Origin of the sequence: Streptomyces sp. NPDC046977 (assembly GCF_040644455.1) — a bacterium.
In the GTDB taxonomy this organism is placed as follows: Bacteria; Actinomycetota; Actinomycetes; order Streptomycetales; family Streptomycetaceae; genus Actinacidiphila.
Window position 1 is genome coordinate 55,663 of record NZ_JBEYWO010000011.1, and the last position, 113,167, is coordinate 168,829.

General features: G+C 72.2%; 105 protein-coding genes, 2 tRNA genes and 1 riboswitch (2 of these 108 running past the window's edge). Of the genes, 44 read left to right on the top strand and 63 right to left on the bottom strand.

Annotated elements, in window-relative coordinates; all coding sequences use genetic code 11:
* Window positions 1-1,889, bottom strand: the 5' portion of a protein-coding gene (gene lon / locus ABZ883_RS18530) for an endopeptidase La (protein ID WP_360907113.1). Its footprint begins 553 nt before the window's first position; only the first 1,889 of its 2,442 coding nucleotides appear in the window; its start codon is at window positions 1,887-1,889; its stop codon lies beyond the left edge, outside the window.
* A 135-nt stretch (window positions 1,890-2,024) separates the two neighbouring features.
* On the opposite strand from lon, the gene ABZ883_RS18535 reads away from it, so the two are divergent.
* The 4 genes from ABZ883_RS18535 (at window position 2,025) to ABZ883_RS18550 (ending at window position 8,682) form a co-directional block, all read left to right on the top strand.
* Window positions 2,025-2,708, top strand: a complete 684-nt coding sequence (locus ABZ883_RS18535) for a spermidine synthase (protein ID WP_360907115.1) — start codon at window positions 2,025-2,027, stop codon at window positions 2,706-2,708.
* Window positions 2,709-2,769: 61 nt separating this feature from the next.
* Window positions 2,770-3,516: a response regulator transcription factor gene (locus ABZ883_RS18540; RefSeq protein ID WP_360907117.1), complete on the top strand. Its 747-nt coding sequence runs from the start codon at window positions 2,770-2,772 to the stop codon at window positions 3,514-3,516.
* Window positions 3,513-4,607: a HAMP domain-containing sensor histidine kinase gene (locus ABZ883_RS18545; protein ID WP_360907119.1), complete on the top strand. Its 1,095-nt coding sequence runs from the start codon at window positions 3,513-3,515 to the stop codon at window positions 4,605-4,607. The genes ABZ883_RS18540 and ABZ883_RS18545 overlap by 4 nt, the downstream gene beginning before the upstream one ends.
* Window positions 4,608-4,815: 208 nt before the next feature.
* Complete coding sequence (locus ABZ883_RS18550) at window positions 4,816-8,682, top strand: multifunctional oxoglutarate decarboxylase/oxoglutarate dehydrogenase thiamine pyrophosphate-binding subunit/dihydrolipoyllysine-residue succinyltransferase subunit (protein WP_360907121.1); 3,867 nt, start codon at window positions 4,816-4,818, stop codon at window positions 8,680-8,682.
* A gap of 69 nt (window positions 8,683-8,751) precedes the next feature.
* Here ABZ883_RS18550 and fxsT read toward each other — a convergent pair whose 3' ends face one another.
* From fxsT to ABZ883_RS18580, 6 genes are all read right to left on the bottom strand, one after another.
* A complete protein-coding gene (fxsT, locus tag ABZ883_RS18555) occupies window positions 8,752-12,561 on the bottom strand; it encodes an FxSxx-COOH system tetratricopeptide repeat protein (protein WP_360907123.1) in 3,810 nt (1,269 codons plus the stop codon).
* On the bottom strand, window positions 12,558-13,529 hold the full coding sequence (locus ABZ883_RS18560) for a hypothetical protein (protein WP_360907125.1): 972 nt from the start codon (window positions 13,527-13,529) through the stop codon (window positions 12,558-12,560). Before ABZ883_RS18560 ends, fxsT begins: the two co-directional genes overlap by 4 nt.
* Entirely contained in the window at window positions 13,526-14,533 is a 1,008-nt protein-coding gene (locus ABZ883_RS18565) for a MoxR family ATPase (protein WP_360907127.1), read from the bottom strand. Before ABZ883_RS18565 ends, ABZ883_RS18560 begins: the two co-directional genes overlap by 4 nt.
* Window positions 14,530-15,771 (bottom strand): toll/interleukin-1 receptor domain-containing protein, encoded by a 1,242-nt coding sequence (locus tag ABZ883_RS18570; protein WP_360907129.1) that lies wholly within the window; start codon window positions 15,769-15,771, stop codon window positions 14,530-14,532. Before ABZ883_RS18570 ends, ABZ883_RS18565 begins: the two co-directional genes overlap by 4 nt.
* A 93-nt stretch (window positions 15,772-15,864) precedes the next feature.
* Complete coding sequence (locus ABZ883_RS18575) at window positions 15,865-17,034, bottom strand: FxsB family cyclophane-forming radical SAM/SPASM peptide maturase (protein ID WP_360907413.1); 1,170 nt, start codon at window positions 17,032-17,034, stop codon at window positions 15,865-15,867.
* Window positions 17,035-17,105: 71 nt separating this feature from the next.
* Window positions 17,106-17,324, bottom strand: coding sequence for a hypothetical protein (locus ABZ883_RS18580; protein ID WP_360907131.1), 219 nt, complete (start codon window positions 17,322-17,324; stop codon window positions 17,106-17,108).
* A gap of 194 nt (window positions 17,325-17,518) precedes the next feature.
* Between ABZ883_RS18580 and ABZ883_RS18585 the strand changes: the two genes are divergently transcribed.
* From ABZ883_RS18585 to ABZ883_RS18595, 3 genes are all read left to right on the top strand, one after another.
* Window positions 17,519-17,698: a DUF6104 family protein gene (locus ABZ883_RS18585; protein WP_360907133.1), complete on the top strand. Its 180-nt coding sequence runs from the start codon at window positions 17,519-17,521 to the stop codon at window positions 17,696-17,698.
* 259 nt (window positions 17,699-17,957) lie between these two features.
* Window positions 17,958-18,833 (top strand): DUF4097 family beta strand repeat-containing protein, encoded by an 876-nt coding sequence (locus ABZ883_RS18590; protein ID WP_360907135.1) that lies wholly within the window; start codon window positions 17,958-17,960, stop codon window positions 18,831-18,833.
* Window position 18,834: 1 nt separating this feature from the next.
* The gene (locus tag ABZ883_RS18595; protein WP_360907137.1) at window positions 18,835-19,740 is read left to right on the top strand and encodes a helix-turn-helix transcriptional regulator; all 906 of its coding nucleotides are present in this window, start codon (window positions 18,835-18,837) and stop codon (window positions 19,738-19,740) included.
* A gap of 66 nt (window positions 19,741-19,806) precedes the next feature.
* Here ABZ883_RS18595 and ABZ883_RS18600 read toward each other — a convergent pair whose 3' ends face one another.
* Together ABZ883_RS18600 and ABZ883_RS18605 are read right to left on the bottom strand one after the other, a co-directional pair.
* Window positions 19,807-20,769 (bottom strand): zinc-binding dehydrogenase, encoded by a 963-nt coding sequence (locus tag ABZ883_RS18600; RefSeq protein WP_360907139.1) that lies wholly within the window; start codon window positions 20,767-20,769, stop codon window positions 19,807-19,809.
* A gap of 91 nt (window positions 20,770-20,860) precedes the next feature.
* Window positions 20,861-22,090, bottom strand: coding sequence for an NADP-dependent malic enzyme (locus ABZ883_RS18605; protein WP_360907141.1), 1,230 nt, complete (start codon window positions 22,088-22,090; stop codon window positions 20,861-20,863).
* A 494-nt stretch (window positions 22,091-22,584) separates the two neighbouring features.
* Here ABZ883_RS18605 and ABZ883_RS18610 point away from each other — a divergent pair, with 494 nt between their 5' ends.
* From ABZ883_RS18610 to ABZ883_RS18620, 3 genes are read left to right on the top strand one after another with little or no spacing between them, the layout of a single operon-like run.
* Window positions 22,585-23,526, top strand: a complete 942-nt coding sequence (locus tag ABZ883_RS18610) for an ABC transporter substrate-binding protein (RefSeq protein WP_360907143.1) — start codon at window positions 22,585-22,587, stop codon at window positions 23,524-23,526.
* 35 nt (window positions 23,527-23,561) lie between these two features.
* Window positions 23,562-24,509 carry an amino acid ABC transporter permease gene (locus ABZ883_RS18615; protein ID WP_360907145.1) on the top strand — a complete coding sequence of 316 codons (948 nt, stop codon included), beginning with the start codon at window positions 23,562-23,564 and terminating at the stop codon, window positions 24,507-24,509.
* Window positions 24,509-25,297, top strand: coding sequence for an amino acid ABC transporter ATP-binding protein (locus ABZ883_RS18620; RefSeq protein ID WP_360907147.1), 789 nt, complete (start codon window positions 24,509-24,511; stop codon window positions 25,295-25,297). The genes ABZ883_RS18615 and ABZ883_RS18620 overlap by 1 nt, the downstream gene beginning before the upstream one ends.
* A gap of 93 nt (window positions 25,298-25,390) precedes the next feature.
* Here the strand turns inward: ABZ883_RS18620 and ABZ883_RS18625 are convergent, their stop codons facing one another.
* On the bottom strand, window positions 25,391-26,158 hold the full coding sequence (locus ABZ883_RS18625; protein WP_360907149.1) for a class I SAM-dependent methyltransferase: 768 nt from the start codon (window positions 26,156-26,158) through the stop codon (window positions 25,391-25,393).
* A gap of 79 nt (window positions 26,159-26,237) precedes the next feature.
* Between ABZ883_RS18625 and ABZ883_RS18630 the strand changes: the two genes are divergently transcribed.
* Window positions 26,238-26,867: a CGNR zinc finger domain-containing protein gene (locus ABZ883_RS18630; RefSeq protein ID WP_360907151.1), complete on the top strand. Its 630-nt coding sequence runs from the start codon at window positions 26,238-26,240 to the stop codon at window positions 26,865-26,867.
* Here the strand turns inward: ABZ883_RS18630 and sodX are convergent.
* Complete coding sequence (gene sodX, locus ABZ883_RS18635; protein ID WP_360907153.1) at window positions 26,771-27,205, bottom strand: nickel-type superoxide dismutase maturation protease; 435 nt, start codon at window positions 27,203-27,205, stop codon at window positions 26,771-26,773. The genes ABZ883_RS18630 and sodX overlap by 97 nt on opposite strands.
* Before the next feature lie 138 nt (window positions 27,206-27,343).
* On the opposite strand from sodX, the gene sodN reads away from it, so the two are divergent.
* Window positions 27,344-27,739, top strand: coding sequence for a superoxide dismutase, Ni (sodN, locus tag ABZ883_RS18640; RefSeq protein ID WP_018563636.1), 396 nt, complete (start codon window positions 27,344-27,346; stop codon window positions 27,737-27,739).
* Window positions 27,740-27,836: 97 nt separating this feature from the next.
* Here the strand turns inward: sodN and ABZ883_RS18645 are convergent, their stop codons facing one another.
* The 8 genes from ABZ883_RS18645 to ABZ883_RS18680 form a co-directional block, all read right to left on the bottom strand.
* Complete coding sequence (locus ABZ883_RS18645; protein ID WP_360907155.1) at window positions 27,837-28,073, bottom strand: hypothetical protein; 237 nt, start codon at window positions 28,071-28,073, stop codon at window positions 27,837-27,839.
* Window positions 28,074-28,316 (bottom strand): hypothetical protein, encoded by a 243-nt coding sequence (locus ABZ883_RS18650; RefSeq protein WP_360907157.1) that lies wholly within the window; start codon window positions 28,314-28,316, stop codon window positions 28,074-28,076.
* On the bottom strand, window positions 28,313-29,008 hold the full coding sequence (locus ABZ883_RS18655) for an IS3 family transposase (RefSeq protein WP_360907415.1): 696 nt from the start codon (window positions 29,006-29,008) through the stop codon (window positions 28,313-28,315). Before ABZ883_RS18655 ends, ABZ883_RS18650 begins: the two co-directional genes overlap by 4 nt.
* Complete coding sequence (locus ABZ883_RS18660) at window positions 29,005-29,307, bottom strand: transposase (protein ID WP_360907159.1); 303 nt, start codon at window positions 29,305-29,307, stop codon at window positions 29,005-29,007. The genes ABZ883_RS18655 and ABZ883_RS18660 overlap by 4 nt, the downstream gene beginning before the upstream one ends.
* 127 nt (window positions 29,308-29,434) lie before the next feature.
* Window positions 29,435-30,130, bottom strand: coding sequence for a hypothetical protein (locus tag ABZ883_RS18665; RefSeq protein WP_360907161.1), 696 nt, complete (start codon window positions 30,128-30,130; stop codon window positions 29,435-29,437).
* 60 nt (window positions 30,131-30,190) lie between these two features.
* Window positions 30,191-31,987: a hypothetical protein gene (locus ABZ883_RS18670; protein WP_360907417.1), complete on the bottom strand. Its 1,797-nt coding sequence runs from the start codon at window positions 31,985-31,987 to the stop codon at window positions 30,191-30,193.
* Between the two features lie 115 nt (window positions 31,988-32,102).
* Window positions 32,103-32,315 (bottom strand): hypothetical protein, encoded by a 213-nt coding sequence (locus ABZ883_RS18675; protein ID WP_360907163.1) that lies wholly within the window; start codon window positions 32,313-32,315, stop codon window positions 32,103-32,105.
* A 44-nt stretch (window positions 32,316-32,359) separates the two neighbouring features.
* The gene (locus ABZ883_RS18680) at window positions 32,360-32,575 is read right to left on the bottom strand and encodes a hypothetical protein (protein ID WP_319665718.1); all 216 of its coding nucleotides are present in this window, start codon (window positions 32,573-32,575) and stop codon (window positions 32,360-32,362) included.
* Window positions 32,576-32,847: 272 nt separating this feature from the next.
* On the opposite strand from ABZ883_RS18680, the gene ABZ883_RS18685 reads away from it, so the two are divergent.
* Window positions 32,848-33,198: a hypothetical protein gene (locus ABZ883_RS18685; protein WP_360907165.1), complete on the top strand. Its 351-nt coding sequence runs from the start codon at window positions 32,848-32,850 to the stop codon at window positions 33,196-33,198.
* Window positions 33,199-33,493: 295 nt separating this feature from the next.
* Window positions 33,494-33,859 (top strand): hypothetical protein, encoded by a 366-nt coding sequence (locus tag ABZ883_RS18690; protein WP_360907167.1) that lies wholly within the window; start codon window positions 33,494-33,496, stop codon window positions 33,857-33,859.
* A 76-nt stretch (window positions 33,860-33,935) separates the two neighbouring features.
* Here the strand turns inward: ABZ883_RS18690 and ABZ883_RS18695 are convergent, their stop codons facing one another.
* On the bottom strand, window positions 33,936-34,196 hold the full coding sequence (locus tag ABZ883_RS18695) for a hypothetical protein (RefSeq protein ID WP_360907169.1): 261 nt from the start codon (window positions 34,194-34,196) through the stop codon (window positions 33,936-33,938).
* A gap of 153 nt (window positions 34,197-34,349) precedes the next feature.
* Between ABZ883_RS18695 and ABZ883_RS18700 the strand changes: the two genes are divergently transcribed.
* Window positions 34,350-34,478, top strand: a complete 129-nt coding sequence (locus tag ABZ883_RS18700) for a hypothetical protein (protein ID WP_360907171.1) — start codon at window positions 34,350-34,352, stop codon at window positions 34,476-34,478.
* A 7-nt stretch (window positions 34,479-34,485) separates the two neighbouring features.
* On the opposite strand, the gene ABZ883_RS18705 is transcribed toward ABZ883_RS18700, so the two are convergent.
* Window positions 34,486-34,932 carry a helix-turn-helix transcriptional regulator gene (locus ABZ883_RS18705; RefSeq protein WP_360907173.1) on the bottom strand — a complete coding sequence of 149 codons (447 nt, stop codon included), beginning with the start codon at window positions 34,930-34,932 and terminating at the stop codon, window positions 34,486-34,488.
* 627 nt (window positions 34,933-35,559) lie between these two features.
* Window positions 35,560-36,891, bottom strand: a complete 1,332-nt coding sequence (locus tag ABZ883_RS18710) for a polysialyltransferase family glycosyltransferase (protein WP_360907175.1) — start codon at window positions 36,889-36,891, stop codon at window positions 35,560-35,562.
* Window positions 36,892-37,253: 362 nt separating this feature from the next.
* On the opposite strand from ABZ883_RS18710, the gene ABZ883_RS18715 reads away from it, so the two are divergent.
* Together ABZ883_RS18715 and ABZ883_RS18720 are read left to right on the top strand one after the other, a co-directional pair.
* Entirely contained in the window at window positions 37,254-37,619 is a 366-nt protein-coding gene (locus ABZ883_RS18715) for a YciI family protein (protein WP_360907177.1), read from the top strand.
* Between the two features lie 61 nt (window positions 37,620-37,680).
* A complete protein-coding gene (locus tag ABZ883_RS18720) occupies window positions 37,681-39,003 on the top strand; it encodes a sigma-70 family RNA polymerase sigma factor (RefSeq protein WP_360907179.1) in 1,323 nt (440 codons plus the stop codon).
* Here the strand turns inward: ABZ883_RS18720 and ABZ883_RS18725 are convergent.
* Window positions 38,967-39,206, bottom strand: a complete 240-nt coding sequence (locus ABZ883_RS18725) for a hypothetical protein (RefSeq protein ID WP_360907181.1) — start codon at window positions 39,204-39,206, stop codon at window positions 38,967-38,969. The genes ABZ883_RS18720 and ABZ883_RS18725 overlap by 37 nt on opposite strands.
* A 263-nt stretch (window positions 39,207-39,469) precedes the next feature.
* Here ABZ883_RS18725 and ABZ883_RS18730 point away from each other — a divergent pair, with 263 nt between their 5' ends.
* The 6 genes from ABZ883_RS18730 to ABZ883_RS18755 all read left to right on the top strand — a co-directional run bounded on the left by ABZ883_RS18730 (window position 39,470) and on the right by ABZ883_RS18755 (window position 46,019).
* Window positions 39,470-40,096: a histidine phosphatase family protein gene (locus ABZ883_RS18730; RefSeq protein ID WP_360907183.1), complete on the top strand. Its 627-nt coding sequence runs from the start codon at window positions 39,470-39,472 to the stop codon at window positions 40,094-40,096.
* A gap of 147 nt (window positions 40,097-40,243) precedes the next feature.
* Complete coding sequence (locus ABZ883_RS18735) at window positions 40,244-42,946, top strand: SpoIIE family protein phosphatase (RefSeq protein WP_360907418.1); 2,703 nt, start codon at window positions 40,244-40,246, stop codon at window positions 42,944-42,946.
* Between the two features lie 69 nt (window positions 42,947-43,015).
* On the top strand, window positions 43,016-43,906 hold the full coding sequence (locus tag ABZ883_RS18740) for a pyridoxal-phosphate dependent enzyme (protein ID WP_360907185.1): 891 nt from the start codon (window positions 43,016-43,018) through the stop codon (window positions 43,904-43,906).
* Window positions 43,907-43,916: 10 nt separating this feature from the next.
* Window positions 43,917-44,426: a GNAT family N-acetyltransferase gene (locus ABZ883_RS18745; RefSeq protein ID WP_360907187.1), complete on the top strand. Its 510-nt coding sequence runs from the start codon at window positions 43,917-43,919 to the stop codon at window positions 44,424-44,426.
* 206 nt (window positions 44,427-44,632) lie between these two features.
* On the top strand, window positions 44,633-45,046 hold the full coding sequence (locus tag ABZ883_RS18750) for an anti-sigma regulatory factor (protein WP_319665704.1): 414 nt from the start codon (window positions 44,633-44,635) through the stop codon (window positions 45,044-45,046).
* Between the two features lie 43 nt (window positions 45,047-45,089).
* Window positions 45,090-46,019 (top strand): RNA polymerase sigma factor SigF, encoded by a 930-nt coding sequence (locus ABZ883_RS18755; protein ID WP_360907420.1) that lies wholly within the window; start codon window positions 45,090-45,092, stop codon window positions 46,017-46,019.
* 173 nt (window positions 46,020-46,192) lie between these two features.
* Here the strand turns inward: ABZ883_RS18755 and ABZ883_RS18760 are convergent, their stop codons facing one another.
* Complete coding sequence (locus ABZ883_RS18760; protein WP_360907191.1) at window positions 46,193-46,612, bottom strand: hypothetical protein; 420 nt, start codon at window positions 46,610-46,612, stop codon at window positions 46,193-46,195.
* A 72-nt stretch (window positions 46,613-46,684) separates the two neighbouring features.
* Here ABZ883_RS18760 and ABZ883_RS18765 point away from each other — a divergent pair, with 72 nt between their 5' ends.
* Both ABZ883_RS18765 and ABZ883_RS18770 read left to right on the top strand, forming a co-directional pair.
* Complete coding sequence (locus ABZ883_RS18765; protein WP_360907193.1) at window positions 46,685-47,653, top strand: diacylglycerol kinase family protein; 969 nt, start codon at window positions 46,685-46,687, stop codon at window positions 47,651-47,653.
* A 318-nt stretch (window positions 47,654-47,971) separates the two neighbouring features.
* Entirely contained in the window at window positions 47,972-48,229 is a 258-nt protein-coding gene (locus ABZ883_RS18770; RefSeq protein WP_018563321.1) for a WhiB family transcriptional regulator, read from the top strand.
* Window positions 48,230-48,361: 132 nt separating this feature from the next.
* Here the strand turns inward: ABZ883_RS18770 and ABZ883_RS18775 are convergent, their stop codons facing one another.
* The 6 genes from ABZ883_RS18775 to ABZ883_RS18800 form a co-directional block, all read right to left on the bottom strand.
* On the bottom strand, window positions 48,362-49,810 hold the full coding sequence (locus ABZ883_RS18775) for a histidine kinase N-terminal domain-containing protein (protein WP_360907422.1): 1,449 nt from the start codon (window positions 49,808-49,810) through the stop codon (window positions 48,362-48,364).
* A 515-nt stretch (window positions 49,811-50,325) separates the two neighbouring features.
* Window positions 50,326-51,396, bottom strand: coding sequence for an SIS domain-containing protein (locus ABZ883_RS18780; protein WP_360907195.1), 1,071 nt, complete (start codon window positions 51,394-51,396; stop codon window positions 50,326-50,328).
* A gap of 50 nt (window positions 51,397-51,446) precedes the next feature.
* Window positions 51,447-52,970, bottom strand: coding sequence for a glycoside hydrolase family 3 protein (locus tag ABZ883_RS18785; RefSeq protein ID WP_360907197.1), 1,524 nt, complete (start codon window positions 52,968-52,970; stop codon window positions 51,447-51,449).
* The gene (locus ABZ883_RS18790; protein WP_360907424.1) at window positions 52,967-53,758 is read right to left on the bottom strand and encodes a carbohydrate ABC transporter permease; all 792 of its coding nucleotides are present in this window, start codon (window positions 53,756-53,758) and stop codon (window positions 52,967-52,969) included. Before ABZ883_RS18790 ends, ABZ883_RS18785 begins: the two co-directional genes overlap by 4 nt.
* 101 nt (window positions 53,759-53,859) lie before the next feature.
* Entirely contained in the window at window positions 53,860-54,828 is a 969-nt protein-coding gene (locus ABZ883_RS18795; RefSeq protein ID WP_360907426.1) for a sugar ABC transporter permease, read from the bottom strand.
* A gap of 103 nt (window positions 54,829-54,931) precedes the next feature.
* The gene (locus tag ABZ883_RS18800; protein WP_360907199.1) at window positions 54,932-56,209 is read right to left on the bottom strand and encodes an extracellular solute-binding protein; all 1,278 of its coding nucleotides are present in this window, start codon (window positions 56,207-56,209) and stop codon (window positions 54,932-54,934) included.
* A 225-nt stretch (window positions 56,210-56,434) separates the two neighbouring features.
* On the opposite strand from ABZ883_RS18800, the gene ABZ883_RS18805 reads away from it, so the two are divergent.
* The 3 genes from ABZ883_RS18805 (at window position 56,435) to mctP (ending at window position 59,262) form a co-directional block, all read left to right on the top strand.
* Window positions 56,435-57,223 (top strand): GntR family transcriptional regulator, encoded by a 789-nt coding sequence (locus tag ABZ883_RS18805; protein ID WP_360907428.1) that lies wholly within the window; start codon window positions 56,435-56,437, stop codon window positions 57,221-57,223.
* A 150-nt stretch (window positions 57,224-57,373) separates the two neighbouring features.
* Window positions 57,374-57,634: a DUF3311 domain-containing protein gene (locus ABZ883_RS18810; RefSeq protein ID WP_360907201.1), complete on the top strand. Its 261-nt coding sequence runs from the start codon at window positions 57,374-57,376 to the stop codon at window positions 57,632-57,634.
* Window positions 57,631-59,262 (top strand): monocarboxylate uptake permease MctP, encoded by a 1,632-nt coding sequence (mctP, locus tag ABZ883_RS18815; protein WP_360907203.1) that lies wholly within the window; start codon window positions 57,631-57,633, stop codon window positions 59,260-59,262. Before ABZ883_RS18810 ends, mctP begins: the two co-directional genes overlap by 4 nt.
* Before the next feature lie 58 nt (window positions 59,263-59,320).
* Here mctP and ABZ883_RS18820 read toward each other — a convergent pair whose 3' ends face one another.
* Window positions 59,321-60,292: a helix-turn-helix domain-containing protein gene (locus tag ABZ883_RS18820; RefSeq protein ID WP_360907205.1), complete on the bottom strand. Its 972-nt coding sequence runs from the start codon at window positions 60,290-60,292 to the stop codon at window positions 59,321-59,323.
* 309 nt (window positions 60,293-60,601) lie between these two features.
* Window positions 60,602-60,679, top strand: a riboswitch (cobalamin riboswitch).
* Window positions 60,680-60,827: 148 nt separating this feature from the next.
* On the opposite strand from ABZ883_RS18820, the gene ABZ883_RS18825 reads away from it, so the two are divergent.
* Window positions 60,828-63,203 carry a ribonucleoside-diphosphate reductase subunit alpha gene (locus tag ABZ883_RS18825; protein ID WP_360907207.1) on the top strand — a complete coding sequence of 792 codons (2,376 nt, stop codon included), beginning with the start codon at window positions 60,828-60,830 and terminating at the stop codon, window positions 63,201-63,203.
* The gene (locus ABZ883_RS18830) at window positions 63,203-64,213 is read left to right on the top strand and encodes a ribonucleotide-diphosphate reductase subunit beta (RefSeq protein ID WP_360907209.1); all 1,011 of its coding nucleotides are present in this window, start codon (window positions 63,203-63,205) and stop codon (window positions 64,211-64,213) included. The genes ABZ883_RS18825 and ABZ883_RS18830 overlap by 1 nt, the downstream gene beginning before the upstream one ends.
* Window positions 64,214-64,332: 119 nt before the next feature.
* Here ABZ883_RS18830 and ABZ883_RS18835 read toward each other — a convergent pair whose 3' ends face one another.
* From ABZ883_RS18835 to ABZ883_RS18875, 9 genes are all read right to left on the bottom strand, one after another.
* The gene (locus ABZ883_RS18835; RefSeq protein ID WP_360907211.1) at window positions 64,333-64,689 is read right to left on the bottom strand and encodes a hypothetical protein; all 357 of its coding nucleotides are present in this window, start codon (window positions 64,687-64,689) and stop codon (window positions 64,333-64,335) included.
* 14 nt (window positions 64,690-64,703) lie between these two features.
* Complete coding sequence (gene def, locus ABZ883_RS18840) at window positions 64,704-65,324, bottom strand: peptide deformylase (protein WP_360907213.1); 621 nt, start codon at window positions 65,322-65,324, stop codon at window positions 64,704-64,706.
* Between the two features lie 73 nt (window positions 65,325-65,397).
* Window positions 65,398-66,369 carry a tetratricopeptide repeat protein gene (locus ABZ883_RS18845; RefSeq protein WP_360907215.1) on the bottom strand — a complete coding sequence of 324 codons (972 nt, stop codon included), beginning with the start codon at window positions 66,367-66,369 and terminating at the stop codon, window positions 65,398-65,400.
* 231 nt (window positions 66,370-66,600) lie between these two features.
* Window positions 66,601-67,737 carry an HD domain-containing phosphohydrolase gene (locus tag ABZ883_RS18850; protein WP_360907430.1) on the bottom strand — a complete coding sequence of 379 codons (1,137 nt, stop codon included), beginning with the start codon at window positions 67,735-67,737 and terminating at the stop codon, window positions 66,601-66,603.
* A 119-nt stretch (window positions 67,738-67,856) separates the two neighbouring features.
* Window positions 67,857-69,224, bottom strand: a complete 1,368-nt coding sequence (locus ABZ883_RS18855; RefSeq protein WP_360907432.1) for an HD-GYP domain-containing protein — start codon at window positions 69,222-69,224, stop codon at window positions 67,857-67,859.
* Window positions 69,225-69,390: 166 nt separating this feature from the next.
* Entirely contained in the window at window positions 69,391-69,705 is a 315-nt protein-coding gene (rsrA, locus tag ABZ883_RS18860) for a mycothiol system anti-sigma-R factor (RefSeq protein WP_360907217.1), read from the bottom strand.
* Complete coding sequence (locus ABZ883_RS18865; protein ID WP_360907434.1) at window positions 69,702-70,463, bottom strand: sigma-70 family RNA polymerase sigma factor; 762 nt, start codon at window positions 70,461-70,463, stop codon at window positions 69,702-69,704. Before ABZ883_RS18865 ends, rsrA begins: the two co-directional genes overlap by 4 nt.
* Before the next feature lie 132 nt (window positions 70,464-70,595).
* Entirely contained in the window at window positions 70,596-71,240 is a 645-nt protein-coding gene (locus ABZ883_RS18870; RefSeq protein ID WP_360907436.1) for an alpha/beta family hydrolase, read from the bottom strand.
* 64 nt (window positions 71,241-71,304) lie between these two features.
* Window positions 71,305-72,120 (bottom strand): SOS response-associated peptidase, encoded by an 816-nt coding sequence (locus ABZ883_RS18875; RefSeq protein ID WP_360907219.1) that lies wholly within the window; start codon window positions 72,118-72,120, stop codon window positions 71,305-71,307.
* A gap of 54 nt (window positions 72,121-72,174) precedes the next feature.
* On the opposite strand from ABZ883_RS18875, the gene ABZ883_RS18880 reads away from it, so the two are divergent.
* The 4 genes from ABZ883_RS18880 to ABZ883_RS18895 all read left to right on the top strand — a co-directional run bounded on the left by ABZ883_RS18880 (window position 72,175) and on the right by ABZ883_RS18895 (window position 75,710).
* A complete protein-coding gene (locus ABZ883_RS18880; protein ID WP_360907222.1) occupies window positions 72,175-72,870 on the top strand; it encodes a M50 family metallopeptidase in 696 nt (231 codons plus the stop codon).
* Between the two features lie 98 nt (window positions 72,871-72,968).
* Window positions 72,969-74,315 carry a 3-phosphoshikimate 1-carboxyvinyltransferase gene (gene aroA / locus ABZ883_RS18885; RefSeq protein WP_360907224.1) on the top strand — a complete coding sequence of 449 codons (1,347 nt, stop codon included), beginning with the start codon at window positions 72,969-72,971 and terminating at the stop codon, window positions 74,313-74,315.
* 4 nt (window positions 74,316-74,319) lie between these two features.
* Window positions 74,320-75,321: a ribosome small subunit-dependent GTPase A gene (rsgA, locus tag ABZ883_RS18890; RefSeq protein ID WP_360907226.1), complete on the top strand. Its 1,002-nt coding sequence runs from the start codon at window positions 74,320-74,322 to the stop codon at window positions 75,319-75,321.
* 65 nt (window positions 75,322-75,386) lie between these two features.
* Window positions 75,387-75,710 carry a multidrug efflux SMR transporter gene (locus tag ABZ883_RS18895; protein WP_360907228.1) on the top strand — a complete coding sequence of 108 codons (324 nt, stop codon included), beginning with the start codon at window positions 75,387-75,389 and terminating at the stop codon, window positions 75,708-75,710.
* Between the two features lie 15 nt (window positions 75,711-75,725).
* Here ABZ883_RS18895 and ABZ883_RS18900 read toward each other — a convergent pair whose 3' ends face one another.
* Window positions 75,726-76,364, bottom strand: coding sequence for a TetR family transcriptional regulator (locus tag ABZ883_RS18900; RefSeq protein ID WP_360907230.1), 639 nt, complete (start codon window positions 76,362-76,364; stop codon window positions 75,726-75,728).
* Between the two features lie 122 nt (window positions 76,365-76,486).
* On the opposite strand from ABZ883_RS18900, the gene hisN reads away from it, so the two are divergent.
* Together hisN and ABZ883_RS18910 are read left to right on the top strand one after the other, a co-directional pair.
* Window positions 76,487-77,284: a histidinol-phosphatase gene (gene hisN, locus ABZ883_RS18905; protein ID WP_360907232.1), complete on the top strand. Its 798-nt coding sequence runs from the start codon at window positions 76,487-76,489 to the stop codon at window positions 77,282-77,284.
* 156 nt (window positions 77,285-77,440) lie between these two features.
* Entirely contained in the window at window positions 77,441-77,839 is a 399-nt protein-coding gene (locus ABZ883_RS18910; protein ID WP_360907234.1) for a CBS domain-containing protein, read from the top strand.
* Between the two features lie 80 nt (window positions 77,840-77,919).
* Here ABZ883_RS18910 and ABZ883_RS18915 read toward each other — a convergent pair whose 3' ends face one another.
* Window positions 77,920-79,380, bottom strand: a complete 1,461-nt coding sequence (locus ABZ883_RS18915; RefSeq protein ID WP_360907236.1) for a catalase — start codon at window positions 79,378-79,380, stop codon at window positions 77,920-77,922.
* A 155-nt stretch (window positions 79,381-79,535) separates the two neighbouring features.
* On the opposite strand from ABZ883_RS18915, the gene ABZ883_RS18920 reads away from it, so the two are divergent.
* A complete protein-coding gene (locus tag ABZ883_RS18920; protein WP_360907238.1) occupies window positions 79,536-79,946 on the top strand; it encodes a Fur family transcriptional regulator in 411 nt (136 codons plus the stop codon).
* Here the strand turns inward: ABZ883_RS18920 and ABZ883_RS18925 are convergent.
* The 5 genes from ABZ883_RS18925 to ABZ883_RS18945 all read right to left on the bottom strand — a co-directional run bounded on the left by ABZ883_RS18925 (window position 79,916) and on the right by ABZ883_RS18945 (window position 87,009).
* Window positions 79,916-81,268: a hypothetical protein gene (locus ABZ883_RS18925; RefSeq protein WP_360907240.1), complete on the bottom strand. Its 1,353-nt coding sequence runs from the start codon at window positions 81,266-81,268 to the stop codon at window positions 79,916-79,918. The two genes, ABZ883_RS18920 and ABZ883_RS18925, sit on opposite strands and share 31 nt — an antisense overlap.
* Before the next feature lie 120 nt (window positions 81,269-81,388).
* Window positions 81,389-81,462, bottom strand: a tRNA-Met gene (locus ABZ883_RS18930).
* Between the two features lie 440 nt (window positions 81,463-81,902).
* Window positions 81,903-83,627, bottom strand: coding sequence for a tetratricopeptide repeat protein (locus ABZ883_RS18935; RefSeq protein WP_360907438.1), 1,725 nt, complete (start codon window positions 83,625-83,627; stop codon window positions 81,903-81,905).
* Window positions 83,628-83,966: 339 nt separating this feature from the next.
* Window positions 83,967-84,040 (bottom strand) — tRNA-Met (locus tag ABZ883_RS18940).
* Window positions 84,041-84,081: 41 nt separating this feature from the next.
* Complete coding sequence (locus ABZ883_RS18945) at window positions 84,082-87,009, bottom strand: UPF0182 family protein (RefSeq protein ID WP_360907440.1); 2,928 nt, start codon at window positions 87,007-87,009, stop codon at window positions 84,082-84,084.
* Between the two features lie 145 nt (window positions 87,010-87,154).
* On the opposite strand from ABZ883_RS18945, the gene ABZ883_RS18950 reads away from it, so the two are divergent.
* On the top strand, window positions 87,155-87,709 hold the full coding sequence (locus tag ABZ883_RS18950) for a PPA1309 family protein (RefSeq protein WP_360907242.1): 555 nt from the start codon (window positions 87,155-87,157) through the stop codon (window positions 87,707-87,709).
* Between the two features lie 42 nt (window positions 87,710-87,751).
* Here the strand turns inward: ABZ883_RS18950 and ABZ883_RS18955 are convergent, their stop codons facing one another.
* From ABZ883_RS18955 to ABZ883_RS18965, 3 genes are all read right to left on the bottom strand, one after another.
* Window positions 87,752-88,819, bottom strand: coding sequence for a PDZ domain-containing protein (locus ABZ883_RS18955; protein ID WP_360907244.1), 1,068 nt, complete (start codon window positions 88,817-88,819; stop codon window positions 87,752-87,754).
* A 409-nt stretch (window positions 88,820-89,228) separates the two neighbouring features.
* Window positions 89,229-89,678, bottom strand: coding sequence for a molybdenum cofactor biosynthesis protein MoaE (locus ABZ883_RS18960; RefSeq protein WP_360907246.1), 450 nt, complete (start codon window positions 89,676-89,678; stop codon window positions 89,229-89,231).
* A gap of 88 nt (window positions 89,679-89,766) precedes the next feature.
* Window positions 89,767-90,870: an SDR family oxidoreductase gene (locus ABZ883_RS18965; protein ID WP_360907248.1), complete on the bottom strand. Its 1,104-nt coding sequence runs from the start codon at window positions 90,868-90,870 to the stop codon at window positions 89,767-89,769.
* Window positions 90,871-90,998: 128 nt separating this feature from the next.
* Here ABZ883_RS18965 and ABZ883_RS18970 point away from each other — a divergent pair, with 128 nt between their 5' ends.
* Both ABZ883_RS18970 and ABZ883_RS18975 read left to right on the top strand, forming a co-directional pair.
* A complete protein-coding gene (locus ABZ883_RS18970; protein WP_360907250.1) occupies window positions 90,999-92,453 on the top strand; it encodes a zinc-dependent metalloprotease in 1,455 nt (484 codons plus the stop codon).
* Window positions 92,450-92,977 carry an NUDIX hydrolase gene (locus ABZ883_RS18975; RefSeq protein ID WP_360907252.1) on the top strand — a complete coding sequence of 176 codons (528 nt, stop codon included), beginning with the start codon at window positions 92,450-92,452 and terminating at the stop codon, window positions 92,975-92,977. The genes ABZ883_RS18970 and ABZ883_RS18975 overlap by 4 nt, the downstream gene beginning before the upstream one ends.
* Window positions 92,978-93,007: 30 nt before the next feature.
* Here the strand turns inward: ABZ883_RS18975 and ABZ883_RS18980 are convergent, their stop codons facing one another.
* The 4 genes from ABZ883_RS18980 to ABZ883_RS18995 form a co-directional block, all read right to left on the bottom strand.
* Window positions 93,008-93,769, bottom strand: coding sequence for an AIM24 family protein (locus ABZ883_RS18980; protein WP_360907254.1), 762 nt, complete (start codon window positions 93,767-93,769; stop codon window positions 93,008-93,010).
* Between the two features lie 16 nt (window positions 93,770-93,785).
* The gene (locus tag ABZ883_RS18985) at window positions 93,786-94,469 is read right to left on the bottom strand and encodes an AIM24 family protein (protein WP_360907256.1); all 684 of its coding nucleotides are present in this window, start codon (window positions 94,467-94,469) and stop codon (window positions 93,786-93,788) included.
* Window positions 94,470-94,480: 11 nt separating this feature from the next.
* Complete coding sequence (locus ABZ883_RS18990; protein WP_360907258.1) at window positions 94,481-96,124, bottom strand: TerD family protein; 1,644 nt, start codon at window positions 96,122-96,124, stop codon at window positions 94,481-94,483.
* 87 nt (window positions 96,125-96,211) lie between these two features.
* Window positions 96,212-96,787 carry a M48 family metallopeptidase gene (locus ABZ883_RS18995; protein WP_360907260.1) on the bottom strand — a complete coding sequence of 192 codons (576 nt, stop codon included), beginning with the start codon at window positions 96,785-96,787 and terminating at the stop codon, window positions 96,212-96,214.
* Between the two features lie 217 nt (window positions 96,788-97,004).
* Here ABZ883_RS18995 and ABZ883_RS19000 point away from each other — a divergent pair, with 217 nt between their 5' ends.
* Window positions 97,005-98,126: a TOMM precursor leader peptide-binding protein gene (locus tag ABZ883_RS19000; protein WP_360907262.1), complete on the top strand. Its 1,122-nt coding sequence runs from the start codon at window positions 97,005-97,007 to the stop codon at window positions 98,124-98,126.
* A 21-nt stretch (window positions 98,127-98,147) separates the two neighbouring features.
* Window positions 98,148-99,518 carry an AarF/ABC1/UbiB kinase family protein gene (locus ABZ883_RS19005; protein WP_360907264.1) on the top strand — a complete coding sequence of 457 codons (1,371 nt, stop codon included), beginning with the start codon at window positions 98,148-98,150 and terminating at the stop codon, window positions 99,516-99,518.
* 16 nt (window positions 99,519-99,534) lie between these two features.
* On the opposite strand, the gene ABZ883_RS19010 is transcribed toward ABZ883_RS19005, so the two are convergent.
* The 5 genes from ABZ883_RS19010 to ABZ883_RS19030 form a co-directional block, all read right to left on the bottom strand.
* Window positions 99,535-99,693, bottom strand: coding sequence for a hypothetical protein (locus tag ABZ883_RS19010; RefSeq protein WP_360907266.1), 159 nt, complete (start codon window positions 99,691-99,693; stop codon window positions 99,535-99,537).
* A gap of 125 nt (window positions 99,694-99,818) precedes the next feature.
* On the bottom strand, window positions 99,819-100,130 hold the full coding sequence (locus ABZ883_RS19015) for a hypothetical protein (RefSeq protein ID WP_360907268.1): 312 nt from the start codon (window positions 100,128-100,130) through the stop codon (window positions 99,819-99,821).
* Window positions 100,127-100,474, bottom strand: a complete 348-nt coding sequence (locus ABZ883_RS19020; protein ID WP_319665065.1) for a WhiB family transcriptional regulator — start codon at window positions 100,472-100,474, stop codon at window positions 100,127-100,129. Before ABZ883_RS19020 ends, ABZ883_RS19015 begins: the two co-directional genes overlap by 4 nt.
* Window positions 100,475-100,578: 104 nt before the next feature.
* Entirely contained in the window at window positions 100,579-100,881 is a 303-nt protein-coding gene (locus ABZ883_RS19025) for a hypothetical protein (protein WP_360907270.1), read from the bottom strand.
* Window positions 100,882-101,034: 153 nt separating this feature from the next.
* On the bottom strand, window positions 101,035-103,221 hold the full coding sequence (locus ABZ883_RS19030; protein ID WP_360907272.1) for an ATP-dependent DNA helicase UvrD2: 2,187 nt from the start codon (window positions 103,219-103,221) through the stop codon (window positions 101,035-101,037).
* 170 nt (window positions 103,222-103,391) lie between these two features.
* Here ABZ883_RS19030 and ABZ883_RS19035 point away from each other — a divergent pair, with 170 nt between their 5' ends.
* Window positions 103,392-103,649, top strand: a complete 258-nt coding sequence (locus tag ABZ883_RS19035; protein ID WP_360907274.1) for a glutaredoxin domain-containing protein — start codon at window positions 103,392-103,394, stop codon at window positions 103,647-103,649.
* Window positions 103,650-103,736: 87 nt separating this feature from the next.
* Here ABZ883_RS19035 and nudC read toward each other — a convergent pair whose 3' ends face one another.
* From nudC to ABZ883_RS19050, 3 genes are all read right to left on the bottom strand, one after another.
* Window positions 103,737-104,660, bottom strand: coding sequence for an NAD(+) diphosphatase (nudC, locus tag ABZ883_RS19040; protein WP_360907276.1), 924 nt, complete (start codon window positions 104,658-104,660; stop codon window positions 103,737-103,739).
* A gap of 100 nt (window positions 104,661-104,760) precedes the next feature.
* Window positions 104,761-106,149, bottom strand: coding sequence for a M20/M25/M40 family metallo-hydrolase (locus ABZ883_RS19045; protein ID WP_360907278.1), 1,389 nt, complete (start codon window positions 106,147-106,149; stop codon window positions 104,761-104,763).
* Window positions 106,150-106,159: 10 nt separating this feature from the next.
* Window positions 106,160-109,606 (bottom strand): UvrD-helicase domain-containing protein, encoded by a 3,447-nt coding sequence (locus ABZ883_RS19050; RefSeq protein ID WP_360907280.1) that lies wholly within the window; start codon window positions 109,604-109,606, stop codon window positions 106,160-106,162.
* A gap of 119 nt (window positions 109,607-109,725) precedes the next feature.
* Here ABZ883_RS19050 and ABZ883_RS19055 point away from each other — a divergent pair, with 119 nt between their 5' ends.
* Window positions 109,726-110,004 (top strand): type II toxin-antitoxin system prevent-host-death family antitoxin, encoded by a 279-nt coding sequence (locus ABZ883_RS19055; RefSeq protein WP_360907282.1) that lies wholly within the window; start codon window positions 109,726-109,728, stop codon window positions 110,002-110,004.
* Window positions 110,005-110,267: 263 nt separating this feature from the next.
* Here ABZ883_RS19055 and ABZ883_RS19060 read toward each other — a convergent pair whose 3' ends face one another.
* On the bottom strand, window positions 110,268-113,167 hold the 3' portion of the coding sequence (locus ABZ883_RS19060; RefSeq protein ID WP_360907284.1) for an ATP-dependent DNA helicase. It continues 295 nt past the right edge of the window; only the last 2,900 of its 3,195 coding nucleotides appear in the window; its start codon lies beyond the right edge, outside the window; its stop codon occupies window positions 110,268-110,270.

The window sequence follows — 113,167 nt, forward strand, 5'->3', positions numbered from 1 at the left end:
CCGCCGGCGCCGGTGACCGCCAGGCCCGTGGACACCCCCGGCACGGCCGTGCGCCGCTCCTGCGGGTCCTGCGCGGACTCCGGCACGTGGTGCGGCCGCCCGATGAGGTCCCTCAGCTCCTCCGGGGTGACGGTGAAGGGCAGCTCGCGCTCGCCGAGTTCGTGCTTGGCCGCGACCTTCCGCAGGATGCGGGCGATCGACCGCTCCAGGGTGCGCACGCCCGCCTCGCGGGTGTACTCCCCGGCCAGCTTGCGCAGGGCCGCGTCGTCGACGGTGACCTCGTCCTCGCCGAGCCCGGCCAGCTCGCGCTGGCGCGGCAGCAGGTGGTCGCGGGCGATGACGACCTTCTCGTCCTCGGTGTAGCCGTCCAGCCGCACCAGTTCCATGCGGTCCAGCAGCGGCTCGGGGATGGCCTCCAGGACGTTGGCGGTGGCGAGGAACACCACGTCGCTCAGGTCCAGTTCGACCTCCAGGTAGTGGTCCCGGAAGGTGTGGTTCTGGGCCGGGTCCAGGACCTCCAGCAGGGCGGCGGACGGGTCGCCGCGGTAGTCGGAGCCCACCTTGTCGATCTCGTCCAGCAGGACCACCGGGTTCATCGACCCGGCCTCCTTGATGGCCCGCACGAGCCGGCCGGGCAGCGCGCCGACGTAGGTGCGACGGTGGCCGCGGATCTCGGCCTCGTCGCGGACGCCGCCGAGCGCCACGCGCACGAACTTGCGTCCCATCGCGCGGGCCACGGACTCGCCGAGCGAGGTCTTGCCGACGCCGGGCGGGCCCACCAGGGCCAGCACCGCGCCCCCGCGACGCCCGCCGACGACCCCGAGACCGCGGTCGCTGCGGCGCTTGCGCACGGCCAGGTACTCGGTGATGCGTTCCTTCACGTCCTCCAGGCCCGCGTGGTCGGCGTCCAGCACCGCCCGCGCGCCGGGGATGTCGTAGGCGTCCTCGGTCGTGGTGTTCCACGGCAGTTCCAGTACGGTGTCGAGCCAGGTGCGGATCCAGCTGCCCTCGGGGGACGCGTCGCTGGACCGCTCCAGCTTCTCGACCTCCTTCAGAGCGGCCTCGCGCACCTTCTCGGGCAGGTCGGCGGCCTCGACGCGGGAACGGTAGTCGTCCGCCTCGTCCTCGGGGTCGCCGTTCAGCTCGGCCAGTTCCTTGCGGACGGCCTGGAGCTGCTGCCGCAGCAGGAACTCGCGCTGCTGCTTCTCCATGCCCTCCTGGACGTCCTTGCGGATGGTCTCCGCGACGTCCTGCTCGGCCAGGTGGTCGCGCAGCCACTGCGTGGCGAGCTTCAGCCGGGCGACCGGGTCGGTGGTCTCCAGCAGCTCGATACGCTGCTTGGTGGTGAGGAAGCCGGAGTAGCCGGCGTTGTCGGCCAGCTGCGAGACGTCGTCGATCTGCTGGACGCGGTCCACGATCTGCCAGGCCCCGCGCTTGCGCAGCCAGCTGGTGGCCAGTGCCTTGTACTCCTTGACGAGCTCCGCGACGGTGCCGGGCGCCTCGGCGGGCGCCGGCTCGGCGAGCTCGGTCCCCTCCACCCACAGGGCGGCGCCGGGTCCGGTCGTGCCGGCGCCGATGCGCACGCGGCTGACGCCGCGGATCACGGCCCCGGGATCGCCGTCCGACAGCCGTCCCACCTGCTCGACGGTGCCCAGCGTGCCCACTCCCGCGTAGTCGCCGTCGACACGGGGAACGAGCAGCACCCGCGGCTTGTTGCCGACACCGGGCAGTCCGGACCGCTGCGCGGCCTGGGCCGCCTCGACCGCGGCGCGCGCCTCGGCGTCGGTGAGGTCCACGGGCACGACCATGCCCGGCAGGACCACCGCGTCGTCGAGCGGCAGCACGGGCAGGGTGAGCGGCGCGAACGCCGACGAAGACGATTGAGCCATTATCTCTCCCTAAGCAATCAAGTTGAGCTATGCAGACTCAATGCTTCTGATGCCCCTGGTGTTCCCCGGTCCGTGTTCGCTCTGAGCGATCGACCGTCGAACGGCCGCCGACCAGCCCCTCATTACGCTGAGCTCATGCGCACGAACGAAGAGGAACGGCCCGTCACGCTCGACCGCCGCGAGGGTCCGTACGGCGAGGTGGTCCTGCGCCGGCACGACGGGCGGTTCGAGATCATCGCCAACGGCACCTTCCTCATGGACACCTCCGACGGCCGCTCCGAGCGGCTGCTGGTCGACGCCGCCCTGGCCGCCCTGCCGGCGGGCACCGCGGACCTGTCGGTCCTGATCGGGGGCCTGGGCGTGGGCTTCTCCCTGGCCCGCGCGGTGCGGGAGCCGCGCTGGGGGCGCATCGCGGTGGCCGAGCGCGAGCGCGCCGTCGTCGACTGGCACCGCATCGGGCCGCTGGCGCCCTTCTCCGAGCACGCGCTCGACGATCCGCGGGTGACGGTGCTGGAGGGCGACCTGGTCGCGTATCTGCGGGACGCGGACGCGACGTACGACGCCCTGTGCCTGGACATCGACAACGGCCCCGACTGGACGGTCACCGACGACAACCGCGGGCTGTACGGACCCGCCGGCCTGGCGGCCTGCCGGGCACGGCTCACACCCGGCGGCGTACTGGCGGTATGGTCGGCCCAGCCGTCCGCCGCGTTCGAGGACGCCCTGCGGACCGCGGGGTTCACGCAGGTCCGCACGATGGAGACCCCCGTGGACCGGGGCGTTCCGGATGTCGTGCACCTGGCAACCACACCCGCATAGCCGCGATACCGTCGTGCCCCGTACGCTGCTGCGCAACGCAAACGACCATGGGGGACCGCACATGGACACCACTCAGCCGACTCCGGGCGACGCCGCAGCGGTCGCGGCCACCCCCGGCGCACAGCGCCGGGTTCTGGTGGTCGAGGACGACGCGACGATCGCCGACGCCATCGCCGTACGCCTGCGGGCCGAGGGCTTCCAGGTCCGCACCGCCGGCGACGGGCCGGCCGCGGTGGAGACCGCCGCCGCCTGGCAGCCCGACCTGCTGGTGCTCGACGTCATGCTGCCCGGCTACGACGGCCTGGAGGTCTGCCGCCGCGTGCAGGCCGCACGGCCCGTGCCGGTGCTGATGCTCACCGCGCGCGACGACGAGACCGACATGCTGGTCGGCCTCGGCGTGGGCGCCGACGACTACATGACCAAGCCGTTCTCGCTGCGCGAGCTCGTCGCCCGCGTGCACGTCCTGCTGCGCCGCGTGGAGCGGGCCACCATCGCCGCCCGCGACCCGCGCGGCGCCAACATGCAGCTCGGCGACCTGGAGATCGACAACGCCCAGCGGCGGGTCCGGGTCCGCGGCGCGGACGTGCACCTGACGCCCACCGAGTTCGACCTGCTGGTGTGCCTGGCGCAGCAGCCGCGCGCCGTGCTCTCCCGCGAGCAGCTGCTCGCGGAGGTCTGGGACTGGGCGGACGCCTCGGGCACCCGCACCGTCGACAGCCACGTCAAGGCCCTGCGGCGCAAGATCGGCGCGGAGCGCATCCGCACCGTCCACGGCGTCGGCTACGCCCTGGAGACGCCCACCTCATGAGCCCCTACAGCACGCCACCCCCGCCGAGCCTGCGGGACCGTGCCTGGGCGGCCCTGCGGCCATGGGACCCGTTCCGGTCCATCAAGGCGGCGCTGCAGTTCCTCGTGATCGCCTCGGTGGCGATCACCACCTTCCTCATCTATGTCGCGATGCACTCCGCGACCGAGATCAGGATCATCACGATCTTCTCGATCATCGCCTCGCTGCTCATCTCCCAGCTGGTCGCCCACGGGCTGACCGCGCCGCTGCGGGAGATGACCTCGGTGGCCATCGGCATGGCCCGCGGCGACTACAGCCGCCGCGTCAACGCCCGCCGCCGCGACGAGGTCGGCGAACTGGCCGACGCCTTCAACCGCATGGCCGCCGACCTGGAGGCCGTCGACCGGCACCGCAAGGAACTGGTGGCGAATGTCTCACACGAGCTGCGCACGCCGATCGCGGCACTGCGCGCGGTCCTGGAGAACGTCGTCGACGGCGTCAGCGAGGCCGATCCGGAGACCATGCGCACCGCGCTCCAGCAGGCCGAACGGCTGAGCCTGCTCGTCACCCACCTGCTGGACCTGTCCCGCCTCGACAGCGGCATCGTGCCGCTGGACGCCAAGCGCTTCGAGGTGTGGCCCTACCTGTCGGCGGTGATCAAGACCGCCAGCCTGGGGCTCCAGGACAGCGGGCAGGGCGCCCGGCCGCGCAAGGACGTCCATCTGCACCTGGACGTCTCGCCGCCGGAGCTCACCGCCTACGCGGACGCCGAACGGCTGCACCAGGTGGTCGCCAACCTGGTCGACAACGCCGTCAAGCACAGCCCGCCCAGCGGCCGGGTCACCGTCCGCGCCCGGCGCGGGGCCGGCCCCGGCAGCCTGGACCTGGAGGTGCTGGACGAGGGGCCCGGCATCCCCGAGGCGGAGCGCACCCGCGTCTTCGAGCGCTTCAACCGCGGCACCGCGGGTCCCGGCGACGGCGGTACGGGACTGGGGCTGGCGATCGCCCGCTGGGCGGTGGACCTGCACGGCGGCGACATCAAGGTCGCCGAGTCCCCGCGCGGCTGCCGCATACGCGTCACCCTCCCGGGTTCCGCCCCGGTACCGGCCTGACGTGCGCCGTTCGGCCGGGTGGGGTGATCCACCCGGCCCAAGACTGTCGATTCGGGACCTCTTTCCCGCCAATCTCCGCGCCGAAACCGCCCTTTCGATGTGACTTAGGCGACGACTGGCCCCCGGGCCTGCAGGAACCGGTCCAATAGGCGTAGCCTTTATTCCCGCTGTCCATCACCTTGTGAAGCGGAAGAGGGCGGTTACCGCCGTGTCGCCACAGTCCCCCAATAGCTCGAGTTCCCCCAGCCTCCGGCCGGGCGGTACCCCCAGGACCGAAACCGACGGGCAGGCCCAGGACCCTGCCGCGGGCTTCGGGCCGAACGAGTGGCTTGTCGATGAGATCTACCAGCAGTACCTCCAGGACCCGAACTCGGTCGACCGAGCCTGGTGGGACTTCTTCGCCGACTACAAGCCGGGAGCGGATACGGGTTCCGCGGTCGCCACGGGCCGTCCTCAGACGCCCCCCGCAGCAGCTCCGGCGGCGCCCGCCCCGGCGGCTCCGGCTCCGGCTCCGGCGGCTCCGGCCCCCGCGCCGGTGAAGCCGGTCGCGGCCGCGCCTGCCCCGGTGGCCCCCGCTGCCCCGGCTCCGGCTCCGGCCCCGGTCGCCGAGGCTCCCGCCCCGCCGAAGCCGGCCGTGGTGAAGCCCACCCCGGCGCAGCAGCCGACCCCGGCCCCCAAGGCCGCGGCCGCCGAGAGCGCGGCGGGCCCCGAGTTCGTGACGCTGCGCGGTCCGTCCGCGGCCGTGGCGAAGAACATGCACGCCTCGCTGGAGCTGCCCACGGCCACGTCCGTGCGCGCCATCCCGGTGAAGCTGCTGTTCGACAACCGCATCGTCATCAACAACCACCTCAAGCGCGCCCGCGGCGGCAAGGTCTCCTTCACGCACATCATCGGCTACGCCATGGTGCAGGCGCTGAAGATCATGCCCGCGATGAACTGGTCCTTCGCCGAGAAGGACGGCAAGCCGACGCTGGTCAAGCCCGAGCACGTCAACCTGGGCCTGGCCATCGACCTGGTCAAGCCCAACGGCGACCGGCAGCTCGTCGTCGCGGCGATCAAGCAGGCCGAGACCCTGAACTTCTTCGAGTTCTGGCAGGCCTACGAGGACATCGTCCGCCGCGCCCGCGTGGGCAAGCTGACCATGGACGACTTCACCGGCGTCACGGTCTCCCTGACCAACCCCGGCGGCATCGGCACCGTCCACTCGGTGCCGCGCCTGATGCCCGGGCAGTCGGTGATCCTCGGCGTCGGCTCGATGGACTACCCGGCCGAGTTCCAGGGCACCTCGCAGGACACCCTGAACAAGCTGGGCATCGCCAAGGTCATGACGCTGACCAGCACCTACGACCACCGGGTCATCCAGGGTGCGGCGTCCGGCGAGTTCCTGCGGATCATGAACCAGCTGCTGCTGGGCGAGAACAACTTCTTCGACGAGATCTTCGAGGCGCTGCGCATCCCCTACGAGCCGGTCCGCTGGCTCAAGGACATCGACGCCAGCCACGACGACGACGTCACCAAGGCCGCCCGCGTCTTCGAGCTGATCCACTCCTACCGGGTCCGCGGCCACGTCATGGCCGACACCGACCCGCTGGAGTACAAGCAGCGCAAGCACCCCGACCTCGACATCACCGAGCACGGGCTCACCCTGTGGGACCTGGAGCGCGAGTTCGCGGTCGGCGGCTTCGCCGGCAAGTCCCTGATGAAGCTGCGCGACATCCTCGGCGTGCTGCGCGACTCGTACTGCCGCACCGTCGGCATCGAGTTCATGCACATCCAGGACCCGCTGCAGCGCAAGTGGATCCAGGACCGCGTCGAGCGCGCGCACACCAAGCCCGAGCGCGACGAGCAGCTGCGCATCCTGCGCCGCCTCAACGCCGCCGAGGCCTTCGAGACGTTCCTGCAGACCAAGTACGTCGGCCAGAAGCGCTTCTCGCTGGAGGGCGGCGAGTCCGTCATCCCGCTGCTCGACGCCGTCATCGACGCGGCCGCCGAGTCGCGCCTGGACGAGGTCGTCGTCGGCATGGCCCACCGCGGCCGGCTGAACGTGCTGGCCAACATCGTCGGCAAGTCCTACGCGCAGATCTTCCGCGAGTTCGAGGGCAACCTCGACCCGAAGTCGATGCACGGCTCCGGCGACGTGAAGTACCACCTGGGCGCCGAGGGCACCTTCACGGGCCTGGACGGCGAGCAGATCAAGGTCTCGCTGGCCGCGAACCCCTCGCACCTGGAGGCGGTCGACCCGATCGTCGAGGGCATCGCCCGCGCCAAGCAGGACGTCATCGGCAAGGGCGGCACCGACTTCACGGTCATGCCGGTCGTGCTCCACGGCGACGCGGCCTTCGCCGGCCAGGGCGTCGTGGCGGAGACCCTCAACATGTCGCAGCTGCGCGGCTACCGCACCGGCGGCACCGTGCACGTGGTGATCAACAACCAGGTCGGCTTCACCGCCGCCCCGGAGTCCTCGCGCTCGTCGATGTACAGCACCGACGTCGCGCGCATGATCGAGGCGCCGATCTTCCACGTCAACGGCGACGACCCGGAGGCCGTGGTCCGCGTCGCGCGGCTGGCCTTCGAGTTCCGCCAGGCGTTCAACAAGGACGTCGTCATCGACCTCATCTGCTACCGCCGCCGCGGTCACAACGAGGCCGACAACCCGTCCTTCACCCAGCCGCTGATGTACGACCTGATCGACAAGAAGCGCTCGGTGCGCAAGCTCTACACCGAGTCCCTGATCGGCCGCGGCGACATCACGCTGGAGGAGGCCGAGCAGGCCCTGCAGGACTACCAGGGCCAGCTGGAGAAGGTCTTCACCGAGGTCCGCGAGGCCACCGCGCCCGCCGCCTCGCAGGCGGAGCAGGGCACGCCGGCCGGTCCGGAGTTCCCGGTCCCGGTCGCGACCGCGATCAGCCAGGAGTCCGTCAAGCGGATCGCGGCCTCGCAGGTCAACATCCCCGAGCGGATCACCGTCCACCCGCGTCTGCTGCCGCAGCTGCAGCGCCGCGCGGCCATGGTCGAGGACGGCACCATCGACTGGGCCATGGGCGAGACCCTCGCCATCGGCTCCCTGCTGATGGAGGGCACCCCGGTCCGGCTCGCCGGCCAGGACTCCCGCCGCGGCACCTTCGGCCAGCGGCACGCCGTGCTGGTCGACCGGGAGACCGGCGAGGACTACACCCCGCTGCTCTACCTCTCCGAGGACCAGGCGCGCTACAACATCTACGACTCGCTGCTCAGCGAGTACGCGGCGATGGGCTTCGAGTACGGCTACTCGCTCGCCCGCCCGGACGCGCTCGTCGCCTGGGAGGCCCAGTTCGGCGACTTCGTCAACGGCGCGCAGACCGTCGTCGACGAGTTCATCTCCTCCGCCGAGCAGAAGTGGGGCCAGACCTCCGGCGTCACCCTGCTCCTGCCGCACGGCTACGAGGGCCAGGGGCCGGACCACTCGTCCGCCCGCATCGAGCGCTTCCTGCAGCTGTGCGCGCAGAACAACATGACGGTGGCGGTCCCGACCACCCCGGCGAACTACTTCCACCTCCTGCGGTGGCAGGTCCACAACCCGCACCACAAGCCGCTCATCGTCTTCACCCCAAAGTCGATGCTGCGTCTGAAGGCGGCGACGTCGACGACCGAGGAGTTCACCTCCGGTCAGTTCCAGCCGGTCATCGGCGACTCCGCCGTCCGGCCGGAAGAGGTCCGCAAGGTCGTCTTCTGCTCCGGCAAGGTCTACTACGACCTCGTCGCCGAGCGGGAGAAGCGCGGTGCCTTCGACACCGCCCTCATCCGGATCGAGCGCCTCTACCCGCTCCCGGGCCTGGAGATCCAGGCCGCCCTGGCCCCGTTCACCAAGGCCCAGAAGTACGTCTGGGCCCAGGACGAGCCGGCCAACCAGGGTGCCTGGCCCTTCATCGCCCTCAACCTCATCGACCACCTCGACCTGGTCCTGGGCGCCGCCCCCGACAACGCCGACCGGCTGCGTCGCGTCTCGCGCCCGTCCTCCTCGTCGCCGGCGGTCGGCTCCGCCAAGCGCCACCAGCAGGAGCAGGAGCAGCTGGTGCACGAGGTCTTCGAGCTCTGAGGCACCACTGAGCGACACCGCGCGAGGGGCCCCGCACTCACGGAGTGCGGGGCCCCTCGCGTGCCGGGCTCAGATGGGCTGGGGCTCGAAGTCCCAGGAGGGCCGCTCACGACGGCGCACGGACAACGTGTGCGGGTGCTGGGCGCCGAGGGTGTCGGTCAACTGCCGCAGTGCCTCGCGCTCCAGGCTGCCCGCCTCCTCGGCTTGCCGCAGGCTCCTCAGGTCGTCGACGAGGGCCGCTTTGCAGGACAGCGTCAGGGGGTGGGTGTCGCCCATGATGCCCACGGCCTGCTGGAGACTGCGGCGGCTCAGCTCGAGTGCGTCCTCCTCGTGACCGGCCAGGTGCCGGGCGCCCGAGGTGTTGAGGGCGCAGCCCAGGACCCAGGGGTGGTGCTCGCCCACGGCCCGGCGCATGCCGACCAGGGCGCGTTCGGCGATGTCCAGGGCGGCGTCGCGCTCCCCGTACTCCCACAGCGCCAGAGCGGTGTTGCCGTAGGTGCCCACGGTGTACGGGTGGTCCTCGCCCACCAGCTCGCGGTAGCGCGCCGCGACCCTCTCGGACAGCTCGCGGCTCACGTCCAAGTCGCCCTGCGCCCGGGTGAGGGTGGCGAAGTCCGCCTGTACCATCAGCGTCTCCGGGTGACGGGGCCCCTGCACCTGCGCGCAGCGTGCCACCACGCTGCTCATCAGGGCCTCGGCGCCCGCCAGGTCGCCCTGACGGCGCATGCACATTGCGAGGTTGTGCTCGGCCCGCAGCGTCTCGGGGTTGTTCGGCCCGAGCCGTCGGCGGTGGAGAGTGACGTTGAGGTCCTGCTTGGACATGGCTTCCGCGTACCGGCCCAACAGACGCAGCATCCTGGTGGCGTCCAGTACGGAGCGCAGTGTGTCGGGGTGGTCGGCCCGGTACAGCAGTGTGCGGACGCGCGTGTTCTCGTCGTAGAGCCTCAATGCCGCTTCATAGCGCCCGAGGAGTCCGAGGGCGAGTCCCAGGTTCTCCCGTGCCTGGAGCGTGCGCGGGCTCTCCGGTCCGACGGTGTGCTGGTACTGCCGGTGCATGTCGTCGTAGAGCTCATGGGCCTCCTGGAACCGCCCTTGGGCGAGCAGGGCGCCTCCAAGTGCGTTGCGGGCGGTCAGCAGATCGGGGTCGTCCGGCGCTCGGTCCGCGAACGCCCGCACCGCCGACCGGCCCGCTGCCTCGGCCTCGTGGTAACGGCCGGACCTCCTCAGCAGGTTGGTGTGCAGCGTCGTTGCGATCAGCATGACGCGACGGGTCGGCGGGATACGGCCGTGCCACCTGGCCAGCGCCTCTTCGCACAGGGTGAGACCGGTCTGGTACTCGCCGCATGAGCGCAGGTAGTTCATGCAGTTGACGACGAGGTCCTGCACCTCCTCGTCGTTGCTCTCCAGTGCTCCGGAGTACTTCAGGTGCGGGACGAGCTCCGCGTAGCGGTGCCACTCGCCCGGCTCGGTCGGCATCCGGGGGTCCGCACGTGCAAGGATCCGGCACGCGGTCTCGGAGAGGGCGACGCCCTCGTCCTCGCGGAGGTCGTTGCGGAGGAAGCCGTGGTAGAGCCTGTGCATCTGGACGGTGTCGACCGCGGCCTCCTGGTCCAGACGCACCGCGGTGGCCTCCGACAGACGCCGCAGCGCGGTGGGCCAGCCGATCGGGTCCGCGGCGAGGGCAGCCAGGTGCTCGGGCAGGTCGGGGGCGCGGGCAGACTGGATCAGCCGGACGGGAATGGCGTCCGGGGAGAAGAACGCCAGCAGCTTGAGCAGCTCGGCGGCTCCCGGGGCGCGGTCGCGGAGTGTGTTGAGTGTGATCGACCAACTGGTCTGGAAGCTCATCGGGTAGTTGTCGCCGATCCCGATGCCCAGCTGACTGGGCTCGCCCCGGCGGATCAGGGCCACGTAGTCCCGGGCGGGCATCGGGTTGGTGTCCAGCCAGGCGGCGGTCTGGGCCAGCAGCAGCGGCAGGTCTTCGACGGCTTCGGCGAGGTCGTCGGCTTCGCCGGGCGTCAGGCGCGGGGCCCGGCGCAGGGCATAGGCGGCGCTCTCCTCGCGCAGGAAGGGCGGTACCTCGATCTCCTCGGCCCGGCCCGCGGTGGACCAGTCACGCGTGAGGGTGGTCAGCAGCACGTGGCCACGGCCCTCCGGGATCAGGTCGTCGACCTGGTCCATGAAGTCGGCGCCGTCGAAGACCAGCAGCCAGCGCTCGTAGGGGCGACCGGTACGCAGGGCTTCCTGGACGGCACGAATGCGGTCGCCGATCTCCTGTCCCACCGACAGGCCCAGATGCTCGGCCAGTTGCGCGAGCTGCTCGCGGGCGGTGCCCCGGTAGTTGGCGCTGACCCAGTAGACGACGTCGTAGGCGTTGCCGAAACGATGGGAGTACTCCTGCGCGATCTGGCTCTTTCCCACCCCCGAGATGCCGTGGAGAGCGCAGCGCGCACCCTCGGACCCACCGGCCGTCAGCTTGTCATGGAGGTCTTCGAGGATCTTGTCGCGGCCGGTGAAGCGCTCATTGCGGCGCGGGATCCTCCGGATCTCCGGGGGGTCGTTGGGGTAGCGGGGGGCGTTGACGTCGCCTTCGGCGACCGCCGTGACGCCCGGGTCGATGTCCAGGCGCCGCAAGATGCGGCGACGCGCCTCAGGTGCGGCGAGACCCTGCAGGTCGACCGGGCGCAGGGGGGCCGCCGCCGGGGGGAGTGGATCCGTTGCGGTACTCACCGCGACGAACCGGTCGGCGTTGGGCGGCACGACCTCCCGCAGCGCCGAGGTCCACTCCTCGCGCGTCCGCGGGCCGAGCCGGAAGTAGGAGTTGTCGAGCACGAGCAGCAGCCGCCCACGGGCCCGAAGGAGGTCCGACAGCACATCGGTCAGCCGGCCCTCGGCCCCGGGGTCCCAGCGCAACATCGTGGTGCGCAGTCCCACCTGCTCCAGCTGGTGGGCGATCCAGGCCGCCCACGGCCGGTTGGAACCGGCGTAGCTGATCGTGATGTGCCCGCTCGTCGCTCCCCGGCCCGGCTCACGGCCGGCTGGGAGTTCGTAGACCGATCCGTCCGCGCTGACCAGGCGCACGCTGTCCGGACCGACCCACTCCTCGATCGTCTCGCCCGGACCGACGAGGACGGTCCGGGTCGACGTCCCGGCAACGAGCTCCAGGATCCTCGGATCGCTGTCCGGGACGGTCAGGGCGAACCCGCCACGGCCCCGTGCCCCCTCGCCGAGCACGATTCGGACCCCTTCGCGGCGGACGGGCAGGCGGGCTTCCGGCAGGTGTCCGACCAGCGGTCCCAGGTCGGCCAACGTCAGCCGGGCCGGTTGCTCCAAGGACACCGCGCGGGCGGGGAAGCGCGCGAAGGACAGGGTGGCGAGCTGCCATCCCACCGTGGACGTCCGGACGAGGTCAGGGAACCTTCTCCACGCGTCGACGAACCACCGGGCGATTCCCTCGCGCCCTTCCTCCACCAGGGCCCGCAGCGCGGGCTGCAGGACGGCCGAGATCTGGGCGTCGGCGTCACGGGGCCGGGCGACGGCGAGCCAAGTGACGCGTTCCTCTGCGCGCAGGGCGGACGAACGGCCACCGTGCACCCGGCTGATCGCCTCCTCAAGCTTGTGGACGGGCGCGCCCGGGGGCGACTCCCTGAGCAACTCGGCCAGTTCCTGGCGGAGTTCGGGCAGGACTTCCTCGCGAAGCGTGATGTACCCGGCGCCCCGCCGGTCGACCAGTTCACCGAACCAGAGGTCGCTCTCCGCGCCGACGTCGAGGCGGGGCGCGGCATGGATCCGCACCGCGCGAACGAGTTCGGGCTCGATACGGCTCGTGACGCTGAGCAGCACGGCGAGCTCGCGTCCGGGCCGTGCGCCGTGAACCCTCATCCCACCACTCCGAGAACACGGCTGACCGTGGTGCCCCGGTCCCAGGGCACCACGGGCAGGAGCGTGCGCCACCACTTGGGCCATTGCCGTTCCGGCAGCGGCACCAGGGCCACCACGTCACATCCGCGCTGCCTGATGGCGTGCACGGTGCGGTGCCATTCCTCCGGCCGGGCCCGCCACGGGTTGAACGGCGGGCCCCCGGCACCGAGGTCGGAGAGCACGAGCACCCGTCTGCCCTGCTGCGGCGGCCGGTAGGCCTGCCAGGCACCGCGCGGGCCCGGACCCGCCCCGCGCGTGGGCACGTCGCAAAAGCGCAGCACCTGGGTACTGGCGACTCCGGCCTGGGCACGCACCTGACCGATGATGTCCTGCACATCACCGGCGAACGGCTCCATGCCGGCCGAGATGTCCGCCAGGACCTGCACTCCGTAACGGAGGGTGGGGAGCGGTCGTCGCGGGATCTCGTGGAGGGGGCGGGCGCGGGCCAGTTGTTCGGCCGCGGTCTCCACGTCGAGCTCGCCCTCGGCCGTGATCCTGGACAGCGCGGTGCGCAGGATCGCGGCAGTGGAGCGGGGCGCAAGCAACGGAGTGTGCGGCAGCGGGGCGGCGAGCGAGGAGCGCCCGTCCGGAGGGGGCAGCGGGTCCACCGTCCAGCGGAGCCCGAGCGGCGACGTCCGTTCCACCGGGGCCAGGTCCGGGGTGTCGTCGTCCTCACGCGCCGTGGGGGGTCGGTGCCGCCCCGGCCGGTGGCCGGCATCGGGAGGCCCCGGCTCCTCGTGGTCCCGCGGCGGCCCGTTCACGGCACGGTCGCCGGGGACGGGAGTGTCCCGGGCGACGCGAGCGGTCCCGTCGGGCGGGTCGTGGCCCAGCCCGAGTGCGGCGGCGATGCGGGCCCATTCCTCCGGGGTCGAGGCCCCCAGTGCCCGGCCCGCGCGAAGGAGGTCCCCGAGCCAGGCTTCGCCGCTCACATGAGCCCCTCGGCCACCTGCTGGGGCTTGACGAACACGTTGTTCACCAGCCACCTCCACTGCTGGGTGTCCGCGTGCGGATGGACACCGAGGGTGCGGCAGGCACGCAGGGCGTCGAGGTACTCGGCGGTACTGGGCGACCGCAGGTCCTGTGCCTCGGCACGCTGGCGGACGATCGCGAGTTCCGCGGCCACCGCTTCGGCGAGGCCGAGGTCCCGGGCGCTGACGCCGCCCGGCCAGTGCTCCATGTGCTCACGGGCGATGCGGACCAGGGTCTCCCGGTCGTGCTCCGGGAGGACGGCGACCACGCACCGCCGGAGGAACGCCTGCGGCAGTTCCCGTTCCTCGTTGGTGGTGATGACGATGAGGTGCCGGGACAGCCGCTGGTCGGCTCCTTTACCCGGTTCCTCCGTACGGATCTCGGTACCGGTCTCCGCGATCGTGAACCGGTGGGACCCCAGGGGTACGAGCAGGCTGTTGGGGACGTCGGGGTCCGCCTTGTCGATCTCGTCGATCAGGACGACGGCGCAGTCCGGGGCCCGGTGCGCGTTCACCTCGGCGAACGGTTCGCGAGCGGTTCCCTGCCCCCCGCCCGCCGCTGGGCGACCGAGGCGCCGCGCGGACTGCGGGGCGAGTGCCCACCACAGGGCCTCGGGGCGCACATAGGCCCAGTCATCGAGCTTGTGGCCGTCCCGCGCGGGTCTTTGGGCGTCGTGGAGTCGGCGCAGGCTGTCGTACGTCCACAACAGGTCCCTGGGCTGGGTGCGGTTGGTGACGACGTGTTCGTAGTACCGCCACCCCCGCTGCATGGCGATGTGCGGGGCGAGGGAGGACTTGCCGGACCCGGGTTTCCCTCTCAGGAGCAGGGGTCTGCCCGTGGCGAGAGCGACGTCGACCGCGAACTTGATCGGTTCCGACATCACGTAGACCCGTCCGTCGCCCCGATCCGGTGTGTCGAGCCACGACTCCGGGGTCATGCCGTTCCCCTCCGCCACGTCGGTCACCTCATGCTCCGCACATGCGAGGTGAGCTCCTCCGCGACCCGGAGTGCCACCTGCTCGTCGTCGGCGCCGAAGGGAGGATTCACCAGGACCACGTCGACCAGCCCCCCGGACCGCCGTTCACCCGCCCGCACCGGACCGGGCGGGATCAACAGGATGTGCAGCCAGGGGAGACGCTCGTGCAGCCACGCGACGACGCGCTCGGCCTGCTCCAGGCTGTCGCAACCCTTGCTGTCCAGGATCACGTACAGACAGCGGTCCTTCTCCTCCACGGCTGTCTCCCACGGATCGGTGGGTTCCATGCCGAGCCACCGCTTCACGTTCCTGCCGCAGGCCTCACGCAGCAGACGCTCCGGGTCGTCGTCGTCGAAGCGGCCCCCGATGCCGACGATCAGGTAGTGGTAACGCCTGACGTCCATGCAGAAGGCACGGTCCAAATAGTGCGTACCGGTGCCGGCCTTGCGTACGTTGAGGAGGACGGTGTGCCGCGTGCACTCGCGTCCCGGCAGGACCCTGCGTGCCGAGGCGGCGTCCACCCACACCGGGAGCACCAGGGTGACGAGATTGGCCAGCGCACCGGGGTCCATCTGGTACCGGACGGCGTGGACGAGGTTGCGGATGCGGACGGCCGGATGGGTGTGCAGCATCTGCACGGCGAGGAAGTCGGTGGCCGCCGTGCCGCCCACGGTCAGCAGGTCCCGGTCCTCCTGCGGTAGTTCGAGGGCCTCCGCCACCATGTCCAGCCCCGGGCCGTCGCGGACCTGCGACAACTGGCTGGATATGTTCCGCAGCCACTGGTGCATCGCGCCCCCGGTGGGGGCCTCGCCGATGGCGGGGAAAAGGCGGACGATGGCCTGCGCCGCCTGCTCCGGGGACGCCACGGCTCCCACGGCCTGCACCTCGTTGAGTTCGCCGAACCTCTCCTCGGAGATCTCCCCCGGCGCGACGTCTCCGACCAGTGCGGGAAGGATGTGGAACCCGTTGCCGGAGGCCTGCCGCCACAGCAGGATGTCGACCTCGCGCTGCACCCAACGGGAGTCGAGTGCCTTGCGATTGACCAGGACGACCGCTGCGTGGCAGTCGCGGAGCAACTCGTAGATGCGCGGCCGCCACTTCTGACCGGGCAGAATGGCACTGACGTCGACGAGGACCTCGTAGCCCCGTTTCCTGAGGCCCTCCGCCACCAGATCCCTGACCTGCGCGGCGTGGTCGTCATGGGTGGAGCTGTGGCTGATGAACACCTTTACCACCCTGGGCTGCCCCCTCGTCTCCCAGCGCACGGCGCCCTCGGCGTCACTCGTGAAAATTCTGACGTGCGTTCACGTTCCCTGCAATCAGGCCGGATCGGCGTCGGCGGGGTCGGCCATCACCGCCGTGGCCAACCGGCCGGCGATATGCCGGATGAGGCGCTCCAGGTCGGCGCAGTGGACCGACGGATTCCGGAAGCCACTGCCGGACCGGAAGCGATGGGCGTAGTTGCCGCCGCCGCACACCAGCACCACCGGGCAGGCGCGGCAACGCGGAGGCAGGGCGTCGAGCCCCATCTGACGGGCCACGACCCCCGGATGATCGAGCATCTGGTCGAAGGGGGCACTGAATACATCCATCCCGGTGGCGGAGGCCCCTTCGTAGGCGGTCCGCAGGGAGTCCACCTGCTCCAGGCTCCCGTCCGTCTCGACGACAACCGCGGCGAGCGGCGACAGCCCCATGGCCTCGCTGCGCCCCGGCACACCCAGTAGCAGGCCGATGATCTCGGAGAAGAGCCGGATCCTGACCCGTTCACCCTCGTTCCACCACTGGTCGAAGACACGGGCCAGCCAGTCGCCGTACGGCGTGGCTCGTGACGGGTCCCCGGGGTCGGGCACCCCGGGGGGCGGCGTGTCCCAGGTGGCGTGCGGCAGCAGGAAATCCATGGTGGGCGGGTCGAACGCCAGCAGGCCGGCGTAGACCTCCACGGGGTCGAGCGTCGGATCGACCGTGCACAGGATCCCGGCGTACGCCTCGGGCCGCCGCGCCAGCAGGCGAAGACCCCGTGTCGCCGCCGCCCAGGAGGAGCGTCCGGCGTGGTCGACCCGCCGCCGGTTGTGCAGGGCGGAGCCGCCGTCGAGACTCACCCCGACGGAGATGCCGGCCGCGGCGAGTTCACCGACCACGTCCTCGGTGAGCAAGGTCCCGTTGGTCTGCACCCCGACCTGCACCGCACATCGGGAACCCACGGTGGACGCGACAGCCTCACGGACGGCCGTCGCCTGGCCGATGACCCGACGCGGCCCGCCCAGCAAGGGCTCGCCGCCGTGGAGTTCGACCCGGATGGCCGTGAGCCCGTGCGTGGCGACATGATCGGCGATCCGATCGGCGGTGCGCCGCAGGACCTCGGCGGAGGCGCGCGCCGGCCGAGTCCGCCAGCCCTGATCGGCGCCCTGGTAGATGTAGCAGTAGGTGCAGGCCAGGTTGCAGCGACCGTTCGTCTTCAGGACGAACTGCCTGAACGGCACGGCCGGGATGCCCTCGCCCCGCACGGCGGCGACATCGAGCACTGCGTGGGGCCAGGGGGCTGGATCGTGGCGCGTCGCGCTCACTCCACCCGCCACGAGAGGCCCCCGGGGCTGTCGTCGTAGTAGGAGACCGCGGGCTCTGCTCCCGGCTCCATCCGGTCCCGCAGATCGGCCAGGACGCGCAGCAACTGCGGATGCCCTCTGCCCTCCCGCAGCATCCTCAGGGGATCGACCCCGGTGAAGTCGGGCAGCGCCACCCCGGCCACCGAGGGCGACACGCCGCCCTGCGAACCCACCAAGCTCCCCTCCCTCAGGATGTCTCGGCACAGCTTCCCATGCCCGGGCCCGTACCCGTGGCAAGCCACGTCATATGCCGCCCCGCGCACGGATGCGCGGGCGGGAGGGGGAAGAGGGGGAGACTCCGGTTCCCGCCGCGGGGTTACTTATCCTGACCTGTGACGTCATCCTTCGAACCCTGATCCGGAGCACCCCCATGTACTTCACCGACCGCGGCATCGAGGAGCTGGACAACCGCCGGGGCGAGGAGGAGGTGACTCTCGCGTGGCTCGCCGAGCGGCTGCGCGAGTTCGTCGACCTCAATCCCGAGTTCGAGATCCCCGTGGAGCGGCTGGCCACCTGGCTCGCCCGGCTGGACGACGACGAGGACGAGTGACCCGCGGCCGCCCGGCCAGGGCGGCCCCGTGCTCCCGCGCGCTTCCCGCGCCCGCCGCGCGGGCATGATCCACCTCGACGGTAGCCCTGGGCAACCGGTCGCCAAGTGCCCCGGTCCGGCGGGGACTCGGCGGCGCGGGATGGGCGAGGGCGCTTGACTTCCCCGTTACGCGATATATCGTGTCTATCGAGAGACGCGATATGTTGCGTTGTCGGTGTCGGCGCGGCCCCCGCGCCCGGCGACCCCGAGGAGGGGCGGAATGAGCGGAACACCCGGCACACGGGAGTGGAAGGTCACGGAGCCGCACAAGCTGGTCTTCGACGGAGCCGTCGACACCCTGCACGTGCGCATCGTCAACGGAGCCGTCAACGTCGTCGGCGTCGACGAGGGCCCGGCGCGGCTGGAGGTCGCCGAACTGGAGGGGCCGCCGCTGATCGTCACCCACGACGGCGGCACCCTCACCGTCTCCTACGAGGACCTGCCGTGGAAGGGCCTGCTCAAGTGGCTCGACCGCAAGGGCTGGCAGCGGCACGCCGTCGTCTCGCTCGCGGTGCCGCAGCGCACCCAGGTCTCGGTCGGGGTCGTCGGCGCCAGCGCGGTCGTCTCGGGGATCTCCGACCGTACGGCGGTCCGCGGCGTCAACGGCGACATCACACTCGTCGGGCAGGCCGGGCCGGTGACGGCCGAGACGGTGGCCGGGAACGTCGAGGCCCAGGCGGTCTCGGGCGACCTGCGGGTGAACACCGTCTCGGGGGACCTCACCGTGGTCGAGGGCAGCGGCAGCCAGGTCAAGGCCGACTCGGTGAGCGGCAACATGGTGCTCGACCTGGACCCGCGCAGCGGCTCCGAGGTCCGCCTCACCTCGGTCTCCGGTGAGATCGCCATCCGCATCCCCGACCCGGCCGACGCCGAGGTGGACGCCAACACCACCAGCGGCCACGTCTCCTGCGCCTTCGACGAGCTGCGGGTCAGCGGCCAGTGGGGCGCCAAGCGGATCTCCGGCCGGATGGGGGCGGGGGGCACGCGCCTCAAGGCGACCACCGTCTCGGGCGCCATCGCCCTGCTGCGCCGGCCACCCTCCCCGGACGGCGGGTACGGCGCGGACGCGGCGGATCCGTTCCGGAAGGGTGTCTGACATGGCCCCCGTCTTCGCCCACGGCCGGCTCCGCCTCTACCTGCTGAAGCTGCTGGACGAGGCCCCGCGCCACGGCTACGAGGTCATCCGCCTCCTGGAGGAGCGCTTCCAGGGCCTGTACGCCCCCTCCGCCGGCACCGTGTACCCGCGCCTGGCGAAGCTGGAGCAGGAGGGCCTGGTCACCCACTCCACCGAGGGCGGCCGCAAGGTGTACTCCATCACCGACGCCGGGCGCGCCGAACTCGCCTCCCGCGGCGACGAACTGGCCGACCTGGAGAACGAGATCCGCGACTCGGTGTCCTCCCTGGCCGCGGAGATCCGCGAGGACGTCCGCGGCGCGGCCGGCGATCTGCGCCGCGAGATCCGGGCCGCCACCCAGCAGGCCACGCGCACCCAGCCGAGGAACTCCCAGTCCGACTGGAAGGAGCAGGTGCGCCGGTCGAAGGAGGAGATCCGGCAGGCCCGCGAGGAGGCCCGCAACGCCAAGCGCGCCGCCAGGGAGGCGCAGGACGCCGCCCGCGACGAGGTGCAGCGCATCGCGCGGCGCGTGCAGGAGGAGGTCCAGGACCACGTGCGGCGCGGCGACTGGCAGGCCGGCGTCCGCGAGGGCCTCGCCGAACTCACCCGCGAGCTGGGCTCGTTCGGCCGTACGTCCACCTGGCCCCCGTACGCCAAGCCCGAGCCCGCCGAGACCCCCGAGTGGGGGGCGGAGGACGCCGCGGCGACCGGTGACCCGGCCCGCGACCTGGAGCGCCTGCTGGACCGCTTCCGCGACGACGTCCGGGACGCGGCCCGCGACCACGGCGTCGACGCCGAGCAGCTCCGCGAGGTGCGCCGCCACCTGTCCACCGCGGCCGCGCACATCGGCGTCGTCCTGCGCGGCGGGCACAAGGACCGGAAGGACTGACCGGCCGTCCCGCACGGGCGCCACGGGGGCGTCCGTGCGGGGTGCCCGGCGGGGCGGCAGCCGCCTTCAGACCGTCAGGACGACCTTGCCGAAGAGGTCGCCGCCGGCCATCTTCTCGAAGCCCTCACGGGCCCGGTCCAGCGGCAGCACGGTGTCGACGACCGGACGGACCCCGGTGACCGCGCAGAAGCTCAGCAGGTCCTCCAGTTCGTCCTTGGTGCCCATGGTGGAACCGACGACCTTGAGCTCCAGGAAGAAGATCCGGTTGAGCTCCGCGGCCTGGGGGTTGGGGCCGGAGGTCGCGCCGGAGATGACCAGGGTGCCGCCCGGCCGCAGCGACTTGACCGAGTGCGACCAGGTGGCGGCGCCCACGGTCTCGATGACGGCGTCCACCCGCCGGGGCAGTCGCGCGCCCGGCTCGAAGGCGGCGTCCGCGCCCAGGTCCTCCGCGCGCTTGCGCTTGGCCTCGTCGCGGCTGGTGGCGTAGACCCGCAGGCCCGCGGCCTTGGCGAGCACGATCGCCGCGGTCGCGACGCCGCCGCCGGCGCCCTGGACGAGCACCGAATCGCCGGGCCGGACACCGGCGTTGGTGAAGAGCATCCGATAGGCCGTCAGCCACGCCGTGGGCAGGCAGGCGGCCTCCTCGAAGGAGAGTTCCCTCGGCTTGGGCAGCAGGTTCCAGGTGGGGACGGAGACCTTCTCGGCGAAGGTGCCCTGGTACCGCTCGGTGAGGATGGAGCGCGGCTCGTCGGGGCCGACGCCGTGGCCGCTGAGGCCGACGACCGGGTAGACGACCACCTCGTTGCCGTGCTCGTCGATCCCGGCGGCGTCGCAGCCGAGGATCATCGGCAGGCTCTCCTCGCCGAGGCCCACCCCGCGCAGCGACCACAGGTCGTGGTGGTTGAGGGAGGCGGCCTTGACGGTGACGGTGCTCCAGCCGGGGCGGGCCTGCGGTTCGGGGCGGTCCCCGAGTTCGAGGCCGTTCAGGGGCTGGTCGCGGTCGATGCGGGCGGCGTAGGCAGCGAACATGGCCATGACGCTAGCGGCGCGCGGCACCCCGGCGGAACCGTACCGGGATGTGACACGCGCCGCTGCGCGACGACTGGTTGCGGCAACCGGCTCAGCGCCGGGCGACGCCCTCCGCGCGGGCGGCGGCGGCCACGGCCGCGGCGACCGCGGGGGCGACCCGCTCGTCGAAGGGCGAGGGGATCACCCGGTCGGCCGACAGGTCGCCGTCGACGACGGCGGCCAGCGCCTCGGCGGCGGCGATCTTCATGCCCTCGGTGATGCGGGAGGCCCGCACCTGGAACGCGCCGGAGAAGATGCCGGGGAAGGCGAGCACGTTGTTGATCTGGTTGGGGTAGTCGCTGCGGCCGGTGGCCACCACGGCGGCGTACCGGTGCGCCACGTCGGGGTGGATCTCGGGCGTCGGGTTGGCCATGGCGAAGATGAAGCAGCCCTTGGCCATGCCCGCGACGGCCTCCTCGCGGACGGTGCCGCCGGAGACGCCGATGAAGACGTCCGCGCCCTCCAGTGCCTCCTCCAGCGAGCCGGTGAGGCCGGTCCTGTTGGTGTACGCGGCCAGTTCGCGCTTGGCGGAGTTGAGGTCCTCGCGCCCGGCGTGCACCACGCCCTTGCGGTCGGTGACGGCGACGTCGCCGATGCCCGCCTCGACCAGGATCTTGGCGATGGCGACACCCGCGGCGCCGGCGCCGGAGATCACCGCGCGCAGTTCGCCGAGCGTACGGCCGGTCAGCCGGACGGCGTTGCGCAGCGCGGCCAGGGTGACCACGGCCGTGCCGTGCTGGTCGTCGTGGAACACCGGGATGTCCAGGCGCTCCTGGAGCTTGCGCTCGATCTCGAAGCAGCGGGGCGCGGAGATGTCCTCCAGGTTCACCCCGCCGAAGGACGGCGCGAGGCGCACGACGGTCTCGACGATCTCGTCGACGTCGGTCGTGGCGAGGGCGATCGGCACCGCGTCGACGCCGCCGAACTGCTTGAAGAGGATCGCCTTGCCCTCCATGACGGGGAGCGAGGCCTCGGGGCCGATGTCGCCCAGGCCCAGCACGGCCGTGCCGTCCGTGACGACGGCGACCACCTGGGACTTCCACGTGTAGTCGTACACCAGCTCGGGCTTCTCGGCGATGGCGGTGCACACGCGCGCGACGCCCGGGGTGTACGCGAGCGACAGGTCGTCGGCGTTCCGCACCGGGACGGTCGCGGACACCTCCATCTTGCCGCCGCGGTGCAGTGCGAAGGCCGGGTCCACCGGGCTCTCGGGGCCCTCGCTCCCTGCGCCGTCGCCGGATTCACTGCCGTCGGTGCGAGGATTCAGAATCTCCGCTGCCACTGTTGACCCCTTTGTCGGAATTGTCTATGAGGGTACTACCCCCCGCGACAGGGGATAGGTGGGCTCGGCTTCCGCGCCCGGGCGCGCAGTGGTCCCGGGCAGCCCGGACGCCGGACGCGCCGCACGCGCGTGGAGGGCCCCAGGTGAGGGGTGACGATCCGTTGTACCGGAAGACGGTTTCCGCCGACGAGTCGACTCCGCCGTTCCATGGTGTCGCGCACCGGGGGGTTTGCAGGGAACGCGACAAGTTGTCCGCATAGCGGGACAGGAAACGTGACGCACGCAACGTCGCGACGCGACCCCACCGCGGTCCGGCCTTGGTGTACCTGCCCGATGAGATCCAGGGGATCGCCCGTTATGCGATTTTGACACAACCGGACCACTCCGAAGACATGCCCGGATGGCAAGATGCGGGGATCACACGCTGTAGCGACAACCGCATACATGTACCCGGATGATCGCCTGATCCAGGACTCCCGCAGGAGGAACCAGCAATGACCGCACCCACCCCCCGTCGCTCGACCGTGACGAGCCGCTTCGCCGCCGTCGGAGCGATCGCGGTCGCCGGTGCCCTCGTGCTCACCGGCTGTGGCGACCAGACGGACAAGGGATCCTCCGCGTCGCCCTCCACCGGCGCCTCCAAGGCACCGCTGTTCGACAAGCTGCCGGCGTCGGTGCAGTCCGCCGGTGTGATCAAGGTCGGCTCCGACATCGCCTACGCGCCCGTGGAGTTCGTCGACGGCGGCAAGACCGTCGGCATGGACCCGGACCTGGCCGACGCGCTCGGCAAGCAGCTCGGCGTGACGTTCGAGTTCAACAACGGCACGTTCGACACCCTGCTCACGGGTCTGCGCGGCAAGCGCTACGACATCGTGATGTCCGCGATGAGCGACACCAAGAACCGCCAGGACGGCGTGGACTCCGACACCGGCAAGAAGGTCGGCGAGGGTGTCGACTTTGTCGACTACTTCACCGCCGGCTCTTCGATCATCGTGAAGAAGGGCAACCCGGAGGGCATCAAGTCGCTCGCCGACCTGTGCGGCAAGAACGTCGCCGTGCAGCGCGGCACCACCTCGCAGGACCTGCTCAAGGCGCAGAAGTGCGACAAGCCGATGGCGATCCAGCCCTTCGACACCGACGCGGACGCGCAGACCCGCCTCAAGGCCGGCGGCGTCGTCGCGGACGTGTCCGACTTCCCGGTGGCGGCCTACGCGGTGAAGACCTCCGGCGGCGGCCAGAACTTCGAGCTCGCGGGCGAGCAGGTCGAGGCCGGCCCGTACGGCATCGCCGTGTCGAAGTCCAACACCCAGCTGCGCGACGCCCTCCAGGCCGCGCTGGACGCCATCATCAAGGACGGCTCCTACAGCAAGGTGATGGACAAGTGGGGCGTCGGCGACGGCGCCGTCACCGAGGCCAAGGTCAACGGCGGCTCCTGAGCCACGACGGCAAGAGGGCACTCCCCATGTCAGACATGTCAGAACCGAAGGACGAGAGCACGCCGGCCGGGCCACCGGCCGGCGTGACCTCCCACCCCGAGGCCATCAAGGCGATCCCCGTGCGGCACTACGGCCGCTGGGTCGCCGCCCTGGTGGTGCTCGCGGTGCTGGGCCTGCTCGTCAACGCCTTCGCCAACGCGAACATCAACTACCAGGCGATCCCGGACTTCCTGTTCGACTCCGCCGTCCTCAAGGGCCTGCGCAACACCGTGATCATCACGGTGGTCGCCATGCTCGTCGGCCTGCTGCTGGGCATCGTCCTCGCGGTGATGCGGCTGTCGAAGAACCCGGTCACCTCCTCGGTGGCCTGGGGCTACATCTGGTTCTTCCGCGGCACCCCGGTCTACGTCCAGCTGCTGATCTGGTTCAACCTGGCGCTGATCTTCCCGGTCGTCAATCTCGGCTTCTACAAGGACGAGATGAACCAGTTCATGACCCCGTTCATGGCCGCGCTGCTGGGCCTGGGGCTGAACGAGGCCGCGTACATGTCGGAGATCGTGCGGGCGGGCATCCAGTCCGTCGACGAGGGCCAGACCGAGGCCTCCCACGCGCTCGGCATGACCCAGGGCCAGAACCTGCGCCGTGTGGTGCTGCCGCAGGCGATGCGGGTCATCGTGCCGCCGACCGGCAACGAGTTCATCAACATGCTGAAGACCTCGTCGCTGGCGGCACAGGCCGCGCAGTACGCGGAACTGCTGCGCTCCACCACGGACATCGGCAACACCACCGGCGCCACGGTCGAGATGCTCTTCCTCGCCGCGGTCTGGTACCTGGTGCTCACCTCGGTGTTCTCCGTCGGCCAGTACTACCTGGAGCGCCGCTACGCCCGGGGCACGACGCGCAACCTGCCGCCCACCCCGTGGCAGAGGATCAAGCAGAACCTGGCCCCGGTGCGCCGCGGCCCGGTGGCGGGAGGTGCCTGATGACCGACTTCAGCAAGGGCACCGGCGGCCACCCGATGGTCAAGGCCGAAGCGGTGCACAAGTACTTCGGCCCGGCCCACATCCTCAAGGGCATCGACCTGGAGGTCGCGCCCCGTGAGGTGTTCTGCCTGATCGGCCCGTCCGGCTCGGGCAAGTCCACGTTCCTGCGCTGCATCAACCACCTGGAGCAGATCAGCGCGGGCCGGCTGTCGGTCGACGGCGAACTCGTCGGCTACCGGCAGAAGGGCGACAAGCTCTACGAACTGAAGGACCGCGAGGTCGCCGCCAAGCGCCGTGACATCGGCATGGTCTTCCAGCGCTTCAACCTCTTCCCGCACATGACCGCGATGGAGAACATCATCGAGGCACCGGTGCGCGTGAAGAAGGAGTCCAAGGCCGTCGCGCGCGAGCGGGCCACCCGCCTGCTCGACCGGGTCGGGCTCGCCGACAAGGCGAACCACTACCCCTCGCAGCTCTCCGGCGGCCAGCAGCAGCGCGTGGCCATCGCCCGCGCGCTGGCGATGGAGCCGAAGCTGATGCTCTTCGACGAGCCGACCTCCGCGCTCGACCCCGAGCTCGTCGGCGACGTCCTGGACGTGATGCGCGGGCTCGCCGAGGACGGCATGACCATGATCGTCGTCACGCACGAGATGGGCTTCGCCCGCGAGGTCGGCGACGCGCTGGTCTTCATGGACGACGGTGTGGTGGTCGAGTCCGGCCACCCTCGCGACGTGCTGACCAACCCGCAGCACGACCGCACCAAGACGTTCCTGTCCAAGGTGCTCTGACCGGAGCCCCGGCACGGGAACGGACACGGCGAGGGACGGCGCCCGGCGGCGCCGTCCCTCGCCGTTGTACGTGACGGGGTGTACGGGGCCCGCTCAGCGCAGGCCGAGGACGATCGCGTCGGTCGCCGAACGCCAGATCTCCCGTGCCTCCCCGAAACCCGCCTCGCGCAGCGCCTCGACGTGCCAGGACGGCGGCAGTTCGTCACCGTCCGCGTGGGAGCCGTAGATCGCCCAGCGCTCCTCGACGGGGCCGGCGAGCAGCGGGTCGGCCTTGGCGGTGGCCCACCACTGCTCCCAGTCCAGCGCGCCCGCGGCCTGCTCGCGGTCGCGGCGGGCGTGGTCGAGGGCGCGGACGGCGGCGTTGAGCCGCGGGGTGGACGCGTCGGGCATGTGGTCGGCGTTCATCAGGACGCCGCCGTCGCGCAGCAGCCCGGCGAGGGTGCCGTACAGGGCACCGAGCGGCCCGGGCTTGAGCCAGTGCAGCGCGGTGGCGGTGAGAACGGCGTCGTAGCGGCCGTGCGGCAGCCGGGCCGGCCACTGCGGGTCGCGCAGGTCGGCGGTGACGAACTCGACGCGCCGTTCCCCGGCGAAGTACCCGCGGGCGATCGTGAGCAGCGCCGGGTCGAGGTCGACCCCGGTGGACGTCGCCCCGGGGAAGCGGCGCAGCAGGCGGTCGGAGATACTGCCGGTGCCGCACGCGAGGTCCAGTACCCGGGGCTCCGGGCCGACCAATGCCTCGACCATGTCGAGCATGACCCGGAAACGCTCCTCGCGGTCCGGGAGGTACCACTCCTGCTGCCGGTCCCAGCTGTCCTGCCAGGCCTGCCAGCCGGCCGCCGCGGTGGTGGTGGTTCCGGACATCCGCATCCCCTCCAGATGTAATACCCTGAAAGCCAGATCAGCCATTACCAACCCTAGAGCGCGGGCGTAAGGACTACAAGTGGAACTGGCCCATTACTCAGACCTCGCCTCGCGCCTGGTGAACAGCGAGGAGCCCGAGCGCGGCAGCGACACCCTGACCTCGGTGGAGGCCGTACGGGAGCTGTTCGGGCCGGCCAGCCAGGCCGCGAACCGCCTCACCGAGGCCGACGTGCAGCGGCTGCGCGGCGTGCGCACCCGCCTGCGGGGCGTCTTCGAGTCCGCCTCCGAGGGCGACGAGGTCCGCGCCGTGGACCTGCTGAACTCACTGCTGCTGGAGTTCCCGGTCAGCCCGCAGATCTCCGGGCACCAGCACCTGAACAAGAGCGGCCGCCCGGACTGGCACATGCACCTGGCCGAGCACGCGGCGACGGCGACCGCGTCCTACGCCGCGACCGCCTGCATGGGCCTGGCGTTCCAGCTCACCGTCCTCGGGGTGGACCGGCTCGGCATCTGCCAGGCCACCACCTGCCGCAACGCCTACATCGACACGTCGACCAACCACTCGCGCCGCTACTGCTCCGACCGCTGCGCCACCCGGGCCAACGTCGCCGCCTACCGGGCCCGCAAGCGCCTGGAGAACGACCGGTCCGCCCTCAGCGGCCGCACCGACGACGCCACCCAGCCCGCCACCCCGGCCACCGAGCGCTGAACCTCGATCGGCGGCCGGAACCGGCCGAGCCCCCGGGCGAGCACCAGCTCGTCCGGGACGGTGCCGAACTCCCGGCTGTCGTTCTCCACGAAGGTGTTGTCGCCGAGCACCCACCAGCCGCCCTCGCGCCGTTCCACGGCGCGTTTGACGATGAGCAGGTCCTGCTGCAGCGGATGCCGCAGCACCACGACCTCGCCCTCACGGACCTCGTCGGCGCCCGCGACATGACGCACGAGCAACCAGTCGCCGTGGACCAGTGTCGGCACCATCGACGGACCTGTGACCTCGACCAGCTGGAACGGCACTCTCCTCCTCTGCCCAGCCCCCGGTTCCCGCATGCTCCGCCTCCTCGTCCCGTCCTCCACCAGCCCAGGGTGTCACCAGACTTTTGTCCTAAGCACCAAGGGGCCCCGAGAAAACCACCCGGACAGGGAGTAATCTCGCTCGTGGAAAGACGATCACGAGGAAGGACAGTCATGCTCGCTCGCCTGTTCGCGCCCAAGGTGAAGGTCAGCGCCCACTGCGACCTGCCCTGCGGCGTTTACGACCCGGCCCAGGCCCGCATCGAGGCGCAGTCCGTCAAGGCGGTCCAGGAGAAGTACCAGGCCAACGAGGACCCGCACTTCCGCGCGCGCGCCATCGTCATCAAGGAGCAGCGCGCGGAGCTCGTCAAGCACCACCTCTCGGTGCTGTGGAGCGACTACTTCAAGGCCCCGCACTTCGAGAAGTACCCCCAGCTGCACCAGCTCTTCAACGACGCGCTGAAGGCCGGCAGCGCCGCCAAGGCGTCGACCGACCCGGCGACGGGCCAGAAGCTGCTGGACCTGATCGACCAGATCGACGCCATCTTCCAGGAGACGAAGAAGGCCTGATCCGGCGTCGGCAGGTGGGCGCCCGGCCGCTTCGGCGGCCGGGCGCCGGCGTTCCCGGGACCACGCGCCGTCAGGCGGCGCGCGGTCCCGGGGGTGTTCAGCCCCGGTCGAGCACGGCCGGCGGCGGCACCGGGGAAGGGGTGCCGCGCACGCGGCGCAGGAATTCCAGCTCGTCCATGACGCACAGGACCGTCATGGGCAGCAGGGGCTCGGCGGCAGGCGGACGGTGGCGCGGCCCGGCGAGGCGGCGCACCAGACGGACGGCGCGCGGCAGGACACCGCGGCCGGGCCGGAGCGGACGCGGACGCCGGCGCACTCGGAAGCGGGCGCGCATCTAGGACACCGCCGGTCCGGAACGCAGCCAGCCGATCACGGCGTTGACCGTCGGGTAGTCCAGTTCGGCGATCCGGGCGACGGCCCAGGCGTCGTCGCCGCGGATGCGGACACCGGCGGCGTCGAGGGCGCAGTGCAGCATGACCTGGTGCGCCTGGGTGGCGGGCAGGGTCCGCCCCGGCCGGATCTGCTGCCGCAGCGACGAGGAGATCGGCAGGGGCGGCGTCGGTCGTTCGACGGTCATGCGTGGATCCCCTCGAAGTAGTCGGACAGGGCGCCGGTGAGTTCGGTCCTGCTGTGCCATTCCCGGTGGCCGATGAGCTCGGTGTACACACGGGACCAGAAGGCCGCGACCACCGCGTGGTCGGCGCGGTCCGCGACCAGGCCGGTGGGCGGGGCCAGGCCGCCCGCGTGCGCCCGGTCGGTGAAGACGAGCGTGACGAGGGGGGCACGCTCGCTCTCCGGGCCGGCGTCGGCGGGCGCCGCGTCGCGCAGTACGGCCCTGCTCAGGGCGTCCGCCGCGACACCGGCCGCGGGCGCGGGCCCCGTGCTCCAGCCCATCAGCCGCCTGCTGTGGGCCTCCAGGACGACCACGCACAGCACGTCGCCCTGCCGGGTGGGCAGTGAGACGGCGTCGGTCACCCACAGCCGCCCGGGAACGCCCGACCGTCCCTGGAGACCGGCCCGGCGCATGAGCAGTTCCACCGTGCCGTGGCTGACCGAGACGCCGTGCCGCAGCAGCAGTTCCTCGTGGACGCGGCGGTATCCGAAGGTGCCGCGCGAGGCGGTGTGGATCGAGGTGATGAGGTCGGTGAGCCATGCGTGGCGCAGGGAGCGCGCCGACGGGGTGCGGTTGCGCCAGGTGAAGTAGCCCGACTCGGAGGTGCCGAGCACGCGGGTGGCGGTGCGTACGGGCAGCCCCTCCCCCGCCATCATGTGCACGGCCTCGAAACGCCTTTTGGGGACACCACATCGCGCAGCAGTTCCGTCGCGCGCCGGTGCACGGCCAGTTCGGTCTCCAGCTCGCTGATGCGCCGGCGCGCCGCGCTGAGCTCGGCGCCGGTCGTCGGCAGCCGGCGCTTCCTGCCCAGGTGCGGCAGGTGGGTGCGCCGCCACTGGTAGACCGTCTGGTCGCTGAGGTCGAGCGTGTCGGCGACCTTCCGTACGGGCTCGCCGGCGGTCAGCAGATCGAGGGCCTTGCGGCGCAGCTCGGGCGGGTAACGACGAGTGGGCACTTCTTTTTCCTCCGGGGGGAGCCGGTTCGGGGTGTGCCCCGGACCGGGGCCCGCCCTGGGGGTAAGGGGGTGTGTGCGGGCGGGCCCCGGTCCGGGAGTTGAGGGGGCGGTGCGTTCAGGAAACGTTTCAGCTGACGTGGCGCCGCATGCTGACGGTGGGCTGGAAGGCGCTCAGCGGGCTCACGCCGCGCGCCGCCGGCACGGCGTCCGCAGCCCGGCCGAGGATCGCCTTGACCTCGGCGGCCAGCGCGTCGGCCCGGCTCTCGACCACGCCGGCCGGGTCGTCGCAGTGCTCCAGGGCGGACAGCCGGCGGCGGACGTCGGCGAGCCGGGCGCGGTCGGCCCGGCCCAGGACGAGCGGGCGCGGGGTCGCCACGATGAACTGGTAGGCGCCGGCGAAGGTCTGGCAGCCGGCGCAGTGCTCGTTCACGGCACGGCTGATGTTCGTGGCGGTGATCCGCCGGATGTCGACACCGGACGTGGTGACGATCTGGAAGGACAGCGCCACCGACCGGCACGGCCGGTCGAGGGAGCAGCCGGCGGAGGCGGCGACCGCCCGGTTGTGCGCGACGGCGGCGACGAGCGGGCCGTACTCGTGGATCGCGAACGAGTCGTCGTACTGCACCCGGTGGGCGCGATTGGCCAGCGTGTGGGCCTCGTCGACGGCGGCGGCGGCGACATCGCGGGGGATGCCCGACCGCGGTGCCGCGACCGCGCCGGCCGGGGCCGCGGTGGCGAGGGCGGCCAGTCCTGCGGCGGCCAGCATGACCGGCCCGGCGGCCTTGCGGCCGAACGTGCCCGTGCGGGGCTTTCGGTGCGTCACGTGCTTCTCCTGTACGGGTTGTGCGGAAGGGGTGTGCGACGGGAGGGGACCGGCCGCGCGTCACGAGGGGAAGGGCGGGGGGCTGATGAAGGTGAACGGCGGGGTGGACGGCGGCACCGACGGCGTCACCGAGTCCGAGGGCGAGGCGCTGGGCGAGCCCTCGGACGGACTGGGCCCGGCGGTCGCGGTGGTGCTGCTGCCGCTGGGGCTCGGACCGCTGCGGGTGGGCTGCGGTGAAACGGAGGTCCTGACGGCCGAGGGGGAGGCGCTGGGCGTCGCCGGAGCGGAGGAGGAGGCGCTCGGCGACGGTGACGCGGACGGCTCGGCCGTCAGGGGCGGGGCGCTCGCCGCCGGGGGCAGCGAGGGCGGGGTCGTGCTGGGCAGCGGCGACGGTGCCACCGTGCGCAGCGGCCGGATCTCCGGCACCCCGGGCTGCAGGATCGGGGCGATCGGCGGCTGCGGCGGCAGCGGCTTGGGGGTCACGCCGCCCAGCCACGCACCGCACAGCGCGGCGCCTCCCGCCAGGACGACCCCGCAGAGGGCCAGCCGCAGCCGCAGGTTGCCCTCGGTGGCCCGGACCACGGCACGTACCGCCCGCCCGCCCAGGCGGACCGACAGGTAGGCCGCGCCGGCCAGCGGGCAGATCAGCATGAGGCTGCCGAGGATGCCGACCAGGCCCGCGGCGATCTCGCCGTCGGCGAAGGCGAACCAGGTGCCGGCCAGTTGCTCGGCCAGCGAGCGCAGACTCGTGGCCAGCAGCCGCGGCAGGTTCCACAGCACGTAGCCGAGTTCGGCCAGCAGCAGCGGCACCATGGTGACGACCCACGCGGTGACGATGACCCGGGCGGAGCGCTTGAGGTCGGCGACGTCCGGGTGCACCGGGCGGCCCGGCCGCATGCTGAGCAGGATGGGCTTGATCTTGCCGAAGAGGTCGGGAACCCCGGCCAGGTCACCGAGGATGTAGTAGCCGTCGAGCCGCACGGCCGGCATCAGCTGCTCGACGATCTCGAAGTGCGCGAGGTAGATCGCGCCGAGGAAGAAGGACTGCCCGGTGGCGAAGTACCCGGCGGCCAGGGCGAGTATGAAGACGACGTTGAAGTAGACGCCGCCCAGGTCGGTGCGCATGCGTCCGGCCCGGCCGATCCGGTACACGTCCGTGACGTCGGTGTACATGGACGGCCAGATCAGGAAGAGCCCGCAGCCGATGGCGCCCGGCCGGGCGCCGCTGTACCGGCAGGCGGAGGCGTGCCCGAACTCGTGGAAGACCAGTGAGGCCACCGTCAGCGCGAACACCACGAGCATCAGCACCGGCTGCTCCAGCACCTGGAGCACCGGCGTCATCGCGCCGTGCACCAGGAACAGCCAGAACTCCATGACGACCGCCGCGCCGAGCACCAGGGCGACCACCGGTGGGCGGTGCAGCCAGGCCAGGGCGTTCGCGATCCGGGCGACCTGCCGCTCGCGAAGCACCACCCGGTGGCCCTTCAGCACCAGCAGGAGGTCCGCGGTCGGGCCGCTGACCTTGTCGTCCTCCTGACCGAACGGCACGGTGACGCCGAGCGGCTGGAGTTTGTGCTCGATCAGGTAGTGGATGTTGTCCGCGCTGACCTCGCGGCCGAACCGGCCGCTCACCCGGTGCGAGACGGCCTCGGTGTCCCGGCGGCCGTCGATGGCGCCGGCGACCAGGTAGAGCAGCCTGCTCAGCTGCACGACCTGCCCGTCTCCCCGGCGGACCAGGTAGCGGGGCTCGGTGAAGCCCGATCCCTGGTACTCGCCCAGGAGTTGGAGTCCCGCGCCGAGACGCGGAACGGGAAAGCCGGTGTCGTACGCGGGCGGGCCCGCATCCGCCTCGTACACCGCCGTTCCCGTGGGGCCGGGGCTGCCCGCCCTGTGACTGTGGGGCACCGTCTGCTCTTCCTCCCGAGGCGGACCGCACCGCGCCGGGCGCGGTCCGCACGGACACGGGGTGTGGTTACTGGCGGATGCTGATCGCCTGGGTGGCCTCGGACTGGGCGACGGCGAACGGCGAGTCGACGTTCGCGGCGAGCGAGTCGTTGTGGGCCTCGACGTGTGCCACGTGCTTGGTCACGTGGGTGGTCTTGACGAAGCTGAACTTCAGCTTGCCCAGGGCCTCGCGGCCGGGCAGCAGCTCCGCGGACTCGGCGTCGAGCTGGTCGTTGTTCATGAACGGGTACCTCTCTCGGATGATGGGGGGCGAGCGGCCACGGGCTACTGGCAGATGCTGATGGCCTGCGTGGCCTGCGACTGCGCGACGGCGTACGGGGAGTCGACGTTGACGCCGAGCGACTGGTTGTGGGCGTCGACGTGCGCGACGTGCTTGGTCACGTGCGTCGTCTTGACGAAGCTGAACTTGAGCTTGCCCAGGGCCTCGCGGCCGGGCAGCAGCTCCGCGGACTCGGTGTCCAGCTCTCGCATGTCGAGCATGAAGGTTCCTTCGGACGAGGGGCGTGGCAGGCAACGGATCCCAGAATCCGTCCATCCACACCGGACGAACTGTCTGACGGCGTTGGACAGTAGCCGCGCACCCCACCCCGGGCAAGCCTCTTCCCGTTCACCGACGCATCGTCAACTGCGCCGCCCGATACGGGAAACGACTGGTGGGAGGCCATCGTGCGGCCGGCCGCCCGCACCCCCGGGCCACCCCGTTATCACCCGAACGGGTCAATCCACTCGCTTCCCGAACTGAGGAAGTCCCCATGGAAGCGGCGAAGTCCGGCGAATCGGTGGCTATCCTCTCGATCTCCGAGGCGCAAGAGCCGACCGAGCCTCCGGTGAGAGGGGTGCACGTGCTTTTCGTTCAAGGGGCGTCCGCGACCGCAGTCGTCCGCCACCGGACAGGAGAGTCCGTTGTCCTGCTTTCCGGCGAACTCCCCTCCGTTCTGACCCCGTCGAGTCTGAACGAACTGCTGAATCTCGCTGCCGCGGTACTGACCCCGGAGGAGATGGAGCTGTTCCGCAGCTGTCTGACCGCGCTGCGCTGCGGGGAGAAACTCCAGGAGCGCCGCATCGAGGTCAGCGGCGCCGTCCTCACCGTCCACAGCAGCTGAAACACACAACGGCGAATTCGGCGGACGCAATGTGCGGGGCATTTACAAAATCACCTCGGGCGCCCGACATGCCGAATACCGGTCACCCTGGAGGGTGTTTCCCGGGACCGTTCACCGAAAGACCTCCGTGCAGTCGACGGCAAAGCTCAAGGGCGGTTTTGCATCTCGTTGACAACTCCCTTTGCAGGTCGCCCGATCGGCCTCGCCGGCACCCGGCGCCGAATGAATTCCGTCCGGCCGCCGAGTAACGTTCGGCGGGCCATCCGGCAATTCATCCACTGTGAGGAGAAAACCGATGAGAAAAATCGCTCGGGCCGCTGCGACGACCGCCCTGGCAGCCGTCGCGGTGATCGTGCCGCTCACCGGCACGGCCGTGGCCGCGCCCTCGCACGCCGTTTCCGGCGGCTGGGACCGGGGCGACGGCTGGGGCCGCGGCGACGGAGGCTGGGGCCGGGGCCACAACGGCAACTGGTGCGGGGGCCACCACCGGGGCGGGGTCCGGCTGTGGACCTACTACCGCTGGAGCAACGGCTGGGGCCACGGCCGGGGCTGGGACAACCGCGGAGGTGACCGGTTCGGCTTCGGAGGCGAACGCTTCGCGTTCGGACGCGACGGGAGGGACTGCGGCTGCGGCGACGGGTTCCGTGGCGGGCGTTTCTGATCCCGCCGGTTCATGAGGCGGGCCCCCGGGGGGCGCATTCCCCCGGGGGCCCGCCCCTGCCCGCCATGATGGTGGATCAGCTGCTGTAGACGGTGAGGACGGCGCCGCTGACCTCGATGCGGCGCTCCTGGAGTTTCTCCCCGCAGCGCAGCGCGGTCAGACAGCTGCGGAACAGCTCCATCTCCTCCGGGGTCAGTACCGCGGCAGCGAGATTCAGCAGTTCGTTCAGACTCGACGGGGTCAGAACGGAGGGGAGTTCACCGGAAAGCAGGACAACGGACTCTCCTGTCCGGTGGCGGACGACTGCGGTCGCGGACGCCCCTTGAACGAAAAGCACGTGCACCCCTCTCACCGGAGGCTCCGGGGGCCCACCCACTCGTCCCGGGACTGGAGAGAATATCCACGTTCCCTCCGGTCTTTGTCCGTTCTTGGGTTACTTCACCACCACCCGGCACGGCAGAACCGGCATGAGCATGCCGCTACGGAGGGGATGCCCGGGTCAGCGGACCCCGGCAAGGGCCACATCAGCACCCTGCTGCATCAGGCCGCCCGGGCCATCGGCAGTACCGGGCCGTCCACCAACGACGCCCCCATCTTCCCGCCGCGGCGGCCGTGGTGACGGAGTCTCAGTCGGACGGCTCCGGGGCGGGCGCGGGACCCCCGGCGGAACCGGGTCCGGCTTCCGCTTCGGGGGCACTGCGCAGCAGGGACTCGACGAGGGCGGCGACATGGCGGCGATCGGCCTCGGACAGCCGCTGGACACTGGCGATCAGGGTGGCGACCTCCGGGTCGGGGGCGGCACCGCCCTCGCCACCGGCGGCCGTGCCGTCCGCGAAGTACAGGTGGATCCCACAGGCCTCGGCGGCGGCTCTGCGCACGGCGTCCAGCGGGAGTTCCAGGCCCCGGGCCAGCCCGTCCAGCGTGGACTGCTGCGGCATCCTGGCAACCCGCGCGCTGGTGGCCAGGTGGTGCACGGTCGACCGCGGCACGCCTCCCCGGCGCGCCACCTCGCCGTACGACCAGCCCCGCTGCTCCAGCCGGCGCCTGATCAGTTCCTGCAGTGCGTTGCCCACGGAGTGGATTCTTCCTGCTAGCACGTCGGTTGACCCGTCCGAGTGAGATCGAGTCTATAGCGGCCACCGCGGTGCGCCCCGGCTGCGGCTGCCCTCACCTGCACCTTCACCCTTCCACGCGGCACCGTCCGGACTCAAATGCCGCGAAATGCTTGCCGCGAGCCGCCCCAGCCACTAGCGTCCGACGTGACCAGACGTGCCGTCCAATATTTCTGGACAGCGCAACGCGGACCCTCTGTCCGCCCGGGCCGGCCCTCCCTCCGGCGACGGTCCGACCCCGGAATCCTGACAGCGATTCCACGCACCCCGGGGCGATTTTCCCGAGCATCACCAAAACTGCACCCCGGGCGCATCGTCCCCACCTTCAACGCTTCCGCGACACGGCGCGTCACGCCCGGCGCCCGCCACATCCGGACGGAATCTAGAGGTGATCAAGCGCGGCACACCCCGGATGCCCAAAACTGGCCGCTTTTGCCCCATCCGATCAAGTGATTCAACGTCATGGGCATGGGTCGCAGCAGATGCCGACAGCCGGCTGTCGGTGTTGTGCCCGCGGCGGACCCGGGAGAGACCGGTCTGCGACGGATGTCGCGGGCGCGCCCGGGCCCCCCTCGCCCGGGACCGCGCTCACGACCTGACGGCTCGCAACGTACGCACGATGCGCCGCACGGCCGGATGGCGGCGGAGGGCCTCGGCGCGGACCGGGGCCCCGCCGGGCAGCCGCAGGCTCGTCAGGCGGCGGCGCTTGAAGTAGCGTGCCGGGCCCGCCCGATGACGGGTGAGCCAGGCCTCCGCCTCCGGGCGCAGCCCGGGTAGGGCCCGTGCCTGCATGCAGTAGCCCACGGTCCGGATCAGCGGCGCCAGGCGTTCCGCGACCAACTCCCCGGTGAGGGCGGGGGGCTTGCCGACCACTTCCGTGTCGTGTTCCAGATCGGGCAGCGCGGCGTCGATCAGCGTCAGCGGCACGCGGTTGCTGTTCTCGTACGGGCTGATCCGCTCCAGCAGCAGTTCGGTGCCGACCCGGGCGGCCGGGATGCCGTAGAAGGACGCGGCGGTGATCAGCGCCGTCGAGAAACAGCCCACGACGAGCTCGGGACGGTCCCGTTCGAAGAGGGTCTCGGCGAGCACCGGCGCGTCGAGGACGGCCAGTTCGGCCCCGAGCTCCGCGGCCGCCCGCTCCATGGAGCGCGACAGGTGCGCGGGCGCGCTGGGGTGCGGCTTGAAGAGCACCGAGGTGTGGCCCGCGGCCACCGCGCCGCGCAGTATCCGCGCGTGCAGCTCGTCCTCCTCCTGTTCGGAGATGAGGTCCAGCGCGGACAGGTACTGGCCGAGGAGCACCGCCGTGTACCGGCCGGGCGCCGCGGGCGCGGCAGCGCCGATGCCGGAGAGCGTGCGCAGGAAGGACTCGGCCGGGATCGGCACCGCCTCGACGTCGTACTCCGAGAGCAGCAGGGGGCGCAGTCCCGGCAGCAGGTCGAGGTGGAGCAGGCGCGCGATGCGGCAGGCGATGCCGCCGGGCAGCCGGTCGCGGGTGGGGCCGTAGCTCATCAGACCGTCGGCGTACACATGGATCGTGCTCTCGGCGAAGATCTCGGCCGCCGCGCGGGAGGGGTTGGCCTGAAGGGACTCGCAGGCGATCTCCACCGGCTCGTCCCCGAGGTCCCACGCCAGGCGCAGCGACCGCTCCCACAGGGGGAGGTCCTGCTCACGGGGGGACCAGCCGACCGGGTGGTGCGGGGCGACCGTCTCGTTCCAGAAGTGCACCGCGTCGAACTCCGGGCGCAGCTCCTCGAATCCGGCCATCCGGTCCAGGGGTGTGGTCAGTTCGGGGATGGCCGAGGTGTTGCTCACCACGAGGAGGCGCCGGCGCCCCTCGCGCGGGCCGAACAGCCCTGCCCGGACGGCCGCCGTGACGGTCGCCGCCGCGTACTGGGTCGCCGCGAAGAAGATCTGGATCATCTGGGACAAATTCCTTCATGCCGGGCACACGCCCGCCGCGCACCCGGCGCGGCGTCTGGTCCGGGGCGCAGCCGCTCTCTCCTCAGCATCACGGCCCGGCTCCCCCGGGACCAAGCCCGGCCGCCGGATATCACCGGACCGGGTGACCCCTGTACGGACGGGCTTACGCGCACGTCACCCGTTTGCGCCGCCCTCGCGGCCCCGGCCCCGCGGGCCCTCGCCGGGCGCGCCGGGACCGGCCCGGAAAAAATCTTCGGCCGACGTGTCGATCCGCGTGCCGTCCGTTCGACGCGTATGCAGAGGCGGGGCAGCGGCCCCGCCGTCACGCAGCGGAAACAGCACTGAGACAGAGGAGTACGGCAATGCGTTTCATGTCCCTGATCCTGATCAACGAGGACAAGGTGCCGGCCGGCGGCCCGAGCGAGCAGCTGATGCAGGACATGGGCAAGCTCATCGAGGAGATGTCCGCGGCCGGCGTGCTGCTGGACACCGCCGGGCTGCGCCCGCCCGCCGAGGGCTTCCGGATGCACTGGGACCACGGGAAGCTGACCGTCGTCGACGGGCCCTTCACCGAGTCGAAGGAGTTCATCGGCGGCTACGCGATCATCCAGGCGAAGTCCAAGGAGGAGGCCCTGGAGTGGACCAAGCGCTTCCTCCAGGTGCACGGGGACGCGTGGGAGCTCACCTGCGAGGTGCGCGAGATGGAGGAGGCCCCCGAGCTGGCCTGAGGGCGCGCCCGCGCCGCTCCGCCGAACGGGTTGCAGCTGCCGGGAGGGGCTGCTCTGATGGGTGGCTGTGACCGGTACGGCTTCTGGCTCCGATGACGCCCGCCGGGCGATCGACGCGGTGTGGCGGATCGAGTCGGCCCGGGTGATCGCCGCTGTCGCGCGCCTCGTGCGCGACATCGGCGTCGCCGAGGAACTGGCCCAGGACGCCCTGGTGGCCGCCCTGGAGCAGTGGCCCCGGGACGGCGTCCCGGCCAACCCCGGCGCCTGGCTCACGGCCGCGGCCAAGCACCGCGCGATCGACCTCGTCCGCCGCAAGGAGGTCTTCGCGCGCAAGCTGGAGGAGCTGGGACACGCCCTGGAGGCGCGCCCGCCGGAGTCCGAGGCCGGTTTCGCGGCGGCCGAGGCGGCGGCCGACGACGACATCGAGGACGACCTGCTCCGGCTGGTCTTCACCACCTGCCACCCGGTGGTGTCCACCGAGGCGCGGGTGGCGCTCACCCTGCGCCTGCTGGGCGGCCTGACGACCGCCGAGATCGCGCGGGCCTTCCTGGTGCCCGAGGCGACGGTCGCGCAGCGCATCGTCCGGGCGAAGCGCAACCTGGCCAAGGCGGAGGTGCCCTTCGAGCAGCCCCAGGGCACGGAACGGGTCGAGCGCCTGTCCTCGGTGCTGGAGGTCATCTACCTGGTCTTCAACGAGGGGTACTCGGCGACCGCCGGCGACGACTGGATGCGCCCGGCGCTCTGCGAGGACGCGCTGCGGCTGGGGCGGCTGCTGGCCGGCCTGATGCCGAAGGAGCCGGAGGTCCACGGCCTGGTCGCGCTGATGGAGATCCAGGCGTCCCGGGCCGCCGCGCGGACCGGTCCCGACGGTGAGCCGGTGCTGCTGATCGACCAGGACCGGCGGCGCTGGGACCGGCTGCTGATCCGCCGCGGCTTCGCCGCCCTGGCCCGCTCCGACGCGGCCGGCGGCCCGCCCGGGCCCTACGCGCTCCAGGCCGCCATCGCCGCCTGCCACGCCCAGGCGGCCCGCGCGCAGGACACCGACTGGCGGCGCATCGCGGACCTGTACGGGGTGCTGGCGGTGCGGGCTCCGTCGCCGGTGGTGGAGCTCAACCGGGCCGTCGCGGTCACCATGGCGTACGGGCCGCAGGAGGGGCTGGCGGTCGTGGACCGGCTGACCGGCGAGCCCGCGCTGCGCGAGTACCACCTGCTGCCGAGTGTCCGGGGCGACCTGCTGGAGCGCCTGGGCCGCCACGACGAGGCGCGTGCGGAGTTCCTGCGCGCCGCGGAACTCACGCGCAACGAGCGCGAGCGCGCGCTGCTGCTGGGACGGGCCTCGGCGGCCGGTCAGGCCCGGGGCGGGGAGTCCGGCGGCCGCGGCTGAAAGCCGTCGCGGCGCGGGCCGCGGAGCGCGTGCAGCATGATCAGCATGAGCAGCGGGCACATCAGCGCCACCGCGAGGATGAACACCGCGGCGAAGGGGACGCCGACGCTCAGGGCGACCACCACGGCGAGGGCGGCGAGGACCGCGGCGACGGCCCAGTGACGGCCGCTGTGCGGCAGGGCGGGTGTTCCGGGCGTTCGCATCGCGGCCTCCCGCGTCGGCTCGCCGAGAATTCACCTTCCATCGTACGCCGGGGGCGCTCTCCGGCCCCGGTGCGGAGTCGTCCTGTCCGGCCGGACGGTACGCCAACCACCGCGTGTCCGGGAGGAATTGACGGCGCTGCTGTCGGCCCGCCGGACGGCGCATGGCATCATCCTGCGGGGTGACGCCCCGCGGCACGGCGGAACCGGGCCCGCACGGGCGGCGTCTCCACGCCCAGCATCCCGACACCCGAGAGGGGCCCGGCATGACCGGCACGGCGAGCCGCTATCTCTATCTGACCCGCCACGCGGAGGCGCTGCCCGACGAGAGCGGCCTGACGGAGAACGGCTTCCGGCAGGCGGAACTCCTCGGTGAGCGCCTCAAGGGGACCCCGATCGCCGCCGTCCACCACGGCCCGCTCCCCCGTGCCGCGCAGACCGCCGCGCTCATCGGCGAACGGCTGGGCGGCGCGGTGCCGGTGGGGGCCAACGACCTGGCCGGCGACTACCCGCCCTTCATCCCGCAGGAGTCCGAGCTGCCGTCGGACAGCGCGTACTACCTCTCCCGGTTCCTGGACCGCTTCGGCCCGGAGGAGCGCGCGTGGGGGCCGGAGCTGGGGCGGGAGGCGCTGGCGCGCTTCGCGGGGCCGCCGGCCGCGGGCAAGGCCGCCCACGAGCTCGTGGTCACCCACAACTTCCTGATCGGCAGGCTGGTCGCGGCGGCCCTGGACGCGCCGCCGTGGCGCTGGCTCGGTCTCGACCACGCCAACGCCGCCCTGACCGTCATCCGCTACACGCCGGGCCGTCCGCACTCCGTGCTGCTCTACAACGACATGCGGCACCTCCCGGAAGAACTGCGCTGGACGGGTTTCCCCGCCGAGCTGCATTTCTGAGGCGGCCCCCCGCACGCTCCCGCACGCCTCCGGGCACCACCGGGCCCGCCGAGGGCCCTTCCGGCCTCTGGCAGCGCCTCATCCGCAGTGCTACAAAGGCGACATGGCCGACCTTTTCGGCTGATTCGGTGCGTACCGGTGCGATCACTGAGCGAGAAGAGTCCCCGCAGCGTCGCCGGGCAGGTCTTCGTCCTCCAGGTGGCGGTCGTCGTGCTGCTCGTGGCCTGCGCGGTGCTCGCCCTGGTGCTCCAGTCACGGCACGACAGCGAGCGCGAGGCCGTCAACCGCTCGGTCGCCGCGGCCCGCACCTTCGCCCGTTCCCCCGGACTCCCGCAGGCGCTGAGGAGCCCCGACCCCTCCAAGGTGCTGCAACCGGTCACCGAACTGGCCCGCAAGGAAGCGGGCGTCGACTTCATCGTCGTCATGGACACCCATGGCACCCGCTACACGCACCCCATGCCGGCGCGGATCGGCCGGCGGTTCGTCGGCACCATAGAACCGTCGCTGCACGGCAAGGTCCACACCGAGAGCGTCCGGGGGCCGCTCGGACACGAGGTGCAGGCCGTCGTCCCGGTCCACGACCCCGTGGAGGACCCGCACGGCAGGATCGTCGGCCTGGTCGCGGCCGGCATGAAGGTCACCAATGTGACGGTCGTGGTGAACCGGCAGCTGCCGATCATCCTCGGCGCGGGCGCCGCCGCGCTCGCCCTGGCCATGGCGGGGACGGCACTCATCTCCAAGCGGCTGCGGCGGCAGACCCACCGCCTGGACCCCGCCGGGATCAGCCGCATGTACGAGCACCACGACACGGTGCTGCACTCCGTGCGGGAGGGCGTGCTCATCGTCGCCGCCGACGGCCGCCTGCTGCTGGTCAACGACGAGGCCGCGCGCCTGCTCCACCTGCCGGCCGACACCGAGGGGCGGTACGTCACCGAGCTGGCGGACCTCGAACCCGCCATGGTCGAGCTGCTGGTCTCCCGCCGTGAGGCGACCGACGAGTTCCTCCCGGCCGGCGACCGGCTGCTGGCGGTGAACCAGCGGCTCACGACGGCCGGCGGCGACCTGCCGGGCTCGGTGGTGACGCTGCGCGACTCGACCGAGCTGCAGGCGCTCGCCGGCCGCGCCGAGGTCGCCCGCGAACGCCTCACACTGCTCTACGACGCGGGGCTGGGCATCGGCACCACCCTCGACGTGGTCCGCACCGCGGAGGAACTGGCGGAGGTAGCGGTCCCCCGCTTCGCCGACTACGTGACCGTCGACCTCGCCGACCCCGTCCTGCACGGCGAGGAGCCCACCGGCATGAGCGCGGTCGACATGCGCCGCACCGCCGTCAACGGCATCCGCGACGACGCCCCGCTGTACCCGCTGGGCACGCTGATCGACTTCCTGCCGTCCACCCCGCAGGCGCGCGGCTTCGGCACCGGGCGCTCGGAGGTGGTGGGCAGGCTCGGCGAGGACCCCGGCTGGCTGGCCCAGGACCCCGAGCGGACGCGCAGCATCGTCCGCTACGGCATCCACTCGCTCATCGCGACCCCGCTCAAGGCCCGCGGCGTCGTCCTGGGCGTGGTCAACTTCTGGCGCTCGCAGAAGCCGGAGCCGTTCGACGAGGAGGACCTCTCGCTGGCCGAGGAGCTGGTCGCGCGCGCCGCCATCAACATCGACAACGCCCGCCGCTACACCCGCGAGCACGCCCTGGCCGTCACCTTGCAGCGCAGCCTGCTGCCGCGCGCCCTGCCGGAGCAGAGCGCCCTGGACGTCGCCCACCGCTACCTGCCGGCGCAGTCGGGCGTGAGCGGCGACTGGTTCGACGTGATCCCGCTGCCGGGCAACCGGGTGGCGCTCGTCGTCGGCGACGTCGTCGGCCACGGACTGCACGCGGCCGCCACCATGGGCCGGCTGCGCACCGCGGTGCACAACTTCTCCACCCTCGACCTGCCCCCCGACGAGCTGCTGGGCCACCTCGACGACCTCGTCGGCCGGATCGACCAGGACGAGTCGGGCACCGGGATCGGCGCCGGCGTCATGGGCGCCAGCTGCCTCTACGCGATCTACGACCCCGTCACCGGGCGCTGCGCCATGGCGCGCGCCGGGCACCACCCGCCCGCGCTGGCGCGCCCCGACGGCACCGTGGAGTTCCCCGACCTGCCCGCCGGCCCGCCGCTGGGACTGGGCGGCATGCCGTTCAGGACCGCCGAGCTGGAGCTCCCCGAGGGCACCCAGCTCGTGCTGTACACCGACGGGCTCATCGAGGACCGTTCGCGCGACCTGGACGTCGGCATGGAGATGCTGCGCCGGGCGCTGGCCGCGCACCCCGAGCGGCCGCCGGAGGAGAGCTGCCGGGCCGTGCTGGAGGCGCTGCTGCCCGGCCGGCCCAAGGACGACGTGGCCCTGCTGATCGCCCGGACCCGCCGCGCCCCGGCCTGCCACGTCGCCGAGTGGGACGTGCCGCTCGACCCGGCCTCCGTCGCGGGCATGCGGGCCGCGGTGACCGAGCGGCTGGAGGAGTGGGGTCTGTGCGAGCTGAGCTTCGGCGTGGAGCTGATCCTCAGCGAACTGCTCACCAACGCCATCCGCTACGGCTCCCCGCCGGTCTCCGTACGGCTGCTCCGCGACCGTGCGCTGACCTGCGAGGTCTCCGACGGCAGCAGCACCTCGCCACACCTGCGCTACGCGGCCACGACCGACGAGGGCGGCCGGGGCCTGTTCCTCGTCGCCCAGATCGCCGAACGCTGGGGCACCCGCTACACCCCCGGGGGCAAGGTGCTGTGGGCCGAGCAGCCGTTGCGGGAGTGGAACGCCGGGAAGGCGGCCGCGGTGCTGGCGGGCGCCCTCGACGCGGCCGCCCGCTGAGCCCGAGCCACCCCGCCGGGGCTGTTCCCCGCCCTCCCGGCGGGTTCCCGGTGACGTCAGACTGGAGCGGTGATCGTGGACGTCCGGCTGCCCTCCCCCCTTGTCGAGCTGACCGGCGACGAGCGGCTGACGGGGCGCGGGCTGCGCATGCTCGTCAAGCGGGACGACCTGATCCACCCGGAGGTGCCGGGCAACAAGTGGCGCAAACTCCACCTGAACCTGCGTGCCGCGGCCGAGGCGGGACACCAGGTGCTGCTGACGTTCGGCGGGGCCTACTCCAACCACCTGCGCGCCACGGCCGCCGCGGGCCGGCTGATGGGACTGGCCACCGTCGGGGTCGTGCGCGGCGACGAACTCGCCCGGCGCCCGCTGAACCCCTCGCTCGCCCGTGCCGCCGCCGACGGCATGCGCCTGCACTTCCTGGACCGCGCGACCTACCGCCGCAAGGACGAGCCCGAGGTCCTGGCGGCGCTCCTGGAGCGGTTCGGCCCCGCCTATGTGGTGCCCGAGGGCGGCAGCAACGCCCTGGCCGCACAAGGGTGCGTGGCACTCGGCGAGGAACTGCGCGGTACGGCGGACGTCGTCGGTGTCGCCTGCGGCACGGGCGGCACCCTGGCGGGCCTCGCCGCGGGACTGGGCCCGGGGCAGCGCGCGATCGGCTTTCCCGTCCTCAAGGGCGGCGGATTCCTGCGCGAGGACATAGGCCGCCTCCAGGAGGCGGCCTTCGGCGGGCGGCGCGGGGACTGGCATCTGGAGGAGCGCTTCCACCACGGCGGCTACGCCCGCCGCACGCCCGCCCTCGACGCCTTCGCGGAGGACTTCGGCGCGCGCCACGGCTTCGTGCCGGACCCCGTGTACGTCGCCAAGATGCTGCACGGCCTGTTCTCGCTGGCCGCCGAAGGCGCCTTCGCCGAGGGCACGGTCCTCGCCGCCGTCGTGACGGGCCGGCCGAGCGGTTAGCCTTGGCCGCATGATCCGATCCGCGGCGCCCGGCGACATCCCGGAGATCCACTCGATGATCCGCGAACTCGCGGAGTACGAGCGGGAGCCGGACAGCGCGCGGGCGACCCCCGCGCAGCTGCACGAGGCACTCTTCGGTCCCGGGGCCGCGGTCTTCGCGTTCATCGCCGAGGACGACGACACCGGCGCCGTGGTGGGCTTCGCCGTGTGGTTCCTGAATTTCTCCACCTGGACCGGTACCCACGGCGTGTACCTTGAGGACTTGTTCGTGCGCCCCTCCGCGCGCGGGGGCGGCCACGGCAAGGCGCTTCTCGCCGAGCTGGCCGCCGTCTGCGTCGAGCGGGGCTACGAGCGCTTCGAGTGGTCCGTACTGGACTGGAACGAGCCGTCGATCGCGTTCTACCGTGCGATGGGCGCCCGTCCCCAGGACGGCTGGACCGTGCAGCGGCTGACCGGCGAACCGCTGCGCACCCTCGCGGAGCAGGCCCGTGTCAACAAAGCGACTTCTCTTTCGAATTGAGACCCCTCGCCCCCTACCCACGGTGCGTGCGCATGCGCCTACTATGGGTGACAGCCATGGGGTGCCGGGCCGGGGCTCATTCATGGCGGCGGCCGTGCTCCGTCCGGGCGACACCGGGGTACGGATCGCGATAGCGTCGCTGGCGAACCGAACCAGATCAGTGCAGTGCCGATGAGGGCAGTGCGAGTGCCACCTTGGAGGTGAGGGTGTCCGAGATCGCAGGCGAGCCCGGGTCGAAGGACTTCGTCGAGGTCCGGCTGCCCGCGGCGGGGGCCTATCTTTCGGTGCTGCGTACGGCGACCGCCGGCCTCGCGGCCCGCTTGGACTTCACCCTCGACGAGATCGAAGACCTGCGCATCGCCGTTGACGAGGCGTGCGCGATTCTGCTCCAGCAGGCCGTCCCGGGGTCCGTGCTGAGCTGTGTCTTCCGCCTGGTCGGGGACGCACTGTGGGTGACCGTGTCGGCTCCCACGACCGACGGCCGCGCCCCGGAGCGCGACACCTTCGCCTGGACGGTGCTCTCCGCCCTGGCCGGCGAGGTGGACTCCAGCGTGGCCGAGGACAAGACCGTGAGCATCGCCCTGCACAAGAAGCGCGGTGCCGGACCGGGACAGCTGTAACGGGGGAATCGCCGTGAACGATCTGGAAGGCAGTACGCCCGGGGTGAGGGGCCGCCCCGTACCCGCCCCTGCGGCGCGACAGGACGAGGCACGGCCCCATCCCGGCGATGGACCGGCGGACCGTCCCGACGACAAGGACGCGCCCGAGCAGACGGATCTGGCGGATCAGGCGGGTCGCATGGAGCAGGAGCAACAGGAGCAGCACGAGCACCACGACCCGCACGACCGGGCCGGGGCGCGTGCGCTCTTCGTGGAGCTGGGCAAGCTTCCGCCGGGTTCACCGGAGCGGGCCGAGCTGCGCAACCGGCTGGTGCGGATGCACCTGCCGCTGGTGGAGCACCTGGCCCGGCGCTTCCGCAACCGCGGCGAGCCGCTCGACGACCTCACCCAGGTCGCCACGATCGGCCTGATCAAGTCCGTCGACCGCTTCGACGTGGACCGCGGGGTGGAGTTCTCCACGTACGCCACCCCCACCGTGGTCGGCGAGATCAAGCGCCACTTCCGGGACAAGGGCTGGGCCGTACGCGTCCCGCGGCGGCTCCAGGAGCTGCGCCTGGCGCTCACGACGGCGACCGGCGAGCTCTCCCAGCGGCACGGCCGTGCCCCGACCGTGCACGAGCTGGCGGAGCATCTGAAGATCACGGAGGAGGAGGTCCTCGAAGGCCTCGAATCCGCCAACGCCTACAGCACGCTCTCGCTCGACGTGCCCGACACCGACGACGAGTCGCCGGCCGTGGCCGACACCCTGGGCGCCGAGGACGACGCCCTGGAGGGTGTGGAGTACCGGGAGTCCCTCAAGCCGCTGCTGGAGCAGCTGCCGCCGCGCGAGAAGAAGATCCTGCTGCTGCGATTCTTCGGCAACATGACGCAGTCGCAGATCGCGCAGGAGGTCGGCATCTCCCAGATGCACGTCTCCCGGCTGCTCGCCCGCACCCTGGCACAGCTGCGCGACAAGCTCCTCGTCGAGGAGTGACGGCACCGCCGACGGCCCGGAGGGCGGGTCCCGCGGCTCCCCCGGGTGCGGCACATCGCACGGCGGGGAGGCGTCCCGTGATCGGCGTGGTCGGGCTGCTCGGACGATGCCACCACTCCCCCGGGCCGAAGGCCGGGGGGAGTGTCGTGCCTGGGCGCACCGCCCGGCGGTAGCTAGCCCTCGGTGGCGGCGATGCCGAGGGCCTCGGTGGCCGCGGGGTGCACGAGGAGCACCAGTTCGGCGATCGCCGCGGCGCCCAGGGCCGCGCCCGCGGCGATCATCACGCCGCCGTTCTGCGCCATGGTCCAGGCGACCGGCAGGGCGACGAGCTGGATGATGAGGGCGGGTCCGCGGCTCCACCGGCGGGCGTGCCACAGCCCGTACGCCGCCGCCAGCGGCATGGCCGCCAGGGCCAGTACGGTCAGGCCGCCGGCCTCGGCCTGGCGCGGGCTGTCGGGGTTGCCGACCAGCCCGAGGACGAGCATGGCGATGCCCCACGCGGCCAGCGCGGCGCCTTCCAGTGCCGCGACCGCGGCGGCCGCCGCGAGGCGGCGCGTACGGCCCGGGCGCACGGTGTTCTCTGTGCCACTCACCCCAGCAGGGTATCGGCCTGCGCTCCCACCGGGATTACGGGCCGGTACCGCCCGGTAGGTACCCTGGCGGTCATGCGCGCTCTCCTCGTGGTCAATCCCGCCGCCACCACCACCAGCGCCCGAACCCGTGACGTCCTCGCGCACGCGCTCGCCAGCGACCTGAAGCTGGAGGTGGCCGCCACCGAGTACCGGGGCCACGCGCGCGACCTCGCGCGGCAGGCCGCGGAGGGCGGCGAGATCGAGCTCGTCGTGGCCCTGGGCGGCGACGGCACCGTCAACGAGGTCGTCAACGGCCTGCTGCACAACGGCCCCGACCCGGAGGGGCTGCCGAAGCTCGCGGTGGTGCCGGGCGGCTCCACCAATGTCTTCGCGCGCGCCCTGGGGCTCCCCAACGACCCCGTGGAGGCGACCGGGGCGCTGCTGGACGCCCTGCGGGACGGGAACTCGCGGACGGTGGGCCTCGGCCGCGTGAGCGGCACGCCGGGCACCGCGGACGAGGGCGTGCCGGCACGCTGGTTCACCTTCTGCGCCGGCCTCGGTTTCGACGCCGGTGTCGTCGGCCGGGTCGAACAGCAGCGGGAGCTCGGCAAGCGGTCGACGCACGCGCTCTACATACGGCAGATGGTCCGCCAGTTCCTCGCGGAGTCCTCGCGCCGCGGCGGGACGATCACGCTGGAGCAGCCGGGCGAGGACCCGGTCACCGATCTCGCGATCGCCATAGTCTGCAACACCACCCCCTGGACCTACCTGGGCAATCGCCCGGTCTACGCGTCGCCGCGGGCGTCCTTCGACACGGCTCTGGACGTGCTCGGGCTGTCCCGTCTGTCGACCCCCGCGGTGACCCGCATCGCCACGCAGCTGCTGCGTTCGACCCCCGACCGGGGGCCGCACGGGAAGCACGTGACCTCGCTGCACGATCTGACGGACTTCACCTTGCATTCGCAGGCGCCACTGCCGTTCCAGGTGGACGGAGACCACCTGGGACTGCGAATCAGCGCAACCTTCTCAGGCGTACGCCGTGCACTGCGTGTGATTGTGTAAGCAGAAGGACATAAAGTCCTTCCACTCGAACGTTTAGGCTGCCCTGCACCCCATGGAAGTACGGCTGTGACCGAGCCGACACCGAGGAATCAAAAAAAAGTTTCCGGAAGGGGTTGTATCCGCAGCCCAGGTTTGCGAACCTCTTCTTGGCGATCGGGACAGCCGCTCTTCGGGCGTCCTCAGTAGCCGGAATCCTCACCACACCCCCGCGGGACCGCACCCAGGAGACTGGGCGATGTCCCGTGCCGTGTCTGGGGATTCGTGAAAGCGTTCACATTCACAAGCAACGTGCAAGCAATACAAGGAGATGGAGCAGCCATGGACTGGCGTCACAACGCCGTTTGCCGCGAAGAAGACCCTGAGCTCTTCTTCCCCATCGGCAACACCGGTCCTGCGCTGCTGCAGATCGAGGAAGCCAAGGCCGTCTGCCGCCGCTGCCCCGTCATGGAGCAGTGCCTGCAGTGGGCCCTCGAGACCGGCCAGGACGCCGGCGTGTGGGGTGGCCTCAGCGAGGACGAGCGTCGCGCAATGAAGCGCCGCGCCGCCCGCAACCGCGCCCGCAACGCCAGCGCCTGACACACGCGCTTACCCCCGAGCCGCAGCGCGCAGCACCTCCGAACCGCGCAGCATCACGACGCAGGAAGCCCCGGCAGCTCGCCCGAGCAGCCGGGGCTTCTCCGTTCCTCCGGCCGGTCCCGCGGCGGGCGTTCAGCTCTCCAGTGCCAGTTCCAGCAGCACCTTCGTCCCGCGTCCGTCGGCCGGGACCATGTCGAAGGTGCCGCCCAACTCCCCCACCACCAGGGTCCGTACGATCTGCAGACCGAGGTTGCCCGCCTGCTGCGGGTCGAAGCCCGGGGGCAGGCCGCGGCCGTCGTCGCGCACGGCGATCGCCAGCCTGCCGTGGCGCCGCTCCGCCGAGACCTCGACCGACCCCTGTTCCGCGGGGCCGAATCCGTGCTCGAGGGCGTTCTGCAGCAGCTCGGTGAGGACCATCGCCAGCGGCGTGGCGACGTCCGCGCTGAGGACGCCGAAGCATCCGGCGCGCCGGGTGGTGACCCGACCGGGTGAGATCTCGGCGACCATGGCCAGCACGCGGTCGGCGATCTCGTCGAACTCGACGCGCTCGTCGAGGTTCTGCGACAGCGTCTCGTGCACGATCGCGATCGAGCCGACCCGCCGCACCGCCTCCTCCAGCGCCTCGCGCCCCTGGTCGGAATCCATCCGGCGGGCTTGGAGCCGCAGCAGGGCGGCGACCGTCTGGAGGTTGTTCTTCACCCGGTGGTGGATCTCCCGGATGGTGGCGTCCTTGGTGATCAGCTCCCGTTCGCGGCGGCGCAGCTCGGTCACGTCGCGCAGCAGCACCAGCGATCCGCTGCGGACGCCCTTGGGGCTCAGCGGGATGGCGCGCAGCTGGATGACGCCGCCGTTGCCCTCGATCTCGGTCTCGCGCGGCGCCTTGCCGCTGGCGACGGTCACCAGCGCCTCGTGGCTCTTGCCGCGGGAGGGGGCCAGCTCGGCGGTGGCGGTGCCCAGATGGTGGCCGACGAGGTCCGCGGCCTGGCCGAGGCGGTGGTACGCGGAGAGGGCGTTGGGGCTGGCGTACTGGACGATGCCGTCGGCGTCGAGGCGGATCAGCCCGTCGCCGACGCGCGGCGAGGCGTCCATGTCGACCTGCTCGGACGGGAAGGGGAACGTGCCGGCCGCGATCATCTGCGCCAGGTCGGACGCGCTCTGCAGATAGGTGAGCTCCAGCCGGCTCGGCGTGCGCACGGTGAGCAGGTTGGTGTTGCGCGCGATCACCCCGAGGACCCGTCCGGCCCGGCGCACGGGGATCGACTCGACCCGCACCGGCACCTCCTCGCGCCACTCGGGGTCGCCCTCCCGCACGATCCGCCCCTCGTCGAGCGCGGCGTCCAGCATCGGGCGGCGGCCACGCGGCACGAGATGGCCGACCATGTCGTCCTGGTAGGAGGTGGGGCCGGTGTTGGGGCGCATCTGCGCGACGGAGACATACCGCGTGCCGTCGCTCGTCGGCACCCACAGGACGAGATCGGCGAAGGAGAGATCCGAGAGCAATTGCCACTCCGACACCAGGAGATGAAGCCACTCGAGATCGGAATCATCGAGGTCGGTGTGCTGGCGTACGAGATCGTTCATGGAGGGCACGCAAATGAGCGTACCCGCGCTCATGGCAAGCGCTGACATCCAGTCCCCACAAAGGCCTTCCAGCCCCTATGATCTGACTGCGTCAGGTTATGGACAACGGATAATGGTCTAGTCCAGAATTGATGTGAACAACTGAACTTCCGCCCTTCCCGCACAGAAGGGTGGAGCGAGGCCGGGGCGCTCTCTGCCCTGACTGCGCCTGGCCTCACGAGTCGGCCCCAGTGAGCCGCGGGAACCGCACACCCCGCGTGCCGGGTGCCGACAGCAGCTCCGGGCTGCGGTGCTGGACGGGTTGAGGGTCCCGTTCCGGCGCCGCGGCCCGAAGTGGTTTCCGGGGCATCCGCGGGGCACCCGTGCGGCGTCCGTGCCGTGTACCCCCACTCCTTTCCCGCACCGCCTTCAGAGCTTTGACGTTTCACGGCGCGAAAAGGCCCGCGGACACGGCGGGCGGGAGACCGGATCGGCCTCCCGTCCACCGCGCCCACGGGCCGGAGCGCAAAGCGGCGTCAGTGCGTCTCGGTCACCTTCGCCAGGGCGCGCGGCGCGTCCGGGTCCTGGCCGCGGGCGATGGTGATCTCGTAGGCGAGCATCTGCAGCGGCAGGATCTCCAGGATCGGCTGGACCTCCTCGGCGACGCCCGCGGTCGGCAGGACGAAGCCCGCGGAGGCGGCCTCGACGGACGCCTGGTTGCCGATCACGACGAGGTCGGCGCCCCGGCCGCGGAGCCGGTCCAGGACGGGCTGCAGGGCCTGGCCGCCCTTGCCCTCGGTGACGATGGCGATGACCGGCGAGACGTTGTCGACCATCGCCAGCGGACCGTGCAGCAGGTCGGCGCCGGAGAAGGACAGGGCCGGGATGTAGCTGGTCTCCATCAGCTTCAGCGCGGCCTCCTTCGCGGTCGGGTAGCCGTAGCCCCGCGAGGTGAGCACCAGGCGCTCGGCGAAGCGGTACCGGCCGGCCAGCGCCTTGACCTCGTCCCCCCGGGCCAGGATCTGCTCGGCCAGCTCGGGAAGGATCTTGGCGGCGTTGCCGTCGCCGCCGCGCAGGCCCTCGACGAAGAGGTAGAGGGCGAGCAGTTCGGCCGTGTACGTCTTGGTCGCCGGGAGCGCCTTCTCCGGTCCGGCGAGCACGTCGATGTGGAACTCGGAGACCTCGGCCAGCGGCGAGTCGGCGTTGTTGGTGACCGCCAGGGTGATCGCGCCGGCCTCGCGGGCCGCCCGGGTGGAGGCCACCAGGTCGGGCGAGCCGCCGGACTGGCTGACGGTGACGACCAGGCAGTCGGTGAGGTCCGGGCGGGCGCCGTAGGCGGTCGTGGTGGACATGGAGGTCAGGCCCGCCGGCTTGCCGAGCAGCACCTCGATCAAGTACTTCGCGTACAGCGCCGCGTTGTCGGAGGTGCCGCGCGCGGTGAGCAGCACGAAGCGCGGGTTGCGCGCGGCGATCCGCTCGGCGGTCTCACGGATGCGCGGCGCGCCCTCCTCGAGGATGCGGCGCAGCACGGTGGGCTGCTCGGCCATCTCACCGGACATGATCCGGCCCGGCATCGGGGGCTGCTGGGTCGGAGTCGGGGCGGACATTCTGGGAGCCTCCAGGTCGGTCTCTGGAACGGGTGGCGCCACCGGGGCGGTCAGGCGTCGGCGTCCTTGCCGACGACGACCTCCGCGGCCGCTCGCCCGCACACGCGGGCCGCGCCGTGGGTCGCGATGTGCAGCGCGCCGGAGGGCGGAGCCTGGGGAACGCCCATCTCCACCACCGCCGTGTCCGGCCGGGCGGCGAGCAGGGCACCCAGCGCTTCGGCCATCCACGGGTGACGGTGCACGTCACGGACCACTGCGACGATCCTACGGTTCGCCGCGGAGCGGAGCACATTTGCGGTCAAAGCATCGCCCTGGCGGAAGGTGCCGGTCACTGTCCCGGGCAGCAGCCGGTCGAGTTCCGCGGCGACGCCCCACGGTGTCTCGGCGCCGACGGCGATGTTGGCGACCGGCGTGAAGGCCACGACGTAGGGCGCCTCGGTGACCGGCTCGTACGCCCCGGTCCGCGTCACGCGCAGCGCGCGCCGCGCGGCCGTGAGGCCGATGTCGGGGTCCGGCGCGCCGTCGTCGGCGGCGGCGGCCGCGCCGGTGGTCCAGGCGGCCAGCGCCCGTACCCGGGCGGCGGCGTCGGCGAGCCGCCCGCGCGGCAGTTCGCCGACGCGCACGGCGTCGACGATCGCGTCGCGCAGGGCGACCACGGTCTCCTCGTCGGCGAGGCCGCCGCCGACGCAGATGGCGTCGGCACCGGCCGCGATGGCCAGCACCGTGCCGCGCTCGACGCCGTAGGTGTCGGCGATGGCGCGCATCTCGATGCCGTCGGTGACGACGAGGCCGTCGTAGCCCAGCTCGTCGCGCAGCAGCCCGGTCAGGACGGCGGGGCTGAGCGTGCCGGGGCGGTCGGGGTCGAGGGCCGGGACGAGGATGTGCGCGCTCATGACGGCCTTGGTGCCCGCGGCCAGGGCGGCGCGGAACGGGGCGAGTTCGCGGGAGTGCAGGGTGTCCAGGTCGACGTCCACGCGGGGCAGGGCGTGGTGGGAGTCGACGGAGGTGTCGCCGTGCCCGGGGAAGTGCTTGGTGCAGGCGGCCACGCCCGCGGACTGCAGCCCCTCCACATAGGCGGCGGTGTGCCGGGCGACGAGCAGCGGCTCCGAGCCGAAGGACCGCACCCCGATGACCGGGTTGCCGGGATCGGAGTTGACGTCGGCGGACGGCGCCCAGTTGAGGTTGACCCCGCAGGCGGCGAGCCGGCGGCCCAGCTCGGCGGCGACGTCACGGGTCAGGGCGGTGTCGTCGACCGCGCCCAGCGCGAGGTTGCCGGGGAAGGAGGAGCCGGTGCGGGCCTCCAGCCGGGTCACGTCGCCGCCCTCCTCGTCGGCGGCGATCAGCACCTCGGGCCGTACCGCGCGCAGTTGCGCGGTGAGCGCGGCGAGCTGCTCGGGCGATTCGATGTTGCGGGCGAACAGCGCCACGGAACCGAGGCCCTCGGCGAGCCGGCGCAGCAGCCACTCGGGGGCGGTGGTGCCGTGGAATCCGGGCTGCAGGACGGCGAGGGCGTCCCGCGCGAGGTCGTCGGCGTCCGCGGTGCCGTCGGGGATCTGACTCAAGGTCTCGGTCATCCCTTCACCGCCCCGGCGGTCAGGCCGGCGGCGACCTTGCGCTGCACGATCAGGAAGAAGACCACCACAGGAACGCCCATCATGGTCGAACCCGCCATCATCGGCGCGTAGTCGGTGCCGCGCGAGGTGACGAAGTTGCCCAGCCAGACGGTGGCGGTCTGGTGCTCCTGGCTCATGATGAGCATCGCGTAGAGGTACTCGTTCCAGGCCTGGATGAGCGCGTAGATCGAGGTGGCCACGAGGCCGGGGGCGAGTAGCGGCAGCACGACGCGGAGGAACGCGCCCATGCGCGTGCACCCGTCGACCATCGCCGACTCCTCCAGTTCCTTGGGGATGTTGACGATGAAGCCGCGCAGGGTCCAGACCGTGAACGGCAGCACGAAGGTCAGGTAGGTGATGACCAGGCCGGAGAGCTTGTCGATCTGGTCGATCTGGTTCAGCAGCAGGAAGACCGGGATGATCATCGCGACCAGCGGCACCATCTGGACGGCGAGGATCGCGACGATGACCGCCTTGCGGCCGCGGAAGACGAAGCGCGAGATGGCCAGCGCCGCCAGCAGCCCGATGACCAGGCCGAGGCCGACCGTCGAGCCGGAGACGATGAGGCTGCGGCCGACCGAGCCCCAGAAGTCACCGATGCCGAGGGCGTCGGAGAAGTTCTGGAAGGACAGGCTGGTCGGGAAGAACTTGGGGTCGGGGTCGATGGCGTCCTTGGCGGGCTTGAACGCCGTGTTCAGCATCCAGTAGACCGGGAAGCCGGTGACGACCACGACCAGCAGGCCGAGCAGGTTGTAGACGGTACGTCCCTTGCGGCGCGGGCGCCGGGCGGCGCGGCGGGCCGGGGAGGCGGGCGGGGCCGCCGGGGCGGGGGCGGTGTCGAGCACGGTCGTCACTCCACCTCTCCGATCTTCAGCATCTGGCGCATGTAGACGGCCATCACGCCGAGGAGCAGCAGCACGGTGATGACGGCGATGGCCGCGCCCGCGTCGTAGTCGTTGGCGACGAAGGCCTGGTCGTAGGAGTAGGTGGTGAGCACCTGGTAGTCGGGCTCGGGGTGGCCGTCGCGCATGAGGAAGACCTGCGGGAAGACGCCCATGTCCCAGATGACCGACAGGGTGGTCAGCATGACGATGAGCGGCTTGAGCACCGGGAGGGTGACGTGCCGGAAGACCTTGACCGGACCGGCGCCGTCCATCCGGGCGGCCTCCTCCAGTTCCCTGGGCACCTGGGTGAGACCGGCGTGCAGGGTGATGGCGACGAAGGGGATGGCCCCCCAGACCACCATCAGGGTGATGACGAGGAAGCCCTGCCGGGTGTCGGTGAACCAGTTGTGGCCGCTGAAGTCGACCCCGGGCAGCCGGCTGAGCAGCCAGTTGAGGACACCGTAGTCGCTGTCGAACATCCACTTGAAGACGGTGATGGCGACGACGACGGGCATGGCCCAGCTCGCCACCAGGGCGATGTTGATCAGCGTCTTCATCCAGGGCGAGACCCTCTGGAGCAGCAGCGCCACCGCCATGCCGAGCACCAGGGTGAGCAGCACCGCGGCGACGGTGAACAGCAGGGTGCGCAGGACGACGGCCCAGAACTCCGAATCGCCGAGCACATGCGTGTAGTTGGCGAAGCCCTGCCAGTCGCCGGGCAGCCCCTGCCAGAGCTCGGCCTGCCCGTACTGCTTGAAGGACAGGGTGATCAGCCGGACCAGCGGGTACCCGAGGACCAGCACCAGGACGCCGATGGTCGGTGCGAGCAGGGCCCAGGGGAGCGCGGCCCCGCCCAGGCGGCGTGGCCTGCGGCCCGGTCCGGCCGGTTGCCGCGGGAGCGGCACTTTGTCGAGCGGTGTGTCAACGGCACTCATCATGTGCTCCTCGGCTACTCCAGTGCCTGGTGGTCGCGCACCGGAGCCGGCCGCCCGAGGGCGGCCGGCCGGCGTCGATCACTGTGGTTGCCCTGATCCCCGGTCAGCCGGCGTTGATCACCGCGTTGATCTGCTCGTCGGCGGACTTCGTGGCGTCCTCGATGGACGCCTTGCCGACGGCGATGTCGTTGAGCATGTTCTGCAGGATCTGCTTCTTCTCGACCTGCAGCCAGCCCGGCGCGGTCGGGACGAACCAGGTGTTCTCGTTGGCGCGGGCCGAGGCGGCCGTGGCCGGGTCGTCCTTCAGCGGGGCGAGCAGGGACTTGGCGTTGGGCAGGTTGCCCTTGGAGATCAGGACCTTCTGGGCGGCCGAATCAGTGAAGGCGTTGATCCAGTCGGCGGCGAGGTCCTGCGCGGCGGACTTGGCGGGGATGACCAGGTCGGAGCCTCCGATGAAGTTCGGCAGGAGGTCGCCGTTCGGGCCGGGGAGCGCGAAGGTCTCCAGGTTGTCCTTGAGCGTGCCGGTCTTGTCGGTCTTGGGGTCGGCGGCGGCGCCGCCCTCCCAGCTGGCGCCGTAGATGAGCGCGGACTTGCCCTGGCCGTAGACGATGTAGCGGTCGGACTCGTCCTTGTTCTTGTCGCCGTGGAAGTACTTGTCGAGGACGCCCTTCCAGGTCTTCAGGCCCTCGATGGACTTGGGGTCGGACAGGGAGGCGGTCCACTTGCCGCCGTCCTCCTTGGCGACGTCGCCGCCGGCGTCCTTGACGAAGGCCAGCGCGGTGTACCAGTCGCGGCTGGGCTGGTACCAGGCGGAGAACTTGTCGCCGTTCTTCTTCTGGATCTTGTCGAGGGCGTCGGTGAGCTCGGCCCAGGTGGCGGGGGCCTTGGTGACGCCGGCCGCCTTGGCGACGTCCTTGCGCCAGGTACCGACGCGGGCACCGGCGTAGTAAGGCACGCCGTAGGTCTTGCCGTTGTACGTGACCGAGCCCTCCAGGGCGTCCAGCCAGTCGCCGGAGTTCTCGAACTTGCTCTTGTCGATCGGGGCGAACGCGCCCTTGACCAGGTAGCCGAGCGTCTCGGTGTTGCCCATCTCGACCACGTCCGGCACCTTCTTGGTGGCGAGGACGGCGTCGAGCTTCTGGTTCTTGGCGGTCCACTCGTAGTACTCGTGGTGGATCTTCACGCCCTTGTGCGCGGCCGTGAAGGCGTCGTCCGCCTGCTTCACCAGCTCGGGCCAGTTCTTCTGTGCGTCGACCGCCAGCCAGACGGTGATCTCCTTGGGCGCTGCGGCCTTGTCGGAGCCCTTGTCGTCCGAACCGCAGGCCGCAACGCCGGCGACCATGACTGCGACACCGATCGCCGCGATCAGCTTGCGCTTCACAACACCCTCCCCAGGGCAGTGAGTACCAAGTGGTGTAGACCAGTGCCCGAAGCTTGGCCTAGACCTTTAGGGGTGTCAAGGGTGTATAAGAGCACCGGTCGCGTCCGTTACCGGACCGACATCTGGGCCCGTTACGCGATGTGGGCCCCGACCGTGCCACGATGTGAGCCGCGAATGACGGAGGAGCCGGTGACGGCAGCACGACAGCACACGGGAGCACAGGCGATGGACAGCGACGGCGAGACCGGAGCGGCGGTGACGGAGTCCGCGGAGACCGCGGCAACCGCGGCGACCGCGGCCGGACGAACCGCCCGGGTGCCCAAGTACTACGGGCTCAAGCGCCATCTGCTGGAACTGACGCAGACGATGCCGCCCGGCTCGCCGGTGCCCCCGGAGCGCACCCTGGCGGCGGAGTTCGACACCTCCCGCACCACCGTGCGCCAGGCCCTTCAGGAGCTGGTCGTCGAAGGACGGCTGGAGCGCATCCAGGGCAAGGGCACCTTCGTCGCCAAGCCGAAGGTCTCCCAGGCGCTGCAACTCACCTCGTACACCGAGGACATGCGGGCCCAGGGCCTGGAGCCCACCTCGCAGCTGCTGGACATCGGCTACATCACCGCCGACGACCGGCTGGCCGAGCTGCTGGACATGAAGGCCGGTGGCCGCGTGCTGCGCATCGAGCGGCTGCGGCTGGCCAACGGCGAGCCGATGGCGATCGAGACCACCCATCTGTCGGCCAAGCGCTTCCCCGCGCTGCGCCGCAGCCTGGCCAAGTACACCTCGCTCTACACCGCGCTCGCCGAGGTCTACGACGTGCGGCCGGCCGAGGCCGAGGAGACCATCGAGACCTCGCTGGCCACCCCGCGCGAGGCCGGACTGCTCGGCACCGACGTGGGGCTGCCGATGCTGCTGCTGTCCCGGCACTCCATCGACACCGGCGGGCAGCCGGTGGAGTGGGTGCGCTCGGTCTACCGCGGCGACCGCTACAAGTTCGTGGCACGGCTGCGCCGGCCGTAGCCCGGTGAGGATGCCGGGAAGTTCCCGGAAGGTTCCCGTCCCCGGAGATCGTTTCCATACCGCAATGCGGACGGGTAGTGACGTGCGCCGGTGCCTGACCTAGATTTCCTGCGCATTACACAGGAGTGAGATCAGGACGGAGCCGCAGCAATGTCCGAGCAACCAACCGGAACTCCGGTCCGGCCACCGGTGGTCACCCCCACCCGTGTGATCGCCGGTGTCTGCCTCGTCATCCCGTTCGTCGCGATGCTCTGGGTCGGCTCGTACGCGACGCTGACCCCCGAGTTCATCGGCATCCCGTTCTTCTACTGGTACCAGATGCTGTGGGTGTTCCTCTCCTCGGGCCTGACGTACACCGCGTACGTCCTGGTCCGCCGCGAGGAGCGGGCACGGAAGGAGGCGTCGAAGTGAATGACGGGGTCAACGGCGTCGCACTCGCCGTCTTCATCTTCTTCTTCGTGGTCGTCACGGTGCTCGGCTTCCTCGCCGCGCGCTGGCGCAAGGCCGAGAACTCCCTGCACCTGGACGAGTGGGGGCTCGGCGGCCGCAGCTTCGGCGGCTGGATCACCTGGTTCCTGCTGGGCGGCGACCTGTACACGGCCTACACCTTCGTCGCCGTCCCGGCGGCGGTGTACGCGGCGGGCGCGGCCGGCTTCTTCGCGGTGCCGTACACGATCCTGGTCTACCCGCTGGTCTTCACCTTCCTGCCGCGGCTGTGGTCGGTGTCCCACAAGCACGGCTACGTCACCACCTCGGACTTCGTCCGCGGCCGCTTCGGCTCCAAGAGCCTGTCCCTGGCGGTGGCCGTCACCGGCATCCTCGCCACCATGCCCTACATCGCGCTCCAGCTCGTCGGCATCCAGGCGGTGCTGGACGTGATGGGCGTGGGCGGCGGCGCGTCGTCCAACTGGTTCGTCAAGGACCTGCCGCTGCTCATCGCCTTCGGCGTGCTGGCCGCGTACACGTACTCCTCGGGCCTGCGCGCGCCCGCGCTGATCGCGTTCGTCAAGGACACCCTGATCTACATCGTCATCGCCGTGGCGATCATCTACATACCGATCAAACTCGGCGGCTTCGACGACATCTTCGCCAAGGCGGGCGAGGCCTACTCGCAGGTCAGCCCGGCCACCGGCAAGCCCCGCGGGGCGCTGGCACCCGGCGACACCGCGCAGTGGGCGTACGGGACGCTGGCGCTGGGCTCGGCCCTCGCACTGTTCATGTACCCGCACTCGGTCACCGCGGTGCTCTCCAGCCGCAGCCGTGACGTCATCCGCCGCAACACCACCGTGCTGCCGCTGTACTCGCTGATGCTCGGCCTGCTGGCGATGCTCGGCTTCATGGCGCTGGCGAGCGGGGTCGGGGCCGGGATCACGGGCTACAACGGGCAACTGGCGATCCCCCAGCTGTTCGAGAACATGTTCCCGTCCTGGTTCGCGGGCGTGGCCTTCGCCGCGATCGGCATCGGCGCCCTGGTGCCCGCCGCGATCATGTCGATCGCCGCGGCGAACCTGTTCACCCGCAACATCTACAAGGACTTCATCAAGCCCGACGCCACCCCGGCGCAGGAGACCCAGGTCTCCAAGATCGTCTCGCTGCTGGTCAAGGTCGGCGCGCTGGTCTTCGTCCTCACCATGGACAAGACGGTCGCCATCAACTTCCAGCTGCTGGGCGGCATCTGGATCCTGCAGACCTTCCCGGCCCTGGTCGGCGGGCTGTTCACCCGCTGGTTCCACCGCTGGGCGCTGCTGGCCGGCTGGGCGGTCGGCATGGTCTACGGCACCTGGGTCGCCTACGGCGTCGCGAGCCCCGCCCAGAAGCACTTCGGCGGTTCCTCCGACACCATCCCGGTCATCGGGCAGATCGGCTACATCGGCCTGACCGCCTTCGTCCTCAACGTGGTGGTCAGCGTCGTCCTCACCCTGGTCCTGCGGGCCCTCAAGGCGCCCGAGGGCGTGGACGAGACGGCCCAGCAGGACTACTCCGCCGACGCCGGCGACCCCGGCGTGCAGCGGGAAACGCCGGTGGTCGCCGGCCACTGACGGCCACCACCGGCCACGGTCACGGGCCGCCGCCCAGGGACGGGACGGCGGCCCGTCGTCACGCCGTACGCGCCCCCTCCGGCCGACGGAAGGCACGGCGGTACGCCTGCGGGGTGGTTCCCACCCAGCGCGCGAAGTGGTGGCGCAGGGTCGCCGCGTTGCCGAATCCCGCGCGGAGCGCGACCGCGTCCACCGTCGCGTCGGTGGCCTCCAGCAACTCCCGGGCCAGCAGCACCCGCTGCCCCAGCAGCCACCGGTAGGGAGTCGTCCCGGTCTCCTGCTGGAAGCGGCGGGCGAAGGTGCGCGGCGACATGTGGGCGCGGGCCGCGAGCTCGTCCACGCTCACCTCGCGGTCCAGGTGGCGTTCCATCCAGCCGAGGACCTCCCCCACGGTGTCGCACCGCGTGCGCGGCAGCGGCCGCTCGATGTACTGCGCCTGGCCGCCCTCGCGGTGCGGCGGCACCACCATGCGCCGCGCTATCGCGTTGGCCACGTCGCTGCCCTGCTCCTTGCGGACCAGGTGCAGGCAGGCGTCGATCCCGGCGGCGGTGCCGGCCGAGGTGATCACCGGGTCCTCGTCCACATAGAGCACGTCGGGCTCCACGCGGGCCAGCGGGTAACGGGCCGCCAGTTCCTCGGCGTGCCGCCAGTGCGCCGCGCAGCGGCGGCCGTCCAGCAGGCCCGCGGCCGCCAGCACGAAGACGCCCGAGCACACGCTCAGTACGCGCGCACCGCGCTCCACGGTGCGGTTCAGCGCCCGCAGCAGCTCCGGCGGGTACTCCCGGCGCACATAGGAGTCGCCGGCCGGCACCGCCACGAGGTCGGCCTCCTCCAGCCGTTCCAGCCCGTGCGAGGTGCCGATGGTGAAACCGCCCGGGGAGTTCAGGGTGGGGCCTTCCGCGGAGGCCACGGCGAAGTCGTACGCCGGCAGCCCGTCAGCCGATCTGTCGAGTCCGAACACCTCGCAGACCACGCCCAGTTCGAAGGGATGAACGCCGTCGAGCAGCACCACGGCCACGTTCTGCAGCATGCGCCCAGCATGGCAGAGGCATGGCAGGGACGTGGCAGGATTTCGAGGGAGTACGTCAGTCCTGCCACTCCCGGCGGGGGCCGGCGAGGAGCACAGTCGAAGGCATGGAAACGCTTCTCGCCACCGTCACCGCACTGGTCTTCTTCCTCCTTCTGGCGCTCGCCGCCCTGACCGGACACGTCCACGACTCCCGCGACGGCCACGACTGGCACGCGTGAACCGGGCAATCCGTAACCGCTCCGACACAACATCTGGTGGCGTCATGGGCGGGCGCCACTAGATGTATGCTCGACTCCGCTGTCGCCGCAGGGGAAGCCGGTGGGAATCCGGGACTGCCCCGCAACGGTGTGCGGGCGCCACGGAGGCATGCCCGCGAGTCCGAGTACCTGCCGACGGCACCGTCCGGCGCGCCGTCCGGACGGTGAACTGTCCGGGCCTCGCGGGTTGGGCCGGCGGACGCGCCGCGGCATGCCCTGCCCTGCGTGCGCCCCGTCCCTCCCTCCCGCGTCGTCGCCGTTCGAGGGAGAGAGCACACGTGACCATCGCGCCCGCAGCACCCGCCACCGCATCGGACCCCGCCTCACCGGGAACCGGATTGCTGAGCTCCCTCACGGAGCTGACCGCAGACCTCCCCGACACCGACCCCGGCCGGGTCGCCGCCGCCGCGCTGCGCGGCCGCAGCGCCGCCGCGGACGAGGCGGAACTGCGGGCGCTGGCCACCGAGGCCGCCGCCGGGCTGATCTCGGAGGACCCCCAGTACTCCCGCCTCGCCGCCCGGCTGCTGACGCTCGCCATCGCCGAGGAGGCGGCCGGCCAGGGAGCGGTGTCCTTCTCCGCGTCCATCGCCGTCGGCCACCGCGAGGGCCTGATCGCCGACGGCACCGCCGAGTTCGTGGCCACCCACGCCGCGCGCCTGGACGGCCTGGTCGACGCCGCCCTCGCCGGCCGTGCCGACGACCGCTTCGGCTACTTCGGCCTGCGCACCCTGCACAGCCGCTACCTGCTGCGTCACCCGATCACCCGTCAGGTCATCGAGACCCCGCAGCACTTCATGCTCCGCGTGGCCTGCGGACTCGCCGAGGACCACACCACGCGCGCCCTCGACGAGGTCGCCGCGCTGTACGGCCTGATGAGCCGGCTGGACTACCTGCCCAGCTCCCCCACCCTGTTCAACTCCGGCACCCGGCACCCGCAGATGTCCTCCTGCTACCTGCTGGACTCCCCGCTGGACGAGCTGGACTCCCTCTACGACCGCTACCACCAGGTCGCCCGGCTGTCGAAGCACGCCGGCGGCATCGGCCTGTCGTACTCCCGCATCCGCTCCCGCGGTTCGCTGATCCGCGGCACCAACGGCCACTCCAACGGCATCGTCCCGTTCCTGCGCACCCTCGACGCCTCCGTCGCCGCCGTGAACCAGGGCGGCCGCCGCAAGGGCGCCGCCTGCGTCTACCTGGAGACCTGGCACGCGGACATCGAGGAGTTCCTGGAACTGCGCGACAACACCGGCGAGGAGGCGCGCCGCACCCACAACCTCAACCTGGCGCACTGGATCCCGGACGAGTTCATGCGCCGCGTCGACGCCGACGGCGACTGGTCGCTGTTCTCCCCCTCCGACACGCCCGAACTCGTCGACCTGTGGGGCGAGGAGTTCGACGCCGCCTACCGCAAGGCCGAGGCGGCGGGCCTGGCCCGCAAGACCCTCCCGGCCCGCGAGCTGTACGGCCGCATGATGCGCACCCTCGCGCAGACCGGCAACGGCTGGATGACCTTCAAGGACGCCTCCAACCGCACCGCCAACCAGACCGCCGAGCCCGGCCGCGTCATCCACTCCTCCAACCTCTGCACCGAGATCCTGGAGGTCACGAACGACGGCGAGACCGCGGTCTGCAACCTCGGTTCGGTCAACCTCGGCGCGTTCGTGGGTGAGGACGGCTCGATCGACTGGGAGCGGCTGGACGCCACCGTCCGCACCGCCGTGACCTTCCTCGACCGCGTCGTGGACATCAACTTCTACCCGACCCGCGAGGCCGCCGCCTCCAACGAGCGCTGGCGCCCGGTGGGCCTGGGCGCGATGGGCCTGCAGGACGTCTTCTTCAAGCTGCGGCTGCCCTTCGACTCCGCCGAGGCCAAGGCCCTGTCCACCCGGATCGCCGAGCGCATCATGCTCGCCGCCTACGAGGCCTCCTGCGACCTGGCCGAGCGCCACGGCGCGCACCCGGCCTGGTCGCAGACCCGCGCCGCCCGCGGCGTGCTGCACCCCGACCACTACGCGACCGAGGAGAACTGGCCCGAGCGCTGGGAGGCGCTGCGCGCCCGCGTCGCCGCCACCGGCATGCGCAACTCGCTGCTGCTCGCCATCGCCCCGACCGCGACCATCGCCTCCATCGCCGGTGTGTACGAGTGCATCGAGCCGCAGGTCTCCAACCTCTTCAAGCGTGAGACGCTGAGCGGTGAGTTCCTCCAGGTCAACTCCTACCTGGTGGCCGACCTGAAGAAGCTCGGCGTCTGGGACGCGCAGACCCGCGACGCGCTGCGCGAGTCCAACGGCTCCGTCGAGGGCTTCCACTGGATCCCCGCCGACGTGCGCGAGCTGTACCGCACCGCCTGGGAGCTGCCGCAGCGCGCCCTGATCGACATGGCCGCGGCCCGCACCCCGTACCTCGACCAGAGCCAGTCGCTCAACCTCTTCATGGCCTCGCCCACCATCGGCAAGCTCAGCTCGATGTACGCGTACGCCTGGAAGCAGGGCCTGAAGACGACGTACTACCTGCGCTCCCGCCCGGCCACGCGCATCGCCCAGTCCGCCCGCGCGGCCGCGCCCGCCGCCATCCCCGTCCAGCAGACGACGCCCGACGCCGACGCGATCGCCTGCTCCCTTGAGAACCCCGAGTCCTGCGAGGCCTGCCAGTAATGAGCTCCACCAAGAAACTGCTCGACCCGGGCTTCGAGCTGACCCTGCGTCCGATGCGCTACCCGGACTTCTACGAGCGCTACCGCGACGCCATCAAGAACACCTGGACCGTGGAGGAGGTCGACCTCCACTCCGACGTCGCCGACCTCGCCAAGCTGTCCGCCGGCGAGCAGCACATGATCGGCCGGCTGGTGGCCTTCTTCGCCACCGGCGACTCGATCGTGGCCAACAACCTCGTGCTGACGCTCTACAAGCACATCAACTCCCCCGAGGCGCGGCTGTACCTGTCGCGGCAGCTCTTCGAGGAGGCCGTGCACGTCCAGTTCTACCTGACGCTGCTCGACACCTACCTGCCCGATCCCGAGGAGCGCGCCGCGGCCTTCGACGCGGTGGAGAACATCCCCTCCATCCGCGAGAAGGCGCAGTTCTGCTTCCGCTGGATGGACTCCGTGGAGTCCATCGACCGCCTGGAGAGCAGGGCGGACCGGCGCCGCTTCCTGCTCAACCTGATCTGCTTCGCGGCCTGCATCGAGGGCCTGTTCTTCTACGGTGCCTTCGCGTACGTCTACTGGTTCCGGTCCCGCGGCCTGCTGCACGGCCTCGCGACCGGCACCAACTGGGTGTTCCGCGACGAGTCCATGCACATGGACTTCGCCTTCCACGTGGTCGACACCGTCCGCCAGGAGGAGCCCGACCTCTTCGACGAGGAGATGGGCAAGGAGGTCACCGCGATGCTGGAGGAGGCCGTCGAGGCCGAGCTCCAGTTCGCCCGCGACCTGTGCGGCGACGGCCTGCCCGGCATGAACACCGACTCCATGCGCGAGTACCTCCAGTGCGTCGCCGACCAGCGTCTGGTGCGGCTCGGTCTGCCGGCCCGCTACGGCTCGGAGAACCCGTTCTCCTTCATGGAGTTGCAGAACGTCCAGGAGCTGACCAACTTCTTCGAGCGCCGCGCCTCCGCGTACCAGGTGGCGGTCGAGGGCTCGGTCTCCTTCGACGACGACTTCTGATCCGCACTGCGGGGGGCGGGGCGGCGGGCGGCAACAGCCTCCCGCCGCCCCGCCGTTCGCTCAGTAGGCGGTGACCTGGGGGGCGCGGACCCGTTCGTGCCGGGGAACGGCGGCCCGGCTCACCCACCCACCGCCGCGCGGGCCTCGTCGAAGATGGCCCGGATCTCCGCCGTCGCCTCCCTCCACAAGGGATCGTCCCTGTCGAGGGTCTGGGCGGCGTGCTCCGCCGACCGCAGGCGCGCGGCGGTGCCGAGGTCGCGGGCGATCTCGACATGGACGGCCCACGCGGCGAGAAAGCCGCGCAGCGGCTCGATCGAACCCGACTCGACGGAGAGGGCGATCGCCTCGTTCTTCTGCCGCTCCATCTCCGCCAGGCGGTGCGGGGCCACCTGCGCGAGCGCCATGCGGAGCGCGTCGGGCGTTCTCCCCGGCCGCGCGATGAGCTCTGCCTCGTGGGGCCCGGGCCGGGTGGTCATGGTGCGGCGGCGGCTCAGTCGTTCGGGACGGTCTCGTACTTCGGGGTCAGCTCCGCCATCTGACGCAGCGCGTCCTTGCGGTCCCGCTTGGAGAGCCGGTCGATGTAGAGGTAGCCGTTGAGGTGGTCCGTCTCGTGCTGGAGGCAGCGGGCGAAGAAGCCGGTGCCCTGGACGACGACGGGGTTGCCGTGCAGGTCCTGGCCGCGGCAGATCGCGAAGTCGGGGCGCGGCAGCTCGGCGTAGGCGCCGGGGACGGACAGGCAGCCCTCGTTGCCGTCGTCGAGGACGCGGCGCTCGGCGGGCAGGTCGTCGATGACCGGGTTGACGATGTGGCCGACGTGGCGGACCCCGTCGTCGTCCGGGCAGTCGTAGACGAAGACCCGCAGGTCCACGCCGATCTGGTTCGCGGCGAGGCCGACGCCCTCGGCGGCACGCTGGCTGGCGAACATGTCGTCGACAAGGGCGGCCAGCTCGTCGTCGAAGGACGTGACCGGGGTGCACGGGTGGTGCAGGACCGGGTTGCCGACGACCGTGATGGGACGGGCCGTGCCGCGCTCGCGGTGGGCGGCCTCACGCTCCTCCGCGCCGGTCACGTCGTCGGTGAATGCGGTCTGCTCGGTGTCCTGCTGCGACATGGTCCGTCGTACGCCTTCCTGGGGCCTGCTTCAACGCTCGATAGCCCATCAAGGGTACGTGCACCCGACCGGATCAGCAGACCTCTTCGAGATCACGCCAGTCCCGGGTGTCCGGGCTGTCCGCCACCCAGCTGTCCAGCAGCCCGCGCACCAGCCCCACGGGGGCGGCGATGCCGCACTCGCGCTCCGGGGCCCACAGGGCGCCCGGGCTGCGGTGGCTGAGGTGCCCGGGGTGGCCGGGCTCCCCCTGGTCGTGGGGGTCGCGGGAGGCGTCGGAACCGTCGTCGGTGGGCATCCGGCTCTCCGAGCAGGTCCGGCACAGCAGCCGAACGGAGGACGACCAGTCCTCGGCGGCGTACCCCGCGTCGGCGGCCAGCTGCTCCAGCGCGTCGCGATCGGCCTCGGTGGCGGCTTCCAGCAGCACCAGCCAGGTCGGCACGGGAGAGGGCGCCCACAACTCGATCTCGTCGAAGACCGGGTACGTGGCGCCGTCGGCGGTCCGGCGCTCGCCGTGCGGCACACCGTCGTGCAGGACGACCTCGCCCCAGCGCCGTCCGGAGGAGGGCAGCGGGATGCTCAGCACCTCGATGCGGGCCGGGTCGAGCCGGCGGCCCCACACCACTTCGGCCTCGCCCTCCGGGGAGAGCCGCACGGTGGAACTGCCGAGCTCCATCTCGATCGGGCCGGTGCCGGCGGTGTCGGGCCGCAGTCCGTAGGCCTGCCAGGCGCGCCGGGCCAGCGGCCAGTCCTGCAGCGCGGTGGCGGCGATGCCGACGTTCCACCAGTCGGGGGCCCCGGGGGCCCGGTCGAGGAGGGCGACGGCCCGCAGACCGGCGGTGCGTGCCTGCTCCCAGTCGTGCCGGAACTTGTGCAGCAGCGCGAGGTTGTACCAGGACTCCGAGCGCCAGGGCTCCAGATCCGCGGCGCGGATGAGGAGCGCGCCGGCGTCCTCGTACCGCCCGTCGCTGATCAGGGTGAACGCGCGATCGGTCGCCTGCCGCCAGGTGGCGGAGGGCCGATGGCGTGCCCTGCCGAAGATCCTCAAGGTGTCCCGCCTGCCGTTCGCTTTCGCCGGTGTCCCACGGTGCCCCGTCCGTCCCCCCACATCCCGTGCTCAGCGGTGCTCATCAGTCCTCCTTGCCATCGGCGGGGCCCGTCACACACGGCCGGGCCCGCCGGTTTGCCGGCATGGGCGACATACGTGCCTCTCGGGCGCTCTGCGCCCCTGCGGGCATCCAACCATGCCCCTTGGTACGCCCGCTCATTACCGGTCGGTTCACTGCCCTTCCCTGGCAATGACCCTGGTCAGCGCCTCGACCACACGGGGGTCGTATTCCTGGGCGGTGTCCAGGCGCAATCGTTCCAGCGCCTGCAGTCCCCGGCCCACGGGCGCCCCGCCCCCGGCCAGGTCCTCGTAGGCGTTGGCCGTACGCACGATCCGCCCGGCGAGCGGCTGTTCGCGGTACGGATCGGCCTGGACCTCCACGATCCGGGCCACCTCCTCGGATGCCCCCGTCCGGCGTACGACGGCCGCTCCGAGCAGGGCGATGCGGCGTCGTTCCGCGGGGTCCAGGGGCGCGGTCGCGCCGCCGGGCACCGGGTCCACGAGGGAGAGTTGGCCGATGTCGTGCAGCAGGGCGGCGTGCTCCAGCGCGGCCAGGGCCCGTCCGCCCAGGCCGAGTTCCCTGCCCAGGGCGTGACAGAGCGCCCCGACCCGGCGGGCGTGGCCGGCCGGGGTGTAGCCGGCGAGGTCGGTGGCCCGGGCGAGCGAGGCGACTGTCGCGCGCCGCGTCGCCCGGATCGCGGCGTGCCGCCGGAAGGCGGTCTGCGTCAGCAGCAGCGGCACCGCGCACACCGGCACGGCCCACAGCCCCGCGGCCTCCACCGCCTGCGCCAGCACCGCCCCGCCCGCGCACACCGCCGATCCGACGCCGGGCAGCGCGGCCACCTCGTCCCGCAGCACCGGCGCGAAGGGCTCCCGCGTACGGGCGGCGGTCAGCCAGGCGGCGAGGACGGCGTCGCACAGGATGGTGCTGGCGAGCAGGAGCACGGCGTACACCGGGTGGCCGCCGCTTCCGCCGTACAGCGGCTGCGCGCAGACCGCGGCGAAGCCGGTGGTCAGGACCCGCCGGGCGGCGGCGTCCCACGTCCCGCCCCGCACGCGCCCGGCGAGGACGGCGCAGCCGACGACGGTGACCACGACGGGCACCGTCCCGGCGCCCACCAGCGCGTATCCCAGCGCCCCGGCGAACGCCGCGGGCGCCGCCTCCCGGCCGTCCGCCTCGGGGACCCGCAGCACCTCGCCGACCACCACGAGCGCCCCGAACACGGCGGCGGACGCCGGGTCGGCCACCCCATGCACCGCCGTCCAGCCGAGCCCGGCGACCGCGGCGCCGAGGGCGAGGGCGTGCACCGCGTACGCCACCGGCGGGGTCCGCCCGCGGTGGCGGCGACGGCGCAGCAGCCCGGCCACGGCGTCCGCCGCGGCGGCCGCCGGTGTGGCACGCCGGTGCCCCCGGCCGGCCGGCTCGGTCACGCCCGCCGCCCCTTGCCGCCGCGGCGGCCGGGCATCCGGTCGGGGCCGCCGCGGGCGTGCCGACGCGGTGCGACGACCCGTCCGGCGGCAGGGGCCACGCCGGCGGAACCGCCCGCGGCGAAGGGTTCCGGCTCGTCCGTGGTGAGCGCGGGGTTCCAGCCGTCGCGGTCCACGATGCGCACCAGCGCCTCGACCATCTCGGGGTCGAAGTGGCGGCCGGAGCAGCGGCGCAGCTCCCCCAGCGCCTCGCCGACCTCCCGGGCGCGCTGGTAGCTGCGGGTGGAGGTCATGGCGTCGAAGGCGTCGGCGACGGCCACGACGCGGGCCGAGGAGGGGATCGCGTCGCCGGCCAGGCCGTGCGGATAGCCGGAGCCGTCCATGCGCTCGTGGTGGTGGAGGATCGCCGACCGTGCGTCGTCCAGGAAGTCGATGCCGCGCACGATGTCGTGGCCGTAGCCCGGGTGCAGTTCGATGATGCGGCGTTCCTCGGGGGTGAGCGGGCCGTCCTTGCGCAGCACACGCGTCGGGACGCCGATCTTGCCGATGTCGTGCAGGATGCCCGCCAGCCGCAGGGCCTCCACACGCTCGGCGGGCAGGCCGATCTCGCGGGCGATCAGCGCCGAGGCCCGGCCGACCCGTTCGCTGTGGCCGCGGGTGTAGCGGTCCTTGATCTCGACGGCCTGCACCAGGGCGCGCACCGTGGCCTGGTGGGTGGCGCGTTCGCGCTGCGCCTGCCCGGCGACCCAGCGCGCGATGTGCGTGGGCAGCAGCGCCAGGACCGCGGCGAGGCCGCCGTACGGGCCCTGCCAGAGCACCGCGGCCAGCAGTCCCACCAGCGCGTACGTGAGGTTCGGCGCGAGCGTGCCGAGCAGGGCGTCGCGCCACGCGGGGACCGGGGGCACGCGTTCCGCGGCGATCAGCACCCCGACGCTCAGCGCGGCGGACACCAGCCAGAACACCAGCGCCACCCCCGCCGCCGGGAGCAGCAGCCCGGGCAGCCGGTCGGACCGCCCGTCGTCGAGCAGGCCCCGCGCACCGGCCGCCGCGTACACGGCGAGCGAGAGCTGCGCGGCGTGCCACACCCTGCGCACCCCGCGGGGCTCGCCCCGTACCGGAGCGGCCAGCGCGCCCGGCACCGCCACGAGGGCGGCCGCGCCGGGCGGCAGCAGCAGCGCGGCTGCGAACAGCACCGGCGGCAGCGGGGCCCTCGCGAGCTCCCCGGCGAGGAACAGGGCCGCCAGCACGGCCGCGGTCAGCCAGGGAACGCCGTCGTACGGCGCGATGAGGAGCGCGCAGCAGGCCGACAGCACGACGGCGGGCAGGTAGACCCGCGCCGCCGGCGGAAGTTCCCGCACCACCCGCATCTCACGCACGTGACGAGGCTAGGGGCGCGGTCGCCGCCATTCCCGGGAGCAGCCGGGATTCCCGCCTTCGGGTGATCCCGCGTGACCTCCCGTGGTACGGACGGGACCGTACGCCGATCCGGCGGTGCCGGGGGGCACCGCCGGATCGACGGGATGTCTGCGAAGCCTAGGAGGCCGCGGTGGTGGCGTCCCCGCCCTCGAGCGGGCCGGGTACCGGCGCGACCTCGCCCTCGCGGATCAGCTCGATCCGGGTGAGGACCTTGGACCGCAGGTCCGAGGGGACGTCGTCCTGGCCGCAGCACCGCTTGACCAGCTTCTTGACGGCCTGCTCCAAGCCGTACTTCTCCAAGCACGGGTGGCACTCGTCGAAGTGCTGCTTGAACTTGGCGCAGGCGTCGTCGGACATCTCGTTGTCCAGGTACTCGTAAAGATGGTCGAGTACCTCGGAACAGTCCGTCTCATGCGCGTTGCCGCAGCTCATGTGCCCGAGCCCTTCTCGTCGCCCGCGCCCGCCGGGACGAGCCCGCGCTCCCGCGCGTAGTCCTCCAGCAGCGAGCGCAACTGCCGCCGCCCCCGGTGCAGACGCGACATCACCGTACCGATGGGGGTACCCATGATGTCGGCGATCTCCTTGTAGGCAAAGCCCTCGACGTCCGCGAGATAGACCGCGATCCGGAACTCCTCGGGAATCGCCTGCAGCGCCTGCTTCACGTCGGAGTCGGGCAGGTGGTCCAGCGCCTGGGACTCCGCGGAGCGCAGGCCGGTGGACATGTGCGACTCCGCACGCGCCAGCTGCCAGTCCTCGATCTCCTCCGTGCCGCTGCGCTGGGGCTCGCGCTGCTTCTTGCGGTAGGAGTTGATGAAGCTGTTCGTGAGGATGCGGTAGAGCCACGCCTTGAGGTTGGTCCCCTCGCGGAACTGGTGGAAGGACGCGTACGCCTTGGCGTAGGTCTCCTGCACCAGGTCCTCGGCGTCCGCCGGGTTGCGGGTCATGCGCAGCGCCGCCGAGTACATCTGGTCGAGGTACTCCAGGGCGTCCCGCTCGAAGCGCGCGCTGCGCTCGAGGTCCGACTCCTGGGATACCTGGACCTGCTCGTGTACCTCGGACGTACTGTCGTCGGTGCCGCTGACCGGACCCACCTCCTCCACGACGGTCACGGGGCCATACACCGACCCCACGCCATCGGAGGATATCCCGGGCGGGATCGGTGCGCTGGTCGTGCCCGCCGCACCACCCATCGCCGGCCACTCGGGCCAGGCAAGGTAAGGCGCCTCGGCACGGGCGCGGCATGCGGCTGTCGCCATGCGGCTTCCTCACTGTACGTACGAACTTCTCTCCGGACGCCTGGCACAACACGGCCCGGTCGCGGCTCATTCCCGAAGCCGCGGAAGCTCCCCCAGCCAGCGCAGCACGGCGTCCGTGAGGATCGTCACAGCCTCGTCCTGGCCGAGGTCCGCGGACTTCGGCACGGCGAATCCGTGGTCGGCGTACGGCACCTCGACCGGCTCGTGGCCGGGCGGGAACTCCTCGGGCCTGCCGAAGGCGTCCCGGCCGCCCTGGACGACCAGGGCGGGAACGCCCGCGCCGGTCAGCTCGTCGGCACGGGACCTCTCCGGCCTGCCCGGCGGGTGGAGCGGGAAGGAGAGCGCCAGCACCGCGGCCGCGCCCAGCGCGTCGGCGGTACGGCAGGCCACCCGTGCCCCGGCGCTGCGGCCCCCGGCGACGACGGGCAGGCCCGGCGCGGCCAGTGCGGGCCACAGGGCGGTCCAGGCCGCGTCGAGCGTCTTCGGGGCGGGCGCCAGCTTCTTGCCGGCCACCCGCCAGGGCTGCTCGACCAGGGCGACGGTCCAGCCGTGCGGCGGCAGCGCGGCCGCCAGCGCGCGCAGGTCGCGGGCCTCGATGCCGCCGCCCGCTCCGTGACCCAGCGCGACGACGGCGCGGGCCCGGCGCGCCCGGTGCCAGGTGATGCGGGCGTCCCCCACCGGGGTGGGCACGGTCTGGACCGTGTCGGAGATCACGTTCACCTTCGCAGTCTGCCACCGCGGACGGTCGGAACAGCTCAGGACAGCTCAGCACGGCTCAGAACAGGGTTGCCTCCTCCGGCGCCTCGATCGGTTCCACCAGTTCGGGCCCGTTGTTGCGGACGTTGCTGACCTCCGTGCGCACCGGATGGGCGCGCAGCAGCCCGTGGCCCGGCGGGACCAGCAGGGCGCGCAGCGCGCCGGGATCGGTGCGGGCGGGGTCCAGCCAGGCGTCCCACCGGTCGGGGGTGAGCCACAGCGGCATGCGGGGGTGGATGTCGGACAGGGCGCGCGGGCCGCCGGGACGCGCGTCGGCGTCGGCGAAGGGCTCGGTGTCGGCCTCGGTGGTGATGACGGCGCAGGTGACCCACCAGGCGCGGGGGTGCTCGTCGGGCAGCGTGCGGTCGCGCCAGAACTCGTAGAGCCCGGCCATCGCGAAGACCGATCCGTCGGCGGGGGTGACGAAGTACGGCTGCTTGCGGGACCGCTTCTTCCTGCCCTGCTCCTCCAGCTGCCGCTCGTCCTTGCCGGTGACCCACTCGAAGTAGCCGTCGGCGGGCAGCAGGCAGCGGCGGGAGGCGAACGGCCGCTGGTAGGAGGGCTTCTCGTGCACCGTCTCCGCCCGCGCGTTGATCATCTTCGCGGCGGACTCGGGGGACTTGGCCCAGCTCGGCACCAGGCCCCAGCGCAGCGCGCGCAGTTGCCGGACGATCTCGCCGGTCTCCTTGTCGGGGCGTTCCAGCACCGCGTAGGTGCGGTCGGTGGGAGCGACATTCCAATTGGGGTCCAGCGCCTCGGTGGGGTCCCATTTGCGCACGTCGAAGAGGTCGACGAGGTCCTCGGGCCGCCGGCTCGCTGCATATCGACCGCACATGAGTGCCAGATTGCCACGGCGCGGGCACAGCCCGCCGTCGTAGGGTGCGGAACCGTGCAGCTCATCGACTCGCTCTTCGGCACCCAGCCCGCGCCCTCCGTCTGGGTGGTCGGTGCGACCGCCGCCCTCGCCCTGGCCGCGGTCCTCCCGCACGGCATATGGCGGCTGTCGCGCAACGCCGTCACCATCGCGCACGAAGGCGGCCACGGCCTGGTCGCGCTGCTGTCCGGACGCCGTCTGCAGGGCATCCGGCTGCACTCGGACACCTCGGGGCTGACCGTCTCCCGGGGCAAGCCGCACGGCCTCGGCATGGTCCTGACCGCGGCGGCCGGCTACACCGCGCCCTCGCTCCTCGGGGCCGGCGGCGCGCTGCTGCTGGCGGCCGGGCACATCACGCTGCTGCTCTGGAGCGCGACCGCGCTGCTCCTGCTGATGCTGGTCATGATCCGCAACGCCTACGGGGTGCTGACGGTCTTCGTCGCCGGCGGCCTCTTCCTCCTGGTCTCGTGGCAGACCGGGCCGCAGGTGCAGGCGGTCTTCGCGTACCTGGTGGTGTGGTTCCTGCTCCTGGGGGGCGTGCGCCCGCTGCTGGAGCTCCAGCAGAAGAGGCGCGGCGGAGCGGCGCCGAGCTCGGACGCGGACCAGTTGGCGCGCCTCACCCACACGCCCGCCGCCCTGTGGATGCTGCTCTTCTACGCGGTCGCGCTGTTCTCCCTGTTCGGGGGCGGGCGCTGGCTGCTGGGGCTGTAGTCCGCTTGTAGCCCTTGCGGGCGGACCCCTGTTTCCGTCAGGTTTCGTCCGCTTTGTGCGCGATTCAGCCTCACGTTCAACCACTAGGCTTGGTTTCCATGACCGGTACTCCCGCGCACACCGCCCTGTGGCCCGCCCCGCACGCGTCCGCCCCCGTCGACGCCACGGTCACCGTGCCCGGATCCAAGTCGGTCACCAACCGCGCCCTGGTGCTGGCGGCCCTGGCCTCCGAGCCCGGCTGGCTGCGCCGGCCGCTGCGCAGCCGGGACACCGTGCTGATGGCCGAGGCACTGCGGGCCATGGGCGTCCAGATCGACGAGGTGGTCAACCCCTACGGCGGCGAGGCGTGGCGGGTCATCCCCGCCGGGCTGCACGGCCCCGCGACCGTCGACGTCGGCAACGCCGGCACCGTGATGCGCTTCCTGCCGCCGGTCGCCGCGCTCGCCGACGGCCCGGTGCGCTTCGACGGCGACCCCCGTGCGTACGAGCGGCCGCTGCACGGCGTGATCGACGCCCTGCGCGTGCTCGGGGCCCGTATCGACGACGAGGGGCGCGGCGCGCTCCCGATGACCGTGCAGGGCGGCGGGGCGCTGGACGGCGGCCCGGTGTCGATCGACGCGTCCTCCTCCTCGCAGTTCGTCAGCGCCCTGCTGCTGTCCGGCCCGCGCTACAACCAGGGCGTCGAGGTCCGCCACACCGGACCGACCCTGCCGTCCCTGCCGCACATCCGGATGACGGTGGAGATGCTGCGGCACGCCGGCGCCAAGGTCGACACCCCGGAGAACGGGGGCGAGCCCAACGTGTGGCGGGTCGACCCGAGCGCGCTGCTCGGTGTGGACGTCACCGTCGAGCCGGACCTGTCCAACGCCCAGCCCTTCCTGGCGGCGGCCCTGGTCACCGGCGGACGGGTCGTCATCCCCGACTGGCCGGCGCGCACCACGCAGCCGGGCGACGCGCTGCGCGAGCTGTTCACCCGGATGGGTGGTTCCTGCGAGCTGACCGACGCCGGCCTGGTCATGACCGGCTCCGGCCGGCTGCACGGGATCGACGCCGACCTGTCGGAGGTCGGCGAGCTCACCCCGGGCATCGCCGCGGTCGCCGCGCTCGCGGACTCCGAGTCGGTGCTGCGCGGGGTCGGCCACCTCAGGCTGCACGAGACCGACCGGCTGGCCGCGCTGGCCAAGGAGATCAACGGCCTCGGCGGCGATGTCACCGAGACCGAGGACGGCCTGCGCATCCGTCCGCGTCCGCTGCACGGCGGCGTGTTCCACACCTACGACGACCACCGCCTGGCCACCGCCGGCGCGGTCCTCGGCCTGGCCGTGGACGGCGTGCAGGTGGAGAACGTCGCCACCACCGGCAAGACGCTCCCGGACTTCCCCGACATGTGGACGGACATGCTGGGCACCGCACCCGCCGCCCCCGCGTCCCCGGTGCGGGTCTGAGGACATGCGGCGCTACGGCAAGCACACCGACGAGGACGACGTCCGGTCCCGCCCGAACCCCAAGGGCAACCGGCCCCGCTCGACCCTCCGCCCCAAGCACGAGGACGCCGAGGAGGGCTTCGTCCTCACCGTCGACCGCGGCCGGATCACCTGCCTCGTCGACGACCGCACCGTCACCGCCATGAAGGCCCGTGAACTCGGCCGCAAGGGCATCGTGGTGGGCGACCGGGTGGGCATCGTCGGCGACCTGTCGGGCGACAAGGACACCCTGGCGCGGATCGTGCGGGTCGAGGAGCGCTCCTCCGTGCTGCGCCGCACCGCGGACGACACCGATCCCTTCGAGCGCGTGGTCGTCGCCAACGCCGACCGGCTCGCCATCGTCACCGCCCTCGCCGACCCCGAACCGCGGCCGCGGCTGATCGACCGCTGCCTGGTCGCGGCCTACGACGCGGGGCTGGAACCGCTGTTGGTGCTCACCAAGTCCGATCTGGCCCCCGCGGAAACGCTGCTGGAGACGTACGCGCCGCTCGGCGTGCCCTATGTGGTCACCAGTCGCGAGAACTTCGACGAGGGCGCGACCGCGGCCGTGCGCGAGCACCTGGAGGGCCGGGTCACCGCCTTCGTCGGCCACAGCGGGGTCGGGAAGACCACACTGGTCAACGCCCTGGTGGAGCGTCAGCGCGCCACCGGCCATGTCAACGCCGTCACTGGCCGCGGCCGCCACACCACCACCTCGGCCCTGGCGCTGCCGCTGCAGGGCGAGGACGGCTGGGTCATCGACACCCCGGGGGTGCGGTCCTTCGGCCTGGCGCACATCGACCCCTCGCGGGTCATCCACGCCTTCCCGGACCTCGAGCCGGGCACGGAGGGCTGCCCGCGGGCCTGCAGCCACGACGAACCGGACTGCGCGCTGGACGCCTGGGTGGCCGACGGACACGCCGAACCCGCCCGGCTCTTCTCGCTCCGCCGGCTGCTCGCGACGCGGGAGCGCAAGGAAGGGGACTGACGGCCGATTTCCGGGCATGCTGTGTGATGATCGCTCATCGACAGACGGAAACGGGAGGGCGTTCGATGGCCTGGCTCCTCGTGGTGGTCGCAGGTCTCCTCGAAACCGGCTTCGCGGTCTGCCTCAAGCTCTCCCACGGGTTCACCCGGCTGTGGCCGACCATCGCCTTCTGCGTCTTCGCGCTCGGCAGCTTCGGGCTGCTGACGCTGTCGCTGAAGAAGCTGGACGTCGGTGCCGCGTACGCGGTCTGGACGGGCATCGGGGCGGCGGGGACGGCGATCTACGGCATGGTCTTCCTCGGCGACGTCGTGTCGACGCTGAAGCTGATCTCCGTCGCGCTCGTCGTCCTCGGCGCCATCGGGCTCCAGTTGTCCGGCTCGGCGCACTGACCCCGCCTCCCCGGGTCAGGCGGCGCCCGCCCAACCGCGCCCGAGCATCCCTCGCACCAGCCGGGCCACGCGTAGGCACGCGTCCTCGTCCGTGGTCAGCGGCGCCATGACGTAGGACACGCCCACGCGCACCGCCGCCTCGCACGCCCAGGCGAGATCGGCGGAGTCCAGTTTCGGGAAGCTCCGCTCCATGACCGCGGCGGCGCCGGCGCGCAGTGCCGCCAGCACCTCGGTGGGGGTCAGTGGAAGGTCGCTCTTGCGCGCCCGCGCCCCCGGCGCCCGGGGCACCGGGACGCGGGTGATGGCGGCGGCCGGGACGCGGCCCCCGCGGCACCCCGTCAGGACGGCGCGCACCAGGGGGTTGCGGCGGGCCTGCTGCAGGAGCAGCCCGGTGGCCGCGGCGAAGCAGTCGCCGGGGTCGCCGCCCTGCTGGGCGGCGGTGGACAGGGCGCGCTGGACACCCGCCACGAGTTCGTCGGCCTCGCGCCGCGCGAGGGCCCGCGCGAGACCCTCCTTGGTGCCGAACTCGTTGTAGAGGGTCTGCCGCGACACTCCGGCGGTCGCCGCGATGTCCACCATCCTGATCGTCGCCCACGACTGGGCGGACAGCGCGGCCAGAGCCGCGTCCAGCAGGGATGCACGCGCTGTCGGCATGATCGCCTCCACGCCGTCGTCAAGCGGCCGTGGGCAAAGAATTGACGTACTGTCGGTTCGTGTCAACCCTTCGCGCGCACCCTGCGTGACCTCGACAGGCCCCGATCGATACTGTTCGCTCCATGCCGGACTTCAACGACGACCTGCGCCTCGCGCACATCCTCGCCGACGCCGCCGACGCCGCGACCATGGAGCGCTTCAAGGCCTTGGACCTGAAGGTCGAGACCAAGCCCGACATGACGCCGGTCAGCGAGGCGGACAAGCGCGCCGAGGAGCTGATCCGCAGTCAGCTCGGCCGTGCCCGGCCGCGCGACGCCGTCCTCGGCGAGGAGTACGGCTTCGAGGGCACGGGCCCGCGCCGCTGGATCGTCGACCCGATCGACGGCACCAAGAACTACGTCCGGGGCGTGCCGGTGTGGGCGACGCTCATCGCGCTCATGGTGCGCGGCGAGAACGGCGACGAGGGCGTGGTCGGCGTGGTCTCCGCCCCGGCGCTGGGCCGCCGCTGGTGGGCGGTGAAGGGCGGTGGCGCGTACACCGGGCGCAGTCTGTCCTCCGCCACGCGGCTGCGGGTGTCCCGGGTGAGCCGGCTGGAGGACGCCTCGTTCGCGTACTCCTCGCTCGGCGGCTGGGAGGAGCAGGGACGGCTGGACGGCTTCCTGGACCTGACCCGCTCCTGCTGGCGCACGCGTGCGTACGGTGACTTCTGGCCCTACATGATGGTCGCCGAGGGCTCGGTGGACTTCTGCGCGGAACCCGAGCTGAGCCTGTGGGACATGGCCGCCAACGAGGTCATCGTCCGGGAGGCGGGCGGTCGTTTCACCAGCCTGGACGGCACGGACGGCCCCTACGGGGGGAACGCGGCGGCCTCGAACGGACTGCTGCACGAGCAGATGCTCGGTTTCCTCAACCGCGCCTGAACCGCACCCGGCCCGGGCCGCCCCCGGTGTACCACCCATCACCCTCCGCACGCCCCTTGCTGCGGGCCGTTCCGCATGTGAACATGAGAATGCGTGAGCTTGTGAATTTGTGAAACAGTTCTCAAGACGGCCCACGACGCAGCCAAGGGGTATCCCATGCTCGTACGCGAAGCCATGAGCACGGTCGTTCTCACGATCGGCCCGGCTCACACCCTCCGCCAGGCCGCCCGACTGATGTCCGCCCGCAAGGTGGGTGCGGCGGTCGTCCTCGATCCCGACACCTGCGGGCTCGGCATCCTCACCGAGCGCGACATCCTCAACGCCGTCGGTGCCGGGCTCAGCCCCGACAACGAACCCGCCGCCGCCCACACCACCACCGACGTCGTCTTCGCCGCACCCCAGTGGACCCTCGAGGAGGCCGCCGCCGCCATGGTGCGCGGCGGTTTCCGTCACCTGGTGGTGATGGAGGACCGCAACGCGGTCGGCATGGTCTCCGTACGCGACATCGTGCGCTGCTGGCACCCCGCGCACGCGGCCGCCGCCTTGGCGGGCTGAGGGCGCGCGGAGATGGATCGGAGGGGTTCGGGCGCCTGGACGCACCCGAACCCCTCCTGGTCTGTTACGGCAAGCGCCCGTCAGCCGCGCAGGGCCTGGACCGCGGCCTCCAGCCGCTTGCCGTAGTCCTCGTCGGCCCGGCGGAAGTTGTCGATCGCCCGCTCGGCGATGTCGTCGCGCGACACCTTGGCGATGAAACCGGCGAGGTTGGCGATCAGACGCTCCTTCTCACCCTCCGACATCAGCCGGTAGAGGTCGCCCGCCTGGACGAAGTCGTTGTCCTCGGCGTGCGAGGGCGCCTCGTGGTTGCCGGTCCACCCGGTGACCGCCGTGGCCGACCAGAGCGGGGCACCCGTCTGGGCCGGTCCGCCGAAGCTGTTGGGCTCGTAGTTCTTGGCGCCGCCGTGCCGGCCGTCGTAGGCGTACCCGTCACGGCTGTTGGTGCGCGCCTCGGTGGCGTGCGGACGGTTCACCGGCAGGTGGTCGGCGTTGATGCCGACGCGGTAGCGGTGGGCGTCGCCGTAGGCGAACAGGCGCCCCTGCAGCATCTTGTCCGGGGAGGGGCCGATGCCGGGCACGAAGTGCGCCGGGGAGAAGATCGACTGCTCGACCTCGGCGAAGATGTTCTGCGGGTTGCGGTTGAGCTCCAGCTTGCCGATCTCGATCGGCGGGTAGTCCGCGTGCGGCCACACCTTGGTGAGGTCGAACGGGTTGAAGCGGTAGGCCGCCGCCTCCGCCGCGGGCATGATCTGCACCTGCACGGTCCAGGTCGGGAACTCGCCGCGCTCGATCGACTCGCGCAGGTCGCGCTGGTGCGAGTCGGGGTCGACGCCCGCGACCCCGGCCGCCTCCTCGGCGGTCAGGTTCCTGATGCCCTGGTCGGTCTTGAAGTGGTACTTGACCCAGAAGACCTCGCCCGCCTCATTGGTCCACTGGTAGGTGTGCGAGCCGTAGCCGTTCATGTGGCGGTAGCTCGCCGGGATACCGCGGTCGCCGAACAGCCAGGTCACCTGGTGCGTCGACTCGGGCGACAGCCCCCAGAAGTCCCAGACGTTGTCCGCCTCCTGGGAGCCGGTGTACGGGTCGCGCTTCTGGGTGTGGATGAAGTCGGGGAACTTGATGGCGTCCTTGATGAAGAACACCGGGGTGTTGTTGCCGACGAGGTCGTAATTGCCCTCCTCGGTGTAGAACTTCAGCGCCCAGCCGCGCGGGTCGCGCACCGCGTCCGCCGCGCCGAGGTTGCCGGCGACGGTGGAGAACCGCAGGAAGGTCTCCGTCTGCTTGCCCACCCCGGACAGGAACGCGGCACGGGTGTACCGCGTCACGTCGGCCGTCACCGTGAAGGTGCCGTAGGCGCCGGCGCCGCGCGCGTGCACCACGCGCTCCGGGATGCGCTCGCGGTTGAAGTGGGCGAGCTTCTCCAGCAGCAGCTGGTCCTGGATCAGGACCGGTCCGCCGACCCCCGCGGTCTCGCTGTTCTGGTTGTCCGCGACCGGGGCGCCTGCCTCGGTCGTCAGCGGGCCGGTCTGGTGAACCGTCACGTCCTTCTCCCTGCGTTCGTCTGTGCGGTGGCTGTCGCCGGAACCGATCCTACGATAGACAAGGTCTAAGTCAAGAAGAGCATCAGAGTCATACGGATTCAGAACACGGACCGCCGCTGTTAAGCTGGCGACATCCCACGGATAGGTGAAACGGAATGAGTGACCTGCTGGAACGACTGCGCGGACGCGGCTGGCGGATGACCGCACAGCGGCGTGTCGTGGCCGAGGTCCTCGACGGCGAGCACGTCCACCTGACCGCCGACGAGGTGCACGCCCTGGCCGCGACCCGGCTGCCCGAGATCTCCCGGGCGACGGTCTACAACACCCTGGGCGAGCTGGTCTCGCTGGGCGAGGTCATGGAGGTCGCCACCGACGGCCGCGCCAAGCGCTACGACCCGAACGCGCACCACGCCCACCAGCACCTGGTCTGCTCCCGCTGCGGCACCATCCGCGACGTCCACCCCGCCGGCAACCCGCTCACCGACCTGCCCGACAGCGAGCGCTTCGGGTTCACCGTCTCCGACGTCGAGGTGACCTACCGGGGCCTGTGCCCCGACTGCGCCTGACGCCGCGCCGAGCGGCACAGCCGTTCCGCCGCCTTCCGCACAGCGGGCTCCGGCCGCGTCCGGCCGAACCACACCGTTTCCGGCGGCACCTCCCCGGCGACCCTGGCCAGCGCCTCGAAGGCCTCCCTGGCCACGCCCGGGTCCGCGTCCGTCGCCAACGGCCCCAGCAGGCCCAGCAGCCCCTCACGCGGCGCCAGACGGCCCAGCGCACGCACCGCGGCCCGCCGCACCACCGACGGCCACGGCATCCGCGCCTCCCGGACCAGCCGCAGCAGCAGCGGCACGTCCGTCCCGTCCCCGCACTCCCCCAGCCCCAGGGCCAGCCCGGCGACCAGCCGCGGCGGGCTCTGCGGCCCGCAGCGCACCAGCTGCCTGCGGTACGTCAGCGCGGGCGGCTCGCCCCTGCTGTACAGCCGCCACCTGGCCTGCGCCCGCACCATCCGCGCCGGGTCCGCGAGCGGCGCCGTCAGCCGAGCCGCCGGCACGTCCTCCGGCAGCGCCGCCACCGCCAGCTCACGCACCGCGGCGGACCGGGCCCACAGCAGCCGCCCCGCCTGGTCCGGGTCGAGCTCCAGCAGCCGCTGCGCACACAGCCGCCGGCACACCTGGTCCGGATCGCGCAGCGCGGTACGGACCAGATCGCCCCGGACGAACTCCCCCAGCTCCAAAGCCAGTTCCACCCCGAACCGCCGGGTCGCCGGTTCCGCGTCGGCCGCCAGCGCCCGCACGGCCCGCCGTGCCTCGGGCGCCGCGAGCACCTCCCGGTACGCCTCCAGCGCCCCCGCCGCCCGGCGCCTGCCCCGCAGCCTGAGCAGGATCCGCACCGCCGCCGCGGCCTCGTCCGGCGCGGACCGCAGTGCCAGCGCCCCCACAGCCCGCTCCCGCACCGGATCCACCCAGTCCGCGGCCCGCAGCGCCAGGGCGGTGGCCACCAGCGGACCGCCCATGTGCGCCAGGCCCTCCACGGCGGCCTGCCGTGTACGGCCGTCCCGGTCCATCGAGGCCAGCAGCAGCCGCAGCGAATCGGGCTCCCCCGCCGCCGGCGACCACTGCCCCTCCACCGCCCGCGCGGCACGGTCCAGCGACAGCCACAGCCCGGGCTCCGCCTCCCCCAGCGCCTTCAGCGCCGCCTCCCGGTCGTACGCGGCACCCTCACCGGCCCCCGCCGCCGCGCGCAGCTCCACCAGCAACTCGGCCACCGCACCGGCCGCGCACAGCCGCCCCCACCGCGTCACGTCCCTGAGTTCCGCCGGCCGCCGCTTACGCCGCCTGCGCAGCAACCCCGCCTCCTCGCGCCGCCGCCCTCGCCACGCCTCCAGCATCCTCCGGCACCCCGGACCGGCGGCGAAAGGTTCGCACGCTTTTGCCCGATCCATGCCTGCGCTGTACCCACCGCATACAAGAAGGCCCGGAAGCCAATGGCTTCCGGGCCTTCTCATCAGTAGCGGGGACAGGATTTGAACCTGCGACCTCTGGGTTATGAGCCCAGCGAGCTACCGAGCTGCTCCACCCCGCGTCGTTGTGCCCTTAGAGTAACCCCCCGCCCCTGAGCAGCGCAAATCCATTCCGGCCGGGGCCTACACCTCGGGCCGTATGTCGGCGCTGCGCCTATGGCTGCCCGAGCACGGTGCCGTCTCATCCACCCACCGGGGATCAGGCGCGAGAGCTCACGGAGGGGGCGGGGGAGGTGGGGGCACCTCCCAGCGGTAGCTGGGGGAGGGTGGTGTTCTGGACTGTGGAGCACATTTGGGTGCACAACCCGGGGCACTCAACGGCAAGCGCCTGAGGCACCTAAATGTGCTGTCCAGAATGGCAGCCCCGGAGGCCCCGCACCCGGCCCCCCAACGACTCGCGTCGGGGTGCGTGACTTCACAGGGCTGGGGGCACCCCCGGCCGAAGGTTGGGGGAGGGCGGGAGGGCAGGTGAAAAACCCGGTACAGCGCAGCGCAGCGCCCCTCACGCCGACATCTCGTGCTCCAGCGCATCCGTGAGCCGCGCCGCCCGCTCCGCCACCTCCACGGGCCCGCACTCCACCGCCCGCGCGCACCACGCCCGCGCGTCCGCGAGCTGCCCGTGCCGGGCGGCCAGCAGCGCCAGCCGCAGCGCCGCACGCCCGTGCCCCGCGTCGGCGGCCCGGGTCCACCACATCGCCGCCTCCGGCTCCGCGCCCTCGCGTGCGAGGAGGAGCCCGAGGTTGAAGGCCCCGTTGCGGCTGCCCCCTTCGGCCGCCTCGCGGTACCAGTGGGCGGCGTCCACGACGTCCCCCCGCCGGGCGGCGCACATGCCGAGCCGGACCTGGGCACGCCGGTGCCCCTGGCCGGCGGCGCGGGCGTACCACTCCTCCGCCTCGGCGGCCGCGTCCTCCGTGCCCTGCGCGTCGAGCAACGCGCCCAGCCGGAAGGCGCCTTCGGGGCTGCCGCCGCCCGCGGCGCACCTCAGGTGCCGCTCGGCGCCGTGCGGGTCCCCGTCCTTCTGGAGGGCGATCGCGACCTGGAGCGCGGCCTCGCTGTGGCCGCTGGCGGCCGCCCGCTCGTACCAGCGCCGCGCGGTGCGGTCGTCGCCGCGGCCGGCGTACAGGATGCCGAGGTTGAACGCGGCGTCGACGCTGCCGGCCTCCGCGGCCTTGGAGAACCACGGCTCGGCGCCCGCCGCGTCCCCGCGCTGCAGCAGCAGCACGGCGAGCGCGTTGGCCGCCTCGCGGTGGCCGGTGTAGGCCGCCTTGCGGTACCACTGCTCGGCCTGGGCGGTACGTCCCTGGCCGGCGCAGAGCAGGCCGAGGTTGAAGGCGCCGTTGACGTCGCCGGACTCCAGCGCGGCCCGGTACCACCGCTCGGCGGTCTGGGTCTCGCCCTCCTGCGCGTGCAGGGCGCCGAGCGCGTTCGCGGCGTTGCCGTCACCGGCGTTGGCGGCCCGCCGCCACCAGGTGGCGGCGCCGTCGACGTCGCCGGCGTCGCGCAGCAGGAAGCCGAGCGCGCAGGCGGCCCGGGGCTCGCCGTCGCGGGCGGCGGTGAGGTACCAGCGCTTGGCCTCCTCGTACTCGCCGCGCTCCTCCAGCAGCGTGCCGAGGCGCAGCGCGGCGCGCCGGTGCCGGCGGGCCGCGGCCTGCCGGTACCACTGCTCGGCCTCGCGCTCCTCGCCGCGCTCGGCGCAGATGCGGGCCAGCCGGTACGCCGCCTCGCGGTGCCCGTGCTCGGCGGCGGCGTGGAACCAGCGCTCGGCGCCGACGTCGCGCCGGTGGTCGAGCAGGTCGGCGAGCGCGTACGCGCCCAGGGTGTGCCCGGACTCGGCGGCCTGCCGCAGCCAGTACTCGGCGCCCGGCTCGTCGCCGCGCTCGCGGAAGTGCCGGCCGAGCGCGTGCGCGGCCGCGGCGGAGCCCGCCACGGCGGCGATGCGCCACCAGCCCGCCGCCTCCTCGGCATGGCCGCGCTGGTGCAGCAGCAGCCCGAGGTTGTTGGCGGCCGGCCGTTCTCCCCCGGCGGCGGCCGCGCGCAGGTACGGCTCGGCCCCCTCCAGGTCGCCACGGCGCAGCAGCAGGGTGCCGAGGACGCTCGCTGCGGCGATGTCGCCGTGCTCGGCGGCCCGCCGGTGGCGCGCCTCGAGTTCGGCCTCCTCGCGGGCCTCCAGGCTCTCCTCGTCCGGCAGTTCGGACTCGATGAGCCGCTCCTCCTCGTCGGCGCCCATGCGCGGGCCCGGCAGCAGTTCCGCGACGGTCGGCGCGAGGGCGCCCGTCCGCGCGGGAACGGACGCGGGCAGGGTCGTCCCGCCCGCGGACCCACTGTCAGGAATCCGACGAGTTTTCAGCAGCCTTGCACCATCCCCCATGAGGTCCATCGTCGCACCACCCGTACCCGCAGTACACCTGGTATGCAACAACCCTGCGGGGTTGAGACCGTCCCAGGAGGTCACTTCAGCGTTTTGTCGACTTCCCGACATCAGCCTCGACGAAACCTCTGCGCGCGCAGTTCCCCCGTACAAGTGAAAGGGCCCGGAGCCTAGTTGACTCCGGACCCTCTCGAACAGTAGCGGGGACAGGATTTGAACCTGCGACCTCTGGGTTATGAGCCCAGCGAGCTACCGAGCTGCTCCACCCCGCGTCGTTGTGTCCCAACCGTACCACGACGCGGGGAGTGCCTGCTCAGCCCCTTTTCTCCGGCTGTTCACCCGTCGGCTTCCCGGGTTGCTTGCCGGCCTGCTTCTCGGCCTCCTGCGCCCGTTGCAGCGCTGCCGCCAGATCCTTCTGGGCCTGGCCGTACGCCGCCCAGTCGCCCGCCTTCAGCGCCTTCTGGCTCGCGTCGTACGCCGCTTGGGCGTCCGCCAGGGCCTGGGCCACCGTCGCGTTGGCCGGGGGCGGCTGGGTACCGGTGCCGCCGCCGGTCTCCGGTGGCGGCGTCGTCCCGCCCTCCGCCGTCCCGAACACGGCGTTCAGCGCCTCACCGAGGGTGTCCTCGAACTCCACCTTTCCGCCGTACCAGACCAGCACCTTCTTCAGCAGCGGGTAGTCGAAGTCGGCGCCGCGCAGGTAGACCGGCTCCACATAGAGCAGGCCGCCGTCGAGCGGGATGGTGAGCAGATTTCCGTACTCGACGGTGGAACCGCCGCCGCCGCTCAGCAGCTTGATCTTCTCCGCCACGTCGGGATCGGAGTTGAACTGGCTCTGCACCTGCTGCGGGCCGTACACCTTGGTGTTCGACAGCCTCAGCAACCGGATCGTGCCGTAGTCCTGGCTGCTGGCATCGGCGTCGACCGCCATGAAGGCACCGAGGTTGTCACGCCGGTTGAGGGTGTAGGTCGTCGTCAAGGAGAACGTCTGGGCCTTCTGGTCCGGCATGCGAAGGCTCAGGTAGTACGGCGGCACCGCCTTGCCCGTCTTCGTCGCGGGGTCGTTGGGGACCTGCCACACCTCGCTGCCGCTGTAGAAGGTCGACGCCTTGGTGACGTGGTAGCGCGTCAGCAACTGGCGCTGCACCTTGAACAGGTCCTGCGGGTAGCGCAGATGCGCCATCAGGTCGGCGCTGATCGCGCTCTTCGGCTGCACCGTGCGCGGGAACGCCTTCATCCAGGTCTTCAGCACCGGGTCCTTGTCGTCCCACTCGTAGAGCGTGACGTCACCGGAGAAGGCGTCCACGGTCGCCTTGACCGAGTTGCGGATGTAGTTGACCTGGTTCTGCTGCGCCAGGACCGCGCGCTGCCCGTCGGTCAGCGAGTCCGCCGTGGTGTCGCCGAGCGTCGTCCGCGACGAGTACGGGTAGCCGTTGCTCGTCGTGTAGGCGTCGACGATCCACACCACCCGGTGGTCGACGACCGCCGGGTAGGAGTCGCCGTCGATGGTCAGCCAGGGCGCGACCGCCTCGACCCGCTCCTTGGGCGTGCGGTTGTACAGGATGCGCGAGTCGTCGCCGACCGCGCCGGAGTAGAAGATCTGCGGATCCCCGAAGGCCACCGCGTACGCGGCCCGGGTCAGCGGGCTCTTGAGGCCGACGCCGCTCTTGCCGGTGTAGGTGTACGACTTCTCGCCGTCGTCGGTGGTGTTGTAGTCGATCTCCGGCGTGGACTTGTCGCCGACGATGGACCACTGCTTGGTCTTCTCGCCGTAGTAGATCCGCTGTTCGTACTCTCCGAGTTCACCGGTGGTCGGCAGTTCGGACTCGGTGAAGACCGGCTCGCCGCGCGTGGTCTCGTCGCCCTCGGTCGCGGTGGTGCCCTTGGCGGCGACCAGGCCGTAGCCGTGCGTGTACTTGAAGTGGTCGTTGATCCAGCTGTGCTGCGGGACGCCCGCCAGGTTGAGCTCGCGCAGGCCGACCACGGTGTCCTGCTCCTTGCCGTCCGCCTTGTAGCGGTCGACGTCGAGCGTGGAGGGGAACGAGTAGTAGCCGTTCGCCTTCTGCAACTGCTGGAACGTCGGGGAGACGACATTGGGGTCCAGCAGCCGGATGGACGCGGTGGTGTCGGCGTCCGCGCGCAGTTGTGCCCGGTTCTCGTCCTTGGCCGGATTGGTGCCCACGTAGTCGGACACCTTGGTGCCCGCGATGTCGTACGCCTGGCGTGTGGCGTCGATGTTCTTCTGGATGTACGGCTGCTCCTTGGCGGCCTCGTTCGGCTGCACCTGGAACTTCTGCACGATCGCCGGGTACAGCCCGCCGATCAGGATCGCCGACAGCACCATGAGGCCGAAGCCGATCAGCGGCAGCGACCACGTGCGCCGCCACAAGGTGGCGAAGAACAGCAGGGCGCAGATGATGGCGATCGCGAAGAGGATCGTCTTGGCCGGCAGATAGGCGTTGGCGTCCACATAGCGCAGCCCGGTCCAGTCCCCGGACTTGAGGTTGCCGGACTTGACCGCCAGCGAGTACCGGTCGAGCCAGTAGGCGACCGCCTTGAGGGTCACGAACAGGCCCAGCAGCACCGACAGGTGGCCGGTCGCCGCGGCGGTGGCGCGGCCGCCCGGGGAGGTGATGCGCAGCCCCCCGTACAGGTAGTGCACCAGGGCGGACGCCAGCAGCGAGAGCACGACCGCGGCGAAGCCGAAGCTCAGCAGGAAGCGGTACCAGGGCAGGTCGAAGGCGTAGAAGGAGACGTCGACACCGAACTGCGGGTCCTTGGTGCCGAACGGGGTGGCGTTCGTCCACAGCAGCCAGGTACGCCACTGACTGGACGCGGACGCTCCCGCGATCAGGCCCACCAGGGCGCAGACCGCCAGCAGCACCCACTTCTTGTAGGGCGCGATGCCCATCCGGTAGCGGTCGAGGCTCTGCTGCTCCAGCGACATCGCGCTGAGCGGCGGCCGCAACCGGTGCGCCAGGTAGACGTTGATGCCGACGGCCACCGCCATCAGCAGGCCGAAGACGAAGAACAGCCCGATCTTGGTCCACAGTGTCGTGGTGAACACCGAGGAGTAGTGGACGGATCGGTACCAGAGCCAGTCGGTCCAGAAGCCGGCGAACATGACGAAGGCCATGGCCAGCACGGCCAGGACCCCCAGCGTCATGAGCAGTGTCCGGGCTCGCCGCGACGGGCGCCCCGCTCTGATCCGCGGCCCGCGCGGACTCCCGCCACGGTCCGGCATCTGGAATACCAAGGTGCGCACCTCAAGAGTCGGTCTCCGGCGGACGCCCGGCCGGCGCCCACTGATGCAACTTACTCACGGTTTACACAGTTCCCCAAGGTGCTCGATTGGGGATGCGGGTCACAGAACAGGCAGGATGTTGAGCATGTCCAATATTGAGTCCGGCGGCGCCCCGCTCGCCGCGAACCCGCTGACCCAGGCCGTGCTGGAGATCGACGACTACGCGTCGGGTCTGGGCTGGGACCAGCCCGCCCGGCTCTTCGCGCTGGTCGACACGGACCGGCTCCGTGTACAGGAGCCGGGGCTCGCCGACGAACTCGGCCTCGCGGAGCAGACCGCGGGGGCGCTGACCCCGATCGAGCAGGACGAGCTGCCGGCCGGCACGCCGCTCGACGAGTTCCTGGCCACGATCGCCTGGCCCGAGGTGGTCAGCGGCTGCGCCCTGACCGTGGAGCGGCTGATGCTGCCGCCGTCCGCCGAGCAGGCCATCCCGGAGGACCTGGACGAGGCCGCGCTGGGCGAGTGGGTGGCCGCGCACCCCGAGCGCCAGGAGGTGCGGATGACGGTGGCCGTGCTGCGCGACGGCACCAGGGAGTCGGCCGTGCGGCTGCGCTCCAAGGACTCGGCGACCGAGGTGCTGACGGGCGCCGCCCTGGTGCCGGGACTGGCTGAGGCGCTGTCGGCGACCTTCGAGGAGTGACGGCGCGGGGGGAGGCCCACGCCGCCCCCCGCCCGGACCGGCTCAACTGGCCGAGCAGCTCGGCAGGTCGGCGGTCTTCCCCGCGCGGATGTCCTTGAGGGCGTCCATGGCGTCGCCGATGGTCCCGACCTTCACCAGGGTGAGGCCGCTCGGGGTGTCCTGGGCGGCCTCCGCGCAGTTGTCGGCGGGGGTGAGGAAGTACTCGGCGCCCTTCGAGCGCGCGCCGATGGTCTTCATGTCTATGCCGCCGATCGGGCCGACCTTGCCGTCGTCGTCGATCGTGCCGGTGCCCGCGACGAACTTGCCGCCGGTGAGGTCACCGGGGGTGAGCTTGTCCACGATGCCGAGGGCGAACATCAGGCCGGCGCTCGGGCCGCCGACGTCCGCGAGCTTGATGTCGATCGTGAACGGGAGCGTGTGCCCGACGCCGGCCTGGATGCCGACGATCGCCCGCCGCTTGCCGTCGTCGTCCGAGGTGCCCGTGGTGATGGTGACGTCCTTGGTGGCGTCGCCCTTGGCCCCCTTGGGGACGACGGTGAAGACCACCTTCTGGCCCGGCTGGTGCTTGGTGACGAGCGTGGCGACGTCGCCCGCCGCCTTGACCGGGGTGCCGTCCACCGCCTTGATCACCTCACCGGCGTGCAGCTTGCCCTCCGAAGGGGCGTCCTTCACCACGGTGGAGACGATCACCTGGGAGCCGACCGGGATCCCCAGCTCCTTCAGGGCGGCGACCTTGGCGCTGTCCTGGGACTGGGTGAACTCCTCGGCGTTCTCCTGGTCGGCCTGCTCCGCGGTCTGGCCCTGCGGGTAGAGCGTGTCGTGCTCGACGACCTTCTGGTCGTGCGCCAGCCACCCGGCCACCGCCTCGACCAGGTTCATGGAGTAGTCCGCACTCGTCACCCGCACGGTGGTCATGTTCAGGTGACCGCCGGCGGGATACGTCCGGTGCCCCGAGATCTGCAGCACCGGGGCGCCGTCGTGCTCGCCGAGCGTGTTGACGGTCGGCCCCGGCGACATCTCCGCGTACGGGACGCGCATCAGCAGCCCCACACAGAGCAGTGCTATCAGCGTCAGGGTCGACGCGAGCAGCGTCGCGGTGCGGCGTGGCATGGAACGACAGTACGGTACGGGACCGCCAGGCGCTCCGCGGACCCTCAGACGCTGCCCGACTCGGAACGCTGCATGGCCTCGCGGAACCGCTCATAGCCGGCGAGGGAGGCGCCGTCCCCTGTGGCGCGCGTACGCGCCGCCCAGCTTCCCCAGACAGTGGCGGCGACAGCGGCAACCACCGGAATGAGCAACCATGCGAGCGCCGCCACTGAGGCCTCCCGTGTGCGCGAGAGGATCGCGCAGTCGATCAAGAAAGTATGAGCAGACTAATCGTTTGCTGCTATAACGTTCCGGGCGGGTCCAGGGTTACGCAACCGCAGGCAGATCGTCCGACAGTCGATGAACACCAGTTCGACTGGAGGAGGCCGGGCCGCCCCCGCGACAGCACCGGAAGGGCCCGTTCCCGTGCTCAGTGCGCGCAGGAACCCACCCATTCCTCGGTGCCGTCGGCGAACTCCTGGTGCTTCCAGATCGGCACCTCGCGCTTGAGGTCGTCGATCAGCCGCCGGCACGCCGCGAAGGCTTCCGCCCGGTGCGGGCAGGCGACGGCCACCACGACCGCCAGATCCCCGACCCGCAGGTCGCCGACCCGGTGGACGGCGGCCAGCGCACGGACGGGGAAGTCGGCGGCCACCTTCTCCGCGACCCGTCGCAGCTCCGCCTCGGCCCCGGGGTGGGCGGAGTAGCCCAGGGCCGTGACCTCGGCGCCCGTAGGGCCGTCGTGGTCGCGCACGGTGCCGACGAACAGGGCGGTGCCCCCGGCGGAGGCGTGCCCCACCGCACGGAAGACCTCGTCCACGGACAGCTCGGTGTCGCGGACGGCGATGAGCCTGATGGGTTCCTCGTGCGTCTGTGCCATGGGACTCATGCTCCCTCATCTACCACTATGCGGAAACTGTTTTCCACCACACCGTTTCTCGCCGCACCCTCCCCGCCAGGCGCGGCCCTCACACCCCCCGGCGCTTGCGCGCCCGCCGCACCATGGCCGCGGTGCCGACCAGCGCGACCGTGGCGCCGGCCGCGCCCAGGGTGGCGGCGTCCTTGCGCCCCAGCCGCCGTCCGACGACGGAGTTGCGGCCCGCCACCTCCTCCAGGAGAACGGCGAGCACCTCCTCGTTCGTCCACTGCGGCCGCCAGCCCGACTCGTGCAGCCTGCTGCCGCTGACGACCCAGGGGTGCATCGTGAAGGCCAGGTCCCCGGCCGGCGACGGGGTCAGGCCGAGCCGGTGCAGCCGCGAGGCCGCGCCCAGCGCTATGGCCGGCGGCAGCTCCATGCGCCGGATTCCGGAGAGCTCCTCGACCTCCTCCTGCTCCAGCCAGCCGTCGCAGCCCACCGCCATCTCGCCGTCGACCTTCTCCAGCGCCGCGTGCTCCAGCGCCGTCACCAGGTCGTCGACGTGGCAGAACTGCCAGCACGGCCGGCTGCCCGCCACCACCAGCAGCCGCGGCGACTCGAAGTAGCGGGTGAGCGCGGTGTCCGTGCCGCCCACGAGGACCGTCGGGCGCACGACCGTCACATGGAGCCCGGGGTGGGCACGCGGCGCCCGCCTGCCCAGCCGCTCGATCTCCAGCAGGTCGCCCACGAAGGACGCCTCCGCGGTGGCGCGCAGCGGCGCGTCCTCCGCGAGCGGCACGTCGTTGTCCGGCTGCGCGCCGTAGACCATCGCCGAGGTGCACAGCACCACCCGCCGCACTCCCGCCGCGGCCGCGGCCGTGAGCACGGTCTGCGTACCGCGCACATTGAAGGCGCTGCGCGCCTTGGGGTCGGACTCCAGGTCGAGGTCGAGCGCGAGATGGACGACGACGTCCACGCCGCGCAGCCGCTCGGCGATCGCCGGGTCGCGCACGTCCAGCACGCGCCATTGCGCGCCGGGCACGTCGCCGCGCCGTTCGTCGATCGCCACCACCTTCTTGACCTCGTCGGACTCGGCCAGCCGCAGCGCCAGCCGCAGCCCGACGCCGGATGCGGCGCCGGTCACGGCGACCACCGGGCCGGCGGCGGCCCTGCCGCCGCTCCGCTCTGGGCGAACGGTCGGTTCTGGGGAACTCACCAGGTGTCTCCCACGGTTGTTTCCGGTACGAGGTGCGCGGTCCGCAACCACGGTCCGTACGCAGCCATCCTGCCTGACGGGTGTCTAGGCTGGAGGTACAGCCCACAACACACAGAGCCGAGGAAACCGTGAGCGACATCCCATTCGGATTCGGAGTCCCTCCCGAGGAGCCCGAGGACGGGGGCGCGGACGACCGCAAGAAGCCGAGCGGTTCCGGCGGCGGCTCCCAGGGTCCGGCCAATCCGTTCGGGTTCGGCGGCGGCAACCCGTTCGGCGCGGGCGGCGAGAACCCCTTCGCCGCGATGTTCGGCTCGCTCAACCCCAATGACCTGGGCGCGGCGTTCCAGCAGCTGGGGCAGATGCTCTCGTACGAGGGCGGCCCGGTGAACTGGGAGATGGCCAAGGACATCGCCCGGCAGACCGTCGCCCAGGCCGAGGCCGGCGGCGTGAAGGACCCCAGTGTGGGCCCGGCCGACCGCGCCAAGGTCGAGGAGGCGCTGCGCCTGGCCGACCTGTGGCTGGACGGCGTGACCTCGATGCCGTCCGGGGCCGGTTCGGCGGTGGCGTGGAGCCGCGCGGAGTGGGTCGAGACGACGCTGCCGGTGTGGAAGGAACTCGTCGACCCGGTCGCCGAGCGTGTCGGCAACGCCATGGGCGACGTGCTCCCCGAGGAGATGCAGGCCATGGCCGGCCCGCTGATCGGCATGATGCGCTCCATGGGCGGCGCCATGTTCGGCACGCAGATCGGGCAGGCGCTGGGCACCCTGGCGGGGGAGGTCGTGGGCTCGACCGACATCGGCCTGCCGCTCGGCCCGGCGGGCAAGGCCGCGCTGCTCCCGACCAACATCGCGACGTTCGGCGAGGGCTTGGGCGTGCCTCTGGACGAGGTCCGGCTCTACCTGGCGCTGCGCGAGGCCGCCCACCAGCGGCTGTTCGCACACGTCCCGTGGCTGCGGGCGCACCTGTTCGGCGCCGTCGAGGGCTACGCCCGGGGCATCAAGGTCGACACCGCCAAGCTGGAGGACGCGGTCGGCCAGCTCGACCCGTCCCGCCCCGAGGCACTCCAGGACGCGCTCCAGCAGGGCATGTTCCAGCCCGAGGACACCCCGCAGCAGAAGGCCGCGCTCGCCCGCCTGGAGACGGCGCTCGCGCTCGTCGAGGGCTGGGTCGACGCGGTGGTGCACGCCGCCGCCGCCCCGCACCTGCCCTCGGCCGCGGCCCTGCGGGAGACCCTGCGGCGGCGCCGGGCCTCCGGCGGCCCCGCCGAGCAGACCTTCGCCACCCTGATCGGGCTGGAGCTGCGGCCGCGCCGGCTGCGGGACGCCGCCCGCCTCTGGGCGTCGCTGACCGACGCGCGCGGTGTCGACGGCCGCGACGGCCTGTGGGCGCACCCCGACATGCTGCCGACGGCCGCCGACCTCGACGACCCCGACGGCTTTGTCCACCACGAGCAGCTGGACTTCGCCGAGCTCGACAAGATGCTCGGGGAGGCCGCCCGCGGCAAGGACGCCGGGAACCCCGGCAGCGCCGAAACCCCCGAAGGCACCGAAGGCACTGACAGCAAGGACGACGACCAGAAGTGAGCCTGTTCGATGACGCCGTGCGCGTCCTCAAGGAGTGGGACGCGCCCGACACCGCCCAGGACGGCCTGCGGCTGGAGTACCTGTCGCACCTCGACGCGCATCCCGACGGCCTGTGGAAGTCGTGCTCCGCCGGGCACATCACCGGCAGCACGCTCGTGCTGGACCCGCAGGGCGGCCGCGTCCTGCTCACCCTGCACAAGAAGCTCAAGATGTGGCTGCAGATGGGCGGTCACTGCGAACCGCAGGACACCACACTGGCCGGGGCCGCGCTGCGCGAGGGCGTCGAGGAGTCCGGCATCGCCGGGCTGACGCTGCTCCGCCCCGGGCCGGTCAATCTCGACCGCCATCTGACGCCCTGCGCCTGGCATCTCGACGTGCAGTACGCCGCGGTGGCGCCGCCCGGTGCCGTCGAGGCGATCAGCGAGGAGTCGCTGGACCTGAAGTGGTTCGCCTACGACGAGATCGCCGAGGTCGCCGACGGATCGGTGCGGACGCTGCTGGCCCGCACCCGCGCGCTGATGTGAGCCGGCGCGCGGGCCCGGGCCGGGGCGGCGTCAGCGATTGGTGAAGATGTTGCCCTGGTTCTGGCCGTGCGCACCGTGCTGGCCGAAGCCGTACTGAGCGCCCATGCCCTGGCCGATCTGGGCGTTCTGCGGCGGCATCAGCTCGCTGGGCTGCACCAGGACGTAGCCCTGGCCCAGGAAGTTGAGCTCCCAGCCCTCACCGGTGTTGCCGCGCCGCCGCCACACACCGGAGGAACTGGTCTGCGCCTGCATCTGCACACGCAGCGAGGACGACCAGGCGACCACCGCGTCGGAGTCGGCGGAGACGTACTTGTCCGGGGTGACCGGCATCAGCAACGGCCGGCCGGAGGTCATGAGCGCGACCTTGCCGTGGCCGGAGATGTTGAGGTTGTAGGCGCCGCTGCCCGAGATGCCGAACTGGCTGTCCACCGAGATGACTTCCCAGTGCAGTCCCGAGTCGAGCGCCAGCACATAGGCGCCGTCCACGGTCAGCCCGTCGTGGTCCACGTCCACGACGTGGATCTGCTGGGCGAGGTTGGCGAGGTAGACGGTGCCCTGCCCGGAGCAGCGCATCAGGTCCAGGCCCTCGCCGGTGCGGTAGCGGGCACCGCGCTGGGCGTGGCTCTGGTACTCGCCGTCGAACTCGATCAGGCCCTGATAGGCGACCATGGCGCCCTTGCGGGCCAGGCAGTCGTTCCTGCCGTCGAGCTTCACCCGCAGCAGGTACGGGTTCTGCAGGGCGTACTGGTCCTCGGTCTGGACCTCGGTGTAGCCGAAAAGCGGGCTCTGCATGATGGATCGCTCCCCCTCAGCCCCGGACTCGGAGGCGGTCGGTGCTGTCTTCGCTGGGCTGTACGACGACGAAGCCCTGGCCGGAGAAGCCGATCTGGAAGGCCTCGCCGCTGCCCCGCCCGATCAGGGAGGAGGCCTTGAAGCTGCGCTTGGACTTGGTCTTCAGCCCGCTCGACCAGGCGACCAGCGCGTCCGGGTCGACATAGGTCTCGTCCTCGCCGCGGCCGCAGTCGACGACGACCGGTGTGCCGCGTGAGGTGATCGCCACCCAGCCGGTGCCGGAGACGCCCACGTTGAACAGGCCCTGCCCGGCGAACTTGGCCAGCCCCTTCACCCGCTCCACGCCCCACTGCAGATGCGCGTCGAAGGCGAGCAGATTGGTGCCGTTGACCGACAGGGACTCGTTGTTGAGGTACAGGCAGACGACGTCGGCGCCGTAGTCGGCGAGGTACAGCAGCCCGTCGCCGGTGCACTTCATCAGCGGGGCGCCCTCCCCGGTCAGCCACTGCGACGCCATCTGGCGCACGGCGGGCGGGTTGGGCTCGTACTGGACGAAGCCCTCGTAGGCAACCATCGACCCGGTGCGCGCGAAGAGGTCCTGGCCGGTCTGCATGGCGACCTTCAGCATGCTGCTGCCGTGGTTCTCCATCCGGGCGGTCACCGGTGCCGGGGAGTACCCGGAAATCAGAGTCTGGTCCATGGCGGGCTCCCTCAGACCTCGTACGGCTGGACGATGATGAAGTTGCCGGGGGCGCCGCGGAACTGGAGGTTCACGGTCTCCCCGCTGTGTCCCGGATAAGCGTTCCGGCGCAGCCGCACCTGGCTGGAGAGCACCACCTGCGACGCCGCGGACCAGGCGACGATCGCGTTGCTGTCGGCGTAGGTGGTGGGTGTGACCGGCAGGACCACCGGCGTGCCGTGGGTCTTGACGACAACGGTGCCGGTGCCCTGGAACTGCATCGTGAACAGGGCGCCGCCGGGGATGCCGTGGCCCTCGATGCGGCGCACCTCGTGCTGCAGGGACTCGTCGAAGGCGAGCACGTTCTCCGCGGAGACGCAGATCGCGTCGCCCTGGAGCTCGATCGGGTGCAGATAGGAGGCGTCCTCGGCGAAGAACACCTGGCCGCGGCCGGTGCAGCGCATCAACTGCATCTCCTGGCCGGTCATGTTGCCGACGATGCGGCCGGCGAACCCGGCACCCTTGTAGCCGAATTCGACCTTGCCCTGGTACAGCACCATGCTGCCCTGGCGGGCGAGCACCGGCTGGCCGCCTGCCTGGGAGAGGTCGACGCGGACGAGCTTGGCGTTCTGCTGCGTCCAGCGCTGGCCGGTGGGGACCTCGCGGTACTTCTGCATGGCGGCGGCGAGTCCGGCGCCGGGGGTCTGCGGGACCTGCGGCGCGCCCGGCGCCTGGCCGAACGGGGCCTGCGGCGGCTGGCCGTACTGGGCCTGGCCGAAGGACGGGGCGGCGGGGGGCTGACCGAACGGGGGCTGTCCCGGCACCTGGCCGGGCGCGGGATACCCGGGAGGCCCTGGCGGTGCCTGCGGGGGCGGAACCTGGCCGAAGGGCGGCTGGCCCGGCACCTGCGGCGGGGCCTGGGGCTGCACCTGGGGTGGTGCGGCCATCGGCGCCGCCATGGTGGGCGCCGCGTGGACCGGGGGTGCGGCCGGCGCCTGGGGCGCGCCGAACGCGGGCGCCGGCTGCGGAGCCGGGGGCGCCGGTGCGGGAGCGGGCGCCGGGGGCGCCGCGAAGCCGGGCGCGGGCCCGGCCGGCGGGGCGAAGCCCGGGGCCGCCGCGGGCTGCTGCGGCACGGCGGGCTGCTGCTCCTCGGCGACCTCGCCGCCGAAGTTCTTCAGCAGGGCGTCCAGTCCCCCGTCGAAGCCCTGGCCGACCGCCGCGAAGCGCCAGACGTCCTTGAGGTAGATGTCCGCCAGCATCACCGCGCGCTCGGTGCTGAACTCGGCGCCGCTGAAGGCGTAGCGCGCCACTTCCTCGCCGCCCGCGACGATCCTGATGTAGCCGGGGCCGATCTGCGACATCTGCCCGGAGCCGTCGAGGGTCGCGGTGAAGCTGAGCTTGTGGATGCGCGGCGGGATCCGGTCCAGCGTCACCCGGAAGGACTCGGTGTCCCCTGCCTGCGCGCCGAGCTGCTGAATCGACTCCTCGGGCGACTTGGGCTGGTTGTAGAAGACGAAATAGCGGTCGTCCGAGAGCTGTTCCGCGGCGTCGAGACCGAAGCAGCTGATGTCGAACGACAGGCCGGGTCCGCTGATCTGAACACCGACGTACAGATCCGTCCCTGCCGTGAGATCACTGATCTTGGCCTTGTGGCCGCGCTGGAATTCCCTGGCCATTGCGAACGACCGCCCCCCATCCGTACGTACGTGCCTCTGCGTTGCGCCAGGCTATCCGCTGGCTCCGACGACGGACCATTCCCCGGGCTATTCCTCGCGTGCCGTCGGAGGGTGCGGGAGGCCGGCCGCCGCGACGACCCCTTCCAGGTATCCGCGCGCGCGTTCCGTGCGCGGATACCTCTCCAGCACCTTCCAGAAGTCGGGTCCGTGGCCCGGCACGAGGAGGTGCGCGAGCTCATGGAGGAGAACGTAGTCGACGACGTACTCGGGCATGCCCTGAAGACGGTGGGACAGGCGGATGCTGCCCTCGGCCGGCGTACACGAGCCCCACCGGGAGTTCTGGTTGGTCACCCAGCGCACGGTGCGCGGGGCGGCACGGCCCCCGAGGTACTGGGCGGACAGCTGTGCGGCCCGGGCCGCGAGCTGCTCGTCGCCGAGCATCTTGCGGCTCTCCTGGGCGGCGAGCTTGTCGAGCATGACCGTCACCCAGCGCTTCTCCTCGGCGGCGGACATCCGCGCCGGGATGAGGACCACGGTGACGTCGCCCTCGCGGTACGCCGAGACGGTGCGGCGTCGACGGGCGCTCCGGCGCACTTCCACCGCGCTGGTCCGGGAGACGCGCGGGGGCTGGCTGGAAAGACTGTGGGAGGGGTCGGCGGACACGGCACGAACTTACCCGCACGGGGTCCGGGAAGTCCCGCCCCGGGGTGTGCTCACCTGAAAAAAGACGAGACCCTTGGATTTACCGATCAAATGATCATTGCCGCTACCTGTGGATAACTTTCGCGGCCGGTTCGAGGATTCCGTGCATGCTGGTCGCCACGGATTCACCGGGATCTCCCACCGGAGGTCCCCGTCCACGGGGGTGGCGATGCGTCCCATGCTCAAACCCGCCATGCGCCGCAGCTGGCGCAGCCGGGAAAGCCTGCAATTCGGGGTCGACCCGGCCCACGCCGTCGTGCTGGACTCGGTGGACGGCGCGGCGTCCGCCTTCCTCGACCTGCTCGACGGCACACGGGGGATCGGCCCGCTGTCCCGGGAGGCCGAGTCGCTGGGGCTGGAGCCCCGGCAGGCCCGGCGGCTGCTCGGGCTGCTCGCCGAGGGCGGCGTCCTGGACGACGCGTCCTCGCACGCGGAGCTGTCGGAGGCCATGAGTCACCGCTCGGCCGCGCTGGACCGGCTCCGGCCCGACCTGGCGGCGCTGTCCGTCGTCCACACCGATCCCGGCGGAGCGGCCGCCCGGATACGGGAGCGGCGCGGCACACGGGTGCGCGTGGTGGGGGCAGGACGCGTCGGCGGCACGATCGCGGCGGTGCTCTCGGCGGCGGGGGTGGGCCGGGTCGACGTACGCGACGACGGCCGGGTCGAACCGTGGGACACCGCGCCGGGCGGCATCCCCGCCGACCACATCGGGGAGCGCCGCGACGCGGCGGCGCGCGGTCTGGTCCGGCGGGCGGCACCCGATCCGCGGGCCGGGGCGGTCGGCAGACGGGGGCCGACCGCCCGGCCGGACCCGGGGCTCGCGCTGGTCGTGCTCGCGCCGAGGGACGGGCTGGCGGCCTACGCCCCCGATCCCCGTGAGGCCGAGCCTCTGCTGGCGGCGGGGATCCCCCACCTCTACGCCGGGGTGCTGGAGGGCATGGGGGTCGTCGGTCCGCTGGTGGTGCCGGGGAGCACCGGCTGCGCGGGCTGCCTCGGGCTGCGGATGGCCGACGCGGACGCGGCATGGCCCCGGGTGCTGGCGCAGCTGCGGTCCGGTCGCGGCGGGGTGCCGGCCTGCGACGTGGCGCTGGCCACGACGGTCGCGGGGGTGGCGGCGGCCCATGCCCTGGCGTTCGTCGACGGGGGACGGCCGCCGAGCTGCGGCGCGCGCTGGGAGCTCGGGCTCGCCCGGCTGGCGAGCGAGATGCGTCCGGTCCCGGCGGACCGGCGGTGCGGATGTGGTGCGACCCGGGAACTGGGTGCCGCCGTCGGGGAAGGGCGGGGGACAATGACGGGGTGACCGACCGGAAAGTGGGGGCGCATGTCTGATCTTCCGCGTAAAGCGGTGACCCGAACCGCCAAGTTGGCCGCACTCCCCCTGGGATTCGCGGGCCGGGCGACACTGGGGCTGGGCAAGCGGCTCGGGGGCCGCCCCGCGGACGAGGTCTCGGCCGAACTCCAGAAGCGGACCGCCGAACAGCTCTTCGCGACGCTGGGTTCCCTCAAGGGCGGGGCGATGAAGTTCGGGCAGGCGCTGTCCGTCTTCGAGGCCGCGCTGCCCGAGGAGGTGGCCGGCCCCTACCGGGCGGCGCTGACCAAGCTGCAGGACGCGGCGCCGCCGATGCCCACCCGCACCGTGCACGGGGTGCTGGCGGAGCGGCTGGGCGAGGACTGGCGCGAGCTGTTCACCGAGTTCGAGGACCAGCCCGCGGCCGCCGCCTCCATCGGCCAGGTGCACCGCGCCGTGTGGCACGACGGCCGCAAGGTCGCGGTGAAGGTCCAGTACCCGGGCGCGGGCGACGCCCTGCTGTCGGACCTGAACCAACTGGGCCGGGTGGCGCGGCTGTTCGGGCCCCTCATCCCCGGTATGGACATCAAGCCCCTGATCACGGAGCTGCGCGACCGGATCTCGGAGGAACTGGACTACGAGTTGGAGGCCCAGGCCCAGCACGCGCACGCGGCGGAGTTCGCCGGCGACCCCGACGTGTTCGTGCCGGATGTGGTGCACCGCACGGAACGGGTGCTGGTCACGGAGTGGATGGACGGGGTGCCGCTGGCGGAGGTGATCTCCCGGGGCAGCAAGGAGATGCGCGACCGCGCGGGACAGCTGCTGGCGGGCTTCCTCTTCGCCGGCCCCGCCCGCACGGGCCTGCTGCACGCCGACCCGCACCCCGGGAACTTCCGCTTGCTGACGGACGACGGCCCGGCGGCCGGGTGGCGGCTGGGCGTGCTGGACTTCGGCACCGTCGACCGCCTTCCGGAGGGGCTCCCGGTACCCATAGGGACGGCCCTGCGGATGGCGCTGGCGGACGACGCCGAATCGGTGCACGCGATGCTGCGCCAGGAGGGCTTCGTCAGGCCGACCATCGACCTCGACCCGGACGCGGTACTGGACTATCTGCGGCCGATCATCGAGCCCGCGGCGGTGGAGGAGTTCACCTTCGCCCGCGACTGGATGCGCGCCCAGGCCGCGCGGATCGCCGACCCGCGCTCCCCCGCGCACCAGTTGGGCAAGCAGCTCAATCTGCCGCCCTCGTACCTGCTGATCCACCGGGTGACGCTGAGCACCATCGGGGTGCTGTGCCAGCTGGCGGCGACCGTGCGGCTGCGCGACGAGCTGCTCGAGTGGCTGCCCGGCTTCGCCGGCGACGGCGAGGCGCCGCTGCCCGAGGTCGAGGACGCCTCGGCATAGGGCAGGGACCGGACCGCTACCACCAGGCGGAGTCGAGCCGGCCCTCGATACTGCGGATGTTGCCGCGCGCGCAGTCGTCGCAGAAATACACGCGGCTGCCGTTCTCCACAGAGCAGGTCCAGGTGAGGGGGAGCCCCTGGGCGACCGCGCCGCAGCGGGCGCACGTCGTTGTCATGGGAGCAGTCCCGACCCGATCGCCTTGAGTCTTCTGGTCCACTTCGTGACGATATCGCGGGGCCGGTCGAAATCGACCGGCCCCGCGGTTGTGTGTCGGTGCGGATGTGTGACCGCGTGTTACCGCTACTGCATCACGGCCATCGCGAGCGCCCGGCGGGCGCGCAGCGAGGCTCGTTCGGCACGGCGCTGCAGCCGGCGGGCCCTGAGCGCGCGCAGCGCCATGCGTTCGTGCTCGGCCTCGTAGAGGCGCTCTTGCATATGGGCGCGCGCCAGGGCTTCTGGCATGAGTTGCATTTCAAGGTTCCTGTTCTGGCGCGCGGTCGGCGCGTCGGCAGTGGGTGCGGGGCGTTCGCTGGTGGGCGGAATCATCGGGGCCTGTTTCATCGGGTCGCGCGTGAGGGGTCGATCGATCGTTCCGACGGCTGGGCGCTTCATGCCATGACCGCGTTCTTGCGCGGGCGGCCACGGGGCCGCTTGCGGGGCACCACGACACCCTGGACGAACAGCTCTCCACCCCAGACACCCCAGGGCTCACGGCGGTCCTTCGCGCCGGCGAGGCAGGCCTCACGGACCGGGCAGGTCTGGCACAGCGACTTGGCGTACTCGACGTCGGCCGGGGATTCGGCGAAGAAGACCTCCGGGTCGAAGGTCCGGCACGGGACGGGGACGCCGAGGCGCTCGATCTCGTCGTCGAGCTCGGTGAGGGGGATCAAGGTGACCTCCGGGTCAGGCGGGCGAACTGGGGTGGGTACGGACGGTGCGTGCGAGGTGATGTGCACGATCGCTTCGTTCCTCATCTGTTTGTCTTGGGGTGGGAAAACAGAAGGGCCGCGGATCCCGGTCTGGGATTCCGCGGCCCTGAAGGCGCCGGCCTGATCGTCTGTCAGGCTGGATCACTCCAGGGTTCGAGCCCGCGGAAGGCCCACTTCGGGTGCTGCTGCGTCTTCGGGTTTCCGGCACCATTGGCTGCCGCAAAGGCATAGCCCTTGGCCATTGCCATTACCGCTTCCGCCGGCGCCTGGGTCGGTCGCTCGCCCGCGCGCTCCCGCAGGGAGAGAGCGGGGGTGCCCAGGACGGACAGGCGACCGGACAGGCTGCTGGACAGACCGGTGCCGACAAGCGAGGCACCGAGCGGGCAGGCGGCGATGACCGTGCGATCGGTCGTGGTGTTGGTGTAGTTGATCACTGGTCTCGCCTCCTCTCAGGCGTCTCGTGGGCTGGTCCGGACAGGTTGTGCTGGGTCAGTACATCACGGATTCCACCGCTCCGGGAAGGTCCTCCACGAAGCCGCGTCGTCCGCGCTCACGCAGGCTATGGGGATTTCCTCGGGGCGCGCAAACTATTTTCCGGAGTCTTCTGCAACAGCTTCATCACCCGTCCCGGAGCCGGTGCACAGGGCCAGGACGTCGGCGCCGAACTTGTCCAGTTTGCGGGCTCCGACTCCGGAGATAACCGACAGTTCGGCCTCCGTGGAAGGCCTTACCTCGGCGATGGCGAGCAGCGTCTTGTCGGTGAAGACGCAGTAGGCGGGCTGACCGAGCGCCTTGGCCTGTTCGACCCGCCACTCGCGCAGCCGCTCGTACAGCGCCTCGTCCATGTCGGAGGGGCAGTCCTCGCAGCGCATCAGCTTGATCTCGCCCGCGTCGGAGAGCGCGCGGCCGCAGACCCGGCAGTGCACCGGGCCACGCTTCCGCCGGCCGCCCGCACCGCGCTCCACGCCGCCCCCGGCGGCCGGGCGGGCGCCCGCCCGTCCCCGGGCGGCCGTGCCCGGCCGCAGTCCGTCCAGGAAGCGCGAGGGCCGTCGGCCGCCGCGGCCGCCCGGGGAACGCGACAGCGCCCAGGACAGCCCCAAGTGGAAGCGGGCGCGGGTGACGCCGACATAGAGCAGCCGCCGCTCCTCCTCCACCTGCTCGTCGGTCTTGGCGTAGGTGATGGGCATGGTGCCCTCGGTCAGGCCGACCAGGAACACCGCGTCCCACTCCAGGCCCTTGGCGGCGTGCAGCGAGGCGAGCGTGACGCCCTCGACGGTCGGGGCGTGCTGTGCGCCGGCCCGTTCGTCGAGCTCGGCAACGAAGTCCGCGAGCACGGCGTCCGGACGGGCGCGCGCGAAGTCCTCGGCGAGCCGCACGAGTGCCGCCAGCGACTCCCACCGGTCACGGACCGCGCCGGAGCCCGCCGGGGGCTCCGGGGACCAGCCGCGGGTGCCCAGCACCGCCCGGACGTGCCCGGGCAGGTCCTCGTCCTCCAGCGGATCGCTGGCCCGGGCCGCGCCGCGCAGCAGCATGCCCGCCTCGCGGACCTCGGGCCGCTCGAAGAAGCGCTCGGCGCCGCGCAGCTGGTAGGGCACCCCGGCGTCGGCGAGGGCCTGCTCGTAGACCTCGGACTGGGCGTTGACCCGGTAGAGCACGGCGATCTCGCTGGGCCGCACCCCGTCGTCGATCAGTTCCCGGATCCGCCGCGCGGTGCCCTCGGCCTCGGCCGGCTCGTCCGCGTACTCGGTGTAGGACGGCTCGGGGCCGGCCTCGCGCTGCGAGACGAGCTCCAGCCGGTGCTGCGCGGCCTGGCCGCGGGCCTGCGACAGCAGTCCGTTGGCGAGATGCACCACCTGGGGGGTGGAGCGGTAGTCGCGGACCAGTTTGACCACGGTGGCATCCGGGTGCCGGGTGCGGAAGCCGAGCAGGAACTCGGGGGTGGCGCCGGTGAAGGAGTAGATGGTCTGCGAGGCGTCGCCGACCACGCAGACGCTGTCGCGTCCGCCGAGCCACAGGTCGAGCAGCCGCTGCTGCAGCGGGCTGACGTCCTGGTACTCGTCGACGACGAAGTGCTGGTACTGGCCGCGGACGGCCTCGGCGACGTCCGGACGGTCCTCCAGGACGCCGACCGTGAGCAGCAGCACGTCCTCGAAGTCGATGACGCCGCGGTCCCGCTTGAGCTGCTCGTACGTGGTGTAGATCCGGGCGATCTCCGCGGCGTCGCGCGGAACGTCGCGGGCGGACTTGGCCGCGGCCGCCGGATAGTCCTCGGGGACGGTCTGGGTGACCTTGGCCCACTCGATCTCGCCGGTGACGTCACGCAGCTCGTTGCGGTCCAGCCGGATGCGCGAGCGCGCAGCGGCCTCCGCGACCAGCTGGATCTTGCGCTCGGCCAGCCGCGGCATCTCCCCGCCGATCGCGCGCGGCCAGAAGTACTGGAGCTGCCGCAGCGCGGCCGAGTGGAAGGTGCGCGCCTGCACGCCGCCCGCTCCCAGCTGCCGCAGCCGGCCGCGCATCTCGCCGGCCGCCCGGGCCGTGAAGGTGACCGCGAGCACGCTGGCTGGCTGCAGGATGCCGGCCCGCACCCCGTACGCGATGCGGTGCGTGATCGCGCGGGTCTTGCCCGTCCCGGCGCCGGCCAGCACGCACACCGGCCCGTGCAGCGCGGTGGCGACCGCGCGCTGCTCGGGGTCGAGCCCGGCGAGCACGGCGTCCGGGGAGTCCGGGACGGCGGGGAACTCCGGGAAGAGCGGGGTATGCGTGGGAGCAGTCACCCCGCCATGCTGCCAGGTCCCGGGAGGCACCCGGGAAAGTTATCCACAGCTGAGGTCCGATCGTCGGATCGGATGCGCACGCGAGGAATGCGAGACCCTGGGGACGGCGTTCCCAGGACGCCATCCTGACCGGGGCCCCAAGACCCCCCAGACCTGAGGAGCCAACACCGATGTCCGGCACTGTGACGATGTACAGCACCACGTGGTGCGGCTACTGCCGCCGCCTGAAGGGCCAGCTGGACCGCGAGGGCATCCCCTTCAAGGAGATCAACATCGAGCAGGACCCGGAGTCGGCGAAGTTCGTCGAGACCGTCAACGGCGGCAACCAGCTGGTCCCGACGCTGCTGGTCACCCCGGAGAGCGGCGCGGACCCGATCCCGCTGAGCAACCCGAGCCTCGCCCAGGTCAAGCAGGCCCTGGCGAGCTGAGGCCCGGCCCGGCGGGCCCGGTCGCGGAAGTCCCCGCGGCCGGGCCCGTTCGCTTCTCCGGCCCCCGTGAAGGCGTCGGGACGCCCGTCAGGGCCGTGTCGGCAGTGGCTTGCCGTACCAGCGCTCGATGAGCCGGGCCGCGATGGAGATGCCGTGCGGCGGCAGCACCTCGCCCGTCTCCATCGCCTTGCGGAACTCCTCGCGGGAGAACCAGCGCGCCTCGTGCAGCTCCTCGCCGTCCACCGTGATCTCCGACGACGAGGCCCAGGCCATGAAGCCCAGCATCAGGCTGGACGGGAACGGCCACGGCTGGCTGGAGACGTACGACACCCCGGCCACCGTCACCCCCGCCTCCTCCGCGACCTCGCGGACGACGGCCTGCTCCAGCGACTCCCCCGGCTCCACGAATCCCGCCAGGGTCGAGAACCGGCCCTCCGGCCAGTGCACCTGGCGGCCCAGCAGCGCGCGGTCCTGGTCGTCGGTGACCAGCATGATCACCGCGGGGTCGGTACGCGGGTAGTGCTCGGCCCCGCAGGCCGGGCAGCGCCGGATGTGGCCGGCCGCGGCGACCACCGTCCGCTCGCCGCAGCGGGAGCAGAAGCGGTGCATCCGCTGCCAGTTCTCCAGGGCGACCGCGTGCACCATGAGGCCGGCGTCGCGGTCGGAGAGCAGCGCGCCCACCTCGCGCAGCCCGGCCGGGCGGGCCACGTCGTCCATCCGGCCCGGGAGGGTGTCCTTCTGCAGCGCGAAGTAGCGCACTCCGTCCTCGTCGATGCCGAGGAAGTAGCGGTGCACCTCGGCCTCCGGCGCCTCGAAGGAGGGCATCATGACCAGTTCGGTGCCGCCGTCCGGGGTGTCCTCGACCAGTACCTGGCCGCCCGAGACGACGAAGACCCGGGTGGTGGGGTGGCTCCAGGCGGCCGCCAGCCATGCCTCGTCGAGACGGTGGAGGGCGGCGCGGTCGATGCCCGACCAGCGGGCCAGGGGTGGGAGGGCCGCCGGGTCGGGCACCGGGCCGGAGCCCTTCCCGGCGCCGGCATTACCTGACGTACCAGGCATTTCGGACAAAGCTGCTGTCAACTCCCCGTAACGCGCGGATTCTTGCGGATGCTCACCGGGTCGCGAACTCGCTCCACAGGTACGCGGAGGTCTCCACGCCCTTCAGGAGCAGGTCGATCTCGACCTTCTCGTTCACTGAGTGCCAACCGTCGGACGGCACGGAAATTCCCAGGAAAAGAACGGGCACGCCGAGCACGTCCTGCAGGTCGGCCGCCGGTCCGGAACCACCCTCACGAGTGAACAGGATCTCCTTGCCGAAGGCCCGCCCCATCGCGCGGGTCAGCGCGCCCAGCGCCGGGTGGTCCAGCGGGGTCAGGCACGGGCGGGTGGCGCCCCAGAAGGTGATCTCGTGCCGGATGCCGTCCGGGACGCGCGCGGCGATCCAGTCGGCGACGAGCCGCTGCACCACGTCCGTGTCCTGCCCGGCGACCAGCCGGAAGGAGAGCTTCAACTGGGCGGAGGCCGGCACGATCGTCTTGCCGCCGGGACCCTGGTAGCCGCCGCCGATGCCGTTGACCTCGGCGGTGGGGCGGGCCCAGACCCGCTCCAGGGTGGAGTGGCCGGCCTCGCCGCTCGCGGCGTACGACCGGGCGGTGCGCAGCCAGCGCTTCTCGTCGAAGGGCAGCCGCGCGAACAGTTCCCGCTCCCGCCCGGTCAGTTCCACGACGCCGTCGTAGAAGCCGGGGATCGCCACCCGGCCGTCCGCGTCGTGCAGCCCCGCGGCCAGCTTGGCGGCCTCGGTGGCCGGATTGGGGACGGCGCCGCCGAAGGATCCGGAGTGGATGTCCTGGTCGGGACCGCGCAGGTCGACCTGGCAGTCGACGAGCCCCCGCATGCCGGTGCAGACGGTCGGGGTGTCCTCGTCCCACATGCCGGTGTCGGAGACGATCACCGTGTCGCACGCCAGCCGGCCGGCGTGGGCCCGCACCAGGTCCGCGAAGTGCGGTGAGCCGGCCTCCTCCTCGCCCTCGACCAGCAGCTTCAGGTGCACGGCGGGCGTGGTGCGGCCGGTGGCGGCCAGGTGGGCGCGGACGCCGAGCGTGTGGAAGAACACCTGGCCCTTGTCGTCGGCGGCGCCGCGCCCGTACATCCGCCCGTCGCGGACCACGGGCTCGAAGGGATCGCTGTCCCAGCCGTCCTCGCGCGCCGCGGGCTGCACGTCGTGGTGGCCGTAGACCAGCACCGTCGGCGCCTCGGGATCGTCGCAGGGCCACTCGGCGAAGACCGCGGGCGCGCCCGCGGTCGGCCACACATCGGCGACCGGGAACCCCGTCTCCCGCAGCTTCGCGGCCAGCCACCGGGCGCTGTCCTCGACGTCCGCGGACCGCTCGGGATCGGCCGACACGGACGGGATGCGCAGCCACTCGGCGAGCTCGCCGAGGAAGGCCTCACGGTGGGTCGCGATGTACGTACGGACGGCGCTGTCCGGGGTGGTGCTCATGGCGACGAGCCTATCGGGCGGCGGCCCCGGACCCCTCGTCGCCTCCGGGCTCGCCCAGCAGCAGACGCTCCAGCGCCGCCCGGCCGGGCAGCCCGGACGGGCGGACCAGCTCGCCGGTGCGGACGTGGAGGAAGGCCGCGGCGACCTCCTCCGGTGGCACGCCGTGCTGCTCGGCCCAGGCGAGCCGGTAGACGGCGAGCTGCAGCGGGTCGGCGGTGCCGGCGCGGCCGGTCTTCCAGTCGACGATCTCGTAGCGGCCGCCCTCGCGGTACACCGCGTCGATCCGGCCGCGGATCACCCGGCCGGCCAGGCCGAGCTGGAACGGCGCCTCGACCCGGTAGGGCGTGCGGTCGGCGTACGGGGTGCCGAGGAAGGCCTCCTTGAGCGCGGCGAGGTCGTGCTCGTCGGCGATCTCGTCGTCGCCCTCGATGCCCGGCAGGTCCTCGGGGGCGATCAGCGGCAGTTCCTCGAACCGGGACTCCACCCAGGCGTGGAAACGCGTGCCGCGGCGCGCGCCGGGTCGCGGCGGGCGCGGCATCGGGCGGGCGAGCTCGCGGGCGAAGCCGTCGGGGTCGGCGGCCAGGCGCAGCAGCTGGGACGCGGTCAGCGTCGGCGGGAGGGGAACGTCGCGCACGGTGGCGCGGGCCCGGCGCAGCTCGGCCGCGAGGGCGTCCAGGTCGCGGTCCCAGGAGGCGGCCAGCCGCGCCTCCTCCGGCAGCAGCGGCGTACGGCCGTCGTGCGCGTTCCCGTGCTCAAGTTCGAGTTCGAGTTCGAGTTCGGGCTCGGGTTCCGGCGTGACCGCGTCCGCCGGCCCGGGCGTGAGCCGTGGCGCGGGGACGGCGGGCCGCTCGGCGGGCCAGTCCTCCCAGTCGCCGGGCTCCTCGTCCTCGACCTCGTACGGCGGCTCCTCGTCGTCGAAGGGCGGCTCCTCCTCCGGGGGCGGCCAGTCGGGGTCGGCCGGTGCGGCGCCGGCGGGTGCCTGCCGCAAGGAGGCGTCCAGGTGGTCGAGCACGCGGCGGGCCGCCTCGCGCCGCCGGCCCAGGCCCTGCGGGTCCAGGGGCAGCGGCCAGGCGGGCTCGGTGCCGCGGGTGAGGGCCGGGTTGGAGTCGTCCTCCTCCGGCGGGTCGGCCCAGTGCTCGACCTCGCCGTAGCCGGCCTCGCAGTGCACGCGCAACGCGTCCAGGAACGCCGACGGCCCGAAGGGGCGCTTCTGCGAGGGACCCCACCAGTGGCCGGAGCCCAGCAGCAGGGAGCGGGGGCGGGTGAAGGTGACGTAGCCGAGCCGCAGTTCCTCCACGCGGTTGTGCTCGGCCATCGCCGTCCTGAACTCGGCCAGGCCCGTCCGCGACCACTCCTGGACGTCGGGGAGCGTGGCGGCGTCGCCGCGCAGGGCGTGCGGCAGCACCTTGGCGGTGGTGTGCCACAACTCCCGGCCGCGCTCGCTCGGGAAGCCCTTGCGCACCAGTCCCGGGACGGCGACGACGTCCCACTCCAGACCCTTGGACTTGTGGGCGGTGAGCACCTTGACCGTGTTCTCACCGCCGGGCAGCGAGCTGTCCAGGCCCTTCTCGTACTGGGCGGCGGTGCGCAGGAACGCCAGGAACGCCTGGAGGGTCGCCTCGCCGTCCAGGGAGGCGAAGCCGGCGGCGACGTCCAGGAAGGCGTGCAGCGTCTCGCGGCGCCGCGCGGCCAGGGCGTGCGGGGACGCGGAGAGCTCGACCTCCAGGCCGGTGACGGCCAGCACCCGGTGCAGGACGTCCATCAGCGGGTCGGCCAGGGCCCGGCGCAGTTCCCGTATCTCGGTGGCCAGCCGCGCGAAACGCACCCGGGCCTCGGGGGAGAAGGGCAGCCGGTCCTCGGGCTCCCCGTCGACGAAGGTCTCCAGGGCATCGGCCAGGGAGATGACCTCGGCCGGGTCGACGCCCTCCACGGCGGCCGCCAGCCGGTCGGCGATCCCGCCGCGGCCCGGCACCAGCAGCCGCGCCCGCCGCCCCAGCAGCGCCAGGTCGCGGGCGCCGACGCGCCAGCGCGGCCCGGTCAGCAGCCGTACGAGGGCGGCGTTGGCGGTGGGGTCCTGCAGCACCTCGCAGACCGCGACCAGGTCGGCCACCTCGGGCAGGTCCAGCAGCCCCGACAGGCCGACGACCTCCACGGGCACGTCGCGGGCGACGAGCGCGGCATGGATGTCGGCGAAGTGGCCCGCGGCCCGGCACAGCACCGCGATCTCGCCCGGCGCAGTGCCCGTGCGGACCAGGTGGGCGATGGAGTCGGCGATCCAGTCGATCTCCTCGCCTTGCGTGGGCAGCAGCGCGCAGCGCACGATGCCGTCCCGCTCGGCGCCCGGCGCGGGCCGCAGGGCCTCCACGCCCTCGTGGCGTTCGCGCAGTTCGGTCGCGAGCTCATTGGCGAGGTCCAGCAGGCGGCCGCCGCTGCGCCGGTTCTCCGACAGGGACTGGCGGCGGGCCGGCGTGCCGTCGGCGTGCGCGAAGTGGCGGGGGAAGTCGTCGAGGTTGGCGACCGAGGCGCCGCGCCAGCCGTAGATGGCCTGGCAGGGGTCGCCGACGGCGGTGACCGGGTGGCCGGTGCCGTCGCCGAACAGGCCGGAGAGCAGGAGGCCTTGGGCGACGGAGGTGTCCTGGTACTCGTCGAGCAGCACCACCGCGTACTGCTCGCGCAGGATCCGGCCGACCTCCGGGCGGGTGCGGGCGAGGGTCGCCGACAGCGCGATCTGATCGCCGAAGTCGAGCAGGTCGCGCTTCTTCTTCTCCGCCCGGTAGGCCGCCGCGAGCCCGGTGAGGTCGGTCCGGGCGCGGGCGGTCTCGGGGAGGCGGCGCAGATCGGCGTTGGTGAGCCGGATGCCGTCGAGTTCGGCGAGCCACGCGCGGTCGTACGCGAGCAGCCGCTCGGGCGGCACCAGGTGCTCCGCGAGCTCGCCCTCCAGGGCCAGCAGGTCACTGACCAGACCCGGAATGCCCTTGGTGAGCGCGGGGAAGGGGCCGGGCGCGGCGCGCAGCACCTTGGCGGCCAGCTGGTAGCGCGTCGCGTCGGCGAGCAGCCGCGCGGTCGGCTCCAGCCCGATGCGCAGCCCGTGCTCCTTCAGCAGCTGCCCGGCGAAGGCGTGGTAGGTGGAGATCTGCGGCTCGCCGGGGGCATGGCCGGGGTCGGCCGGGTCCGGGTCGGTGACGCCCGCCCGGACCAGCGCCTTGCGCACACGCTCGGAGAGCTCCCCCGCCGCCTTGTTGGTGAACGTCAGCCCCAGTACCTGCTCCGGCGCGACCTGTCCGGTGCCGACCAGCCACACCACGCGGGCCGCCATCACCGTCGTCTTGCCCGACCCGGCACCGGCCACGATCACCTGCGGCGCGAGCGGCGCGGTGATACACGCCAGCTGCTCCGGGGTGAACGGGATGCCCAGCAGCTCCTTGAGCTGCTCGGGGCCGGTGATACGGGACGACACAAAGGGGAGGCTATCGGGCGCCACCGACAGGGGTCCGCGGTCGCCGGGACGCGGGGTCACCACCCTTTCGGGCACATCCCCATCTACCGGTACAGAGCATCATGTTCTACGCTCACGCCATGGAGCGCATCCCGGTACGTGAGTTGAACCGGAACACCGGTGCCGTGGTCGCGCGGGTGCGGAACGGCGAGATCCTGGTGGTGACCCTGAACGGAACCCCTGTGGCCCGCCTCGTGCCCCTCACCCGCGGCTGGTCCCTGCTGGACCGCATGGTCGCCGAAGGGCGCGCCACCGCGCCTGCGGCCTCGGGCCCGGTCCCGCTGCCTCCCGTGCTCGGCGACCCGGCGACCGACACGGCGGCCGCGCTCGTCGCGATGCGCGACGAGGAGCGCTGGTGATCGACTCGGCGGCGGTCTCGTCGGGACGGTCGTTCAGGGGTGGAAGTGCCGCGCACCTTGCGCCGGTCCGCCTCGCAGATGCTCGCCGACGTTCCCGGTGTGATCGCCAGGCACTACGGGTTCGAGATCGACGCGACTGTGTCACGGCGTCCGCCTGTCCACCTCGCGACGGCGCAACTCCCCGCCGGCCAGGGCTACGACCAGCGCCGGCTGAAGGCCGCCCAGGACATCGGGCGCCCTGAAGCGCCGCGCGCCGCGGCGCGTCATTCCACGACCTGGCGGCCCTCCGGACGGGCGCTGCAGGCTGCCTTGAAGGCGCAGTTGTCGCAGTGCTGGCCGCTGGAGGGGGTGAAGCGCTCGTCCAGGACGCGGGCGGCGGCGTCGGCGAGCAGGCCGTCGGCCCATTCGCCGGTCAGGGCCTCCTGGGCCTGGACGGTGGGCTGCGCGTCGCCGCCGTCCCTGCGGGCGGCGCCCAGGCGCAGTTGCACGAGTTCGGCGCCGCCGGGGGCGGGCCGGGTGTCGTGGAAGAGCCCGTCGACCGCGCCCTCGCGCACGGCGAGCTGGTAGACGGCCAGTTGGGCGTGGCGCTCCACCTCGGCGGCGGTGGGCTTGTTCTTGCCGGTCTTGAAGTCGACGACGTAGGCGTTGCCCTCGGCGTCCGTCTCGACCCGGTCCATGCTGCCGCGGATGCGGACGGAGACCTCGCCGGTTTCCAGGGTGACGTCGAAGCCGTGCTCGGAGGCGACGGGGAGCCGGCCGCGCTCCATGACGTGCCAGTGCAGGAAGCGTTCCAGTGCGGCGCGCGCGTTCTCCTTCTCCTGCTGCGACTTCCAGGGCGCGTCGAAGGCGAGGGCGTTCCAGACCGAGTCCAGCCGCTCCATCAGGACGTCGAGGTCGGCCGGGGTGCGGCCGGAGGCCACCTCGTCGGCGAGGACGTGCAGGACGTTGCCGAAGCCCTGGGCGGCGGTGGCCGGGGGCTCGGCCTTCACCTCGCGGCCGAGGAACCACTGCAGGGCACAGGTGTTGGCCAGCTGGTCCAGGGCGCTGCCCGACAGCGCCACCGGCTGGTCGCGGTCGCGCAGCGGGACCTCCGAGCGGGTCTGCTCGTACAGCCCCCACCAGCGCTCCGGGTGCGCGGCGGGCACCAGGGGCTGGCCCGCGTCCTCCAGGGCGGCCAGCCGGGCCAGCCGCAGGGCGGCGGCCTCGCGCAGCGCCGGGGAGGCGGCCGGGTCCACGGTCGTGGCGCGCAGTTCGGCCACCAGGGGGGCGACGGCGAGCGGGCGGCGGGCGCGCTGGGTGACGTCGACCGGTTCGACGCCGAGTTCACGCAGGAAGCGGGAGGGCTGGTCGCCGTCGTCGGCGGCGGCCTTCACGGCGGTGACCACCAGGCGGTCGCGGGCGCGGGTCGCGGCGACGTAGAACAGCCGGCGTTCCTCGGTGAGGAGCGCGCCCGGGGTCAGCGGCTCGGCGAGGCCGTCGCGCCCGATGCGGTCGGCCTCCAGCAGGGAGCCCCGGCGGCGCAGGTCGGGCCAGAGCCCCTCCTGCACGCCCGCGACGACCACGAGCGGCCACTCCAGGCCCTTGGAGCGGTGCGCCGTCATCAGCCGTACGGCGTCCGGGCGGACGGCGCGGCGGGTGAGCACGTCGGCGGCGATGTCCTGGGCGGCCAGTTCCTCCAGGAAGTTCAGCGCGCCGCGGCCGCCGGTGCGCTCCTCGGCCCGCGCCGCGGTGTCGAACAGCGCGCAGACCGCGTCCAGGTCGCGGTCGGCGTTGCGGCCGGCCGCGCCGCCGCGCAGCGCGGACCGCTCCAGCCGCCCCGGCCAGGGGGTGCCGTCCCAGAGTGCCCACAGGGCGTCCTCGGCGGTGCCGCCGTCCGCCAGCAACTCGCGCGCGGTGCGCAGCAGTCCGCCCAGGCGCTGGGCGCCGCGGGCGAAGGAGGGATCGTGCGCGACAAGGCGCTCGGGTTCGGCGAGCGCCTCGGTGATCAGCTCGTCCGACGGCCGGGGCACGGCCACGCCGGCGGCCCGCTCCTCCTCGCGCAGGGCACGGCCCAGGCGCCGCAGGTCGGCTGCGTCCATGCCGCCCAGCGGGGAGCCGAGCAGGGTCAGGGCGTCCTCGACGCCCAGCCGCGAGGGCGCGGTCTCGGCGGGGACGGCGGGGACGGCGGCCTGCGCGCACACGCGCAGGGCGAGCAGCAGCGGTGCCACGGCGGGCTCGTCGCGCAGCGGCAGGTCGTCGCCGTCGATGTCGACGGGGACGCCCGCGGAGGTGAGGGAGCGGCGCAGCGAGGGCAGTGAGCGGGAGCCGGCGCGGACCAGGACGGCCATGTCCGACCAGCGCAGGCCGTCCTCCAGATGGGCGCGGCGCAGGACGTCGGCGATGCCGTCGAGCTCGGCACCGGGCGTCGGGTAGGTGCGGACGGCCAGGGCGCCGCCGTCGCGGTCCGCGGCCGGTTCGCGGTGGGCGCGGACGGCGGCGGCCGGCAGCCGGGTCAGCGGCATGCGGGCGGTGAGCAGCCGGGTGGCGGCGAGCAGCCGCGCGCCGGAGCGGCGGGCGACGCGGAGGACGCGGACGTCGGCGGGGCGGCCGTCGCGGTGCCGGAAGGCGTCGGGGAAGTCGAGGATGCCGTTCACGTCGGCGCCGCGGAAGGTGTAGACGGACTGGTCGGGGTCGCCGAACGCCACCAGGGTGCGGCCACCGCCGGCCAGCGCGTGCAGCAGCCGCACCTGGGCGGGGTCGGTGTCCTGGTACTCGTCGACGAACACGGCCTCGTACGCCCCGGCAAGGTGGCGGGCGACCTCGGGCCGGCCGGCGAGGAGCACGGCGCGGTGCACGAGTTCGGCGTAGTCGATGACGCCCTGGAGGTCGAGGACGTCGAGGTACTCGGCGAGGAATCCGGCGGCCGCCGTCCAGTCCGGGCGGCCGGTGCGGCGCGCGAAGGCGGCCAGGGAGCGCGGTCCCAGGCCGAGTTCCCGGGTGCGGGCGAGCACCGCGCGGACCTCGTCGGCGAAACCGCGGGTGGTCAGCGCGGCCCGCAGCTCGTCGGGCCAGCGCACCCGGCCCCGCCCGGCGCGTTCGAGCTCGGGCTCGCCGGCCAGCAGGTCGCGCACGGTGAGGTCCTGCTCGGGGCCGGACAGCAGGCGCAGGGGGTCGGCGAAGAGCT

Bases quoted from the DNA above. Each gene is read 5' to 3' on its own strand.
- ABZ883_RS18535 (WP_360907115.1), top strand. From the start codon at position 2,025: ATGCGCACGAACGAAGAGGAACGGCCCGTCACGCTCGACCGCCGCGAG.
- ABZ883_RS18540 (WP_360907117.1), top strand. From the start codon at position 2,770: ATGGACACCACTCAGCCGACTCCGGGCGACGCCGCAGCGGTCGCGGCC.
- ABZ883_RS18545 (WP_360907119.1), top strand. From the start codon at position 3,513: ATGAGCCCCTACAGCACGCCACCCCCGCCGAGCCTGCGGGACCGTGCC.
- fxsT (WP_360907123.1), bottom strand. From the start codon at position 12,561: ATGAGGGTTCACGGCGCACGGCCCGGACGCGAGCTCGCCGTGCTGCTC.
- ABZ883_RS18585 (WP_360907133.1), top strand. From the start codon at position 17,519: ATGTACTTCACCGACCGCGGCATCGAGGAGCTGGACAACCGCCGGGGC.
- ABZ883_RS18590 (WP_360907135.1), top strand. From the start codon at position 17,958: ATGAGCGGAACACCCGGCACACGGGAGTGGAAGGTCACGGAGCCGCAC.
- ABZ883_RS18595 (WP_360907137.1), top strand. From the start codon at position 18,835: ATGGCCCCCGTCTTCGCCCACGGCCGGCTCCGCCTCTACCTGCTGAAG.
- ABZ883_RS18600 (WP_360907139.1), bottom strand. From the start codon at position 20,769: ATGTTCGCTGCCTACGCCGCCCGCATCGACCGCGACCAGCCCCTGAAC.
- ABZ883_RS18610 (WP_360907143.1), top strand. From the start codon at position 22,585: ATGACCGCACCCACCCCCCGTCGCTCGACCGTGACGAGCCGCTTCGCC.
- ABZ883_RS18615 (WP_360907145.1), top strand. From the start codon at position 23,562: ATGTCAGAACCGAAGGACGAGAGCACGCCGGCCGGGCCACCGGCCGGC.
- ABZ883_RS18620 (WP_360907147.1), top strand. From the start codon at position 24,509: ATGACCGACTTCAGCAAGGGCACCGGCGGCCACCCGATGGTCAAGGCC.
- ABZ883_RS18625 (WP_360907149.1), bottom strand. From the start codon at position 26,158: ATGTCCGGAACCACCACCACCGCGGCGGCCGGCTGGCAGGCCTGGCAG.
- sodX (WP_360907153.1), bottom strand. From the start codon at position 27,205: ATGCGGGAACCGGGGGCTGGGCAGAGGAGGAGAGTGCCGTTCCAGCTG.
- sodN (WP_018563636.1), top strand. From the start codon at position 27,344: ATGCTCGCTCGCCTGTTCGCGCCCAAGGTGAAGGTCAGCGCCCACTGC.
- ABZ883_RS18645 (WP_360907155.1), bottom strand. From the start codon at position 28,073: ATGCGCGCCCGCTTCCGAGTGCGCCGGCGTCCGCGTCCGCTCCGGCCC.
- ABZ883_RS18650 (WP_360907157.1), bottom strand. From the start codon at position 28,316: ATGACCGTCGAACGACCGACGCCGCCCCTGCCGATCTCCTCGTCGCTG.
- ABZ883_RS18655 (WP_360907415.1), bottom strand. From the start codon at position 29,008: ATGATGGCGGGGGAGGGGCTGCCCGTACGCACCGCCACCCGCGTGCTC.
- ABZ883_RS18675 (WP_360907163.1), bottom strand. From the start codon at position 32,315: ATGAACAACGACCAGCTCGACGCCGAGTCCGCGGAGCTGCTGCCCGGC.
- ABZ883_RS18680 (WP_319665718.1), bottom strand. From the start codon at position 32,575: ATGCTCGACATGCGAGAGCTGGACACCGAGTCCGCGGAGCTGCTGCCC.
- ABZ883_RS18685 (WP_360907165.1), top strand. From the start codon at position 32,848: ATGGAAGCGGCGAAGTCCGGCGAATCGGTGGCTATCCTCTCGATCTCC.
- ABZ883_RS18690 (WP_360907167.1), top strand. From the start codon at position 33,494: ATGAGAAAAATCGCTCGGGCCGCTGCGACGACCGCCCTGGCAGCCGTC.
- ABZ883_RS18700 (WP_360907171.1), top strand. From the start codon at position 34,350: ATGCCCGGGTCAGCGGACCCCGGCAAGGGCCACATCAGCACCCTGCTG.
- ABZ883_RS18710 (WP_360907175.1), bottom strand. From the start codon at position 36,891: ATGATCCAGATCTTCTTCGCGGCGACCCAGTACGCGGCGGCGACCGTC.
- ABZ883_RS18715 (WP_360907177.1), top strand. From the start codon at position 37,254: ATGCGTTTCATGTCCCTGATCCTGATCAACGAGGACAAGGTGCCGGCC.
- ABZ883_RS18725 (WP_360907181.1), bottom strand. From the start codon at position 39,206: ATGCGAACGCCCGGAACACCCGCCCTGCCGCACAGCGGCCGTCACTGG.
- ABZ883_RS18730 (WP_360907183.1), top strand. From the start codon at position 39,470: ATGACCGGCACGGCGAGCCGCTATCTCTATCTGACCCGCCACGCGGAG.
- ABZ883_RS18745 (WP_360907187.1), top strand. From the start codon at position 43,917: ATGATCCGATCCGCGGCGCCCGGCGACATCCCGGAGATCCACTCGATG.
- ABZ883_RS18765 (WP_360907193.1), top strand. From the start codon at position 46,685: ATGCGCGCTCTCCTCGTGGTCAATCCCGCCGCCACCACCACCAGCGCC.
- ABZ883_RS18770 (WP_018563321.1), top strand. From the start codon at position 47,972: ATGGACTGGCGTCACAACGCCGTTTGCCGCGAAGAAGACCCTGAGCTC.
- ABZ883_RS18775 (WP_360907422.1), bottom strand. From the start codon at position 49,810: ATGAACGATCTCGTACGCCAGCACACCGACCTCGATGATTCCGATCTC.
- ABZ883_RS18780 (WP_360907195.1), bottom strand. From the start codon at position 51,396: ATGTCCGCCCCGACTCCGACCCAGCAGCCCCCGATGCCGGGCCGGATC.
- ABZ883_RS18785 (WP_360907197.1), bottom strand. From the start codon at position 52,970: ATGACCGAGACCTTGAGTCAGATCCCCGACGGCACCGCGGACGCCGAC.
- ABZ883_RS18795 (WP_360907426.1), bottom strand. From the start codon at position 54,828: ATGAGTGCCGTTGACACACCGCTCGACAAAGTGCCGCTCCCGCGGCAA.
- ABZ883_RS18805 (WP_360907428.1), top strand. From the start codon at position 56,435: ATGGACAGCGACGGCGAGACCGGAGCGGCGGTGACGGAGTCCGCGGAG.
- ABZ883_RS18810 (WP_360907201.1), top strand. From the start codon at position 57,374: ATGTCCGAGCAACCAACCGGAACTCCGGTCCGGCCACCGGTGGTCACC.
- ABZ883_RS18820 (WP_360907205.1), bottom strand. From the start codon at position 60,292: ATGCTGCAGAACGTGGCCGTGGTGCTGCTCGACGGCGTTCATCCCTTC.
- ABZ883_RS18830 (WP_360907209.1), top strand. From the start codon at position 63,203: ATGAGCTCCACCAAGAAACTGCTCGACCCGGGCTTCGAGCTGACCCTG.
- ABZ883_RS18835 (WP_360907211.1), bottom strand. From the start codon at position 64,689: ATGACCACCCGGCCCGGGCCCCACGAGGCAGAGCTCATCGCGCGGCCG.
- def (WP_360907213.1), bottom strand. From the start codon at position 65,324: ATGTCGCAGCAGGACACCGAGCAGACCGCATTCACCGACGACGTGACC.
- ABZ883_RS18855 (WP_360907432.1), bottom strand. From the start codon at position 69,224: ATGCGGGTGGTGCGGGAACTTCCGCCGGCGGCGCGGGTCTACCTGCCC.
- rsrA (WP_360907217.1), bottom strand. From the start codon at position 69,705: ATGAGCTGCGGCAACGCGCATGAGACGGACTGTTCCGAGGTACTCGAC.
- ABZ883_RS18865 (WP_360907434.1), bottom strand. From the start codon at position 70,463: ATGGGTGGTGCGGCGGGCACGACCAGCGCACCGATCCCGCCCGGGATA.
- ABZ883_RS18875 (WP_360907219.1), bottom strand. From the start codon at position 72,120: ATGTGCGGTCGATATGCAGCGAGCCGGCGGCCCGAGGACCTCGTCGAC.
- aroA (WP_360907224.1), top strand. From the start codon at position 72,969: ATGACCGGTACTCCCGCGCACACCGCCCTGTGGCCCGCCCCGCACGCG.
- rsgA (WP_360907226.1), top strand. From the start codon at position 74,320: ATGCGGCGCTACGGCAAGCACACCGACGAGGACGACGTCCGGTCCCGC.
- ABZ883_RS18895 (WP_360907228.1), top strand. From the start codon at position 75,387: ATGGCCTGGCTCCTCGTGGTGGTCGCAGGTCTCCTCGAAACCGGCTTC.
- ABZ883_RS18900 (WP_360907230.1), bottom strand. From the start codon at position 76,364: ATGCCGACAGCGCGTGCATCCCTGCTGGACGCGGCTCTGGCCGCGCTG.
- hisN (WP_360907232.1), top strand. From the start codon at position 76,487: ATGCCGGACTTCAACGACGACCTGCGCCTCGCGCACATCCTCGCCGAC.
- ABZ883_RS18910 (WP_360907234.1), top strand. From the start codon at position 77,441: ATGCTCGTACGCGAAGCCATGAGCACGGTCGTTCTCACGATCGGCCCG.
- ABZ883_RS18920 (WP_360907238.1), top strand. From the start codon at position 79,536: ATGAGTGACCTGCTGGAACGACTGCGCGGACGCGGCTGGCGGATGACC.
- ABZ883_RS18925 (WP_360907240.1), bottom strand. From the start codon at position 81,268: ATGCTGGAGGCGTGGCGAGGGCGGCGGCGCGAGGAGGCGGGGTTGCTG.
- ABZ883_RS18935 (WP_360907438.1), bottom strand. From the start codon at position 83,627: ATGGGCGCCGACGAGGAGGAGCGGCTCATCGAGTCCGAACTGCCGGAC.
- ABZ883_RS18945 (WP_360907440.1), bottom strand. From the start codon at position 87,009: ATGCCGGACCGTGGCGGGAGTCCGCGCGGGCCGCGGATCAGAGCGGGG.
- ABZ883_RS18950 (WP_360907242.1), top strand. From the start codon at position 87,155: ATGTCCAATATTGAGTCCGGCGGCGCCCCGCTCGCCGCGAACCCGCTG.
- ABZ883_RS18955 (WP_360907244.1), bottom strand. From the start codon at position 88,819: ATGCCACGCCGCACCGCGACGCTGCTCGCGTCGACCCTGACGCTGATA.
- ABZ883_RS18960 (WP_360907246.1), bottom strand. From the start codon at position 89,678: ATGGCACAGACGCACGAGGAACCCATCAGGCTCATCGCCGTCCGCGAC.
- ABZ883_RS18980 (WP_360907254.1), bottom strand. From the start codon at position 93,769: ATGCAGAGCCCGCTTTTCGGCTACACCGAGGTCCAGACCGAGGACCAG.
- ABZ883_RS18985 (WP_360907256.1), bottom strand. From the start codon at position 94,469: ATGGACCAGACTCTGATTTCCGGGTACTCCCCGGCACCGGTGACCGCC.
- ABZ883_RS18990 (WP_360907258.1), bottom strand. From the start codon at position 96,124: ATGGCCAGGGAATTCCAGCGCGGCCACAAGGCCAAGATCAGTGATCTC.
- ABZ883_RS19000 (WP_360907262.1), top strand. From the start codon at position 97,005: ATGCTCAAACCCGCCATGCGCCGCAGCTGGCGCAGCCGGGAAAGCCTG.
- ABZ883_RS19005 (WP_360907264.1), top strand. From the start codon at position 98,148: ATGTCTGATCTTCCGCGTAAAGCGGTGACCCGAACCGCCAAGTTGGCC.
- ABZ883_RS19010 (WP_360907266.1), bottom strand. From the start codon at position 99,693: ATGACAACGACGTGCGCCCGCTGCGGCGCGGTCGCCCAGGGGCTCCCC.
- ABZ883_RS19015 (WP_360907268.1), bottom strand. From the start codon at position 100,130: ATGAAGCGCCCAGCCGTCGGAACGATCGATCGACCCCTCACGCGCGAC.
- ABZ883_RS19035 (WP_360907274.1), top strand. From the start codon at position 103,392: ATGTCCGGCACTGTGACGATGTACAGCACCACGTGGTGCGGCTACTGC.
- ABZ883_RS19045 (WP_360907278.1), bottom strand. From the start codon at position 106,149: ATGAGCACCACCCCGGACAGCGCCGTCCGTACGTACATCGCGACCCAC.
- ABZ883_RS19055 (WP_360907282.1), top strand. From the start codon at position 109,726: ATGGAGCGCATCCCGGTACGTGAGTTGAACCGGAACACCGGTGCCGTG.